Source organism: Pseudomonas sp. ATCC 43928 (assembly GCF_005938665.2).
GTDB lineage: Bacteria > Pseudomonadota > Gammaproteobacteria > Pseudomonadales > Pseudomonadaceae > Aquipseudomonas.
Genome location: NZ_CP041753.1, coordinates 2,316,750 through 2,431,132, shown reverse-complemented (window position 1 = coordinate 2,431,132; position 114,383 = coordinate 2,316,750). Strand labels below are relative to the sequence as shown.

Sequence of the window (114,383 nt, the reverse complement as noted above, 5' to 3'; positions counted from 1 at the left end):
GTCAGTCGTCCGGAGCACCTCTGTGCAGTGGGAGGTCCCTTGTGCGAATCCGGCGATATTTTCACGCAGGATGAACAGGGGGTCACACCCCGTTTGCTACCTGAAGCGCAGGTTGGCGACTTGCTGGTCATGCACGATACCGGCGCGTACGGTGCCTCGATGTCATCCAACTACAACAGCCGGCCACTGTTGCCCGAAGTGTTGATCGAGCAAGGGCAAGCTAGATTGATTCGACGCCCGCAGCCATTGTCGGATTTGCTGGCCTTGGAGTTGGGGCTTTAAAAGCCAGTCGGTGATCGAAACAATCGCTTGATAAAAATCCATTGAAGGAGCTGAGTACGTGAAAAGTACTATCGATCACCTTGTTATCGTGGCGCCGGACCTCGATACAGGCTGCGCGTTCGTCACTGACTTGCTAGGTGTCGACCTTCAACCGGGCGGTGCCCATCCACGCATGGGCACCCACAACAGGTTGCTTCGCCTTGGCCCCCAGCTCTACCTGGAAGTGATTGCCGTGGACCCATCAGCCAAATGCCCGGACCGACCTCGCTGGTTCGGCCTTGATCAACTTACTCCCAACTCGCCGGCGCGCCTGGCGACATGGGTTGCACGGACCGACGATATCCACACTATTAGTGATTCCTGCCACGACATCGTCGGGGTTGTCGAACCTATGACACGAGGAACATTGTCCTGGCAAATAACGATACCGAAGGACGGAGGCCTTCCCTTGGCAGGATCAGCCCCCACCATAATTCAATGGGGACATGGGACTCATCCCGCGAGCGCACTCCAAGATAAAGGCTGTTCTCTGCTGGCATTGGACGTCTTCCATACGGATCCGGAAAGAGTCAACGCTATTCTGACGGCCATAAACTTTTCCGGTCCGGTTTATCTTCATGCGCTCAAAGATGCTTCGACACCCCATCTGCTCGCGCATATTCAAACGCCAAATGGCTTAAAAACATTGACGATTGCGAGAGTGTGAGTCGCACTCCGGATATTCATCTGTGCAGACATTGCATTACCGTCAGCGGACGTAAACCGACGCATCAATCCACAATGAACAACTTCGCACCGCTAGTGGTAAACGAGCGATGTCCCTCAGCATCGTTGCCCACCTGATAGCTCATTCCGGCAGTCAGTATGAACTGGCGGCCATCTTCCAGTTCTGTGTGTAGCTCGCCTTCCAGGCACAACAGGATATGACCTCTCCAGCACCAGTGATCGGCCAGATATCCGGGGCTGTATTCAACCATCCGCACACGCGTTGAACCAAACTGGCAGGTCCGCCAATAGGCCATGCCCGTCTGGCCGGCATGTTCGACCGGTTCGATCTTCGACCAATCGGTAGTCCCAAAGGGGATGGCGGTAAGGTCCATTATTGCCTCATCAACTTGAAGTGAATACGGACCCTATCAACCGGGCCACGCTGCCGATAGACACAGATAGCCCACATTTACGGAATACAGGCTTGAGAGCAAAAACTAGTTGCCCCGCCCGCCACCAAACGACCACTCATCTGCCGCGGTCGTGGTAATCACCACCATCACGTCCTCAGAATCGATGCCCGGCGCTCGGCCCAGTTTCTCGACCAGGTTGCGATAAAAACGCTGTTTCGTCTCGATGTCTCGAGGGCGACCGGCAGTAATCGCGATCAGCACAAAGTCATCACTACGAGGACCGCCCAGGTAGTCGGGATCAAAGATCAGCTCGCCCGTTTCATGTTGGTGAATGACCTGGAATCGATCAGCCATCGGCACTTCGAAGCTTTCTACCAAGGCGTCGTGCAGCCCTTGTGAGAGGGCCTGTAAATACTCGGCAGACTTTCCCCGGTGCAGTGAAATACGGGCAAATGGCATAAGGGCCTACTCCTGAAAAACCAACTGACTGGGGAAAACTATCAAGTCGCGATTATTCCGAATATCAGATTTAATAGCGGATTTAGTCCCGAATTAATGGATGATTCGATGCGCCGTCCGACCTTCGATCTTGATGTGCTGCGTACTTTCGTGACCGGCGTGGAGTTCAACAGCTTCGCCAAGGCGGCGGATCGGCTCAATCGCTCGACGTCTGCCGTGAGCGCACAACTCAAGAAGCTTGAGGAACAGGTAGGCACGCCAGTGCTGTCAAAATCCGGTCGAGGGCTGGTGTTGACGCCGGTGGGTGAAACCCTGCTCAGCCATGCACGCCGACTGCTTGAACTGAACGACAGCATTTTCCAGACCCTGCACGAAAGCCAGACCGCCGCCACGGTACGCCTCGGGCTTCAGGAAGACTTTGGCGAACACTTTCTCAGCGACATTCTGCGACGCTACGTCAAGATGTACCCGATGGTGAGCCTCGAAGTCAGGATCGCGCGCAATGCCGAACTGCTTGCATTGATCGACAGCGGCGGCCTGGACCTGGCCCTGTCTTGGGACACAGGGCACAAGTCCCCCTACGCCACGCACCTGGGTGAAACGCAGATGCACTGGATCGGGCCTCGTGACTCGCCCCCCATCAACCGCTCTGTCGATTCCCCCCTGCCATTGATCATGTTCGACGCCCCTTGCGTGTTGCGCAGCGCGGCCACCCAGGCACTGGATGAGGCGCGGATTCCCTGGCGAATCGCGCTGACCAGCCCCAGCGTTGGTGGAATCTGGGCGGCCGTTGCGGCCGGTTTGGGCCTCACGTTGCGAACCCGCATTGGTCTGCCAGGGCATCTCGCCGTGATTGCCGGTCTACCCCCGCTGCCGACCCTCGGCTATGTGCTTTATCGAGGGGCAGAACACTTGGCGCCTGCCCCCCGACAATTGGCTGCGTTGATACAAACGAGTCTGCAAGAGCAGGCGCTCAGTATGACTAGAGACTCCCCCGCTTGATGCTGCCTAAAGCAGGTCGCTCAAAGTGTCGTACTTGTAGTACTGGCTGTAATTCAGAACATCTCGAGGCGTCACCTTTTCCGGAAAAGGGCTGTACATCGGGTCATCGATCCGATGGAACTTGAGTGTATCGGGAGCCGCTGCGTCAGGTACGTAAGCGGCGGCGGGATGCTTCGCTTGCCATGCCGCCCAGAGCCGGTCGACATTGCAATGATGCAGAAAGAACACCGGGTCGTTTGGCGAAGACGACAACCCCATGTCACCGCCGACCCACACATGGACGTTGTTGTGAATGCGTTCTTTGCCAGTCCATCCCTCGATGCAGTTGCGCGCACCACCGGTGGATTGCGCCGCGTCGTAGGGCACTTTGTCATACAGGGTGTTTTCCTGGATGACCTTGCGTACATTGGCTCGGCTGGGCAGCGCCCCACCTCCCCCCAGATAACGCACCAGGGGGCGGTTTACCCGGCCCAGTTCCATGGTGCGGCCATCACCCATCAGTCGTACCCGCCACTTCCCGTCCACGAACTGTCCAAGGTACTGATTCGACCAGATGACTGATGTCCTGGGGTCCTGAAGTTCCGCGTCAGTGTTCCAGTCCCAATATGGAATTCGAAAGTGTGGGTCATTTACCGCTTTGCGAAGCAACGATTCCAGCCGCACTAGAAAGTAGCGATGCCACGGTAAAAATGATGGGCCTCCATGCGCAGCATTCCTGGCCATCTGCCCCGCAGGCGTTGAAATCATCATGGCCCGGTGGTGCCAGGCCACCAAGGAGTCATAAATCGAGAGATTGGCCTGCCCAGGCCAGGGATTCAGCGCAGGATCCTTGAGCAGTTTCACCCCTTCGACGTATTTCTGAAGCGCCGCGAGATCTTTGACAGCATTAGACCTGATCATGATGTGCTCCGTGATCATGGTGAACGGGATGGTCGGAGTGCTCTCCCCCGTCGCCATTGCCCTTGGCGAAAGACTCGGGATAGGCATCGATCACCGCTGTCATCAAATCGAGAGCCGATCCGTAAGAAACGAATGGAGTGGCATGCGTATGGACCTGTCCAGCATCGTCCACAAACAGATGCGCCTGGACCGGGGCCCCATCCACCTCCACCTGGTAGGTGGTCACGATCCGGACAACGTGCCCTTTGTGATTAATCTCGCGAACCGTCCTGGCCTCATGGCCTGCATGCGGGTCCACGTACTCGGGAAACTGCTCCTTGATCCACGCAGGGTGCATTTTGTCAGGATCAGTGATGGATATCTCGGCGAGAGCAGCTATGTCGGGCGGGCTCAACAGCACGTTGGCTTCGGTAGCTGAGGGTTCAGGGCTGGAGACATTTTTCCTTGTCATGATTCCTCCTGGAGTGTGCCCCCGGACGATTGCCCGGACTGGCTGGAGAAAGTGTAGTTGGTGATGGGTAGACATGCTGTTGAAGCCAGAATAATGGGACCGGATGCATCTCTCCTGGGGGGCGGACATTCAGTTTGAACACGGCTGCCAGTCCTCTGATCCCTTGCCAGGAAAGAATGATCCGAAAGACCAGGGTGGAGCCTCGACTTCATGGCTCCCGGTTATATGCCTGAACTGGTTGAGCACAGGCAGTTGGTGACCGTAGATACCGTCTTGAACTTCACCTACTCCTGCGGATCAATCTGACCCAACAGGATATTGACGTCAAAAAACAGAAGTCGCGCGATTACAGCTCAGGGATTGGGCGTGAAATATAGACCTATGATTTATATAGACTTTTAAAAAAGTCGGAATTGGTAGCGCAGAGTTATCTAGAGGCTTCTATTATTTCGTTACCGCCGAATTCGGCCCAATCATTGTTATGCGTCAACGACAACGCAAGCCCTTAATCAATAATTATGGGAGGGTAACATGTCGACAAAAAAAATAACTGCCTTACTCGTGCTGGCTTTTAGCTTTTTCGGAGTGACGAGTTGTGCCAACATAAGAAATTATTCAGAAGTCTCAAGCGAAAGAAACAAGAGCATTGTTCCTGATATTGACTATTATGACCTTACATACAATGTAGATGTTATTGTGCTTCCTGCAGAAATAAAAACCAAAGAAAATGCAGATACAGACAACAACTTTCCAGGTGAATTACAAATTTCAAACTGGGGAAACTCCATCAAGAATGCGACCCAGAAAGAAATTCATAACAGTGATCGCTTTATCGAATTTGGACATTACAGCGGCCGCATTGAAATAAGTACAGAAATATCTTCAGTATCTATAAGCAACGCCCGAGGCGGGACTCGATCGAAATGCAATGTTGTTTACACATATAAAGATTTAGCGGCAGGAAAAATACTCTCCAGGCATGACAGTGCCATTGAATTAATAGCGCCCCCCTCTGCCATACCAAAAACCAGCAATAGCTTTTCTTACAGCCTTGATCAACTGACATATGCTATTGCTCGCGAGGCGATTTCTGGCCTCATTCGATTGTCGCCTGTTGCCGACATCCAGCTAACGCAGAAGCAAGTGAAATTTTATAATTCAAATATCAAAAGAAAACCCAACCAAATTATTAGCTACGTGCCGATTGACAGTCTTATCCACAAGAACAAAAAAGAACTGAACTCTGCTTTTTCAATGGCCAAGAAAACGCAAAAAAATAGCAATAAGTCGACGAAAAAAAACAAGCCAACAGTTAAATTAGACACCGTCTCCGCTCCCGCCGCCCCCCCTCTGAAATCTAATAAAGCTAGTGATACACCCACCGCAAACACCGTGACATCGAGTGACAACACTGTCAGTCAGAACTCAAGCCAGGCTGCGACTGAAAACAAGAAAGACGATAGTAATTCAAGCGAAATAGCTAGTTCATCGGAGCGCTTGAAGGATGGGGCCATTAAAAACAATGAGCCCAATGATGACAGCAGTGGATATATAGCCACCCCGGAAAACCATCAACCTCAAATCGATGTATCGGCAGAGCAAGAAAGAGCATTGGATGAATGTTTGAAGAAGGAAAAAGAAAAGTTACAGGGAGCGACTGACAATGCCGCATCACGTACCGGATATACAACCGTGTCGGGACTCTATCAACCTCAAAACAAGATATTAGCAGTGCAAGAAAGAGCAATGGATGAATGTTTGAAGAAGGCAAAGGCAAAGTTACGGTGAGCGACTAGCAATGCTGCTTCACGTACCGGATATACAGTCGCGTCGGGACGCCCACCAACCTCAGAGCATTCAAACAAACTCCACAGCACCAAAAAACATATGGATTCAAGAACGACGAGGGACACAATGAGCAACTCATTCTTGGCCTCCATAATACAATGGACAAGTGCAACTCTTCTGATACTGATTATTCTTCGATGGATCATGAAAGAGCAGATAAAGGAACGGACGACTGAGGAATCAGGACTATTGAGACTACCGAGAGGCGTCCTTATTGTTGGCCTTACTTGCCTCCTGGGATTCTCCGCTTTGGCAATTATCTCAAATATCATCAGCAATAAAACGACTACTGCGTGGACAACGGCTGGCTTTCTCAGTTTTGCGCTACTGGGACTCTATCTAGTTGCCGTTTATTTTCTCGAACGACACGAAGTCTCGGAGCACGGCCTTACATTCGGCCGAGTGTTCCGAAAGCACGGATATTTAAGTTGGGTCGAGGTTTGTAGTGTTCGATACTCTAGGAAGATGAATTACTTTCGGCTGGAAACGCATATGGGCAGTGTCGCGCGGATCTCGATCCTCTTCATGGGACTTCCCGAATTTGCAAAGCTGGTCCTCGTTAACGTCCCCCTTGAAATGATAGAACCTGGAACCTTGCCGGTTTTGGAAGCAATCGCGAACCGCAGCCCTGTTCAGTAAGGGAGGCGAAGATTTTTGGATTCAGAAAAGCAGGCGTATTACGCAAGGTTTGAGGCTACGGATAAATGGATAAAAAGCCTGGATTTGATGCATGACGATGAGTGAAACCGCTCTCCTCAGGTCTGCTTCACAGCCCAACGGGGGCAAGCCCCCTCGCCACAAAAAACGCGCCAAACTCAGGTATTGCGCTACCTGCCAGAGCTGAATCCCAGACACAAAAAAGCCCACTGACCGTCACCGGTCCAGTGGGCTTTTGACAGGGCCTCTAGTTACAGAGCCATATCCGTCGCAGCATTCTCTTTCACAGCCTTAGGCTTCTCAGCCGGAACAGCAGGAGCCGCTGCCTGACCAATCTCCGGCGGCGGAGTCAGCTCCAGCACCTTGGCGGTGTAAGCCCACTCTTGAGCCACTTTCTCAGGGCTGTTGTTCAGCTGAGTGCCGTAGCTAGGCACGATCTGGTGCAGTTTTTCCTGCCAGGCTGGGGTGGCAACCTTGTCCTTGAACACTTTCCGCAGCACGGTCAGCAGACCGGCGATGGTGCCGTCAGCGGAAGCAACGATTTCGGTACCCAACTTCAGCACGCCACCCGCTGCTTCATCACGCTTGATGATTTGCACGCGTTGACCGGCTTGCCACAGACTGCCCTTCCCTACGGCAGGATGAAGGAATTCCGATTTTTCCATTGACCTCTGAGAGGTCTCTTCAGCAAATAGGACCTTCTGCTAGGCTAGGCGTCAGGATTAAAGGACTACAGGGAGAAGGCAGGATGCTCACATTCGACACATTATGGAAAAGCCACCCAGAAATATTTGGAGACGCAGCTCCGTGCAGAACCAACGGCGCCAAAAATTTCAGTGATCAGTGTGCTATCAACCTCGGCGTGGCACTACGCCGGGCAGGTGCTGATCTCGGCAAGCTCAAGGATGTCCGCCACTGTTGGCAGCACCCCAAGAGCGAAGGGCATGTACTGGCAGCAGAAGAAATAGCGCAAGCGTTAAGCCAAGCCAAAATTCCCGGTATGCACGCCATCAAAAAGATAAAGCCAAAGGACTTCGAAGATGATCTTGAAGGGCAACAAGGCATCATTTTCTTCAAGGATTTCTGGCGCCGAGGAAACGAGACCTTCGGCAATCGCAGCGGCGATCATATCGATTTATGGAACGGGCGTAGACTCACGGACTGGCTGAGCTACCCTCGTATTCAGTTGGGTTTTTCCATTGAGGGCAGTTTCTCCGACTACCACGAGTCGAAGGAAATATGGTTTTGGAAGGTCATATGAAAATTGTTAAAGGGGCATTGTTCGTCATCCTTGTTGTTGCCCTGGCCGTTGGGGCGTTTAATTTGATATTCGTGACAGTGTCAGGCTACTTTGGGCCGTTCTACGAGAGTGAGGCAGACCAAAGTCGGAACTTTGCAATTTGGCTTTTGGGTAATGCGGGGGTTGGGTTGCTTTCGGTTGTCATGGGTGTCGTTTTGTATCGGCGATATCTGCACAGGGCACGACACGCAAACACCACGAACTCGTAGCTGCCGAAGGCTGCGATCTTTTGATCATCGCCCACAAAAAAGCCCACTGACCGTCACCGGTTCAGTGGGCTTTTGACAGGGCCTCTAGTTACAGAGCCATATCCGTCGCAGCATTCTCTTTCACAGCCTTAGGCTTCTCAGCCGGAGCAGCAGGAGCCGCTGCCTGACCAATCACCGGCGGCGGAGTCAGCTCCAACACCTTGGCGGTGTAAGCCCACTCTTGAGCCACTTTCTCAGGGCTGTTGTTCAGCTGAGTGCCGTAGCTAGGCACGATCTGATGCAGTTTTTCCTGCCAGGCTGGGGTGGCAACCTTGTCCTTGAACACTTTCTGCAGCACGGTCAGCATGATCGGTGCGGCAGTCGATGCGCCTGGCGATGCGCCCAGCAGGCCGGCGATGGTGCCGTCTTGCGAAGCAACGATTTCGGTACCCAGCTTCAGCACGCCACCGGCGGCTTCATCACGCTTGATGATTTGCACGCGCTGGCCGGCTTGCCACAGGCGCCAGTCTTCGGCTTTGGCATTCGGGAAGTATTCTTTCAGGGCATTCATGCGGTCTTCGTCAGACAGCATCAGTTGGCCTGCGAGGTACTCGACCAGCGGGTATTCCTTGATGCCGACGCGGGTCATTGGCCACACGTTGTGCGTGGTGGTGGTGCTCAGCAGGTCCAGGTACGAGCCTTCTTTGAGGAACTTGGTGCTGAAGGTCGCGAATGGGCCAAACAGGATGACGCGCTTGCCGTCCAGGACACGGGTGTCCAGGTGCGGAACCGACATTGGCGGTGCGCCAACGGAGGCTTTGCCGTAGGCCTTGGCCAGGTGTTGTTCGGCGATGGCCGGGTTATCGGTGACCAGGAACGAGCCGCCAACCGGGAAGCCTGCGTATTCCTGAGCTTCAGGAATGCCGGACTTCTGCAGCAGGTGCAGTGCACCGCCGCCCGCGCCGATGAACACGAACTTGGCGTCGGTTTCGGTTTTGGTGCCGTCTTTCAGGTTTTTGTAGCTGACGCGCCAGCTGCCGTCTGCGTTCTTGGTGATGTCTTGCACTTCGCTAGACAACTTCAAGTCGAACTTCGGCGTGGTTTGCAGGTGCGCGACGAACTGGCGGGTGATCTCGCCAAAGTTCATGTCGTTACCGAGCGGGCTCCAGGTGGCCGCGACTTTCTGGTTCGGGTCACGCCCTTCCATCATCAGCGGAACCCATTTCTTGATCACTGCCGGGTCTTCGGAGTACTGCATGCCGGCGAACAGCGGGCTTGCTTGCAGGGCTTCGTAGCGCTTCTTCAGGAACTTGATGTTGTCATCGCCCCACACAAAGCTCATGTGCGGAGTGGAGTTGATGAACGAACGCGGGTTCTTCAGCACGCCTTGCTGAACCTGCCAGGCCCAGAACTGACGGGAGATCTGGAAGGCTTCGTTGATTTCAACGGCTTTCGTGATCTGAACTTTGCCATTCTCGTCTTCCGGGGTGTAGTTCAACTCGGCCAGGGCGGAGTGACCGGTACCGGCGTTGTTCCAGCCGTTGGAGCTTTCCAGGGCGACGCCATCGAGGCGCTCGACCATTTCCATCGACAAGTCGGGTTCCAGCTCATTGAGCCACACACCCAGCGTTGCACTCATGATGCCGCCGCCAATGAGCAGCACATCGACTTTCTTTGCCTCCGCGTAAGCGGACGTGATCCCCATCGACAAAGCCAGCCCCAGCAGGGCTGTGTTCAGTTTCTTAAACATTTGTAGCACCTATGATAAACGCCATCCGCCTCCAACCCTCATTCATGAGCAACCCAGGTTCACGGGTACGCAGGCAGCGTGCCGCGGGTTTCTGCATTCAGAAAGATTTGAAGGTGGGCACACAAGGCCGACGTGTCTCCATCGACCTCAGTTATATGTCCCTCGTGCACTGACTTCTTATCATTATTGGCTCAGCTACTTGAGCGACATTGATTCTGTCGCACGTCTGTGGACGTACGAACCGAATAAGTCAAACCAAGTTAATGCGACAGAATATCACGCCTCGGCCAGCCTGCGCGCCCGAAAGGACTCGACAGTCTAGACGGGACGAGGCCCGTGCTCGGCGTTTTTGCTCAAACGATCCAGCACAAACGCCTTGGCGTTGCGCGTCATTTGGTCGAGATGCCGGTCGCGCTGCTTTTCTGCATCGATCATTGCCCGCTTGCCGTGTTTTTGCAGCAGATACGTATGTATCTGCCGCACCTCCAAAGAACTGTAGATCGAGGTGACATCCAACAGGCCCATCAGGCCTTCAGTGGCGTGATCCCGGGTGTTCATCAGCACCTGAGTGCCGCGCACGCCCAGCACTTGAAAGCCCATCGACTCGAACCAGGGCACTTTGGCGACGGTGCATGTCAACTCGGCATGGGGGTAGCGACCGAGCATATCTTGCAGCATCGCCCGCGCGACACCCTGTCGCCGGTGACTGGCCTGCACCGCCATGTACGCCACGCCGCAGGCCTCGGGATCGTCCTTGACCGGCAGGTACAGCAAAAACCCGATGACCTTCTCGGGATCTTCATCATCCATGGCGACGATCAACTCGACCGCAATGCCTTTGGCGCCGCCGAGCGCTTCCAGGTAGAGATGAACCTCATAACCCACCGCGTATTGATAGACGTTGTACAACGGGTTGCTCGGCGCGATGCCTACCATGCTGATGTCGGTCAGGTTGTCGACGACCATCTGCAGAATCTGGCTGTTGATGGGCTCCGGGCATGGAGTGGCAAAGTGGGTGAGCTGGGGCATTGCGTTTCTGACTCCGGATCAAGGCTTACTGAACATCAGCCCGGCCATTGTCACAGATCAAGCCCCTCGCAGGAAAATCACCGCTGCGGCGCGACGATGCGGAAGCGGATGTCGATGTCGTTGGAGACCACCGTATCGGCCCACTCCCCCTCCCCGATCTTGAAGTCACTGCGTTTGAGAATGATGTTGCCATCGAAAATCCCGATGGCCTGCTCCGGCTTCAACAGCACCTTCACCTGCAACTCGCGCGTCATGCCCCTGAGGTTAAGTTTGCCGGTGATCAGATAGCGTTGATTGCCCAGCGCTTTTACCCGAGTCGATTCAAAGGTCGCCACCGGATAGTCCGCCGTGTTGAACCAGGCAGGCTTTTGCAGCTCGGTATTGGCATCGCTGCTGCCGGCGTCGATGCTGGCAAGGTCGATGGTCATCCTGGCGTGGGCCGCGGTGGGGTTTGCCGTGTCGAAATCGAGCGTGGCGTCGAATTTGCCGAAGGTGCCGTACACCCTGGAGCCGAACTGGTTATAGGTGAAGGAGATCTTGCTGGCGGTGGTGTTGACCCGGGTGTATTCAACGGCTTGGGCACAGGGCAAGACGCCGATCGTGAGGATGGCGAGCAATGCGGCTAAACGCGGGAATCGAAGAGACATGGAATTCTCCGGGTGGAATGCCCTTCAGGGATTGAAGTGCAGCACCCGTGTGGCTGCGATAGCTGGACTTAAGCAAATATTCGAGGGTTATTCCAGCCCAGCAGAGCCCCTGCTCCTCAAAAGCCCGGCCCCACGGGTCTTTGGACTCGCCGGAAAGCCCGATGTGCCTAAAGTTGTGCTCTTGGCCGCCGACTCCCTTTTACTAACTCCTCTTACGAAGGACCGTAAAGTAGTGAACCTACAGCGTGAAATTGACGAGGTTTTCGAAAGAAAAGCCTTCGAACGGCCACTGTTCTATTCCTACCCGGGAGGTTTGCGATTCAGCCTTTCCGAAAAGGGAACTGCCATTGAACAGTTTCTCCTGGCGCTTCAAAAAGCACGGTGCATTTGCGAGGACATATTCTCCGAGGAAGGATCGCTCGTTGTCTGTCTTCGTGTTCGTTCCGGAGCAAATCCATTTGCACACCGACCTGTTCTAGCGGAGCTTCGGGCGGCCGGTATCAAGATCCCCTCGAATCATTCCCGATGGCTTAACCCCATTCATCCGGACAATTGGTTTAATGAACATGAAGAAGAGCATTGGGCAAATGTCGCCTTTCATGCCCCATTGTCGCTACTTCAGAACTTTCTATGGTGTGCATTGGCGAAGGACATTGGAGACATTCGGCCCCGCCCGTTTTGTGACATCTACTTTTTCAACCTGAACCTGCAGGTTATGGCATTTCCCTACGATGATCGCGGCATGGATGTCGTCGGACCGAACAGGACTGCCCTGGCGCAGTTGTATCAGAAACATCAGCGTTTTTTACTAACCCATGATCGACCAGTGATGGATGAGGTATTCGGAGTCCAGGAACCCCATTGTAGATAACGCTGACAACGACGCCTGGACTCCAAAAAATTTGGGCTCGATGGGGCGTGAAACAACCCGAACTGCTCTTCGATAAAGGAAAGTGCAATGCCACCACTGATATGGGACCCGTTTGACCTTTTCAACGTACTTGGGGTTGCTCCTTCTGAAGGAGAGTCCGGGATCTCGCACCAGTACATCGTCGAACAGGGCGCTGTCAGACTGCAATTGACCATTTGGCAATTTGATTGCGATGTTGAAGTCCAGCTGTGGGCGGCTCCGCTACCAAACCCAATAGTGCGGTACTCAATGCTCGATTGCCCGGGTATACGCGTCGTTAACGATAAACGTGGTCGTTTTTTAGAGTTCGCTGCGTCTAATACCTTCTCGGGTCGCTACGACGGCTATTCAGTCATTCCTTATGGTTTAAGACTCTGGATTGATCCGCAAATTTTTCTTGAGCCATTCACCTACTCGTGATTGGTGCTCCCACGTCTTTACCCAGCCTGCCATTACTGGATAATGGCCCCCTGCCACAACCAGGCTCTGACCTTGATTTCTCAAGGTTTTATATTGCTACAGCCTGACAGTCACCTTCAAGGACGGACGATCGGCTACGGAACAAGGAATCAGCACCGTGATATCCCAGCAAGACTCAGCAATACCGCTTACCCGCACTCAGAAATTCACCTCGTTGATCACCCGCGGCATGGCAGGCCTCAGCGTCGTGCTGGGCGCCATGTGGGCGTTAATCACCTATGCCGTGCCGGACCCGAGCGTGTTCGGTTTCAGCTTCATCAGCTGGAAAAACGTGGTCCTGCTGGTGAGTGCATTTATATTTCTGGGAGCCGTTTCAATCGGCTGGCAGATTCGTAATTTCACGCCGATGCTCCGCGGCGCGTTGCAGTTTTTCATGATCGCCGGCTTGTCTTTCGGCTTCTTCATCCTAGGCACCGAATACGCCAAGCCCTCTTTCGAGTTCGCCAAACTGCAAGCCAAAATAGTCGAAAACGAAGGCAACAACCTGCTCGGCAAACGCATGGAAGTGCTGGATAACATTCGCATCGAACTGGAGGGTTGCGAGAACATCGGCCGTCTGCCCACCTGCACTTTTGAACTGACCAATCTGAACGTAGACCGCAGCTTTCGCTTCGACGACGGCACCCGGCTATTCGACGAGTCTGGCGGTCCACTGAAGTTCGAGTCGATCCGGGTGGGCCAGGTCGAGGACAACGCCTGGCTGCGCTTTCAGCTGATTCGCAACGTACCTACACGCGTTACGCTGATCTTCCAGCAGAGCAACAGCAAACTCAGCAAAACACCAGCGATCAAGTTGGTGTTTCGAGATGGGAATGATGAGACGCTTACCGTCAAATTCAGTGAGATTGTAATGCGTTAGTTGTTGGAATAAAGGCTCTCTACCGACCACTACGGCGCAGGCACATACTCTTCGGTAATAACGAGACTATGTATAAGCCCCAACCACCCACTTCACTTTCTCCAGCGCCTCCCTGAGCGCCCCCATCTCCACGGAGCCCAGCGCCAGGCGAAACGCATGCGGAACGTTGGCCGAAGTGGCAAAGGGTTCTGCGGTTGAAACCGAGACGTTTTCCCGCATCAACGCCATGGCGATCTGGTCGGCCCGTGCGTCTTCCGACAATGGCAGCCAAAGAAAATACGACGAGGGGTGGCGAATACAGCGCAGCCCCGCCAGTACCTCGCCGGCCACGATTTGCCGGGCCTGCGCGTCCCGGCGCTTTTCGGCTTCCAGTTGCATGACGGTGCCGTCGTCAAGCCAGGTGGTGGCAATCGCCGTCATCACACCCGGGGTATTCCAGGTGGTCGCTTTGATTGTGCGTTCCAGCGCTGGCACGTTCTGCAGGGGGGCGGCGACGAAGCCGACGCGCAGTCCGGTGGCCACGCTTTTGGAGAGCCCGGACACATAAATCGTCCTCTCGGGGGCGAGTACCGCCAGCGGTGCGGGCGGATTCTCCGCGAGAAAGGCGTAAGCGGCGTCTTCAATGATCAGCAGCCCATGCTGGCGCGCAATCGTCACCAGGTATTCCCTTTGCTCGGCACTCATCACCCAGCCCAGCGGATTGTGCAGGGTCGGCATCGTGTACACGGCCCGCACGCGTCGATGCCGGCACAGGCTTTCCAGCGCTTGCAGATCAGGCCCGTGATCGAGCACCGGAATGGGCACGATTTCAAGGTGCAGCGTGTCGGCCAGGGCCTTGAACCCCGGGTAGGTCAACGCGTCCGCGGCAATCACGTCACCAGGTTGCAACAGCGCCATCATCGTCACCGCCAGCCCTTGCTGGGCGCCGGTGACGATCAGCACTTGCTCAGCCTCGACCGTCAACCCTCGAACGCGCAGATGGCGCGCCACAGCGGCGCGCTCATGGGGTCGCCCGGCGTGTGGCTGGTAGCGCAGCAACGCTTCCAGATCACCGGCCGAGGCGAGCTGACGCAGGGCATTGCGCAACAATTCGGCCTGCCCGGGAAGCGCCGGATAGTTGAAGTTCAGGTCGGTCATGCCGGCGGCAACGCTGTGTTGATCGATAGCCTGGTTGGGCGACCATGAGGTTTCCCTGACGAACGTCCCCCGCCCCGTCTCCCCGCTGACCAGGCCCATGGCTTCCAGCTCCGCATAGACCCGGCTAGCCGTCACCAGGGCCAGGCCTTCCGTGGTCGCCAACTGACGGTGAGTCGGCAAGCGTGTGCCCGGCAACAGGCGCCCTGAGCGAATATCCGCGGCAAACGTATCCACCAGTGATTTGTAGCGGGAACGAGGCATGAGCAGATGTATCCATGACAATATTTTGATTGTATTGAGTTTCGTCCATACGATGCCTTCCATGCAACCTGAGCATGAAGGGGATCCAGAATGGAACGCACATCGAACCTGCAACAGCACACCACGGAAAAGACCGCGAGCGGATGGCTCAATGGGTTCATCGGCGTGCTCATCTTCAGCGGCTCGCTGCCGGCGACACGGGTGGCCGTTCTACAGTTCGACCCGGTCTTCCTGACGGTCGCCCGGGCCAGTATCGCTGCCCTTGTGGCGCTGTGCTTGCTGTTGCTGTTCAAGGAAAAACGCCCGGCCAGGCATCAGCTGCTCTCCCTGGCCATCGTGGCCCTGGGCGTTGTATTAGGGTTTCCGCTGTTGACCGCACTGGCGCTGCAATATGTAACGTCTGCGCACTCCATCGTCTTCGTTGGCCTGTTGCCGCTCGCCACCGCAGCGTTCGGGGTCTGGCGCGGCGGCGAGCGGCCCCGGCCGGTGTTCTGGTTCTTCTCGGTGCTGGGCAGCCTGCTGGTGGTGGGGTTTGCCGTCTCCCAAGGCCTGACGGCCTCTCCTGCGGGGGACGTTCTGATGTTGCTGGCGATCCTGGCGTGCGGGTTGGGCTATGCCGAAGGTGCGAAGCTTTCCAAGACTCTGGGAGGCTGGCAGGTGATTTCTTGGGCGCTGGTGCTGTCGCTGCCCGTCATGGCGCCGCTGACCTGGTTACTGGCCCCGCCTTCGCTCTCGGCAATCACCCCACCCGCGTGGTTGAGCCTGGCTTACGTCTCGCTGTTCAGCATGTTGATTGGCTTTGTGTTCTGGTACCGCGGGCTGGCTCAGGGCGGAATTGCCGCCGTCGGCCAGCTTCAATTGCTGCAGCCATTTTTTGGCCTGGCACTGGCGGCCACGTTGCTGCATGAGCAGGTCAGCGTTGCCATGCTGGGGGTGACCGTGGCAGTGATTCTTTGCGTGGCCGGGGCACGAAAGTTCTCGAAATAGACGGCTCGCGTGGCGAAACAAATCGGCCAGGGGCTTTTTTTAGAGCCCCTTTTCTATAGTGGCCAGAGCACTAAAGAGGCCCCGTCAGCTCCACGCTGTCGCGGTACTCCGGCACCGAGACCGACCAGCCCAGCTCCAGGCTGATGCGCCGGCGCAATACATCCGAGGCATTGGGTTCGCCATGTACCACATAGGTGTGTTTCGGCGGCCGCTTGAAGCCGCGCAACCACAGCATGATTTCATCGCAGTCGGCGTGTGCGGACAGGGTTTCCATCGGCACCACTTCGGCGCGAATCGGCACGTCCTTGCCGTGAATACGTACCGACGGGGCGCCTGCGATGATCTGCGCGCCGCGGGTGCCGCCCGCCTGAAAGCCCGGCACCAGCAGCGTATTGAGTGGGTTGGGCGCCAGCGCCTTGAGGTGGTGCAGCACCCGCCCGCCAGTGGCCATGCCGCTGGCGGCGATGATCACCGCGGGTGTGCGCTGCTGGTCCAGCTCGATGGAATCTCTGGTTGAGCGCACAAAACGCGTGACACGGCACATGCCTTCGCACTCTTCCAGGGACAACCGGTGTTCACTGCGAAAGCGCTGGTACAAGCGTGTGACGTCGGTGGCCATGGGGCTGTTGAGGTAGATCGGCAGATCGGGAATCGCGCGTTTCTGTTGCAAGCGATACAGGTGATACATCAGCAACTGCGCGCGACCGACCGCGAACGATGGCACCAGCGTGATGCCATGGCGCAGCGCGGTACGGGTGATGACCTCGGCCAGTTGATCTTCCGGGGATTCGTCGGGATGCCGACGGTCACCATAGGTCGACTCCACCAGCAGATAATCGGCCTGCTCGATCGTCTCCGGGGCAAACATCAATGGATCGTTCGGCCGCCCCAGATCCCCGGAGAACACCAGGGTCATGCCATCGGCGACGACTTCCACGGTCGCTGCGCCCAGAATATGCCCGGCTCCGCGCAACAGAATGCTCATCCCCGGGACAATGTCGACCCGGTGGTGCAACTGCACCGGCCGCAGCAATTTCAATGCCCGCTCAGCGTCTTGCTCGGTGTACAGCGGCAAGGCCGGAGAGTGTTTGGAGAAGCCATGGCGATTGGCGAACTCGGCCTCTTCTTCCTGCAAGCGGCCGCTGTCGCACAGCAGGATTTTCACCAATTCACAGGTGGCTGGCGTGGCATATACAGGGCCGCGATAGCCGTTGCGCACCAACACTGGCAGGTAGCCGCTGTGATCCAGATGAGCGTGGGTCAGCACAATGGCTTCGAGGTCGCGAACCGGCAACTGGAACGGGTCCCAGTTGTGCAAGCGCAGTTGTTTATAGCCCTGGAACAGACCGCAATCGATCAGCACATGCTGGTCGCGATGTTCCAGCAAGTACTTGCTACCCGTGACCGTGCCCGCAGCACCGAGAAATGTCATTCGCATGGCCGTTTCCTTGAGCATTCATGGAGCACTATTGATCGCTCCTTTGCGCTTGTGGGCAGTTGATTTTTATCAATCGAGGTCACACTGGTTCATCTTCTCTGTCGAGCCGGGGCAATGGCTTGATGATCGTCAGGCTGCAAGGCGACCGGTTCAATACGCTTTCCGCCGTACTGCCGATGAACATATCGATCCCGCGATGGTAGGTCGTTCCCAGCACCACCATGTCGAAGGCATGTTGTTGCGCGAAATGGGCAATGACCTTGGGAGGGATGCCAGGCAGCAGATGGCGCCGTTGTTTCTCGACTCCGTAGCGTTCGGCAAGCGCTTCAAAGGCCTCCAACTGGGCATCGTTGACGGCGTCTTCCAAACTGCCATCGAGAGTCGCCGTCGGCACATTCACTTGCGCCTCCCCCAACTCCGACCAGCCGCTGACATTGAGCAGGTGCAAGGTGGCGCCGCAAGATTCGGCCAGGCTCGAAGCCAAGTCGAGAATCCGGTCATTGAGCCCCTGGGTCAGTTCCTCCAGATGGGACAAGTCGATGGTCGCCAGTATGCTCAACGGCTTGGGATTTGTGGCATCGATGACCAGGTGCAAGGGCGCCGGACAGTCGCGCAGCAACTGCCAGTCCAGCGGACGATGGAAGGCGCGATCGAGCGCTGATACGCGGTGGGTGTCCTTGATCACCAGGTCTGCATGGAAGTCATTCACGTACTCCAGCAGATGCGCCAGGGTTGGTCTGGCCCACACCACTTCAGTGCTCACTTGCACGCCTTCGCGTCGTTGAAACCGGGCTTGCTGCTCCAGCCATTGACGATGTACCTGCAAGTAACCCTCCCGCGCCTGGGCCATGGCGTCGTGGTCAAACAGGCCGGCCGCCGCCAGCGCCTGGACATAATCGAAAGCGACAATGTGCAGCATCGCACCGGTTGCACAGGCCAGGGCCCGCGCCCGATCGAACGCCGGGGTGCGGACCATTTCGGTCGGGGCAATCAATAGCAAACGTTGAATTTTCACCCTCACCCACCTCATCTGGATAGCTTCAGGTTGTGGCTCAAGTATCGGGGGGCTCTCGCCATGCGGCTCTGATTTTTATCAACTAATGGCCGGCCAGCGATCGGCTTACCGCGCGACGCTCGAACCCGGCTGCCTGACTGCCAGAATGCTGCCCGGTACCGAGTACAACGCCCGCTCGGTGTTGCTGCCAATCAACCGGTCGATCCCCACGCGATGCACAGTGCCCATCACCACCACATCCGCCAGGTATTGCTCGACAAACTCGCTGATCACCGGCACCGGCAGGCCCATGACAAAGTGCCGACGCTCGGGAGGAACACCGTAGCGATCCGCCAGGGTGATAAACGCCCGGTGCAGGGATTCGCGCAGCTCCTCGACGAAGTCCATGCCCCAGCCACCGGCGATCAGCGGCGCATCGCCATTGAACGCCGGCGACAAGTCGTAGGCGTACAGCAGGTGCAGCGGTGCATCGCATTGCAGCGCCAGTGCGTTGGCCGTCTGGATGATGGTGTCGTTCAGGCCACTGATTTGCGTCGCCGGATCGAACGGGTCCACGGCGGCCACGACCCGGTGCGGCAACCCGTAACGGACCTGATTGACCAGGTGCACGGGGATCGTGCATTCGCGCAGCAGATGGCAATCGAGCGGAGTGATGAACACCCGTTTGAGCGCCGGTTCCAGGGTGACATCCTTGATCAGCAGGTCGGGCTTGAGGTCTTCGATTGTCTTCAAAATATCCAGCAGCGGATGGGTGGTGAAGACCGCTTCAACCGTCACGTCCACGCCCTGCCCGCTGAGCCGCTCGACCTCGTCGGCCACCCAACGATGACAGTGGCGCAGATAACGCTGATACCCCGCCTCGTCGATTTTTTCTTCCCATAAATGAACAATCGGTGCCGGATCGACAAAGGCCCGCACATCCAGCGCGGCCCCGCTCGCCTTGGCCAGCGCGATGGCCCGGAGCAAGGCAGGAGACTGATGCAGGGTCCGGTCGGCGATCAGTAACAAACGTTGATATTGCCCCATCTCACACCTCCGCTCGAAACCGGTCCCTTACCCGCCGGCATGGGCCAAGACTGCGCCCGTTGCCCCCTCCCCGAGGTTGATTTACATCAAATACCCGCAAATGAATGCCCTCGTGACGGGTGTCTGATCCAGATCAGATTCAAGGGCTGCCAGTGGCGTAGAAAGGAATCAACCGCGTGATGGGTGAATACGCACCGACCTTTCAAACAAGATGGAGGATCATCCATGCTCACTGTCAAAGACCACAATGATCGGGCCGCGGCGGCCTATGCCGCAGTCCCCGGAAAGTACTGGATCGAAGCGCTCAAGGACGGTCGCCATGTGCTGATCCGGCCACTGCTGGAAAAGGACCGCGAACTTGAATACGCCTTCATCAAGCGCCTGTCGCCCGAGTCCCGGCACATGCGTTTTCTCGCGCAGATCAACGAGCCCGGCGCCGCCATGCTCGATCAGTTGATGGACACCGATAACAAACAGCGCATGGCTTACATTGCGCTGGTTCACGAAAACGGCAAATTGATCGAAATCGGCATCAGCCGCTACGCCGCCACGTCGGAACATGAGTGTGAGTGCGCGGTGACAGTCGCCGATGAATGGCAGCATCTGGGCCTCGGCACGGCCTTGATGGAGCATCTGATCAAGGCCGCCCGCAGAAACGGTTTTAATCAGATGTATTCGATCGATGCCGCAAGCAATACCTCTATGCGCGACCTGACCAAAGCCTTGGGTTTCGAGCGGCACAACGATCCCAACGACAGCCGCCAGGTCATCCATCGTCTGTATATGTCATAAAAGCCGATTGCCCCACGACGTACCGGCCAACGGTCCGCCGTGGGGCAAGTCTACGTTCAGGGTTACAACGACCTGTCGGGTTTGATCGCCAGCACACTGCAAGGGGCTCGGTGCAAGAGCTGTTCGGCAGTGGTCCCCAATAGCTTGTTCAACCCCGAGTGCTGCACCGTCCCCATCACAATGACATCGGTGTGATGGTCCTCGACGAACTTGCAAATACTCGGCACTGGCGCACCTTCAATGAAGTGCCGACGCTGCGACGGCACGCCGTGACGCTCGGCCAGTGCCGTGAACGCCTGGTGTTGCGCCGTGCCCATGGCTTCATAAAGACCGGAGGCCAACGGGAGTGCGCCAACGCCCATGTCCAGGGCATACACGGCTGTCCAGTCATACGCATGCACCAACTCGATCTGCGCCTCACACTGTTCAGCCAGCTTGGTGGCGGCGTCGATAATCTGGTCATTGAACACCAGGTCCTGCTCTTCGCTGCGCAGCACATCGACGATGGCCAGCACGTTACGTGGCCGCGCGTTCCGGGCGTTGGTCACCAGATGCACCGGCACCGGGCAATCGCGCAACAACTGCCAATCCAGCGGAGTGAAAAACACCCGTTTCAACGCCGACTCCTCCTGGGCGTCCTTGATGATCAGACTCAGCGACATCTCGTTGACGAATTGCAGGATTTCCTCGTAAGGGTGCTGTACCCACACCACCTCGCTGGTGACCTCGACGCCGTGCTTGCTTATCAAATGGGCTTGCTCGGCAAGCCATTGCCGATGGGTTTGCAAATAGCCTTCCCGGGCCTGGGCAATTTGCTCGGGGGCGAACAGGCCGGCGACGGCCAAGGCCTGCAAGTAATCGAATGCCACGATGTGCAGCGGCGATTGCATCGCGCGGGCCAACGCGGCGGCCCGGTCGAACGCCGGAGTACGGGTCATGGAATGGGGGGCGATCAACAGTAAACGCTGAGTCTGCGACATGGGACACCTCGGCACGCGGCCATCTCGATGCAATGAGTAGAACCCTAGAGTGATCGCGGCAGATTCGGGCGACTTGATCTTTGTCAGCTACAGCGCTCGGATGCCCGTTAATGCAGCAACATGCCCACCCACATCGCCAACGTCAGCAAGACCTGGCCGGGAATGACATACGCGGCGAACCGTCGCCCACCGCTGACCCAGGCCACCAGGCATTTGCTCAGGGAGTTACTGCTGATGGCAACCAGCGTGGGCCCGGCAATGGCGTCGAACGGCAACAGTCCGGCCTTGGCCAGGGCGCCAATGGACGCCGTCGAAGAATGGGCATCGGCGAAACCGGTGAGCGTCGTCGTGACCATCACGCCCACTTCGCCAAAGTGATTGAGCACCATCGAAGACACAAAGGTAACGCCGGTCATGGTCAGTGCGATGACCAACGCCAGCTTGAGGTTGAACGCACCGCCGACCTTGACCGGCTGATTGTCGCCACTCGCAGGTTTGGGCAACATCAGGCTCAAGCCATACAGCGCCGTGGCGGCGGCACCCAACAACAGCGGCCCCCACATGTAGCGCAATAGACCGATGTCGACCGCCCCCAGGATCAGGCCGACCTGAATGATGGTCGCCAGGTTGGACAGCATCGCTGCCGCACTCAAGACTTTGATGTTGCCTGGCTCCTTGGCGACAAGGTGCCCCATCGCGGCGATGGTCGCGATGCTGGAAGCAAACCCGGAGGCGATGGCGCTGACCACATAGCCGTAACGGGCACCCAGGGTACGAACGGCAATATGCCCGACCGCCCCGACGGCCATCAGCAACACCGTCAGGGTGCAAATGGTGCGCAGATTGATGGCGGCATAGGGGCCGATAAAGCGATCCGGCGCCAATGGCAACACCACCAGGGCGGCGACCAACAGCACCAGACCGTCGCGCATCTCCCCTTCAGTCAATTGGCTGCGCGCAAAATGATGCAGTTTTTGGCGATACGTCAGCAGCCCCGCCACCACCACGCCAATGGCGATGGCCAGTTCGGGCGCGCTGTTACACAACGCCCCCAACGCCAATACCGTGAATAACGCCACTTCACTGGTGACACCTGGGTCAGTGCCCAGGCTTCGCCAGTAAGCCACAGTGACCAGCAAGGCCACCGAAACCGCCATGATGCCCACCAGCAAACCACCACCGATTTGCATCGCCACATAACCCAGCAACGCGGTGATCGCGAACGTACGCAATCCGGCACAGGCGCGACTGTCCCCCCGCCCCTTGTGCCGTTCACGTTCAAGGCCGACGAGCATGCCGATCCCCAGCGCAGCTGCCGCCCCTGTCAGGCCCAAGGTTTCGTTCATATGACTCCTGTCCGGGTATAAGCCACAACCCCAAGACTGCACCGGCATGACGCAGGAGAGATTGATAGTGGTCAATGTTTTATAGATGGACCTGGCGCCCCCCGCCACACGTCGGGCCGCAAGCTGGATCACTCGCCAGATTGATAAAGATCAATCCCGTCCCCTCGGTCAGCGGCAGGATATAAATCCAGAGAACCACTGCCCAAACGCAGGGGTGTCAGTGAGTACAGGAATATCTACGATTATTGACGGGAGTTTGGTCATGTCTGAGCAATCACGCTTCATGCTGGTCGTCTCGCCCCTGATGGAAAACAGCCCCGCGTTCGACCGCGCCGCTGCATTGGCCAAGGCCTCGGGCGCGGCCCTGCATATCGTCGCCTTCGATTACCTGCAAGGGCTGGCAACGGCGAGCATGGTCAACGAACAAGCGCTGGAGGAGATGCGGCTGGGGTATGTCGAGCGCCATCGGCAATGGCTCGAAGAACAGGCCCGCCCCTTGCGTAAAATCGGGGTGCCCGTCACCACGGAGGTGATCTGGGTTGAACGACCTTTGCAGGAAATCCTCATTCATCTCAAAGAACAGCCGATGGCGGTACTAATCAAGGCACTGGAATACGAGTCGCTGCTGTCACGGATCATGTTCACGCCCCTGGATATCCATTTGCTGCGCGAATGCCCGGTACCGCTGCATTTTGTCAGCCACGTGAAGCACGCGCTGCCGCGCAAAATCGTCGCCGCGGTCGATCCCTTCCATAGCAATACCCAGTACAAGGATTTCAACGACAGGATTTTGCGCGAAGCCTCAAAACTGGCCAGCACCTGTAACGCTCAGCTCGACGTGATCTACGCCCACGACCTTTCATCCCTCAGTGCGGACGAGTTCGATTTCGACAGTAGCTCAGCGCTGTTTTCCCCAGGCAAAGCCAAGACACTGTTTGATGCTCAGGCCGATGCCTTCCGTGAACTGGCCGAGCGCAATGGTATTGCGCCAGAGCAACAGCACATGATCATGGGCAACCCGACCAAGGTTCTTACCCAATACGCCGATGCCTACGACATCGACGTGCTTGTCATGGGCCGGGTCGGCCACCGGGGCGTGGGTCGACTGGTGGGCAGCACGGTGGAGCATCTGCTGTACAAAATGCCGTGCAGTGTCTGGGTGGTTTCACCTGAGGAACTGTAGAGGGCTGTTTCGCACCTGGCCTACCAACCTTTCAGACAAAGGACATCACCATGAACGACTTGAGTCTGCGTCAGAGCATTATGGATGAGCTTGAATTCCAGCCTGAGATCGATGCCGCCAACATCGGTGTGACCGTGGACAATGGCGTCGTCACGCTCACCGGGCACGTTAAGAGCTACGCGCAAAAAGTCAGCGCGGAACGCGCGGTAAAAAGCATAAAAGGGGTACGGGCCGTGGCCGAAGAAATTCAGGTCAGGCCGATGAAAAGCGCGGGCACGGCGGACGACGCCATTGCCTCCCGCGCCTTGAATATCCTCACCTGGAGCTCCGACATTCCTGAGCAGGACATCAAAGTCATCGTGCAGAAAGGGTGGATCACCCTTGAAGGCGAAGTGGACTGGCAGTACCAGAAAGAAACCGCCGAGATGGCCGTGCGCAAGCTGTCGGGAGTGGTAGGTGTGGACAATCGGCTCACCCTTCGCCCGCAGGTGAACGTGGAGGATATCCAGCGTCGTATCGAAGAAGCCCTCAAGCGCAATGCCGAAGTCGATGCCCAGGAAATTCACGTCAAGGTCGAAGGCGATGTGGTGAAGCTGGAAGGCAAGGTTCATTTGTGGCGCGAACGTAAGATCGCCGAACGTGCCGCCTGGTCAGTACCGGGGGTGAGGCAAGTGGATGATCATCTGCGCATTGCCTGAGTCTACGAGCCCGGGAAAACCCTAATTTCCCCGGAGCATCAAGGGTTTGCGGCGGGCCAGCGGGCTTCCCGTTCGTCGATTGCTCCCGGCAATCCTCCGAACGGAGCCCGTGCCCAAATGCACAACACCTATGCTTTATATATAAACCCCCATGGCGCCATTGACATGACCGAAGTCCGCCTGCTTCAGGGTCAACACCTCAAGGCTGCCTGTTCCAATTGCAGTGTATTAGAGTTTTGCCTGCCTTTTGGTCTCGACAAACTGGAACTCGAGCGCCTGGACAAGCTGATTTTGCAACGGTTCAAGGTCAGGAAAGGCGCCCCCCTCTACCGCGCAGGCGATCCCTTGCACTTGCTGTATGCGATCCGTATTGGCTCATTCAAGACCAGCGTGCTGTCGCTCGATGGCCGCGAGCAGGTCACCGGCTTCCAGTTGCCCGGCGAGATGCTCGGCCTGGACGCCATTAGCGCCGAAGAGCACACCTGCAATGCATTTGCTCTGGAGGACAGTGAAGTCTGTCCCATCCATTTTTCTCAGCTGGAAAAACTCGCCCGGGAGCTGCCGGCACTGCAACACAACCTGAACAGGTTTCTGAGCCGTGAAATCGTCCGCGATCACGATCTGCTGATGATGTTGGGCAACATGAACTCGGATGAGCGTTTGGCCGCCTTTCTGCTGAACCTGTCGCTACGCTTGAGCATGCGTGGCTACTCATCCAGCGAATTCATACTCAAGATGCGGCGCGACGAAATAGGCTCCTACCTGGGGTTGCGCCTGGAAACCATCTGCCGGGGTATCGCCCATCTGCGGGAACAGGAGCTGGTGGAAATAGCCGGTCGTGAGGTCAAGATCCTGAACCTGCACGGGCTCAAGCAGTTGGTCGCCGGTTGCCATTCGGTGGCCCTCCACTGACGCTGTATGGCTTTTCAACGCTTATCAAGGTAACGAAACAACTCTTCCTCCTGATCGAAGTGCAGCCGCACGAGGGTATCCAGGCGGATCAACTGATGCTGGATCTCATCGACAGAAGCTGTTGCAGGGTCGGCACTGAAATCCGTGCTCATGCGCGCCAGCAAATGGATCAGGCGGAAGATCTCACGGTGGACGTGGCTCATCGCCGACATGGGGTCCTCGCCGGGCAGGCTTTGCGTCAACAGCGGATACAGGTTTTTTTCGTCGTCCCGTTCATGGCGGGCCAGTGATTCCTGCAGGTTTTTTACCAGCGCCAGCAAGTCGCTCTGCGCTTGCTCGAGTGGGCGCTGGGCGAAGTCGCTTGCCAGTTGATGCAGATCGCTGAGTACCGAAGCGAGCTGGTCGTGTTCGTCCTGCAGGTGATCGATATGCTCGGCGGCCAGCTTGCGTTGGCGCAAACCCGGTAACGGCCCCAATGCACGCAAGGCATTGAAGATGATCACCACGTCGATACCCTCCTGCACCACGGCACCGACCAGCGGTGGCAAGTAGCCGAAGGCGGCTACCCCCATGGCCAGCACCGACATGCCCATGCCGGCCAATACGCCTTGACGGGCGATGTGGCGAGTCTGACGGGCGATGTCCAGCGCCTCGACCAGACGGTCCAGACGATCCACCAGCAGCACCACGCCCGCCGCTTGCGCGGACGCCGTGGCACCGCTCGCCCCCATGGCCACCCCGACATTGGCCGTCGCCAGGGCGGGGGCATCGTTGATGCCATCACCGACCATCAGTGTGCTGGCGTGCTGGCAGGCATCCTGTACCGCACGCACCTTGTCCCCAGGACTCAACCCGGCACGCAACTCGTCGATCCCGGCCGACAATGCAATCATCTCGGCGGTTTCCACGCGATCGCCCGTGAGCATGACGATCCGCTCGATGCCTCGGTTGCGCAGTCGGCGCAGGGTCAGCGGGGTTTCCCGACGCAGCTTGTCGGAGAAGATCAGCAGGCCCGCGAGTGCCCCGTCCACTTCAACGAAGCTGCCGCTGCACGCCAGGTAATCCATGCGACGCAACATGGTGGCAGCCCAGTCGCCAACCGGTGATTCATTCTGAACAAAGGACAACGTGCCGAAACGCACCCGCAGTCCATCGATCAACCCGCAAAGACCGGAGCCCGGACTTTCCTCGACCGCCTGCGGCACGCTGAGCGGCAATCCACGCTGACAGGCCGCCTCGACAATGGCCTGGGAGATGGGGTGCGTCGAGGCCTGTGCCAGCGAAGCGGCCAGGCCCAGCAGACGCTGTGGATCGAGCGCTCCGTTGGTCTCGATCGACTGCAAACGGGCGTGGCCGCTGGTCAACGTGCCGGTCTTGTCGAGAAACACTTGCTTGACCTCGGCCAGCGCTTCCAGGGTGACGCCGTCCTTGATCAGGATCCCGCGCCGCGCTGCCCTGGAAATACCTGACATGATCGAAATCGGCACGGCCAGAATCAACGGGCAAGGCGTGGCCACCACCAGCACCGCCAGCGCGCGCAAAGAGTCGCCACTCATGTACCAGGCGAGGCCGGCAATCAGCAAAGTCAGCGGAATGAAGAGCAACGCGTAACGGTCGGCCAAGCGCACGAAAGGCGCGCGCGATTGCCGTGCGGCTTCAGCCAGGCGCACTACCCCGGCGTAGGTGCTCTGCGCTGCGGTTCGAGTGGCGGCCAGCAGCATTGGCGCGCCGACATTGGTCACCCCGCTGGGCACTAGCTCTGCTTCCCGGCGGGTGACCGGCAATGACTCGCCGGTGAGCGCCGACTCGTCAAGAATCGCCGTGGGGCTGAGTAGACGGCCATCGACCGGTACCACTTCCCCCAGGCGCACAAGCAGCGTCTGATGCGGCTGGATCTGCTCGACCGGAATCTGCCGTAAATTGCCGTTCTCCTGCAGCCAGGCAACGCGTGGCGCCCGGTCGACCAGCGCACGCAGTTCGCGTTCGGCGCGTTGTTGGGTGAAGAACTCCAGGATGCGCCCCGACGCCAGCATCAAGGCAATCACCGCCGCCACCAGCGTCTGCTGAAAAAACAACGCGGCGGCAATCGACAGCAGAGCGATCAGGTCCACACCCGCCTCGTGCCGGGCCAGGCGCCTGACAATCTCGACGAGCAGCACCAGGGCCATCACCAGACTGCCCGCGGCCCAGCAAATCGAGGCCCAGTCAGACTTGTGAGCAAGCTGCGCAATGCCCCCGGCCAGCAGGGTCAGGGTGGTGAGCAGCAATAAAACCGGGTCCAGCCACTTACTGAACATCGATGTGGGTTCCTCAAGAAACGCTGCGCAGCCCTCGTTGTACAAATGCCTGCGGCTCATCGCCGTCATGGGTAGAGCTTAGGTCTGGAATGCCCGGCATGTTCGCTGCGCGCTATCAATTGAAGCCTCGTCTGGCGTTAGCGCAATGGCCGCTGCGGGACAAAATCGCTGTGTGCTTTCTTTCTGATTTAAATCAAACAGCCAGGGGCCGTTCACGTAGACATTTAGAGTCAGCGTTCACACCGTCATATCTGCGGTCAGCGCTCTTTCTTTCGTTTCGTGGAGGCCTGACATGGCGACTCATCTGCACGGCACGCAACCGATTCTCCCGCCGACTGCCCCCCAACCCCTGGCCGGCAGTTGGCGACAACTGGAGCCTAAACGCCTGTCCCTGAGCCTGCTGACGGCTCTGGTGATCGGCTCGATGATCGGCAGCGGCATTTTCAGCCTGCCGCAAAACATGGCCGCCAGTGCGGGTGCCGGTGCCATCCTGATTGGCTGGCTGATCACCGGCGTCGGCATGCTGTCGCTGGCACTGGTCTATCAAACCTTGTCCAGCCGTCAGCCGACCCTGGACAACGGCGTGTTTGCCTATGCCCGGGCGTTGGGCGGTGAGTTCCTCGGCTTCAACTCCGCCTGGGGCTATTGGATCAGCGCCTGGGTCGGCAACGTCAGTTACATGGTGATTCTGTTTTCCGCGCTGAGTTTTTTCTTCCCGCTGTTTGGCGAAGGCAACAACAAAGCGGCGATTGTCGGGGCGTCCGTGGTGCTCTGGTCATTGCACTGGATGATCCTGCGGGGCATGCGCACCGCGGCCAAAGCCAACGCCCTGACCACACTGGCCAAAGTCGTGCCCTTGCTGCTGTTTATCGGGCTGGTGATCGCTGCCTTCCAGCGTAAAACCTTCATGGTCGACTTCTGGGGTTCTCCCGCACTGGGCAGCACGCTGGATCAGGTCAAAAGCACCATGCTGGTGACCGTCTGGGTGTTCATCGGGATCGAGGGTGCCAACGTGTTTTCCGCCCGAGCGGCAGAACGCGTCAATGTCGGCCGTGCCACCGTTATCGGTTTCGTCATTACCTTGTTGCTGCTGATTGCGGTGTCCCTGTTGTCGCTGGGCATTCTCGGACAACCGGAGCTGGCGACCCTGAAAAACCCTTCGATGGCGGGCGTACTTGAGGCAGTTGTCGGGCCGTGGGGCGCGATGCTGATCAGCATCGGCTTGATCATTTCAGTGGGTGGCGCCCTGCTCGCCTGGACGCTGCTGGCAGCCGAATCGATATTCACCCCCGCCAAGGAAAAGGTCATGCCGGGCACGCTCGCCATGGAGAGCACCCGTGGCGTGCCCGCCAATGCGCTGTGGATCACCAACGGCTGCATACAACTGTTCCTGCTGCTGACGCTGTACTCGAGCGCCACTTACCTGACCCTGATTTCCCTGGCCACTTCGATGATTCTGCTGCCGTACCTGTTCAGCGGTTTGTACGCATTGAAACTGACCTGGCAGGGCCAGACCTACGCCGGCCACCGAGGCCTGCAACTGCGTGACATGGCCATTGCCTCGGTCGCCACGCTGTATTGCCTGTGGTTGCTGTATGCCGCCGGGCTTAAATACATGTTGCTCAGCGCTTTGCTCTACGCCCCCGGCTCGTTGATTTACCTGGGCACCATGAAAGCTCGTCAGGGACAAGCGCTCAACGGCCCCGAGACGGGACTGTTGATCATTATCTGGGTGGCGGCAGCCATCGCCGGCTGGATGTTGTGGTCCGGAGCACTGGCCTTGTAAGGGCGAGTGCCGGGTTGTTGTTTTGTCGTGGTGGGCCGAAACCAATGCTCGCGGCTCACCTTATTCGCCAAGAGGAGAAAAGAAAATGAGCAACTCCGTGAAGAAAGTACCCGTTCATACCGAAGCGAAAGCCGCTCCGCGCCCAAAGACAACTGAACTGATGCGCCCCTTCGAAAAGCTTCGGCAACAGGTCGACCATCTGTTCGAAGACTTCAGTCTTGGCTCGGGGTTATCGCTGTTCAACCGTGGACTGTTCGATGTCGCCCCCCTGTGGGACCGGGAATTGATCGGTCAGAGCATGCCTGCGGTAGACATCGTCGAGAAAGATAAAAGCTTCGAAATCACTGCCGAGCTTCCCGGCATGGATCAGAAAGACATTGAGATCAAACTGTCCAATGGCAGCCTGATCATCAAAGGGGAAAAGCAAGAAACGAAGGAAGAAAAAAAGAAAGGCTACCATCTCAGCGAACGTAGCTATGGCTCCTTCGAACGGATGTTCAACCTGCCCAAAGAGGTGGATGCAGAGAAGATCGAAGCCAGTTACAGCAAAGGCGTACTGAGCATCTCGTTGCCGAAAAAGCCTGAAGCCCTGAAGGCTGACAAGGTCGTGCAGATCAAAGGCAACTGAGTCCCGGGCCTGCCCCTTGTCGGGAAACCGACAAGGGGTTTTTTATGGGTACCAGACAACCTCGCCCTTCATCTCCTGAACGTTGTGGTGCTCTTAACGACCAACCAATGCCTTGAGCTCGGCCAGCGAGCGGGTATTGATCACGTTGTGTTTTTCCAGCCAGCCACGGCGTGCCTGAGCGACGCCATAACGCAAGTTGGCGAAATCAGCAGTGCGGTGTGCATCCGAATTGACGCTGATCAGCACCCCCTCATCCTTGGCGTACTGGCACTGCAGGTCGAACAGATCCATGCGTTGCGGTTGCGCGTTGAGTTCCAGGCAGCAACCACGCTGAGCGGCAGCCTTGATGATTGCCGGCAGGTCCAGGTTCAGCGGGTCGCGTTCATTGATCAGGCGACACAGGGGGTGGGCCAGGATGGTGAAGTAGCGATGGTCCATGGCCCTTAGCAGGCGTTGGGTCTGTTGACGCAGCGTCAGGCCGAAATGACTGTGGACGGCGCCCACCACCAGATCCAGACGTCCCAGAATATCGTCGGGTAAATCCAGGTTGCCGTCTTCGAGAATGTCCACCTCGATACCCTTGAGCAACGTCATGCCCTGCAAGCGGCTGTTAAGCGCATCGATTTGGTCGATTTGCTTCAACAATTGCTCGACTCCCAGCCCATGGGCCACCCTGAGGGACTGTGAATGGTCGGTGATCGCCAGGTATTCCAGCCCGGCCTCCCGGGCCGCCAGCGCCATCTCTTCCAGGCTGTTGCCTCCATCCGAAGCGCGGGTATGCGCATGAAGGTCGCCTTTGAGGTCGGTCAACTCAATCAGCCCAGGCAAATGGCCGGCCAATGCCGCAGCGACTTCGCCACGGTCTTCGCGCAGTTCCGGCGTGATCCACGGCAAGCCCAATGCCTGATAGACCGAAACCTCGGTGGTGCTGGCCAGGCGATTTTTGGCCCGGAACACGCCATATTCATTGAGCTTGAGCCCCAGCTTCTGAGCCCTCTGACGAATCGCGATGTTATGAGCCTTGCTACCGGTGAAATACACCAGTGCAGCGCCATACACCGCCGGCTCGACGACACGCACATCCACTTGCATGCCTGAGTTCAGCATGACGCTTGCACGCGTGTGCCCCTTGACCAGTACGGTGGAAATGTCCGGATGGCTGATGAACTGCGTGGTGACATCCACCGAAGGCGCTGCCGCCACCAGAATATCGATGTCGCCGACGGTGTCGCGCATGCGTCGCAGGCTTCCGGCAGTGGTTGCTTGCTCGACTCCCGGCATCTGCTGCAGGTATTCGGTCAGTCTGCGCGCCATCGGCTCAACCAAAGCCAGCGGCAAACGGCGATCCTTTCCGATCCCCTTCTGCGCGGCACTCAACAGCCGCGCTTCCATCCGCTCACCGAAGCCGGGCAAATGGCGAATGCGACCCTGTTGAGCGGCCAGACAGAGTTGCTGCGCAGTTTCGATACCCAGGTCGTGATAAAGGTTTTTGACGCGCCTGGGTCCCAACCCGGCAATGGAAAGCAGCCCGACCAGCCCGGGTGGCAATGTCGAACGCAAGCGTTGGCGTAGCGAGCAATCACCGGTGGTCACGATTTCATTGATCTTGCCGGCAAGATCAACCCCGATCCCGGTCAGTTTGGGTAGCGGCTCGCCACGAGCGAGGGTTTTCGCCACGTCAAAGGTCAGCGCCCTCAGGGTCCGTGCTGCATTGCGGTAAGCCCGGATCCGGAAGGGATTGGCGTCCTCGATGTCCAGCAGGTCAGCGATTTCATCAAAAACTGCAGCGATATGATCGTTGTCGACCACCTGACCGCCGCTGGTCGGGGGCGGCAAGGCCGACGAAGGTGCCTGGAAAGGCGCGACAGCGTGCTTCATGGCATGACTCCCATCGCACAGGCTTCATGAAATCAGCATTACCGATCCAGCCTTCCCGGCATTGATATAGGTCAGACAGCAACCGAACACTCATCGGCCATTTCGTGCGCCGACTATTGATAAAACTCAAATGCTCGACTGCATTCAGGCGTAGGAATGATTGAAGAGGCGGTACAGGCCCGCGACGTCGAATGGATCGAAAACAACCCCGTGCGAGCCCTGCCCTGACAGTCGACGTGATGCCACGCCGCATCGCACGTCGGGCAATCCACCCTTATGGGGATGACGTTCATGAACACACCTTCCCAGAACATGCTGAACCAGCTGTATGGCACGCATACCCACATTGACGAAGCCTCCATCGTCCCGCTCTTGCGCCAATACGCCGAACCCCTGCCGGAACTGAATTCACCGGCCTTTGGCGAAATGTTCGACCGCTTCGCCGATGCGCGCGTGGTGATGATCGGTGAAGCCAGCCATGGCACCAGTGACTTCTATCGGACCCGGGCGGCGATTACCCAACGGCTGATCGAGCAACACGGATTCAATATCGTGGCCGTTGAAGCAGACTGGCCGGACGCGGGCCATGTAGACCGTTATGTCAGAGGGTTGGCGCGCTCGGCGTGGACGCGGCACATTTTCAGCCGGTTCCCGACCTGGATGTGGCGCAACACCGATGTGAGAGCGTTCACCCATTGGCTGCATCAATACAACCACCAACACGCACCTGAACAGCGCGTCGAGTTTCGCGGTCTGGACGTTTACAGTTTGCGCAATTCCATCCATGAGGTGCTGAGCTATCTGGACCGTGTCGACCCGCAACTGGCACACGAAGCACGGCGTCGCTATGGCTGTTTGACCCCGTGGCAGGATGATCCTGCGCTGTACGGCCACTTCGTCGAACGCGACGGCATAATGCCCTGCGAGCATGCGGTGGTCGAACAGCTCAATGCCATGCTGGCCGAGCAACTGGCCGGGGATATCAAGGACGATGAAGCGTTCTTCGATGCGACCCAGAACGCCCGGGTCATCCTGGCGGCGGAACAATATTACCGAGCGATATATCGAGGTTCGACGGCCTCCTGGAACCTGCGTGACAGGCACATGTTCGACACGTTACGTGTGTTGCTCGAACACCGCGGTCCGCAAGCCAAGGCCGTGGTGTGGGCGCACAACTCCCATATCGGCAATGCGGCCGCGACGGAGATGGGCTGGAAAGGTCAGTTCAATATCGGTCAACTGTGCCGCAATGCCTACGGGCGCGATGTGGTTCTGATCGGCATGAGCACCGACCGTGGCCAGGTGGCCGCGGCCGACGACTGGGATCGCGAGATGCTCATCAAGGACATCCGGCCGTCCCGGCCAGACAGTTGGGAGCGCAAGTTCCTCGACGCCGGCGTCCCGGCTTCATTGACCGACTGGCGGGATCCACAGCGAAAAGAGCTGCGCCGGGCCCTGTCCAAACCGCTGCTGGAGCGGGCCATCGGTGTAATTTATCGACCCGCGAGCGAACGCTTCAGCCATTACTTCGAGTCAGTGTTGACCGAACAATTCGACGCCATGGTCTGGATTGAACAGACGCAACCGGTAACCGCGTTGCCCCTGCCAAAAAGCCAGGCGCTGGAACCGGAAGACGAAACCTTTCCATTCGGCATATGACAGGCATCGGACGGTGGTCGTCTGCTTGGGATGACTACCGTCGCAAATACTGCTCGAACCAGTCGCCGGCCAGTCTGGCGACTTCTTCGAGGGTTCCTGCTTCTTCAAAAAGATGTGTTGCGCCCGCCACCACTTCCAGACGCTGTTCGCACTGCAGGGCGCGACTGCTTTGCACATTGAGATTGAGCACCACCGGATCCAGCTCACCGACAATCTGCAAGGTCGGCGCCTTCACGCGGGACAGCGCCTCACCCGCCAGATCGGTCCGCCCTCCCCGGCTCACCACCGCATGCACCACGTCCGCCCGCTCGGCCGCTGCCAACAGTGCCGCCGCAGCACCGGTGCTTGCGCCGAACAATCCGATCGGTAGCGGTTGCAGTTCGGCGTCCCGACCAATCCAGTCGATCACCTTCACCAGTCGGTTGGACAGCAGCGCAATATTGAAACGCAATTCCCGGGTCTGGTTGTCCAGGTATTGCTCTGGCTCCGTGAGCAGATCGAACAGCAACGTGCCCAACCCCCGCTCAGCCAGCGACAGCGCAACCTGTTGATTACGCGGGCTTGAACGACCACTGCCGCTGCCATGAACGAACACCACCAGGCCGCCAGCGTGCACCGGTAGACGCAAGTCGGCAGACAGCTCCACGTTCCCCAGGTCCAGCTTTCGATAGCGAAGCTCAAACATCGGAGTTCTCCTGACCGGAAGCACTCGTGCCGGATTCTCTGCGCCAGGCCCGATGCAAAAGATCGATGACTTCTTCGTCCGAGGTCTGGGAAAAATTCAAATACCAATTGCCGATCGACATCAGCCACTCGGGAGTGAGCGGGCAGATCACCTCATCGACTTCGCTAAACAGCGCCTCTACCGTCTCCGGTGGCGCCACCGGCACGGCGATGACAATACGCGACGGTGCTTGCAGGCGCGCCGCCTGGACCGCCGCCATCATCGAGGCCCCGGTCGCCAGGCCATCGTCGACCAGAATCACCACCTGATCCTTGAGCGCCAAGGGGGCTCGCGAGCCCCGGTACAGGCGCTCGCGACGCAACAGCTCCTGGGTTTCCCGTGCCACCACGTTATCGAGCGTGCGCTGATCGATACGGTTCGCCCGCAGCGTATCGTCATTGACGATCTGGATACCGCCACTGGCAATCGCGCCCATGGCGAACTCCTGATGGAATGGCACCCCGAGCTTGCGGACCAGCATCAGGTCCAGGCGAACCTCCAGGGCCGTGGCAATTTCATAGGCCACCGGCACGCCGCCACGGGGCAAGGCGAGAACGATGACATCGGGTCGATGAGCGTATTTGAGCAGCGGCTCCACCAGCCTTCGACCGGCATCAACCCGGTCACGCAGGAGGGTTTGCGTTGAGGGACTATAAATCACTTGAAAACCTCCCCAGGCGAGCACACCTGTCGGTTCGTATCACACAGCCTTGACCTCTCCACGTCCTTGCGGGATCAAGCATCAGTTTTCATTAAAAATCCTCCGCTGGAGTCTCCTTGTCGTTGATTTTTATCAAGCTCGCGCGCAAGGCCAACCCTGTCCGCGCAAGGGATCGGGCATTTCATTTCGCCGTTGTTGATCAATATCAATCAGGCTGGGGCGCAATGGATTACGTTGCCAATAGTGGACAGCGCCGCCCCGCAGCGGCGCGCTATGGGAGACTGTCATGCCGACCTTGTTTGCGAGCCCGCGATTGCGCTTGTACGACAGCGATGAACTCGATTCGGTGCTGCAGGCAATGGCGCGCCAGGCCGCGGCACTGTTGCCGCCCACTCAAACGGCACTGATTGGCATCCAGCGCCGCGGCGAACCTCTGGCGCAGCGTCTACAACAGCATCTGTCACGTCAGACCGGCCAGCCAGGACTGCCGCTCTACCCCTTGAAGGTCAAGCGCTATGCCGATGACCTCAAAGTGCTGCATGCCCACACCGAACTGACCGAAAACCCGCTGCTGGGCGAGCTGGACCTTGCCAGCACCACCCTGCTCGTTGTCGACGATGTGCTGTTTGAAGGCCATTCGCTCCTGCGTACCTGCGCGTATCTGGCGCAACTCGGTGCTCGTCGGGTCTACACGGCCGTATTGGTCGACCGGCACGTCTGCCAGCAACCGGTCCATGCCGATATCGTCGGCGTGCATCTGCAAGTGGCCGCCACTGACATCGTCGAATGCAACGTGCCCCCTTACGAAAGGGAGTTTTGTATTGAAGTCTGGCGGCATGGCGCCGCGCGATGACGGCGCAACATGCGTAATCGAACAGTGAGTACCGCTTACTGTTTGCTTTTTTCGTCCTGGTCGCCTTCCATCATTCGTGGTCTGAACATGTGCATCGGCATCTGCCAACGGTCATTGCCGTAGAGCCGGTGATGCACCACCGTCCAGAACAGGTCGAAAATGGTTTTCTGCTCAGCATCCAATACCTCGTAGAAAGTTTTGGTGCGCACCAGCGCAGCATCCATGCGCTCCAGATGCGCCTCCATCCACTTGGTTTGTGTGCGCAAACGCTCTATCTCTCTGGCCATTCTTTCGGGGGTCGTTTCATTCATCGGCGCCCTCTTCGTGCTCGCGCTTTCATCACGTTCGGCCTTGGCCTTTTCCTGATGCTGATTGGCGTCCGCCATGACCCCCGTGGCCCATGTGTCCCAGGCAGCCATTTGCTCCGGCTTGAGATTGAGCTTGCCCTTGAGATCGTCCAGGGTCTGTTGCGTGTATTTGACCCAGTCGAAATCCTGAAAATGATGATACATGCCACCACCTTGCGCAGCAGACGTCGGCGGGTTGGCGAAGACGCTGGTAGAGGGCACCAGCAACACGCTTGCTGCCATTAACATGCATTGGCCGATCAGGCTTGATCTGTTCATTTCAGTTCATCTCGATACCGTGGGTTGATTCGAGAATAGGAGTCGGCCTGGGGGTATATCTGATCCACATCAGAAAACAGGCAGACCGCCGGGCAAGTGGATAAACGGTCGAGCTGCCCCGTAAGAGGAGCTGCCAGCAATTGTTATCCACGGTGCTGTCACCCAATCCAGCGGATCACGGGTTCATTCCGGGGCACGGGCGCGGGGGCAGATTTCGGGTGACCCACGATGATCGGAGCCACTGGCGTCCACTCGGTGGGAAGGCCAAGTGCATGCTTTCCTTGCGCAGTACCGAGAAAACCCTGGGCAAAACCGATCCAGCAACTACCCAATCCTTCAGCGTAGGCCGCGAGCATCAGGTTCTCGGCAGCCAGTGCGCAGTCTTCGACAACCCACTGACCCGGCGCGGTTCCCGAAATCAGGATGAGTACCGGCGCGTGGTAGAAGATTTGATAGTGTTCATCATCGAGCAACGTATGGAAGTGCTCGGGCTGGGCCTCGGCGGGTATTGTCGCCAACAGGTGAGCCTTCGCTTCGCGCGAGACCCGATCCAGCAGGCTCTGGTTGCGTATGACGGTAAATGTCCACGGTTGTTGGTTCATCGCGCTGGGCGCCTGCGCAGCGGCACTGATCAAACGACGAATGATGTCTTCATCAACCGCTTCTGTTGTGTACTCCCGTGTCGAGCGACGGCCCAAGATCGCCTTATTGATGTTCATGGGGGGCATACCTCAAAAGAGTGTCATATCCTTTATAAAGTCATCCGCCCACGAGGGCTTGCTGTTGATCTAAATCAAATCAAGGCACAACCGGCCTCCCGTTTTGTCTGACGACTCGCCCCCCTCGGAGCGGACCACATTGCGCGAAATTGATCTGCACCAGATAGACGATGAACGCTCAATACACACTGCAAGCGTCTGGCTCGCGCAGGAGCGCTGACATGTGCGGGAAAATCATGGCGTGTATCGGTGAGAGTGTCGCGTTCCGGCTGCTGATCCGCGTCATGCTGATAGGCGTCTGCGCACTGGCCTGGAGCACGGGCGGCGCCGCACAGAACGTCGAACCACGCGTCACGATCCTCGTTTACCACCGTTTCTCGGACACGGCGGACGACTCGATGACCGTGCGCATGAGCACCTTCGAAACCCAGTTGCGCGTCCTGCGCGAGCACGGTTATCACATTGTGTCGCTACGCGAAGTGGTCGACTGGCTGCGCAATCCCGATGCGACACTAGCGTCGAAGCCGGTGGCGATCACCATCGACGACGGGCATCGTTCGGTCTTCGACAAACTGCTGCCCGTCATCCAGCGCGAACGCTTTCCGGTGACCCTGTTTATCTATCCATCGGCCATCTCCAACGCGTCCTATGCGCTGACCTGGGAGCAGTTGCGAACCCTGAAGCAGACCGGGCTCTTCGACATCCAGTCGCATACGTACTGGCATCCCAATTTCAACGTCGAACGCAGGCACCGCACGCCGGCGGACTTCCAGCAATTCGTCCGTACCCAACTGCAAAAATCACGTCAACGCATCGAGTCGCAAACCGGTGCGCAGCAGGTCGACATGCTCGCGTGGCCGTTCGGTATCTATGACGACGAGTTGATCGCACTCGCCTCCGAAGAGGGTTACGCAGTGGCCTTCACCCTAGACGCGCGCAAGGCTGACCGGCACGCGCGACTGCTCGCCCTGCCGCGCTTTCTGATGAGTGATGCCTACGGCGCACACGCGTTCGCGCAATTGCTCGGTGAACCGGACACTCAGCCGACCGCGGGAAACTCGCGATGACCTTCATCCGCGCATTGAGGCGCTATGCGATCCCGGCACTGCTCGTCGTCACTGCCCTGCTGACCGGGCGAGGCGCACTGGCCGTCACCGGTGTCGTGCTCGACTCGAGCACGCAGAAACCGCTTGCCGACGCGATCATCACGACCTCTGCCGGCGTGATGCGTACCGACGAAAACGGGCGGTTCGAGACGGCCGAGGCGGTCGAGAGTGTCGCCGCCCGCGCCCCAGGGTATTTGCGCACCGAGGCCAAAGTGAGCGACGAAACGCCCGTGACGCTCGCACTGACCCCGTTTCGCCCCAAAGCGGTCTATCTGTCGGTGTTCGGCGTGACCAGTTCGACCCTGCGCAACAACGCTGTCAGCCTTGCTGAAAACACCGAGATCAACGCATTGGTGATCGACGTCAAGGGTGACCGTGGCCTGACGCCCTATCGCAGTGCGGCGCGCGAGGCGATCGGCGCAACGGCCCACTTGACCACACGGGCACCTCAGATGCGCGACTTGCCGGCATTGCTTGCCAAGCTGCGCGCGCAACACCCGTACCTGATCGCGCGCATCGTGGTGTTCAAGGACGATCCATTCGCCAGTGCGCATCCAGAGTGGAGCGTGCACACCGCTGACGGCCAGCCGTGGCGGGATCTCGAAAAACTGCAATGGATGGATCCGTTTTCGCACGAGGTCTGGCAGCACAATCTCGATGTCGCCGAGGAGGCTGCGCAGATGGGTTTCGACGAGATCCAGTTCGACTATGTGCGTTTTCCCGACAAGAGCGGGCTACGCTTTGCCCTCCCCAACAACCGCGCCAACCGGACCGCGGCGATCATCGGCTTTCTGCAGGCCGCACGCGCACGACTCGCCCCCTACAATGTATTTGTCTCCGCGGACATCTTCGGCTACGTCTGCTGGAACCTCGACGATACGGCGATCGGCCAGCAAATCGAACTGCTGGGCGCGGAGCTCGACTACATTTCGCCAATGTTGTACCCGTCCGGCTTCACATGGGGGCTGCCGGGCTTTACCAACCCGACAGCCGACCCCGGCCAGATTGTCAGGCGTACCCTGACGGAGGCGATAAAACGCACCCACCTGCCGGGCGTGCGCTTTCGTCCCTGGTTGCAGGCCTTTCGTGACTATGCCTTCGATCGTCGCCCGTTTGACGCGGCCGCGATCAGTGCGCAGGTTCACGCCGCCGACGCAGCCGGCACCGATGGATGGATGTTATGGAACCCACGCAATCACTACGAGGCCGCCGATTTGCCACAGCGCTGAAGCGCTGGGCGATGCTGCTTGGCCTGGCGATGGCGGCGCACATTGCATGCGCCGCCGATCTCGATGCGACGACGCGCCTGCAAGCCGCACAGATCGTCGAGGGCCAGATCGCCGCCGGACGCGTTCCGGGAGCTGTTGTCCTGATCGGTGACGCCACAAAGGTGTTCTATCGTCAGGCCTTTGGACAACGCACGACGACGCCCCCCCGCGAGCCGATGACGCTGGACACCGAGTTCGATCTGGCATCGCTGACCAAAGTCATCGCGACGACCACGGCCATCCTGCAACTGGCCGAAACGGGCCGCATCAACCTGGACGCCCCCGTTGCCCGGTATTGGCCGGCCTTTGGGGCGCAGGACAAAGAGGCAGTGAAGGTGCGTGACCTGCTTGCACACACGTCCGGGCTGCGCCCAGATTTGCCTGGGCGGCCACCCGGTGCGGGCCGCAAAGGTGTGTTGAACGCCATCACGGCGCAGCGGCTGCGCAACGCGCCGGGTGCCCAAGTCATTTACAGTGACCTGAATTTCGTGGTGCTCGGCGAGCTGGTCGAACGCATCACCCACAGCTCGCTCGACGCCTATTGCCAGGCTCACATCTTCGGGCCGCTGGGCATGCGCGACACGGTTTTTCTGCCGGATACCCTGCGAACGATACGTAGCGCACCGACACTCGCCACCAAGGCCGGCACGCTCCGGGGGCACGTACACGATCCGACGGCGCAATGGATGGGCGGTGTCTCCGGCAACGCCGGGCTGTTTTCCACGGCGGACGACCTTGCGCGTTTCGCGCAGATGGTGCTGAACCAGGGGCGCGCCGGCAACCGACAGATCCTGCGGCCGGCGAGTATCTCCGCCCTGGCGAGCGCCGTTTCACCGCTCGACAGCGTGCCGTGGCGCGGCCTCGGCTGGGAACTGGCCGCACCGTTCGTATCGAACCATGATCGTCTGCCGCCGATTGGCGTCATCGGCCATACCGGATACACCGGCACGGGGCTGTGGATCGATCTGGTGACCCGCCAATTCATCGTCATTCTGAGCAACCGGGTGTATCCCGATGACCGCGGTGACGCTCGCCCGCTTCGTGCGCAATTGCTTGCACTGATGGCCAGTCGCGGGGCACCTGCAAGCGGCGCGCAAATCGGCCGGTTGCTGCCCTCAGCGGTGCCGGCACTGCGGGCCGCCGATCGCCTGCCCACCTCGACGGGCCCGGTGCAGACAGGCATTGACGTGCTTGAGGCACAGCAATTTGCCCCGCTCGCCGGCCTGCGCGTGGGCTTGATCACCAATCGCAGCGGATTCGACGCCAAAGGCCGACGCACCGTCGACGTCCTCGCCCACGCGCCAGGTGTCAGGCTGGCGGCATTGTTCTCACCGGAGCATGGGCTGAACATCGACGTGGACGAACGAGTCGGCGACACCCGCGACCCGGCGACGGGCCTCACCGTGCACAGTCTCTACGGCGCAACCCAGCGCTTCCCGGCCGGTTCGCTCAAAGGGCTGGATGCGCTGATCTTCGATATTCAGGACGCCGGCGTGCGCTTCTTCACCTATGAGACGACACTCGGCTACGCACTCGAAGCCGCTGCGGCGCAAGGCATTGCGCTGTTCGTGCTGGACCGGCCCGACCCGCTCGGCGCACAACGTTTCGGCGGCCCGGTGATGGACAGTCGCCGTGAATCGTTTACCGGCTATTTCCCTGCACCGCTGCAGCCCGGCATGACCGTCGGCGAGCTGGCGCGTCTATTCAATCGCAACAAGCACATTGGTGCGGATCTGCGCGTTGTGCCGATGCTGGGATACCAGCGCGCGATGACCTTTGCCGACACCGGGTTGGGATGGGTGCCGCTCTCACCGAACCTGCGCACGCTCTCCCAGCTGGACCTGTACCCGGATATCGGTTTACTCGAAGGCGCAAATCTGAGTGTGGGGCGTGGCACGCCGCATCCGTTCGAGTGGGTCGGCGCGCCGTGGATCGACGCGACCCGGCTCGCAAACGCACTGAATGCGTTTGACGTCGGCGCGCATTTCGAGCCGGTCGACTTCGTCCCCACCGAATCAAACTGGCACGGTCGGCTCTGTCATGGTGTGAGCATCACCCGCCTCTCAACGCCTGCGCAACGCCCTGTAGCCAGCCTGGGGCTGACCCTGCTCGCCACCTTGCACACGCTCTATCCCCACATACTCGACCTGGCGGCGACCCGTGATTCAATCGGCTCGCAAAGCGTGTGGCAGGCGATTCGCGATGGCGCGACACCTGACGCGGCGCAAGCGCTCGACGCGGTGCCGCTTGCGCGCTTCGCGCGGCTACGGCAGGAGACTTTGTTGTATTGATGGGCAGCGTCATTGGTTGCCTATCGATGGCTGTCCAGCCTATTGGGTTTTGTCGGGCCGTCCCTAGACCGCCAGGACGCTGCATGGCACCTGATACAGAATATGTTCGGTCGTGCTGCCCACCAGTTTGTTCAATCCATGGGACTGGACTCTGCCCATCACGATCACGTCCACCTGATTTTCCTCGGCAAACTCACTCAGCGCCGAGACCGGGTGCCCCAGAATGAAATGCCGGCGGTCAGAGGCCACACCGTACCGACCGGCCAGCGCCAGGAATGATTTCTCCAGTTCCCTGCGCAACTGCTTGGTCAGCTGCGACAGAGTCAGGCCGCCGCCGCCCATATCGCCCAGATAGTCTGTCGTGTCGCAGGCATACAGCAGGTGCAACTCGGCATTGCACTGCAGCGCAAGGCCATTGGCCTGCTGGATGATCCGGTCATTCAACTCTTTGTCGGCATCGGTACCCGAAGCGTCAACGGCGGCCACGATCTTGTGCGGCAAGGTATGGCCACTGCCGCCAATCAGATAGACCGGCACTGGACAGTGGCGCAGCAAGTGCCAATCCAGCGGAGTGAAGAACGCGCGCTTGAGCGCCGATTCATGCTGAACCTCCTTGATCAACAGGTCGGGCTGCATTTCCGTGACGTGATCCAGAATGTCCTGCTGCAGGTCATCGGCCCAGGCCACTTCTGCCGTCACCTCGATCCCCAGGCCACGGATATTTTTTGCCTGATACTTCAACCAGTCGCGGTGGTCCTGCAGGTAGGTTTCCCGCGCCGTTTCCCGCACGCCCTCTTCAAGCAGCGACAGAATATCCAACGACTTTATCAAGGCAGCGATATGCAAACGTGCCCCGCTGGCCTTGGCCAGGGCCGCCGCATGTTGTATCGCAGGAGACTGGCGCAGGGCCGGGTTGATGATCAATAACAACCGTTGATACTGGCTCATGATCTGACTCCAGGCAGGTGGACTTCAACGCGCCATTGCCTGTTGCGAGGGCGCGGTCGTTGCGCCCTCGCTGGACCAGGCACCAGCGTCACCCCAGACTCCTCCGTTGGAATCGCTTTGGCGTTGATATAAATCAAATACCTTCGCCGGGCAGGCTACCGGCAGCAGCCCTCCATCATGGGTCGCTCTTGTTCATGGTTTTCAACCATTCCTGGTGGGCTTGACGGTATTTGTCATCCGCCAGTTTTTTCGCTGCAGAAAATCGCTGTATCGTCTGGGTCGAAACAGGCTCGCTCAACAACGCATAGGCTTGCTTGCTCAGTCGGTCGGCTTCGGAAAAGAGCTCCGCGCAACGATTGATTGATTCAGAACAGGCGGCGGATTTTGTCGTTGAATCATTGGCGATCATGGTCGTACTCCTCGATCCCGACCTCCTGTCATTTCTTCAAGTTTTGTAGCGTCGAGTACACCTTCCCCGGTTCTACTCGTCACGCGTCCAGTCGATGTTCACCCCGAACTCATCATCGCTGTACTGATAATCGGCGTGCCCTTTGAAGGCCGCTTTCAGTGCATGACCCAGGCGGTTCGCGAGATGGATGCCTGTGGTGGTCACAACCAGCGCCCCCTCCGAATCGGTCAGGCTGACGATGCGCTCCAGGGCATGCTCCGCTTTTTCCTTTTTCTCGGTGTTTTCGATCAGGTTGATGATTTCGTTTCGATGCGCGGGCAAGAAGCTGCCCGATAGCGTGAGCGTACCCGCCGGCTTGTTGTCATTGGTACGCTGACAGGCTGGGCAGGTCACTGATTGCGCATCATGAACCACCGTGTTTTCAGGAACTTTCCAGGTCCAGTTACCTGCCTGGTAAGCGGCCCCACACTGCGGGCAGACGGCAGAGCCTTCGATTTTCGGCAAGCAATAAGGATCATGGGCCGGTGTTTTGAACAGCTGGTTTTTCTGACTCTGCTGAAACTTGTCCATGGTCTTTCCTCGCAAATGAGTTGGCTGAAAATCCCACGCGAACCGTGTTTTAAAATCGCCCCCCTTCCAGTCAGGTCCACTGAAAACACGGTGGATTTGAAGATTTCATTTGGGCCCGGTTTGCTAAGGCGCAGGTTGATATTTGTCAATTCGGGCCAACAACCGACGGTCGATCATCCGAACGGTACGTACTGCGATTGCACACCTGCCTGTGTGACTTTGTTGATAAAAATCAACGCTGCACGTGCCATTTCATAGAAGCTGAAACAATGCAGAACTCTTCAGGAGAACAACCTGATGGCTCACACTAAAATCCTGTTTCGTGCTGGCGCTCGCGAGAAAATCCTCAGCGGAGCCACACAATTGGCGGACGCTGTCCGGGTGACCTTGGGACCGAAATCGAAATCGGTGTTGATTCAGAATAAATGGGGCAATCCGACGGTCTGCAACGATGGCGTGACAATTGCCAAACGGATCGACCTGCTGGACCCCGAGGAGAATCTGGGTGCGCAGATGTTGCGTCAGGCGGCGGAACGCACCGGCGAGGCCGTGGGGGACGGGACCAGCACATCGACGGTCCTGGCCCATGCAATGCTGGCCGACGGCATCCGCAACGTCGTCGCGGGCGCCAGTGCGATCGACCTCAAGCGCGGTATGGACCGGGGGCTTTCTCTGGTCATGCAATCACTGCTGGCACAATCGCGCCCGGTCAGCACACCCAAGGAAAAAGCCCAGGTGGCCACGCTTTCGGCCCATAACGACGCGGTCATCGGTCAGCTGGTGGCCGACGCTCTGGAAAAGGTCGGCATTGAAGGCGTGGTCAGTGTCGAAGAGTCCAAGACCACCGAAACAGTGGTCGAGGTCATGGAAGGGATGCGCCTGGATCGTGGATATGTCTCGCCCTACTTCGTGACCGATACCGAGAAGATGCAGGCCGAACTCGACGATGCCTACCTGCTGCTCTGTGACCATAAGATCGGCGTGCTCAAAGACCTGCTGCCATTGCTGGAACTGATTGCCAAAAGTGGCCAGCCACTGGTCCTGATCGCCGACGACATAGAGGGTGAAGCGTTGACCACGTTGGTGGTCAACCAGATTCGGGGGGTATTGCGCGCGGTGGCGATCAAGGCGCCAGGCTTCGGTGATCGACGCAAGGAAATGCTTCAGGACATTGCCGTTCTGACCGGCGCAACCCTGATCTCCAATGAGTTGGGGATCAGCCTCGAACAGGTGGAATTGAGCCAGTTGGGCCGGGCTCATCGCGTCGTGGTGCAAAAAGACAGCACCGCGCTGATTGGCGGCGCAGGTACACGCGAGGCTATCGAGGCGCGCCTGCAACAGATCCGCGTGCAAATGGACAACACCACCAGCGATTACGACCGGGAAAAACTGCAGGAACGCCTGGCCAGGCTGTCTGGCGGCGTGGCGGTGATCCGCGTCGGCGCGCCTTCCGAAGCGGAAATGAAATCGCGCAAGGATGCACTCGACGATGCGATTTCCGCGACCCGGGCAGCAATCGCCGAAGGCATTGTTCCAGGTGGCGGCCTGGCGCTGCTCAAGGCGGTGCCGATGATCGCAGCCGAGGAAGCCAGCCATGAGGGCGATGTCAAAACCGGCCTGCAGATTCTGCGTCGGGCTCTGGAAGCACCGGCCCGGTTCATCGCTGAAAACTCGGCGGTGGATGCCGGCGTGGTCATTGCCCGCATGCTCGCCGAACCGGGCAACGTGGGCTTCGATGCGGCAGCCAATTGTTATGTGGACATGTACGAAGCCGGCATCATCGACCCGACCAAGGTGGTGCGTATTGCCCTGGAAAATGCCGTGTCGGTTGCCAGTGTCCTGCTGCTCACCGAGGCGACCATGACGGATATTCCAGAAAAGGAATCGCCTGCCCAGCCACCGTTTCCTGAATGACCGGCACGAGGTGAGGTGATCTGTGCACATCATCCGGCGCCCTGCGCGAGGGAGAAGCTGAAGCAGGCTATCTTTATAGTAAACGGGATGGCCGCTGGCTTACCGATATGCGTTCACACTCTGAGCCAAGGCCATGAAAAAGAACGACCGGTGGAACCTGTCCTACTTCGCGATCGCTTTTATCGTCATGGGCCTCATGCAGGTCTTCTTTGTCGAGCGCCAGGCCGTGCAGCCCCTGCCCTACAGCCAGTTCATGCAATTGTTGAACGAGCAAAAAGTCAGTGACTTGCAGATCGACAAGGACCGGATCAGCGGCAAATTGGTGGAACCCATCGACGGACGCGACCGGTTCTCCACGGTGCGGGTCGATCCGTCGCTGGCGACCGAACTCTCCCAATCGGGCGTCGGCTTTACCGGGGTCAATGAAAACACCTTTATGAACAGCCTGTTGGGCTGGTTGTTGCCGTTCATAATGATCATGGTGTTCTGGCATTTCCTGTTTCGCGGGATGGCGGACAAACAAGGCCTTGGCGGGTTGATGAATGTCGGCAAGTCGCGGGCCAGGATCTTTGTCGAACGCGACACCGGAGTGACCTTCGCCGATGTCGCGGGCATCGACGAAGCCAAAGCCGAACTGGTGGAAATCGTCTCGTTCCTCAAGGACAAGGCCCGATACGCACGCCTGGGCGCGCACATTCCCAAGGGCACCTTGCTGGTCGGCCCGCCAGGCACCGGCAAGACCCTGGTGGCCAAAGCCATCGCCGGTGAAGCCGGTGTGCCGTTTTTCTCGATTTCGGGGTCCGAATTTGTCGAAATGTTCGTCGGGGTCGGTGCGGCCCGCGTCCGCGACCTGTTCGAACAGGCCCGCCAGGCCTCACCCTGCATCATCTTCATTGATGAACTCGATGCTCTGGGCAAGATGCGTGGCGTCGGCGTATTAGGCGGCAATGACGAAAAAGAACAGACCCTCAACCAGTTACTGGCCGAACTGGACGGCTTCGATCCGCGTGAGGGCGTGGTATTGCTGGCTGCGACCAACCGGCCGGAGGTCCTTGATCCGGCGCTGTTGCGCGCAGGGCGCTTCGACCGGCAGATTCTGATCGACCGTCCCGATCGCAAAGGGCGGCAGTCGATTCTTAAGGTTCATCTGAAGAAAATCACCGTGGAACCAGGCCTCGATAGCGCACGTATCGCCGAAATCACCACTGGTTTCACCGGCGCCGACCTGGCCAACCTGGTGAACGAAGCGGCCATCGTCGCCACCCGTCGCGGCGCCGAGGCGGTCAGCCTGAACGACTTCACCGCCGCAGTGGAACGCCTTATCGCGGGGCTTGAACGCAAGAGCAGCCTGCTCGATGCCGACGAGCGCCGGGTGGTGGCCTATCACGAGATGGGGCATGCCCTGGCCGCGAGCAGCCTGCCGGCCATGGACCCGGTGCATAAAGTCTCGATCGTGCCCCGGGCCATCGGCTCGCTGGGCTATACCTTGCAGCGACCGACCGAGGATCACTTCCTGATCAGTTGCCAGACACTCAAGGACCGGATTGTCGTGCTGATGGCCGGACGCGCCGCCGAGGACCTTGTCTACGGCCAGATCTCCACCGGGGCCGCCGACGATCTGGGCCGCGCGACCGATATCGCCCGGCAACTGATCACCCGCTTCGGCATGAGCCCCGAACTCGGGCAGTCGGTGCTGGAAAAGCAAACCCCAACGTACCTGGGAGATCGCATGGCCACGATGGGCGAAAAGGATTATTCGGAACAGACAGCCCGGGAAATCGACCTGGGTATTCGCGCCCTGCTCGATGAAGCCTACCAACGGGCCAAGGCGCTGCTTCAGAGTCGTCGGGCCGACCTGGACGAGGGCGCCCGCCTGTTACTGGAAAAGGAAACCCTCACGCCCGAGGAGTTCCCGGCGCTGATGCCATTCAAGCCCACCCCGGCATTACCAGCCCCGTGACGCTGCGAACAATCGCCCGCAGACGGCGCCCTGCCCCCATCGCTGAAGGCCCATCATGTTCGCAGTCACGCTAATCAACACGTTGGTGGTGGTCATCACGGTGGTGATCCACTACGAATGCCTGCTGCGCCTGAACGATTGGCTGCCCAGGCTCAAACTCTGGAGCCGCTTTCGGATCGTCGTCGGGGTATTCGGCGCGATGGTGGCCCATGCGTTAGAAGTCTGGTGTTTCGCGCTGGTCTATTACCTGCTGATCCGCTCCGGTGAATGGGGCAGCCTGAGCGGCAATTTCGATGGTTCGTTCATGGACTGCGTGTACTTTTCCTTCACCACGTTCACGACTATCGGTTTCGGCGATATTTCACCCATGGGTAACCTCAAGTACCTGACCGGGTTGGAGGCACTGACCGGGCTGGTGTTGATTTCCTGGACCGCTTCGTTCCTGTTTCTCGAGATGCAGAAGTACTGGAAGAGCAAGTAACGCCCGGAGCCGTCCATCAGCCCTGATTGCCCGGCGCAGGCGTCCATTGCCACTCCATCACTTCGGGCATGTCCTGCCCGTGTTCGATGAGGTAAAGCTTGTGTTTCTCCATCGTCGCCCAATAGCGCGCCCGGGCGGTCTGGAGTTGATCGTGCAGCCTGGGCACGCGCTCGATGACATCCAGGGCCAACTGATACCGATCCAGATTATTGAGCACTGCCATGTCGAACGGTGTGGTGGTCGCCCCCTCGTCCTTGAAGCCGCGAACATGGAAGTTTTCATGATTGGTGCGCTTGTACAGCAGCCGGTGGATCAGCGCGGGGTAGCCGTGGAAAGCAAAGATCACCGGCCGGTCGACGGTAAACAATTCATCGAAGGCGCTGTCGGGCAAACCGTGGGGATGGTGGTACGACGGCTGCAGGACCATCAGGTCGACGACATTGACCACCCGCACCCGCAGATCCGGCACGTATTCGCGCAGCAAAGTGACCGCCGCCAGGGTTTCCAGGGTCGGAACGTCGCCGGCACAGGCCATCACCACGTCGGGATCGCTGTCATCGCGGCAGGCCCAGTCCCAGCGTCCGATACCGGCCTGGCAATGACGAATGGCGGCATCGATGTCCAGCCACTGCCACTCCGGTTGCTTGCCGGCCACGATCACGTTGATGTAGTTGCGGCTCCTGAGGCAGTGATCGGCCACTGACAGCAGGCAATTGCCATCGGGCGGCAGGTAGATCCGGACCACGTCCGCCGTTTTGTTCGCCACCAGATCGATGAACCCCGGGTCCTGATGGGAGAAGCCGTTGTGGTCCTGGCGCCAGACATGGGAGGTGAGCACATAGTTGAGCGAGGCCACGGGTTTGCGCCACGGCACTTCGGCGGCGGTTTTCAGCCATTTGGCATGCTGGTTGAACATCGAGTCGACGATGTGGATGAACGCCTCGTAACAGGAAAACACCCCATGCCGGCCGGTCAGCAAATAACCTTCGAGCCAGCCTTCGCACACCTGTTCGCTCAGAATCTCCATCACCCGGCCATCGGCCGACAGATTGACGTCATCAGGCCCCAGCGGCTCCATCCACGCCTTGGCACTGACTTCATACACCGCATCCAGCCGGTTCGAGGCGGTTTCGTCCGGGCCGAACAGGCGAAAATTGCTCGACGTCAGATTGCATTTCATCACGTCGCGCAAAAACCGGCCCAGCACCCGAGTGGCCTCTGCCCGCAAGCCACCGGGCGCCTCGACGTTCACCGCATACTGGGTGAACCGTGGCAGATCCAGCGCGCGCAACAGCAGCCCACCGTTGGCGTGGGGGTTGGCGCTCATTCGCCGATGGCCGGTCGGCGCCAACGCCGCGATCTCGGGCAACAGGGTGCCATTGGCGTCAAACAATTCGTCAGGGCGGTAACTGCGGAGCCATTCCTCCAGTTGCCGCAGATGCTGCGGCTGCTGAAAGTCGGCCAAGGGCACTTGATGCGCCCGCCATGTGCCTTCGACCCGCTGGCCATCGACGAAAGTCGGCCCCGTCCAGCCCTTGGGCGTGCGCAAGATCAGCATCGGCCACAGGGGCCGCTCCAGCGTCCGGGACGACGATCGTTGACGCGCGCCCCGCTGAATGTCGCGAATCTCCTGCACGATGGTGTCCAGCGTTCTGGCCAGGGTTTGATGAACCTCGGCCGGGTCATCGCCTTCGACGAAATATGGGTCGTAGCCATAGCCGTACATCAACGCCGACAACTCCTCCTCGCTGATGCTGGAGAGCACCGTCGGGTTGGCGATTTTGTATCCGTTCAAATGCAGAATCGGCAACACCGCCCCGTCACGCGCCGGGTTGAGAAACTTGTTGGAATGCCAACTGGCCGCCAACGCCCCGGTTTCCGCCTCGCCGTCGCCAATCACACACGCCACGATCAGGTCCGGGTTGTCGAACGCGGCACCGTAGGCATGGGCCAGGCTGTAGCCCAGCTCGCCGCCTTCATGGATCGATCCCGGAATCTGCGCCGACACATGGCTGGAAATGCCATACGGCCAGGAAAACTGCCGAAACAGTCGGGCCAGGCCATTGGTATTGCGCCCCACCGACGGGTAGAGCTCGGTGTACGTGCCTTCCAGGTAGGTCTGGGCCACGATGGCCGGCCCGCCATGCCCGGGGCCGGCGATGAAGATCATGTTCAGGTCGTGGGCCGTGATCAGGCGATTGAGGTGCGTATAGATCAGGTTCAACCCCGGCGTCGTGCCCCAGTGCCCCAGTAACCGTGGCTTTACATCCGCCAGCGTCAGCGGCACCGCCAGCAGCGGATTGTCCTTGAGGTAGATCTGCCCGACCGCCAGGTAATTGGACGCCCGCCAGTAGGCATCCAGCCCTTCCAGTTGCTCGGCACTCAGAAAATCGCTCATGACGTCCTCCGCCAGGGCTTCGGTTTAAACCGCAAGATATGCGTCGATTCTGGGTGTCTGCACGGCCCAAGACTTGATTTACATCAAGTCTTGGGCCGTCTATCCCGGCTCAACAGGAACAAGATTTTCCCCGCTCATCGATTCTATCTGTAAACGCCCGATTGAAACGGGGGATCCGAACTATGCTCTAAGCTCCTGTCAGGGGGAGTTTTTGCGATGCCTGAAACCCGGCCATATCAACATCACTATCTGAAAGCCGCGTGCTCCAATTGCAGCGTTCTGGAGTTGTGTCTGCCGATTGGCCTGACCAGCAACGAAGTCGAACGACTGGATACCCTGATCATTCAGCGTGTAAAGGTTAAAAAAGGTGCAGCCCTGTACCGGGCCGGCGATCCGTTGCGCTCGCTCTACGCGGTGCGGATCGGTTCATTCAAGACCAGCATGCTGTCGGTCGACGGCCGCGAGCAGGTCACCGGGTTTCAGATCCCCGGCGAGATGCTCGGTCTGGACGCTATCAGCGATGATCATCACACCTGCAGTGCCTTTGCCCTGGAGGACAGCGAAGTCTGCCCCTTCAACTTCGCCCAACTGGAGAAACTCGCCCTGGAGCTGCCCTCGTTGCAGCACAACATGAACAAGATCCTGAGCCGGGAAATCGTCCGTGAGCACAACCTGCTGATGATGATGGGCAACATGAACTCCGATGAACGCCTGGCCGCCTTCCTCCTGAACCTGTCGCAACGGTTGAGCATTCGGGGTTACTCGTCCAGAGACTTTGTACTGAAAATGCGTCGCGAAGAGATCGGCTCCTATCTGGGCCTGCGCCTGGAAACCATCTGTCGGGGCATCGCTCATCTACGGGACTCGGAACTGGTCGAGATTTCCGGGCGTAACGTCAAAGTGCTGAATCTGGACGGGCTCAAGCAACTGGTCGCCGGCTGCCACCGGGAATCCCCCCTGTAACGCCTTGCGGTGCATCGGCTTTTGGAGAATCGTCATGCGCGCCATGGTTCTGCATGCCCCCGGCCAGCCGCTGCAACGGGAAGAACGTCCCGTGCCGCAGCCCGGCGCGCAGCAACTGTTGATCAAGGTGTTGGCCTGTGGCGTGTGCCGCACCGACCTGCATTTAGTGGACGGTGAACTGCCGCAAGCAGTGCTGCCGCGGGTGCCGGGCCATGAAATCGTCGGTGAAGTGACAGCGGTGGGTGGCGACGTTTCGCCCGACTGGGTCGGCAAGCGCGTCGGCGTTCCCTGGCTTGGCTGGACGTGCGGTGAGTGCACGTTTTGCTGCTCGGGCCGTGAAAACCTCTGCGACCGGGCACAGTTCACCGGCTGTCATCGGGATGGCGGTTATGCCGACTACACGGTTGCCGATGCCCACTTCTGTTTCCCCCTCCCGGACGCGCTCTCGACCACCGAAGCCGCACCGCTGCTGTGTGCCGGGCTGATCGGTTTTCGCGCCCTGCAAATGGCCAAAGGTGCACGCCACCTGGGCCTCTATGGCTTCGGCGCGGCAGCGCATCTGGCGATTCAGGTGGCGCGGGGCCGAGGACAGCAGGTGTACGCCTTCACTCGACCGGGCGACAGCGAGGGCCAGGCTTATGCCAGGACGCTGGGCGCCGTGTGGGCAGGCCCTTCGGATCAGCCGCCACCGCACCCGCTCGACGCCAGCCTGATCTTCGCCCCTGTCGGTGCACTGGTGCCACTGGCGCTGGAAGCCACAGTCAAGGGCGGTTGTGTGGTTTGCGCAGGCATCCACATGAGCGACATCCCCAGCTTCCCCTATCGACTGTTGTGGGGCGAACGCAGCGTCCGCTCGGTGGCGAACCTGACCCGCGAAGACGGCACCGCGTTTTTTGCCGAACTGCGCCATACGCCCGTGCACAGCGACGTCACCTGTTTTGCCCTGGACGATGCCAATCAGGCGCTGGCAAGCCTGCGGGCCGGTCAGGTCAAAGGGGCGATCGTGCTCGTCCCCTGACGCTCGCCCCTGCCGTTCGGTGTTTTTTCCGGCACCGTCCACCAACAACGCTAGGCTTACGGATGACGTGGCGATGCCTCGTCATTCTGCAGGGAGCGCAAAAAATGGAATTAATTGACCGTTGGCAGCCTCTCTCTCTCAGGACAGCCTGTATCAGGGAGGAATGCCGCCATGCAGATTTCTAATCATTACAAATGGTCTGCCTTGGCAGCCATTGCACTGACCCTCTTCAGCGTACTGATATTTTTGCTGATCAAATCCTACTCGTACGACACATCGACCTACTTCGAGTCGCGCGACTTCGTGCGTCAACTCAAGCAATACGATGCCAATTGGAACGTGAAGCTCCTGCGAGCAAAAATCGGCATGAACAACAACCTGTTGCTGGTGGCGCCGCCTGAAGCGGAAGAGCGCTGGCAACAGCTCGATAGCCTCAACGCTGTCGGCCCGCTCCCGACCCTTTGGCAAACCCGACGTCAGGGTTATCTGGAAGCGGTAGAAAACAAAGCCCGGTTGGTTGAGCAATTCAAACAGCACAACACGGCCTTGCGAACAGCATTCGAGGCCCTGCCTACGCTGGAAGATGCCATTCGGGTGTTGCAGGAAGATTCCAACGACAAACTCTCGTCGGTGGATGCTCGGGCGGCGTCAGTGGTGTTCGACCTTACCTTGGACACCCTTGAGTACGCCCTCTATGTCAGCAGCGAACGGGCTGAGGAAATCTCCGGGCATCTGGAATACCTGAATGAGTACATCAATCAACTGCCGCCTGAACGGCGCCCGACTTTCACTGCACTTGTAGACGCTGTGAATGCCATTGTGCGAGAGCAGCCCATCGTCAATGACCTGGTTGATCGCATCAGTGTCATTCCGGTCGCACAGCAACTGGACAGCATCAACGAGTTATTGAACGAGACACAACGGCGCACAGCCGCGACAGATCGCCAATACCACCTCTACCTGGGGATCTGCGCTGGCATCATGGCGCTGCTGTTGTTGTACCTGGCGGCCCGTCTGATTCGCAGTTATGCGCTGATCAACAAGATGAACAACCAATTGCAGACAGCGAACGAGCGGCTGGAGCAACGCGTCGAGGAACGCACCCATGAACTGTTGGAAGCCGAGCGCGAACTGATCGACGCCGCGCGGATGGCCGGTATGGCAGAGATCGCGACCAACGTGCTGCACAACGTCGGTAATGTGTTGAATAGCGTTAACGTCTCCGCGGAATTGATCACCCGCAAATTGTCGACCAGCAAAACCCTCGGCCTGGGCAAAGCGGTAAAAATGATCAATGAACATGCCGAAGACCTGGGGCAGTTCATGACGCACGATGAAAAAGGCAAACTGCTGCCCCTTTACTTCAATCAACTGGTCGATTCCATCGCGACCGAGCAATCGAGCATCGTTGACGAGCTGGCGCAACTCACCAAGAGCATCGATCACATCAAGGATATTGTTGCCACCCAACAGGCCTATGCCGGCGCCGCCCGGCTGGTCGAGCCGTTGAATGTCGTCGATCTGTTCGAAGATGCGTTACGCATGAATTCCGGCGCCTTGAGCCGGCACCATGTCACCGTCATCAAAGACTACCAGGCCACACCGACCATCATCGGCGACAAACACCGACTGTTGTTGATCCTGATCAACCTGATCAGCAATGCCAAATATGCGATGTCCAGGGTCAGCGATCATCAGCGCCGTATGACGCTGGGCGTCAGGATTATCGATAACGCAACGCTGCGCTTCAGCGTAGAGGATCAGGGCGAAGGGATCGCCGCCGAGAACATGGCCCGCATCTTCAATCACGGCTTTACCACGCGCAAGGAAGGTCATGGTTTTGGCCTGCACAGTTGCGCACTCGCGGCGGTGGAAATGAACGGGCACCTTCGCGTCCATAGCGATGGACCCGGCCAGGGAGCGATTTTTACCCTGGAAATTCCGCTGGAGATGGCGCAAGTAATGCCAGCCGCCGTAAGCCTGTAGCAGCTGCCGAGCAGCGGCTGCGTTCGCTGGTAGCAGCTGTCGAGCCTGCGAGGCTGCGTTCGGCGGCGAAGCCGTCGTCAAACCAGAGCTTGCGGTGCATCAGGCAGACCGCGTCAGTCGGACTCACGACTGCTGCGCAGCCGAACGCAGCCTCGCGCTGCTCGGCAGCTGCTACAAGGTAGCCCTCACCCCACCAACGCAATCAATTGCTGGCGCTGTGCATCCGTGAGCATCGGGCCGAAACCTGCACCGGCGTTTTCCGCCATGTAGCGCGGGTTGCCGGTGCCGGGGATGACGCAGGTCACCGCCGGATGAGCCAGCAGGAACTTGAGCGCCAGTTGCGCCCAGCTGTTGATCCCCACTTGCGCAGCCCATCCCGGTAGCGGTTTGCCTTTCAATCGAGCGATCAGGCCGCCGCCACCGAAGGGCCGATTGCAGATCACCGCCACACCGCGCTCACGACACAGCGGCAGGATTCGCTTTTCGACAGCGCGGTCGTCCAGGGCATAGTTGATCTGCAAAAAATCCATCGGCTCACCCTTCAACACCGCCTCCACTTCGTCGTAGGCCGACGCCGTGTAATGGCTGATGCCGATGTAGCGGATGCGCCCTTCTGCCTTCCATTGACGCAAGGTCGGCAAATGGGTTTTCCAGTCCAGCAGGTTGTGGATCTGCATCAGGTCGATCCGGTCGGTCTGCAACAGTTTGAACGACTGCTCCATCTGCGCGATGCCTTCTTCGCGGCCACGGGTCCAGACCTTGGTGGCCAGGAAGGCCGGCGAGCGAGGGCGATGGATCGACAGCAGCTCACCGGTGGTCTGCTCGGCGCGACCGTACATGGGCGAACTGTCGATCACCTTTCCACCCTTCTCGAACAACGCGCTGAGCACCGCCTGCAGTTGCTTGTAAGCAGCGTCGGCAGGCGTGACATCAAAACCGCGATAAGTACCCAGGCCGACGATGGGCAACGGCTCGTTGCTGGAAGGAATGGCTCGGGTCAGCATGTTCTTGCCTCCGTGTGGCGAGGGGGCTTGCCCCCGTTCGGCTGCGCAGCAGTCGTAAAACCATTGCATGTGGTGTACCGCGATTGCAGGTTTTGGGGCCGCTTCGCGACCCAACGGGGGCGAGCCCCCTCGCCACAGGTGCTCGCACCCACACGGGCATTGGGCGGCGCTTCTGCACAGCTGAAATTGCTGGACTACACTCTGGCGACGCTCCAGCAATAGCTGTCTCAGGCCCGAAGCAGTCCATGCCGTCCACTAAACTTAGCCGAATGTCGCGAACCCTGGTGTCTCTCTTCGCTTTCATTGCCGTTGCATACCTGCTGCTCTGCGTCGCGCTGTTCGTGTTTCAACGGGCCCTCATCTACTACCCGCAACCTCGCGCCATCGACACACCCGAATCGCTTCTTACCTTGTCAGTCGCCGACGCGCAGGTGCTGGTGACCGTCAGGCCGCACGACGGGCCGAAGGCGTTGATCTACTTTGGTGGCAATGCCGAGGACGTTTCCCGCAGCCTGCCCGGGTTTTCGCAAGCGTTTGCGGATCATGCGATCTACTTGCTGCATTACCGAGGCTACGGTGGCAGTACCGGGTCGCCGTCCGAGGAGGCGATTCAGCGTGACGCCATGGCCTTGTTCGACTATGTCTACAACAGCCATCCTGATATTGCAGTGATCGGACGCAGCCTGGGTTCAGGCGTTGCCGTGCGCCTGGCCAGCCAGCGCCCGGCGTCGCGGCTGATCCTGATCACGCCCTACAACAGCCTTGAAGACCTCGCCGCCCGCCAGTTTCCCTGGTTCCCGGTGAAATGGCTGTTGCAGGACAAGTTCGAATCCTGGAAATACGCCGCTCACATCACCGTCCCGACGCTGTTGGTTGCGGCCGAGCACGACGAAGTCATACCGCGCGCAAGCACAGACCGGCTCTACACCCATTTCGCCAAAGGCGTGGCCTCGCTGCAGGTCATACCGGACACGGGCCACAACTCGATCTCCGAGAGCCCCAACTACCTGAAAATGCTAGGCGCCGCGTTGTGAGCACCCTCATACCAGCACGCCTTTAAGCAGGCGGTCAGAAAAACGAAGTAATTACTTAACGTTTTTTTTACAATCCAACTGGCAGGGTATACGGCTGCCATTTCTGCGGCTCATGATGTGCACTGCACAGAACTTTACCAATACAATGGAGCAAGGCATGGAGCCAATGGTGGCAAAAAGCCCAAAAAATATACTGATCAGCGAGTACTTACAGGGGATTGTGATGCAAAAGCGCCCTTTGCGCAGAATCGGAATCAGTCACTCACAGGCGCAGGCCTCATGACGGTTCTGGTTACTGGCGCCGCCGGTTTTATTGGGTATCACACCGTCAAGCGTTTGTGTCAAGAAGGCCTTGAAGTCGTCGGTATCGACAATCTCAACGACTATTACAGCGTAGAACTCAAACACGCACGGCTCAAAGAGCTTGAATCCTTGCCGGGCTTTCGTTTCCAGGCCTTGGACATCGTCGACAAACCGGCCTTGATGGCCTTGTTCAAAGACCATGCTTTCACCGAGGTTGTGCATCTGGCCGCCCAGGCGGGTGTTCGCTATTCACTGGACAACCCGGATGTCTATGCGCAGTCCAATCTGGTGGGCTTTCTGAATGTGCTGGAAGCTTGCCGGCACCATCGCCCCGCGCATTTGATCTATGCCTCGAGCAGCTCGGTGTACGGCACCAACAGCAAAATGCCGTTCTGTGTCGAAGACGCTGTCGATCACCCCATTTCGCTGTACGCCGCCAGCAAACGCGCCAATGAACTGCTGGCGCACAGCTATTGCCACCTTTATGGCCTGAAGGCCAGCGGCCTGCGCTTTTTCACCGTTTACGGACCTTGGGGGCGCCCCGACATGGCGCTGTTCAAGTTTACCGAGGCGATCCTGAAAGGCTTGCCGATCGACATCTATAACCATGGCCAGATGTCGCGCGATTTCACCTATGTCGACGACATCGTTGAAAGCGTCGCCCGCCTGCGCTCCAAGCCACCGGTGCCGAACGAGCCGGGCGCTGGTGTAAACCGGATTTTCAACATCGGCCGTGGCCAACCCGTGCCACTGCTGGAGTTTGTCGACTGCCTGGAATCGGCGCTGGGCATCAAGGCCCAACGCAATTTCATGCCGCTACAGGCAGGCGATGTGATCAAGACCTGGGCCGACATTTCGGCGCTGGCCGAGTGGGTCGATTTCCGCCCTCAAGTGGCGGTTGAAACTGGCGTAGCGGAATTTGTGAAGTGGTATCGCCACTTCTATCAGATATAAAACGTTAGCCCTTGATAAAAATAGACCAGGGAGCAAGGGAGAGGACTCTATGAGCCAAGACATTTTTGTATCTGTATTGATTCCAGCAAAGAATGAAGCAAACAACCTCAAGCCGTTACTTGAGGAAGTCCACGCCGCATTGAACGGTGAGGCCTACGAAATCATTGTGGTGGACGATGGCAGCACCGACTCCACCCTGCATGAGCTGCGGCAGCTGAAAAACAATGGCCTGGACGCGTTGCGCATCCTGCGCCATGAGCGCTCGCTGGGGCAAAGCACCTCCCTCTACCACGCGGCAATCGCCGCCCGGGGGCAATGGCTGGCCACGCTTGATGGCGACGGTCAAAACGACCCCGCGGACATCCCCGGGATGTTGGCGCTGGTGCGCGGTGAAAAGGGTCTGGTCGACGTTCAGCTGGTAGCCGGGCACCGGGTCAACCGCCGCGATACCGCAAGCAAACGCTGGGCTTCGCGTTTTGCCAACGGGCTGCGTCGCCGCCTGCTAAATGACGATACCCCGGACACCGGCTGCGGGCTGAAGCTGATCGAACGCGCGGCGTTTCTGCGCCTGCCGTACTTCGACCACATGCATCGGTACATTCCCGCGCTGATCCAGCGTCACAACGGCCGAATGATCGTCCACCCGGTCAACCACCGGCCCCGCACCGCGGGTGTGTCCAAATACGGCAACATCGACCGCGCCCTGGTGGGTATTCTTGACCTGTTCGGTGTGTGGTGGCTGATCAAGCGCACGCGGTTGAACACCAACGCGCAGGAGATCGAAGGATGAACCTCTCCCGCGAAACCCTGTGGCTGGTGGTCGGCTTCGCTGGCCAGATCGCCTTTACCGGTCGCTTCATCCTGCAGTGGCTGTATAGCGAGTACAAAAAACGCAGCGTGATCCCGGTGAGTTTCTGGTACCTGAGCATTGTCGGCAGCGCCCTGCTGCTCGCTTATGCCATTTACCGGGCAGACCCGGTGTTCATCGCTGGCCAGGCCTTTGGTTCCATCGTCTATCTGCGCAATTTGCAATTGATTGCCCGCACCAAACACCTGAAGGACTGAGCCATGCGTAAAACCCTGTCGCCCAGCATCGAATGCCTGGGCCTGGTGCTGCTTGCCTTGCTGTTGATCGGCGCTGGCCTGGGGCTGCGTCAACCGCAAAACGTCGACGAGGAACGTTTCCTCGGCGTAGCGCTGGAGATGCTGCACAACGGGTCATGGTTCATCCCTCACCGCGCTGCGGAGATCTACGGCGATAAACCGCCGGTCTTCATGTGGATGGTGGCGTTCTTCGCGTGGCTCACCGGCCTGCCCGCCCTCGCCCTGTATATTCCGGGGATGTTGTCGGCGGCGACGGTCACGGCCGTGGTCTACGACCTGGGCCGCCGGCTGTGGAATCAGCGCATCGGTCGAATAGCCGCGCTGTTGTACCTGGCCACCTATCAGACTTATAGCATCCTGCGTACCGGCCAGATCGACAGCCTGTTGATTCTGTTCACCTCCCTGGGCCTGTACGGACTGGCGCGGCACCTGCTGCTCGGGCCAGCCTGGCGCTGGTTTTACGTGGGCTGCGCCGCCATGGGCATTGGCATAATCACCAAAGGGGTCGGCTTCGTCCCGGCCTTGATGCTGATTCCGTATGCCTACGCGGTGCGCAAAAACTGGTCCGGCGTGGTGGCCATGCCCGGCCAGAAGCGCAAATGGTTCCTGGGCTTTCTGGTGGCGCTCGGGGCTATCGCGATCTGGCTGCTGCCTCTGGCACTGTCCATTGTGCTCAATGGCACCGCGGAAGAAGTCGCCTATGCGCGAGAAATCCTGCTGCGCCAGACAGCGGGACGCTATGCCGCCGCGTGGGACCATCGCGAACCGTTCTGGTACTTCTTCGTCAACGTGATCCCGCAATACTGGCTGCCGCTGGTGCTGGCCCTGCCGTGGCTGGTTCCGGCCTGGCGCAAGCAACTGCGCAAGCACGACGGTCGAGTGCTGGTGCTGTTGAGCTGGGTCGTGCTGGTGGTGCTGTTTTTCTGCCTGAGCACCGGCAAGCGCAAGTTGTACATCTATCCGGCATTGCCCGGTCTGGTGCTGGTGGCGGCGCCGCTGATTCCCTGGCTGCTCAAGCGCTGGTTCGGAAAACGTCCGCGCGGTATGCGGGTATTCCAGGCGCTGGTGGTGAGCTGGTTCGTTCTGTGGTTCGCCCGCGGGTTCATCGAGCCGATCAAGGAAGGTCCCAACCCCCACGAAGCGATCATGGCGCAGGCGGCGACCATGACCCACGGTGCCGAGCTGGTGCTGGTCGACTGGCGCGAGGGCCACTGGTTATTCGCCCGGCAGCCGATCGTGCATTTCGGGATGAGCAGTTCCTCGGTCGAACAAGCGGCGCAATGGCTACGCGAACACCGTGATGCCTACGCCCTGGTCCCGGACGAAGTGCTGAGCAAGTGTTTCAATCCCGAGGCAGCTCATGAGCTCGGCGAAACGTCTCGCGCGCAATGGTCGATCGTCGGCGCCGATGCCGATAACGGCCAATGCCAGCCCGGACAACCCAAAAAGGTCTATCGCTTCAGCTGGGACAAGGACAAGTCATGAGCAAGAGAGGGAAGCTGGGGATATTGTTCATTGTTGTATTGCTTGGCGCCTACGTGGTTTCTGCACATTTCATGGTTCACCAGCAGCTGTATGCGTACTGGAAAACTCTTTGGCATGGTAATCAGGCGCCCGATAAAAATATCTGGCTGCCGGACTATAAAGCCGTGATCCAGGCCAAGCCTGTCGCGGACATCACCAATCTGTCCGGCATCGCCTATGACCCGGACCATGATCGGCTGCTGGGCATCACCAATGGTGGGCCCATGCAGATTGTGGCCATGAACCGCAACGGCGATCTGCTTGAACGTTACCCGCTGATCGGCTTCCAGGACACCGAAGGCCTTGCTTACCTGGGTAACGGACGCGTAGTGATCGCCGATGAACAGTTGCAGCGACTGTACGTCATCACCTTGCCGGACAGCCCTGGCCCGATCCATGTCGAGAACGCCCCGTTCGTTGCCATCGAGATCAACCTGAGCGAACACAACAAGGGCTTTGAAGGCGTGACCTATGATGCGGCCAATGACCGTATCTTCGCGATCAAGGAACGCGATCCGCGGCAGCTGTTTACGGTCACGGGCATGCTGGCGTCCATCGGCAGCCCGTTGCAGGTGCACATCCAGGACTTGACCCACTGGATCGACCGTAGCGTCTTCGGCCTGGACCTTTCCGAGGGTTACTACGACCCGCGGACCGGTCACTTGCTGTTATTGAGCGAGCAATCCAGCAACGTGACCGAACTGGACCAGGACGGCAACTTCGTCAGCTTCCGCTCCCTGCTCGGCCTGAATGACCTGAAAAAAACCATACCGCAAGCCGAAGGCATGACCATGGACACCTCCGGCGAGCTGTACATTGTGAGCGAGCCCAACCTGTTCTATCGGTTCTCCAAGTCCAAAGCTGCTGTGGCGGAAAATCAGCAGAAGCAATAATGGGTTTTGCACCGGATGGGCCGGCCCCGACCATCTATCGGACTAGTTTCCAATCTCTGCGCCATTGAGGACATTCCGGGTCTTTAATGGTTGCAGGATTCCAAGCCAGCCCCCCATCCCGACCAGAAATACGACGTCCAAGCGGGGCTGACACCTCGCACCCCACTGCGCACGCATCGGGAGACTCGTCATGAAAATCGTCGTGATTGGCGGTACCGGGCTGATCGGCAGGCAGCTCTGCAAAAACCTGCAAGACCTGGGGCATGAAACCCTGGCCGCGTCACCGAGCACCGGCGTCAACGCCCTCACCGGCGAGGGCTTGCAAAACGCCTTGCAAGGCGCCGATGTGGTGGTCGACGTGGCCAACTCGCCCTCCTTCGAAGATGCTGCCGTGCTCGAGTTCTTCGAAACCTCCGGGCGCAACCTGCTCGCCGCCGAGAAGGCCGCCGGGGTCAAACACCATGTCGCGCTTTCGGTGGTAGGCACCGAGCGCATGCTCGACAGCGGCTATTTCCGGGCAAAAATGGCCCAGGAACAACTCATCAAGAACTCAGGCATTCCTTACACAATCCTGCGGGCCACGCAGTTCTTCGAATTCATCGGGGCCATTTCCCACTCGGGCTTACAGGAAGGCGACACCGTGCGCTTGACCTCCGCCGCGTTGCAGCCGATTGCCGCAACCGATGTCGCGATGGCGCTGGCGAAAGTCGCGGTGCAAGCGCCGAGCAATAACACCCTGGAAGTGGCCGGGCCTGAGCGCTGGCCGCTGGTGGAGTTCGTGCGCTTGTTTTTGCAACATACCAACGACCCGCGCCAGGCCCAACCGGACGACACGGTCCCCTACTTCGGCGCGCCGATCGATGACCACTCGCTGACGCCGGGAGAGCACCCCATCGTCGGGCCGACGCGCTTCGAAACCTGGCTCAAGCGCAATAGTTGAGGGACCGTCGAGGGCCTAGGGGGCGTTCTCCATTAGTTTCCCCGCCGCGTTGTCGCCTTAAAGCGAGCCAGGCAAGGCGCAGGCTGCTGGGAATGGTTGTTCCCTTTCCAAGGCCTGCAACGCAGGCTGGCCCGCTTTAAGGCACAACCCGAAGGGCCGGGAAACTAATGGAGAACGCCCCCTAGACCAACCGCTCGATCTTCTGATGCTGCCAGACCATTTTGTAGTACAGCGTCTGCAGCATCAGCATGCCCAGATACGCCACCGGAAACGCCATCCACACCCCTGGCAGCCCGAAGCGCGTATCCAGCAGATACGCCACCGGCAACTGCACCCCGACCACGCACACAATCGACACCGCTACCGGCACCAACACCGTACCGCTGGCGCGCATGATGCCGCCGACAATCGCCTGAAAACCAAATACCAACAGGCTCCAGAGCATGATGTGCAACAAGTGCTCGGCCATTGCCCGGGTGGAATCATCCGTAAGAAACAACCCCAGCAACCAGTGCGACAGCAGATAACCCAACAGCACCAGGCCGCCGGTCAGGCACACGTTGATCAACAACCCGGTGCGCAAAATCTCCCCCATGCGCTCAAGGCGCCCTGCCCCGATCGCCTGCGCGCCGAGGATCGATGCCGTGATCGCAATCGACAGCGCCGGGAACTGCACGTAATTGACGATCTGCGTCACCGCCCCGTACGCCGCCGTCGCCTGGGACCCGTGCTGGTTCACCAGCGCCAGAATCACCAGCTCCGACAACGACAGCACCACCATCTGCAACCCGGTCGGCAGCCCGATGCGCAACACCTTGCCGAGGATGACCCTGTCGAGCCGCATCGCCGCAAACATCTCCCGATCCGGCGCCAACGGATGCCCCTTGCGAATCAACCGCCACGCCAGCCACCCCATCGCCGACAGGTTACCCACCAACCCCGCCCACGCCGCACTCTGAATCCCCATCGGCGGCAGCCCCAACCAACCGAGAATCAACGCCGGCGTCAGCGCCAGCCCGACACACGTCGACACCACCAGCGCCAACAACGGCGACAGCGTATCGCTCACCCCGCGCAGCAACTGGGTGAACAACACAAACACCAACAGCGACGGCAAAATCCACATCATCACATGGGCATACGCCACCGCATCGTCCAGCACATCCCCCGGCGTGCCCAACCCCTGCAACGCCGGCCGGGCAAACACACTGCCCAACACCGCCGCCACCAACCCGATCATCGCCCCCAACAGCAACGTCGAACCGGCGATGGCCTTCACCAGATGCGGCTCACGGGCGCCCCAGGCCTGACCGATCAACACCCCAGCACCGGCGCCGAGGCCAATGACCAGGGCGATGAAGAAGAACACCACGGGGAACATGCCGGACACCGCCGCTAACGCCTGGGTGCCGAGCAATTGACCGATGTAGATGCTGTTGACGGTGCCAGACATGGACTGGAGGAAGTTGGAAAGGACCATGGGGGCGAGGAATAGGAGGTAGGTTTGCCAGAGGGGGTGTTGGGGTTTGGCTGGGGTTTGCATTGAGGGTCCGTCTCGGGTGGGGGCTGGCGTTTTGGAAATTCTACGCTAGGGGACTGGAATAACGCGGTCCTGTTTTGTGGATTTGGATGTGTAATGGCTGCTTCCGGGCTAGGCCGAAAGCTAACGATCGACGGATGAGTGCGTGGTCGTTAAGCTTCTATTTTTCACGGAAGGTCGAGTGAGTGACGAAGGTTTACCAGGGAAGCTGCCTTTGTGCAGCGGTGAGTTACGAGATGCTTGTTCCGCCAAAAGCGGTGAATCATTGCCATTGCGGCCAGTGTCGGAAAAGCCACGGGGCGGCATTCGCTACTTACGGCAGTGTTCTACGCAGTGAGTTTCGGATCTTGAGCGGCGCATCTGATATCAAGTCCTACCCTTCGTCCGAATCTGTGCTTCGCCAGTTCTGTGCGCACTGTGGCTCGACATTGTTCTGGTCAAGAATTCAAGGCGAGTACGCCCATTGGATTTCTGTAGCTCTGGGCACGCTGGACACTCCCTTCATACCGCAGAAACAGAAACATATTCATGTTGCCTCCAAGGCACCATGGTATGAACTTCACGAATCGTATCCGCCGTGCGAATGAGCGCTAAGCAGATACGCAACGCTGCATGCTCCGGACTCCAACTTTCAACCAAACTGATCACGCCAGCTTTACATACAAGTCCTACACCAACCTCGGAAATCGCCCCTACCCCCTACTGGCGCGAAGAACCTATAGTCACCCCGCCGCCCACGAAGCGACCAGGTTTGGCGACCTGCAGATCGGATCAGTCCCTTTAAATCTGATTCGGAGTTTCACCTATGGATAGATACATGCCCCTCACCGGAATCGACCTGATCCCGGCCTCCCTGCTCATCGACACCCAAGCCCCACTCGACGTCCTGCAAGCCATGGCCGACTACCGCATCCGCGCGGTCACGCAGGTGCTGGAAAACATCGCCTTCCGCGCCGAGATCGGTTGCGACACGGTGGTGCTGTCGGATTTTGCCAAACTGCTGGCCATACCGTTGCGCGATGGTTGTGATTTGATGGATGTGATCGGCAGACGCTTGCGGGCGCAGGCCGCGGAATAAATGGAAACGGGCGCCTCGTCAGGCACCCGTTTTGTTTTTTTCGAACCCGGCCAACACGCAGAGGTCGAAACCAGTGATGGCATCGCTACTGATCACAGGCCTCTGGCCTGCTTCATTCAAGGGCGACGCCAGTAGCTCACACACTTTAGGGTGCGCCGGATAATTTCAGCAGGCCCGGATTCTGCCGAGGGCAGGTGCTGACTGCTGCTCACATCCAATGCTCCCGTATCGGAGTACTAACATGACTCAGTCAATGCGGTTCTTCCTATCGATCGTCCTTGCGACAGCCTCACTGGCATCGGCAAGTTTCCTGAACACTGCTGGTGCGGCAACCGCCGAGGATCTGAATGTCGACTCTCGGCAAGCGTTGCAAACGCTCTACAAGGCCAGACCAGTTGCCGAAAAAATCTCACACGACGCTAAAGCGATTCTTGTCTTCCCGAAAATCATCAAGGCGGGCCTGGTGTTTGGCGGCAGCTATGGCGAAGGCGAATTGTTGATGGGTAAGAAAGTCGAGGACTATTACAACTCCGTAACCGGGTCCTGGGGGTTGCAGGCAGGCGCCCAGTCATATGGCTATGTGGTGTTCCTGATGACCGATAAAGCCGTGAACTATTTACGTGAAACCAAGGGTTGGGAAATTGGCGTAGGCCCCACTGTTGTTGTGGTTGATGAAGGGGTGGCGAAGAATCTGTCCAGCTCCACGCTGAAGGACGATGCTTACGCGTTCATTTTCGACCAGCAGGGATTAATGGCTGGGGTCAGCATCGAAGGAACCAAGATTTCCCGGATCAAGCGCTGAAACCGGTCGTTTGGCGCTTGCGGGCGCAAGCGGTGAAGTGAAATGAAAGCGGGCAGCCGAGTGGCGCCCGCTTTTTTATGTCCGCGATTCGTAATGCATCAGGCCCCCTGAAGCGTTACTGCATGCTTTCGATCAAGACTTTCACCAAAACCACGGATCATCTCCAGCAACGACTTCACCCGCAGCGGCAGATTGCCGGCCGGGTACACCGCGTGCATCTGCGGGCTCTCACCGCTGCTGGAGGTGAGTTTGTACTCGGGACAGACCCGCAGCAGGCGCCCCGCTTGCACTTCGGGCTCTGCCAGCCAGTCCGCCAGGCGGGCAATGCCGAGGCCCGCCAGGGCTGCCTGGAACACCGCCGAACCGGAGTTGAAGCGAAACTTGGGATGAGCCCGAACGCTGATGGCCTGCGCCTCACTGCGAAAATTCCACTCCTTGAGAATCCGCGGCGCCGTGTGCAGGATCAGCGAGTGCGCCTCCAGCGCCTCGATGGAGTCGGGTATCCCGTGCCGCTCCAGATACTCGGGGCTGGCGTACAGATAACGTGAATAACTCCAGAGTGGAAAGCCGATCAGGTCACTGGATTGCGGATACCCGCCGCGAATCGAGAAGTCCAGTTTGCTCTTGGCCGGGTCGATGGTTTCATCGGTGAAAATCCCATCGACGTTCACGTCCGGATAACGCTCGGCGTACTGCGCGATCAGCCGGGGCAATACCTCGTGCCCGAGAAACTCGGGGGCGGAAAAGCGGACCCAGCCGTAGGCCTGGCCACTGATGCCGGCCAGGTCTTCATCCGCCTCACGTTGCAGATCCAGCATTTTGTAAGCGTGAGGCAACAAGCGCTCACCCGCCTCGGTCAAGCTCACGGCATTGGAGGAGCGATTGAACAACTTGACTCCGACACTTTCCTCCAGGGCCTGAACGGCGCGGGTCAGCGCACTGGGGGAGCGCCCCAGAGCACGTGCCGCCGCGACGAAGCTGCGCTTGCGAGCCACCGTCGCGAAGGCTTCAAGTTCCCCCAACATATCCAATGCCATGCGCCACCTCGTTGCACTTTTCACAACGTGGTATTGCAACACAAAAAAAGCGCTTTGGTTAACCTTCCGTTCAACCCCGGACTCTCACCCACCTTTCACCGTCAGAGCCTGATTCCATGATCGATATTGTCATCCTTTGCGTATTCGCCTTCTCTGCCGGCCTGATCGATGCGGCGGTGGGCGGCGGTGGACTGATCCAGATACCCGCGCTGTTCAACGTGCTACCCACGGCACAACCAGCGGCGCTGCTGGGGACCAACAAGGTTGCGGCAGCCTGCGGCACTGCATTCGCCGCCCGATCCTTCGTGCGCAAGGTGGTGATCAACTGGAGTCTGGTGATCCCCGCCGCCAGTGCGGCGTTTGTCATGTCCTTCTTCGGAGCGGCCACGGTGTCGTTCGTGCCCCAGTCGGTGATCCGGCCAGCGGTGCTGGTGTTGATCGTGCTGATGGCGATCTACACCTTCTGGAAAAAGGACTTCGGCGCCCTGCACAAGCCCATGCACATCGGCACCAAGGAAAAACTGCTGGCGATCGTCATCGGCGGCGCCATCGGTTTCTACGACGGACTGTTCGGGCCCGGCACTGGCAGCTTCCTGATCTTCCTGTTTATCCGCTGCTTCGCCTTCGACTTCCTGCATGCCTCGGCGTCGGCCAAGCTGGTGAACATCGCCACCAACGTAGCAGCGCTGATGTTCTTCATTCCGACGGGGAACGTGCTCTACCTGATCGCCATCCCCATGGCTGCATTCAACATCCTCGGCGCACTGACCGGCACCTGGCTGGCGGTACATAAAGGCGCGCCCTTTGTCCGGGCGCTGTTCCTGGTGTTGCTGCTGATCCTGATCGGCAAACTGTCTTATGACCTGTTCGTGTAGGCGCGCTTTCTGCCGCTACACTCAAGCGGAGCAAGGCATTTCACATAGGCATTACGCCATTTCCATCGTCTATTGAGAGTGAGTCGTTCATGAACCGTCGATTGCTCACCGCTTTCATCGCGATTTCTCTTTCATGGACCAGTGCACAGGCCGGCTACTGGAAGGATTCAAACGGCAATCCAATCCCGGACTCTGAATCAAGACGAACCATCGGGGAGTTTGGTGGCTCGCTATTCATCACTTCCGATCCCGATTGGGAGAAAAAGTGGAATACACCGGCCGAAACCACTCCAGTATTTACCGAAGCCAAAATAGTCACCCGAGGTGAAAGGATCTTCGCGCTTACGTTTTTTGCAAACCCGAAGCTCAATGCCAATCACGAAGCCAACATCACGTGCGATTTGAAAGCCACAAGGCCGAACGGTACAGAATCGATCAATCAGCGAGATGCCGTTTGTTTTCAAGGGCGTCTTAAAGGGGATCCGAACAACATGTATCTCGCCGCCCCCGTGATCGGTTTCATCGGTGAGCCTGACGATCCCGTAGGCGTCTGGACGCTGGAAATCACCCTCAAAGACAACTTGCGCAAGGTAGTCATGCCGCTCAAAGCAACATTCACGCTGAAGTAAGTGGTTCTTTACACCGCTGACCGCCGTTGTCAGCCTGGCTGTCGCGGCATAGAGCATCACTCCCAGCACCGCCAGATTGGCTGGGGTTGTCCACCACGTTTCAACCATTGTTGACGTCGATAGTCACCATCACGTCAATGAAGTTCTCATAAAAAATCCCCGGCGTAACATCCGCTCCATACCCAACCAATAACACCCCGGAGCACACCATCATGAAACGCCAAACCCTTCTCAGCATCGCTTTCTCGGTTTTTGCAGTAAACGCTTTCGCCGCTTCCCCTGCTCACCCGGTCGTCGCTGAAGGCGGCTCGGATCGCCTGATTGAAAGCCGCGTCGCTGAAGGTGGTTCGGATCGTCTGATCGAGAATCGCGTCGCTGAAGGCGGCTCGGATCGTCTGATCGAAAACCGCGTCGCTGAAGGTGGTTCGGATCGTCTGATCGAGAATCGCGTCGCTGAAGGCGGCTCGGATCGTTTGATCGAAAACCGCGTCGCTGAAGGTGGTTCGGATCGCCTGATTGAAAGCCGTGTGGCTGAAGGTGGCTCGGATCGTCTGATCGAAAACCGCGTCGCTGAAGGTGGTTCGGATCGTCTGATCGAAAACCGCGTCGCTGAAGGTGGTTCGGATCGTCTGATCGAAAACCGTGCAGCATGAATGAGTGGCTTTACCGCAACACTCGACCAAAGAACCCGGCCTCATCAGCCGGGTTTTTTCATGCTTTTTTTAGTACCCGACTACATCGATGCTCGCCCGAAGCAGTATAGATGCGGGTTTCAGCGAATTAGCGCCCGCGCTGAATCATCAACAACGACCGTCCGTAACCCCGCCCCGACGCCCTCTCACCCTTCGCTATTCTTAACCACACACACCGCGGGCACGGCTTGCGGCACCAAAACCAGGAGTAAGGATCCGGGTAAGGAGTGCACCACTTCAAACTGAGTATCAAATAATGAAAATGCTACTGATGGTCGAGTTTCCCCATGAGCCTTTCAACGCGTTTGTCAGGTCGGGGAAGGTCGGCGAAATCATGAACCGTATCCTGGACACCATTAAGCCCGAGGCGACTTATTTCACTGAGCAAGATGGCATGCGAAATGGGATTTTTTTGATCGATATCGTGGATCCCTCCGAAATACCCGGATATGCGGAACCCTTCTTCCTCAACTTCCAGGCCAACTGCAAATTCCGTGTGGTCATGAACCCGCAGGACCTGCAAAACGCCGGTCTGGAGGAACTCGGAAAAGCGTGGGCGTGAGGTTCGATCAATGAGCCGGGTGATGGCATCTGGATGTGCCTCACCCCGGTCGATGTCCTAAGCCGTAATGCGATCTGTAGCAGCTGCCGAGCTCGCGAGGCTGCGTTCGGCTGCACAGCAGTCGTAAGATCAGAACTTGCGGTGCATCAGGCAGACCGCGTCAGTCGGATTCACGACTGCTTCGCAGCCGAACGCAGCCTCGCGAGCTCGGCAGCTGCTACAAGGAATGCGCCGCAGCTGAAATGACTGAAGGCGCACTGCACTTACTGAACGGTTTTCAGCTTGACCACATCACCGGAGATTTTGGTGGTGTAGCCGGTCAGGACCCAAGCCCAGAACCAGTTTTCCTGCACTTGGGTGTTGATCATGGCATCGCCGCCCTTGGCTTTGATGGCCGCGTCCTGAGCGCGGATGAAGCGGTTGTTCTGCTGGATCGGGATGACGCCGAACAGCAGCAGGCCAGTGGCGGTCGCTTCACTGTGGCCGACAACGGTGTACTGGCTGCTGTCGTATTGCTGGGTCTTCATCGGGGTGCCGGTGCAACCCGCCAGAACCAGGCCAAACAGGGCTACGGCAACCGCTTTGCTGAGGTAATTCACTGTGTCACTCCATTAGAAATACCCGGGATCCATCTCTCGGGCGGCGCATACTCTAACGGATGAAGTGGCCCATTGATATCACTCAACACTGAAAAAAGCGGATCGATGAGGCACCGATCATTGCGGCTGAAACGTCTGCAGATAGGCCAACAGGTTTTCGATCTTTTCCGGATCGCTGAGGCCCCAGAAAATCATGCGGGTGCCGGGGACCACTGTTTTTGGCGCTTCGATGTAGGCGGTGAGAGTTTCGCGGGTCCAGACGACGCCTGATGATTTCATCGCGTCTGAGTACTGGTAGTCCGCCGTGCTGCCCGCAGGGCGCCCGAAAATCGCATTGAGTTGCGGACCAAAAAAACCTCGCGCTGAACTCCCTACCTGATGGCAGCCGCCGCAGATTCGCTTGAACAGTTTCTCGCCCGCCTCAGCATCGCCAGCCGCTACTGCTTGCGTACTGAACAACCCCATGTTGAGCATCAAGGCCAAGGCGAGTACGACGGCGTTTTTCATGTTCGGCTCCAAATCAGGCGTTGCTGACAGCAAAAGCGGGCGGCTATTTCATCATGACTGGCGCCCACATCGAAGCCTTGAAGCTAATCTATAACTCTCTTTGCTCCATTAACGCCGCTGCAGGAGAGCCAGAATGAAATCCATCGTACTGGCGCTGGCTCCCCGTGATGATAATTAGAGTGCAAACGATGTCCGTCATACCTGTTGAAAGTCCTCTAGTAATGTTGGTTCCGGCTCACCCCGCCGACCTGGACAATCTTGTGGCCATTCGAATTGAGGCCATGCGCGAAAGTCTTGAACGGATTGGGCGATTTGATCCGATACGTGCACGTGAGCGTTTTATCAACGGTTTTGATTGTCGCAACACGCGTCACATTGAGCTGGCCGGTGAGCGAGTCGGTTTTATTGTGGTCAAGCCTCAGCTGAACGAACTGCTACTTGACCACTTGTACGTGCGACCGAATGCCCAGGGAACAGGTGTAGGCTCTGCTGTCCTCGAACAGATTTTCAAAGAAGCGGATGCCGCCGCGCTCTCTGTCAGAGTGGGCGCGCTCAAAGAGAGCGCTTCGAATCGGTTTTACATCCGTCATGGCTTCCAATTCGTCGAAAGCGGCGAGTTCGACAATTACTATGTTCGTCCGAGCGCTGCACCTTGACGCAGTTTTTTACACCGCCTCGATCAGGAGCGAATGTTTCCGCGAGGCCAAAGGCACGGTTGCACCGGTCGAGGGGAAGAAGGCCTGGTTGCCCAACCGCCCCTCTGATCAAGCCCGCTCCCACATTTTTTGAGCTGCATGGTCCCGGCTACTTGGACTCGACATACACCCCTTGTGGGAGCGCGCCTGCTCGCGATGAGGCCATCGCGCTGGTTGGCGTCGATGCCGCAACAGCAACAGTGTCCGCCTGAACCACCTCGGGCTTTGCCTCCGCGCCCTCCCCGTTCAGCGCCTTGTTCATCTTTACCGTGTCCAGCGCGCCGACCCATTTGGCAATGGCCATGGTGCCGACGCCGTTGCCAATGGTGTTGGTAATCGCGCGTGCTTCCGACATGAATCGGTCCACCCCCAGCAACAGCACCATGCCCGCCACCGGAATGGTGCCGAGGGACGACAACGTCGCCGCCAGGATGATGAACCCCGAACCGGTCACCCCCGCCGAGCCTTTGGAGGTGAACATCAGCACCGCCAGCACGATCAACTGGTCCATGAGGGTCAGCGGCGTGTTGGTTGCCTGGGCAATGAAGATCGCGGCGATGGTGTAGTAGATCGCCTGGCCGTCCGGGTTGAAGGTCAAGCCCGAGGGAATGATCATCCCGGCGACGGGTTTGGAAACGCCGGCCTTTTCCATCTTGGAAATCATCTGCGGCAGCACCGATTCCGAAGAGCTGGTGCCCAGTACGGTGAACAGTTCTTCCTTGATGAACTTCAAAAATTTCCACAGGCTGAAACCGCTGTAGCGGCAGATCGGCCCGAGCACGAAGATCACGAACACCGCGCAGGTCAGGTACACGCACGCCATCAACTTGCCGAGGGAGAACAGCGAACCGAAGCCGTACTTGCCGATGGTAAAGGCAATCGCCCCGAAGGCACCGACGGGGGCCAGACGCATGACCATGTTGACGATACGAAACATCCCTTGCATCAGGCTATCCAGCGTGTCGACGAACACTTTTGCGCGCGGCCCGACATGCGCCAGGGCAACGCCCAGCAGAATGGAGAACAGCAAGATTTGCAGGACGTTGCCTTTGGCGAAGGCATCCACGATGGTGTCGGGGATGATGTTCATCACAAAGTCCATGAACGACGCATGCTTCACCGCCGTGGTGTAGGTCGCCAAGCTGGACGTATCCAGCGAGGCGACATCGATGTTCATGCCCGCGCCGGGTTTGAACACATCGACCACGACCAGGCCGACCACCAGCGCCAGTGTGGAGACCACTTCGAAATAGAGCAGCGCCCGGAAGCCGACACGCCCCAACTCTTTCATGTTCTCCATGCGTGCAATGCCCGTCACCACCGTGAGGAAAATCACCGGGGCAAGCAGCATTTTGATCAGCTTGATGAACGCGTCACCCAAGGGTTTGAGCGCAGCTCCAGTCTCGGGAATGAACACCCCGACAATGGCACCGAGGATGACCGCGATGAGCACTTGTACGTAGAGTTTGCCAAATATTCTTTTCATGACAGGGCCCTGATTTTTTATTGTTGTCAGGAAATGCCAAAGGGTCAGATTCAGCGATCTGCCCCTTGGCGCTGTGCCGCAGTACGACTTTGAATCGGTGGGAAATATCAGCGGTTGATCAACGCAATGACTGCATCGGTGATCTGCCGGGTGGTGGCCGTGCCGCCCAGATCCGGGGTATGCAAACCGCTTTCGGTCACGGCTTCGATGGCCGACATCAGCTGTTTCGCCGCGGCCGCTTCGCCCAGGTGCTCGAGCATCATTGCCGCGGTCCAGAATGTGGCGATCGGGTTGGCCACGCCTTTGCCGGTGATGTCGAAGGCCGAGCCGTGGATCGGTTCGAACATCGAGGGGAATTTGCGTGACGGGTTGAGATTGGCAGTCGGCGCGATGCCCAGGCTGCCGGACAATGCGGCGGCCAGATCGGACAGGATGTCAGCGTGCAGGTTGGTGGCGACGATTACGTCCAGCGTCGACGGTTTGAGCACCATGCGCGTGGTTACGGCGTCGACCAGTTCCTTGTCGATCTTCACGTCCGCAAAGTCCTTGGCGACTTCGTAGAAGATCTCGTCCCACAACACCATGCCGTGACGCTGGGCGTTGGATTTGGTGACCATGGTCAGGTGCTTGCGCGGACGGCTGCGCGCCAGTTCGAAAGCAAAACGGTGAATGCGCTCGACCCCGGCACGGGTGAACACCGACACTTCGGTGGCGACTTCTTCCGGCAGGCCCCGGTGCACGCGACCGCCGTTGCCGGAGTATTCGCCCTCGGAGTTTTCACGCACCACCACCCAGTCGATCTGATCACCGTTATGCAGCGGGCTTTTCACCCCTGGCAGGACGCGGGCCGGACGCACGTTGGCGTACTGGTCGAAGCCCTGGCAGATCGGCAGGCGCAGGCCCCACAGGGAAATGTGATCCGGCACATTGAGCGCACCGACCGCGCCGAAGAAAATCGCATCGAAGGTTTTCAGTTCTTCCAGGCCACCTTCAGGGATGTAGTAGCCGTTTTTCAGGTAGTTATCCGAGTTCCAGTCGAAGTGTTTGAAGGCCAGTTCGAAGCCGGACTTTTTCGACAAGGCTTGCAGCACTTCGACGCCCGCTGCGATCACTTCCACGCCGATGCCATCACCTGGAACCGCAGCAATTTTGTATGCGCTCATCATCAACTCCACTCTCGTTACGTTCTTGTTGTGCCTGTCGAACGGGGGTGTTCAATCAGGGTGTGAGCGGAGTATATGTAGTGAGCAAATGAGCGTGAGTTACTCCAAATCACTACATAGATGAATTTGAGTTACCAATGAGCCAGACCCTGGATTTGTCATTTTTCTACCTGCTGGCCAACAAAGGCAGCCTCGCCGCGACGGCGCGAGAGCTGGGCGTGACCCCGCCGGCGGTGAGCAAACGCCTGACCGCGCTGGAAGCACGGCTGGGCATCCGCCTGGTCAACCGCACCACGCGCTCGATGAGCCTGACCTCGGAAGGTGAACTGTATTTTTCCCATGCGGCGCGCATCCTGACGCAGATCGATGAGGTCGAGCAGCTCATCAGCAGCAGCCGGGCAACGCCGAAAGGCCTGATTCGCGTCAACGCGTCTTTGGGTTTCGGTCGTCGCTACATCGGCCCGGCATTGGGCGCGTTCTTCGCGCAATACCCGGAGGTGGAAATACAACTGGAAATCAGCGATCACCCGCTCGACCTGGCAACTCACGGGTTTGACCTGGGCATTCGTTTTGGCACGCTGCCGGACGCGGCCTTTCATGCGCGCAAGATTGCCTCCAATCGCCGCCTGCTCTGCGCCTCACCGCTGTACCTGGAAAAGCATGGCGTGCCGCAACGCCTGGCGGATTTACAGCAACACAACTGCATCTTCCTGCGGCAAAACGAAACGCCCTACGGCGTATGGAGCTTTACCAACGGCGGGCGCACGCAAAACGTCAAAGTGCGTGGCGCGTTAGGCTGCAACGACGGTGAAGTGGCCCTCAATTGGGCGCTGGAAGGTCATGGGATTCTGCTGCGGGCCGAATGGGACATCGCCCGCTACGTGCGCAGTGGCCGTTTGCGCCTGGTGCTGGAGGACCAGACACCGACCCGCGCCGATGTCTATGCCATCTACCCGCAACAGTTGCACCTGTCGGCGCGAGTGCGCAGCCTGATCGATTTTCTGGTCGAGCGTTTCAAGCACATCGATCACCTGGATGAACCGGAATCTGTGCTCGACTGAACGGCGCTACGACAGATTGAGTGCCACGGCGGCGCGGATCAGCGCCTTCAAGGCTGTTTCATCAATCCGGTCGCCCTCATGAATATCGATGGCACGCCGGGTGTTGCCATCGAGGCTGGCGTTGAACAGTCCTGAAGGGTCTTCCAGCGAGGCGCCCTTGGCGAACGTCATCTTCACGGCATTCTTGTACGTCTCGCCGGTGCAGATGATGCCGGCATGGGACCACACCGGAACGCCCCGCCACTTCAACTCCTCGACCACATCGGGGTCGGCCTGTTTGATGAGCGCTCGAACCCGAGCGAGCGTCTCGCCCCGCCAATCATCCAGTGCCTTGATTTTCGCCTCGATCAGCGCAGAGGCAGAGCCTTGCCCCCCAGTGTCCTTTGAACCGGCCGTCTCCTTGCTCATGGTGGTTATCCCTCTTCATAATGATTGTCGCTCGCCTGCCTCTGGAGTATCGCTGACAGAACTACAACGCAGGCATTGCAGTTTGACCCACAACGGGGCGTTTGCCTTCAAATCTCCGATGGGTGCAACCACTCACGGAATAGCAAAACAAGGACGTAACAACAGTGGAAAAGGAAATCATCTTGATGCGTCATGGCCAGCCAGATCTGGCTGTGCAAGACAAAGTTTCAGCGCGCGATATGAAACGCTGGATCGAGCAATACGACCTGTCAGAAATCATCGACCAACCCGCCCCGCAATCGAGTGTGGCGCTGGCGCGTACCGCCAGAATGATCGTGTCGAGCAGTGCGCCCCGGGCGCTGACGTCGGTTCGAGCGCTAGGCCTTCAAGCCGGCCTTGTCGATGATATGTTCTGCGAAGCGCAACTGCCCCATGGACGATGGACACTGCCGCGCCTTTCACCGTTTACGTGGGCATTTATTCTTCGTGTTTTATGGTTGTGCGGTTTCTCGGGGAAGGTCGAGTCAGCCAGTAAGGCCAGAATGCGCGCCAATACGGCAGCTCAACGGCTTCAATCCCTTGCCGACGAAGGGCCTGTTTTACTGCTCGGTCATGGAATAATGAATCGAATGATTGCCAAGCACCTGGAGGCTACCGGATGGATTCGCCATACCAGCAATGGTAACCGGTACTGGAGCGCGACGGCCTATCGTATGAAACCGCGTTAAGGTACGACGACAGCCCACAGACTGAATCCTGGCGCCCTGGCTGGTGGTCAAATTGGAGCTAATATTTATCTGTATTCCTCTGCAAAGGACTGCAATCAGGAGCCGGCTCAAGTTACTGACCAAATGGAGTCGCATGATCGTGCGGTTGCAGATCGAGCACGAAATCAGTGCCCGGGATTTCGAGAAGTTCAGCTGGAAACTGGGCATCCCTTGAGGAGACTGGGTGATGTTCGCATCCACCCGGAGACACAGCCAGAGGAGCAGGAGATCGTCCCGGCTTGAATAGAGGCCCGATGCCGGTCCGCGACATCGTGACAGGAGGCGTTTGAGATGCAACTCATCACGTTGAAAATCGACAAACCGGAAGCGACGAATTTCATCTTTGGTCAGACGCACTTCATCAAGTCCGTTGAAGACCTCCACGAAGCGTTGATAAACGCCGTGCCAGGTATCCAGTTTGGCGTGGCTTTTTGTGAAGCCTCCGGCAAATGCCTGGTGCGATGGTCTGGCACCAATACCGCCATGATCGAGCTTGCGCAGAAAAACGCGCAAGCCATCGCCGCCGGCCATAGCTTCATCATTTTCCTCGGCGACGGTTTCTATCCGCTGAACGTGTTGAACGCCGTCAAAATGGTGCCAGAGGTGTGCCGCATTTTTTGTGCAACAGCCAATCCAACCGAAGTGATTCTTGCCGAGACGGAGCAGGGACGCGCGATCCTGGGCGTCGTGGATGGCTTCTGTGCCGATGGCATTGAAGGCGACGAAGACATCCTGTGGCGCAAGAATTTGTTGCGGCAGATTGGCTACAAGCTGTGAAACACGTTTCGCGGCTGAGCTAACGACGGGCTGCCGCCGTCGACAGCCTCACCTGCCGGAATTATGCACGAGTTGCTCAACGAAGAACTCCACGTGCCCTCTCGGATGAGTCGGCAATGGCCAGCTGTCGACGTTGTGAGCAAGGGCCTGGAAAGCTTGAGCGCACTTGGAACGCGGAAAGGCTTCAAACACTGCGCGTCCCTTCTGCACGGCTTTGTGCGCACTTTCGTCGTTCGGCACCGCGCCGACGTATTGCAGCGAGACATCCAGGAACATTTCGGTAATCTTTTCCAGCTTGGCAAACAGATTGCGGCCTTCCGCCGGACTGCCCGTCATGTTGGCCAGCACGCGAAAACGCTGCAGACCGTAGTTCAGGTTGAGCAACTTGATCAGCCCATAGGCGCCGCTGATCGAGGTGGGTTCATCGCACACCACCACCAGCACTTCCTGAGACGCGCGGATGAAATTGATCACTGAACCACCGATACCGGCGGCCGTATCGATGATCAGCACATCCAGTTTGTCGCCGATATCGCTAAAGGCCTGGATCAGCGCGCGGTATTGCGCAGGCTCCAGATGAGTCATGTTCTGCAAACCAGAAGAGGCCGGGGCCACACGAATGCCTCCAGGCCCAGGCATGAGTGCCTCGGACAGCTCGCAACGCCCTTCGAGAACATCGGCCAGTGTGTAGCGCGGAGTCAGCCCCAGCAGAATATCGATATTCGCCAGGCCAAGATCGGCATCCAGCAATACGACGCGCCGCCCCATTTTTGCCAACGCCAACGAGAGGTTAACCGCTACCGTTGTCTTGCCCACGCCCCCTTTACCGCCAGTCACAGCGATAACTTGCACGCAATGCACATCATCCATTTGTCTTTCCCTTCCCTGCGCATCGTGTGCCAGCACGTAATGGCACCCTCCAGATGCCGCAAGAATAGCTGAAAAGCGCGCAATAGCTGCTTTATCTCCCGACGAGAGGCATTTTGCCGGCCTCCATCGAATCGTTTCAACGAAAAGGCCGGCAAAAACCACCAAAACGTCTAGATCCACACATCATTCATTGCGGTTCTTTCCCCGGCTTGATCACCGGTATTCAGCACACCTCGCGGCTCGATCAGCAACAGTTTCACCTCGCGTTCTGCATAAGGCTTGTGTTCGACGCCCTTGGGGACGACGTACATTTCTCCCCGCCCAACCACGACGGCCCGCTCCCGAAGATCGATGCGAAGCTCGCCTTCAAGGACGATGAAGGCTTCATCGGTATCGGCATGGGAATGCCAGACAAAGTCGCCTTCGATTTTCACCACCTTGAACTGATAGTCGTTCATTTCGGCAATCACCTTTGGCGCCCATTGCTCGCTGAACAAGGCATATTTTTCGGCAAAGTTAATCGCGGTGCAGGCCTGGGAATTCATTTAAGTCACCCTCATTGGACAAGATATCGAGCCCTGACTCTAGGGATGACCTAACGCTGCGTATTGCATGATTGTGCAAGTTGGCCGGGACCCTGCTCAATCAAGGCCCAACCTCTTCAGCCACCGGCCGGGGGAGACGCCGTAGGTCTGGACGAATTGACGCGTCATGTGGCTTTGGTCGAAAAAACCTGCGCATACGGCCGCCTCTGCCATCGAGCGGCCCCCAACCATCAATGCTCTTGCCAGGTCGAGCCGGCGCTGAGTCATGTACCGATAGGGGCTTGTGCCGTACAGCGCCCGAAAATCACGGCTCAGGCTCCACCGGTCTCGACCACTCGCTTGGGATAACTCATCCAGGGTAATGACTCGATCCAGCGAGTCATGAATCAGCGCACGCGCGCGCTCGGCCGCTGCAAAATCAAATGACTTGCGCCGCCCACGCTGACCAGAGAGCGTATCCAGCGCCTGCGCGAGATCGTAAATGGCATCGTCTTCTTCCAGGGGTTCGATGCAAGCGTCGAGGTTTTGCAGCAGTACCTGGGTTGCGGCACCCAGCCGTGGGTCGCTCGATAAGCCACCCTCGATAAATGGCAACGGCTTGCCGCCCAGCACCTGCTGAATCAGGGCAGGTTCGATGTAGATCATCCGGTAATGAAAACCCGCTTCGGTACCGGCCTCACCGTCATGCACCTCGTCCGGGTGCAAGACGATGGTTTTACCGGGCAGGCTGTGGCGCTGGGATTTGCGGTACTGGAAACTTTGTACACCCGACAGCGTTCGCCCGATGGCGTAAGTATCGTGGCGATGCGGCGTAAAGCCATGGCCGCCAAAAAAGGCTTCGATGCGCTCCATCTTCAACGGCTGCGCCGAGCGCTTGACCCAATCCTTGTTGCCCTTGGTCTTAGTCATGTCCCTGTACCACTCGAATGATGTCAGTACGTTACCAGTGCGAGCGTCTGCTGTCCCAGGCTCGTGACCCGCCTGAATCGGCCCTCTCAGCGTAGCCGTCAAATTTGTCTGTTCCCCTCGTGAACCAGTTTTGAGACCCGCAGTCATAGCCGTGCCGTAAAAGACGCTCGCCCAATGAAGCGCTCATGCGGTTATTGCTCATCTTTATCCCACCCTTATCGTCGTCAACTCATCAGAGCTGTCTGTTCATGCGCCCGACTGTCCGCTGCTGCCGCTTTATTTCGCTGTGCCTGATGCCTTTGTTTCCGCTGTTCGCCAGCCCCGCCCATGCCAGCGGGGAACGGCAACTGGTGGAAGTCATCAACGATTACCGCGCCGATCCCGACCGCTGCGCGGGGCGTGCGGTCAGGCCGTTACGGCCACTGGCGCTGAAATCGGACTTGTCCTTGCCGATCGGCTATGGCGGTGGTTTGCGGGAGGGGTTGAAGGCTAACGGCTATCAGGCTGTAACGGTACGGACCATCCGCCTGGTCGGCGCGCAAGATGCCGATGAGGCGTTCGACATGCTCCAGAGCGACTACTGTGGGGCGCTGCTCGATACCCAATACGCCGACATCGGTGTCACTCGTGCCCGCAGCGAATGGCGGGTGGTGCTGGCGCAACCGGTGCTCGACGGGCGTATCGGCGATTCGCGCGCTGCGGGCAAGACGTTGCTGGCGCAGGTCAACGCGGCAAGAGCCAGGCCACGCATGTGTGGGCGCCAACGCTTCGCCGCCGCACGGCCATTAACCTGGAACGCCGCCCTGGGCGCCGCCGCGCAAGGGCACAGCAAGGCAATGGCCTACGGCAACTACTTCGCCCATCAGGACCCCGACGGTGATATGCCGGCGGATCGCGCCAGAGCCGCCGGTTACCGCGGCCGGCAGATCGGCGAGAACATCGCCGCCGGGCAAGGCTCGCCCAGCCAGGCGATGTCCGGCTGGCTGGCCAGCCCCGGGCATTGCGCCAACCTGATGAACCCGATGTTTACCCAGGTCGGCGCGGCGTACGCCAGCGATTCGCGCAGCAACAAAGGGGTTTATTGGACGATGCTGTTTGGCGCGCCTTGAGTGAGGGTTTCGAACCGTCCATAAAAAATGGCTGGCGCTGGGGTCACAAGTTTGCGCCTACTTCAAGTCGAGGCAATAGGTGTAGTAACCCGTATCACGCACATAGCCCAATGATTCATACAACCGTTGCGCGAGGTGATTGTCCGTGGCCGTTTCCAGCACCATGCCCTTGGCACCGGTCAACAGCGCAAAGGCTCGGGCGGTGTTCATCAGCAACGTCCCTACCCCTCTGCCGCGGGCGGCAGGTGCGGTGAAGAGGTCGTTGAGCAGCCAGGTGCGGTGGGCGTCGATGGAGGAGAACGTCGGGTACAACTGGACAAAGCCGAGCGCTTCGCCCGTGGAGTCCTCGGCGAAGAAAATCACCGATTCGTCCCTGGCGATGCGCTCTGCGATGAAAGCGCGAGACTGCATCAGGTTCGAGGGCTGGCCGTAAAAGCCTCGATAGGCGTCGAAGAGGCTGGCGACTTTATCGATGTGGGTTGCATCAACGCGCAGGACCTGGACGGCCATGTGGATGGTCTCCGAACGGATGAGTTACTTCGGTTGCGCCACGGTGCGCAAATAAGGTTTCAGCGTCTTGAAGCCATCCGGGTATTTCTTCCTGGCATCCTCATCGGAGACCGAAGTGGGAATGATGACGTCCTCGCCCGGACGCCAGTTCACCGGCGTGGCAACGGTGTGCTTGGCATTCAGTTGCAGAGAGTCGAGCAGACGCAGCACCTCATCGAAGTTGCGCCCGGCACTCATCGGGTAGATCAGCATCGCCTTGACCTTTTTGTCCGGGCCGATAATGAACACCGAACGCACCGTGGCGTTGTCCACGGCAGTCCGTGCGCCGCCACTGGCATTCGGATGAATCATGTCGTAGAGCTTCGCCACCACCAGGTTCTCGTCGCCGATCATGGGATAGTTGACCGCATGCCCCTGGGTCTCTTCGATGTCTTTGGCCCAGGTCTTATGGTTACTGACAGGGTCGACACTGAGCCCGACGATTTTGGTGTTGCGCTTATCGAACTCCGGCTTGAGCCCCGCCATATAGCCAAGTTCAGTGGTGCACACCGGGGTGAAATCCTTGGGGTGCGAGAACAGAATCGCCCACTTGTCACCGATCCACTCATGGAAATGCAGCGGGCCTTCGGTGCTTTCAGCGGTAAAGTCCGGTGCTTCGTCGCCAATACGGATTGCCATGTTCGTTCTCCTTACTGTTGAGTCGTAGGGAAGTCGCCGGAGCGCTGGCTGCTGTTCCGGCGGCATTCGGTGTCTGTGTTAAATCGTCAACGCGGATCAGTATAGGAGACGCTCGAGGACCCGGTAGTTAGCCGCGCGCCCGCCCTGCCCCCTTTGATGACCGGGCATTCAAGCCTGCGAACTGCGCTCGACCGACACCGCAAGCGCAGATGTCCTGGCCAGCCAGTAATAGAGCATGCCCGGCACCACCAGCCCGACGATCCAGGAAATATCGACACCACCGAGCTGCGCGACCATTGGTCCGGAGTAGAAGTGAGTGTCGACAAAAGGCAGCTGGACCAACACACCGAGCACATACACGCTGATCCCCAACACATTCCAACGGCCATAACGCCCCGCCGGGTCGGACAACGCCGGGATGTCATAGCGCTCCTTGTTGATGAAGTAGTAATCCACCAGGTTGATCGCGCTCCACGGCGTGAAGAACGTCAGCAGGAAGAGGATGAAGTACTTGAACGTGCTCAGGAACGAGTACTGCCCCAGCAGCGCCAGCGTGGTGGACGCGCCGACAATCACCAGCACAAACAGCATGCGTTTACCGGCGGATATTTCGAAGCCACGACGAAAGCCACTGATGATGGTGGCCACGCACATGAAGCTGCCATAAGCGTTGAGGGTCGACACCGTGACCTTGCCGAACACCACGCTCAAGTACAGCAGGGAGGCCATCACCCCGGTACTGCCCAACCCGACGATGGTGGCGACCTCATGTCCACGAAAATTTGCGCCCGCCAACGCAGCGGCGAACACTCCCAGCACCATGGAAGCCTGGGCCCCCACCACCGTCCCCAGGCCGACGGCGGTGAACGTCTTCCAGGACGAGGTCTTGCTCGGCAGGTAGCGTGAGTAGTCGGCCACATAAGGGCCGAACGCGATCTGCCAGGATGCGGAAAGAGACACCGCCAGCAAGAAAGTACTCCAGCCGAAATGGCGGTTTTCCAGCAACAGACCGATATCGTTGAGCGTCATCAACCGGGTAAACAGATAGACGAAGGCGATGATGCCCAGCACGCTCGCCACCCTGCCCACCAAGTGGATAACCCGATAACCGAAGAGGGTCAGAAACGCGATGCAGGAGGCGAAAATCAGGATGCCGGCGCTGTCGCTGACATGGACCAACTGGGCAATCGCCTGCCCCGACAGTACCGCGCCGGTGGCGCTGAAGCCGAGGTACATCAGGCACACCAGCACAATCGGAATCGCCGCCCCATAGACCCCGAACTGCACGCGACTGGAGATCATCTGCGGCAGCCCGAGCTTAGGTCCTTGTGCAGCGTGCAGCGCCACCACCGCGCCGCCGAGCAACTGGCCGACCAGCAAACCAATGAGTGACCAGAACACATCGCCACCCAGCACCACGGCCAGCGCGCCGGTCACAATCGCCGTGATCTGCAGATTGGCGCCGAGCCACAGGGTGAACTGGCTGTAGAGGCTGCCATGACGCTCGGCTTCCGGGATGTAATCGATCGAACGAGTCTCGATCAGGGGACTTCGCTGCTGGGTATCGCTGACCTTGGTCATTTTGTGTTCTCTTCTTATTGAGGTAGACGCTAATGCCAGTGAGCCAAAGTGCAGAACCTGTGGGAGCGAGGCTTTCGTCGCTCAAATTTCTTAACTTACCGGCATTAGGGCGTGCTTTTATTTCTGTTGTTCCGTTACCGCCCACTTCTATCGAGCCAACAACCGAGTCTAGACATAACTACTCGTCAGCGTCGCATTAGCGCGGTCGCCAACGAGATTGCATTAAGGCATCAGATCCAACGGCATCACCTGCCCTTTCGTTCGCTCGTCATACCAATGCTGCAGCACATCGGGTAAGCGGCCTTTCCAATCCGACGCGTTGGTGTAGTAACGGGCTCGGGAATTGTTCTGCTCATCGAACACCAGCAGCACTAGCCAAAATCGAACGTCCGCTGTACGCATGAGGATGGCGGCGTTGGTATTGCCCAGCCCGCGTACCCACATTTCAGTCACTTCGGCGCCCGGCAGGTCATTCGACTCATCGCCGATCAGCCTGGAACTGCTGCTGTCCACCAGCGTCTGGTAATCGTCCTTGAGCAATTGCCGCAATGCATCGTCTTCTTGCTGTGTACGCGCCAACCCCAGACTCAGCAAATCGTTGTCCAGAGCCAAGGGCTGTTCCGACGCGACATAGCGCCCGGCATAGAACACGCCCATGCCCGCACCACAATCGGCATCGGCGCCGTCCTGGGTGACATCAAGCACGCCGTTGATGGCTTGGAAGGTCAACGCGCATGCACCTTCGACGTAATGCGCCTGAGTGCCATCCAGTTTGGCGACGCCATCCAGGTCGCCAGAGTTGGCGCCGCTCGCGGCAGAAACTTCGAAGACGAGATGAGTCGAATCCCGACGCTTTGTCTTCAACTCAGCTCCCGTCGAAACGCCCCAGGGAATGCGCTGCCAAGTCGCGTCCCAGGTAAACGGAATGGCCGCGTGTTCGAGTTCAGTGATGCGCATCAAGTACTGTTGGCGCAGGCAATCGATTTGGTCTGCGCAGCGGTTACGTTGTTTCAACCACTGACGCTGGTCTGCTTTTAACGCTTTAGGGGCGGTGACTTTTTCCAGCGTCGAGCGCCAGACCGCTCCCAGTTTTTGGTCCAGCTTCGACGTGTAAGCGTCGGCGCAAATGGCTTTTTCACTGGAGCTGGCGGCGCTGGTGCAATCGAAGCTACTGGCATGGGCTGCGGCAGAGAATGCGAGAAACCCCAGCAGTAAAGCGCGGCGAGCGTTAGAGCAGAACAAGGTCGGGGGCATGGGCAGATTCCATTCTTTGAGCGCGCCAGTATGCCGAGACAAATGTGAAAAGGCGCTTGTTTTGGTATGGCTCGCTCGCCACAAATCCAGCAGGAAGCGTAAAGGAGCACGCGGATCCGGACTGGATTGCGTCGGAGCGTTTTCAGGCAGTGGTGCGGCGGCTACAGACGGATTGAACAAAAAACGGGCGCCATGATCGGCGCCCGTTTCATTTGAAGCGAGAGGGAAATACATCCAGGAACCACCGATGCTTTCAGATATTGATTTCGCTGGCCGGCACGACATCGATCCGCGCCACGGAACCGGTCAGGTGCGCCAGATCCTTGTTGTGTTCGGTGATGATGTCTTCGGCGCTCATCGTGCCATTGTCGATTGTGGAATGAGCATCGGACGCCAGCACCACGTCGTAGCCTCGCGATAATGCCTCACGGACCGTGGCGTTGACGCAGTAGTCGGTTTGCAGGCCGCAGATAATCAGGCGTTCGACGTCCAGCTCTTGTAGATGTTCATGCAGGTGGGTCTGGTAGAACGAGTCCGGAGTGGTTTTGCGCACGCGCAGGTCGTGGGGTGACGTCTTCAGGCCGTCGGCCAGTTGCCAGCCTTCGGCGCCGTATTGCAGCAGGTCGCCCTCTTCTTCGTGCTGGATCAGGATGACCGGAATATTGGCGACTCGGGCTTTGGTGCTGAGGCCGTTGATGGTGTCGATGACGCGCTGGATGTCGAAGCATTCGTACTCGCCGGTGCACAGCGCGCGTTGGACATCGATGATCAGGAGTGCGGTGCTCATGGCTTCCTTCCTTAGACAGGTCGCTGGAACGATGGATTTCAACTCCCTTTCAGCCTGTGTAGCCGGTGTAGCAGCTGTCGAGCTTGCGAGGCTGCGTTCGAGCGCGCAGCGCTCGCCATATCAGCGAATGCGGCTTGCCCGAATGAACGCGGCTAACCGACTTTACGACTGCTACGCAGCCGAATGCAGCCTCGCGGGCTCGGCAGCTGCTACCCGGGATCAGGGCCACCCAGGGAGTTCAGATGGCCGATGATCGCCTGTTTCAGTAACCGAGCGACAGCCCGGTATTGCGCCGTGGATCGTTCGCCCCATAGAAGCGGTTCTTGCCCACGGGTTTGCCTTCCAGCGAAGGCGCACCTACCAGAATAGCTGCAATATGGTTGGGGTCCTGCGGGCCGGCAAACTTGTGGCCCCAACTTTCGAGCATCTTCTTGGTGTCCGGGCTGGTGGCGAAGTTTTCCAGGTTGGTTGCTTCCGGCAGCCATTGCTGGTGGAAACGCGGCGCATCCACCGCTTCCTGGATGTTCATGCCGTAGTCGATCACGTTGAGCATGGTCAGCAGGGTCGCGGTGATGATGCGGCTGCCACCGGGAGTGCCGACGACCATGACGACTTTGCCATCTTTGGTGACGATGGTCGGGCTCATGGACGACAGCGGTGCCTTGCCGGGGGCGATGGCGTTGGCCTCCCCTTGTACAAGGCCGTACATGTTCGGCACGCCGATTTTCGAGGTGAAGTCGTCCATTTCATCATTGAGGATGACCCCGGTTTTGCTCGCCATCACGCCGGCGCCGAACCAGTCGTTGAGGGTGTAGGTCACCGACACCGCGTTGCCCCATTTGTCGACGATCGAGTAATGGGTGGTGTTACTGCCTTCGTGGGGCGCTACGCCAGGTTTGAGCTCGCGGGACACGCCGGCCTTTTGCGGATCGATGGCGGCGCGGATTTTGGTCGCGTAGTTTTTATCCAGCAAATGGGCGATCGGGTTTTTCACGAAGTCCGGGTCGCCGAGGTAGCTGTTGCGGTCCACATACGCGTGGCGCATCGCTTCGATCTGGTAGTGCATGGCCTGGGCCGAGCGGTAGCCGAGGTCTTTCATCGGGTAGCCGTCGAGGATGTTCATGATCTCGCAGATCACCACACCGCCGGAGCTTGGCGGCGGCGCCGAGACCACGTGGTAGCCGCGGTAGTCGCACTCGATGGGTGCCAGTTCGCGGGTCTGGTATTTATCGAGGTCGGCCTGGGTGATGATGCCCTTGTTGGCCTGGCTGGAGGTGACAATGGCGTCGGCCACCCAGCCTTTATAGAAACCGTCGGCGCCCTTCTCGGAAATTTCCCGCAGGGTTTTGCTCAAGTCTTTTTGCACGAGTTTCTGCCCGACCTGCATCGGCTCGCCATTGCTCAGGAAGATCGAGCCCGAGTCGCGCATGTCTTTCTTGAAGACGTCTGTGGCGTACTCCAGCAAATCGACATCGCCCTGCTCCAGCACAAAACCGTCTTCGGCAAGCTTGATCGCCGGGGCGATCACTTCCTTGCGGGGTTTGGTGCCGAATTTCTTCAGCGCCAGCTCCATGCCAGACACAGTGCCCGGCACGCCGACGGCCAAGTGGCCGCGGGTGCTGAGATCAGGGATGACGTTGCCCTGTTTGTCGAGGTACATGTCGGCCGTGGCGGCCAGGGGCGCTTTTTCACGGAAGTCGAGGAAGGTCTTGCGCCCGTCCGCCAATTGAATCGTCATGAAACCGCCGCCGCCCAGGTTGCCTGCAGCGGGGTACACCACCGCCAGCGCATAACCCACCGCCACCGCCGCATCGACGGCATTGCCGCCATTCTTGAGGACATCGACGCCGACGTGGCTGGCCAGATGCTGGGCGGTGACGACCATGCCATTTTCGGCAGCGACCGGGGCAACGGAGGCCGCGTGAGCCGTCAGGCAGCTCAACGCCAATGAGGTCGCCATGAGCGATTTGGCAAAAGGTTCAAACTTCATGGGTCGGTCTCTTTTTTGTTTTTAGGCTCTGTGGAAAAACAGAGGGAACGGTTCAAAAGCAGTTGGCAAGTATGGCTGCTATTGCGTATTGCGCCTCCCCGGCGAGGCAGTATGCTGGGCCCCTGTTCAGCACGTGTGCGGAGTCCGCCGGCATGACCTACACCTTTACCACCCTGGCGTCGCCGGTCGGCGAGTTGAAGCTGGTCGCGAAAGGCGCGCGTCTGGCGGCCATCCTCTGGGAAAACGACAAACCCGGTCGGGTAAGACTGGGGCCGATGAGTGAAGCGGCGGACAACCCGATCCTGATACGCGCCGCACAACAGTTGCGGGAATACTTTGCCGGCACGCGTAATCATTTCGAGCTTGAGCTGGATTTTGCCGGGACGGACTTTCAGAAGCAGGTGTGGCAGGCGTTGCTGACGATTCCATTTGGCGAGACGCGCAGCTACAGCGAGATAGCCCGGCAGATCGGCAATCCCAGCGCGGTTCGGGCGGTGGGTGCGGCCAACGGCAAAAATCCGATATCGATCGTCGCGCCGTGTCATCGGGTGATTGGGGCGTCGGGGAAATTGACGGGGTTTGCCGGGGGGCTTGAGGCGAAAGAACGGTTGCTGACGCTGGAAGGCTGTGAATGGTCGGGGGCCGGCAGGATGGGTGATTTGTTTTGACTGAATGGGCACCGACACGAGCAGCCTGACTTATTCATTCTCCAGTGCAAACGCCTCGACAATCTGCTCAATCACCGCCCGCACCCGCGCGGTGTGGCGCAGGTCCGCATGGGTCACCAGCCACACTTCATACGGCAGCGGGCGTGTGCGTTCCGGCCAGAGCCTGACCAGCCCATCGCGCTCACCCATGTACACCGGGATCTCCCCCACCCCGAGACCTGCGGCAATCGAACGACGCACCAGCAGGCTGGAACTCAGGCTGGCGACAATCCGCCCACGGCTCAGGGGTTCCGAGACCAGGGTCATGTTCTTGTTGCCCTGCAAGTACGGCTGATACACCACCAGATCATGCCCCTCGAAGGCCGAGCCCGGTTGCGGCATGCCGTTGGCCTCGACATAACTTCGCGAGGCGAACAGCCCCACCGGCCAGCGCGCGATGCGCCGGGCGATCAGGTCGGGGTTGTCCGGCCGGGTGTTGCGCACGGCGATGTCGGCTTCACGCTTGGCCAGGCTGAGGATTTGCGTGGAGGCGTCCAACTGCACCCGCACGTCGGGGTGCACCGCATGCAAACGAGCGATGGCCGGGATCAGAAAATCGATGGCCAGAGAATCGGTAGTGCTGACGCGCACATTGCCGATCAATCGTTCGTCGAGGCCCTGAATCTGTCGCTCCAGCTCAAATGCCGAGTGCTCCATCTTCTCCACGGATTGCAACGCCGCTTCGCCGACCGCTGTCAGCGCATAGCCCTCGGAGGTGCGCAGAAACAAAGTCGCATTCAACGATTTTTCCAGCGCGGCGATTCGCCGGCCGACGGTTGCCTGATCGACCTTCAGCACCCGCGCTGCACCGCGTAATGTCGATTCGCGACAAACCGCCAAAAACACTCGCGCATCATCCCAATTCATGGCGTTTCCCGTAGTGATGCATATACGCATCATCGTAGCGCGAAATCGCAGCAATATTGCATCAGCTTTCCTCGATATGCTGGAGGCCAAGCACAAATTCACAGGACCGCTCCCATGCACAGCACCTCCCTCGACACTGGGCGCAGCGCGATCTGGCTGCCGATCTTCGCCGGCCTCTGCGCCAGCCTGGTCAGTATTGGTCTGGCGCGTTTTGCCTACACGCCGTTGATACCATCGTTGATTCAGGCCCAGTGGTTTTCCGCCAGCGACGTGGTGTACCTCGGCGCCGCCAATCTGGTGGGCTACTTGATCGGCGCACTGATCGGCCATCCGCTGGCCCGTCGCACGTCCAACAAAGCCGCTTTGCGGCTGATGATGCTAGCGGTGACACTGGCGTTTTTTGCCTGTGCCTTTCCGTTATCGGTGAGTTGGTTCTTCGGTTGGCGATTGCTGTCGGGGATTGCCGGTGGCGCGATCATGGTGCTGGTGGCGGCGACCGTATTGCCCCATGTGCCCGCCTCGCGCCGAGGCCTGGCCAGCGGTGCGATTTTCCTGGGCATCGGCTTGGGCATCGCCGGCTCAGGCACCCTCGTTCCGCCACTGCTGAGCCTTGGCTTACAGAACACTTGGCTTGGGCTCGGCGCCTTGGCCTTGATTCTGACCGCCGCCAGCTGGTTTGGCTGGCCGTCATCCGTTGCCAATGAAACGGCTGCACCGCACGCTCAGTACACCAAATCGCCGATTGATCCCAACCTTTATCTGCTGTTTGCACAGTACGCGTTCATGGCTGCCGGGCTGGTGCCAGCCATGGTGTTTCTGGTGGATTACGTGGCACGCGGCCTCGGTGCCGGGCCCCATGTCGGTGCACTGATCTGGGTGATGTACGGCCTCGGCGCGATAGTCGGGCCGGTGAGTTATGGCTTTCTGGCCGATCAACTGGGGGCGAAGCTGAGCATCCGCGTGGTCCTGGTGGTGCAGGCGATTGCCGTCGGCCTGCTGGCGATATCGAGTTCGTTCACCGCCCTGGCCCTGCTGGCAGTCATCCTCGGTTCGTTCCCGCCGGGCATCGTGCCGCTGGCGCTGGCCCGGGTGCATGAGCTGGTGCCACAACACCATCACCAGCAAGTGGCCTGGAGCCGCGCCACGGTTTCATTCGCAACCTTTCAGGCCATCGCCGGGTTTGCCTACTCGGCGCTGTTCAACGCCAGCGGCGGTCATCACGGGTTACTGTTCGTCATCGCGGCCGGGGCCATCGTCGTCGCGCTCTTGCTGGAACAGGCCTTGCGCTTGCTGAACCTGCGCGACCGGATGATGCCGGTGGGTTGTCCATGATCGCGCAACACAAGTTTGCGGCTATCGATAACCACGCGCCTGCACGTTGAACAACTGCGCATAGCGCCCACCCGCCGCGACCAGGCTGTCGTGATCGCCTCGCTCAAGGATCGACCCCTGGTCCAGCACGATGATGTGGTCGGCATTGCGCACGCTGGAGAAGCGGTGAGAAATCAGCAACGTCATGCGCCCTTCGGTGTGTTGGCTGAAATGCTCGAACACCGCCGCTTCCGCCGCCGGATCCAGGGCCGAGGTCGGTTCGTCCAGGATCAGGATATCGGCGTCGCGGCGCATGTAGGCGCGAGACAAGGCGATCTTCTGCCATTGCCCACCGGACAGTTCCTGCCCACCGGCAAACCACCGTCCCAATTGCGTGGCGTAACCACGATCCAGACGCTCGATGAAAGGCGCGGCCATGCCTTCGGCGGCCGCTTGCTGCCAACGGGTTTCATCGTTGAACGCCAGGGTGTCGCCCACACCAATGTTCTCGCCGACGGAGAACTGGTAGCGAATGTAGTCCTGGAAGATCACGCCGATGCGCCGTCTCAGCGCCTCTTCTTCCCAGGCCTGCAAATCACTGCCATCCAACAGAATGCGGCCCTGATCAGGGCGATACAACCGCGTCAGCAACTTGATCAGCGTGGTTTTACCCGAGCCGTTTTCCCCCACCAGCGCGACACTGTGTCCGGGCAACAGATGCAGATCGATGCCCTGCAAAGCAGCGCGGCTCGCCCCCGGATAACGGAAACCGACACTCTGGAAACGCAACCCATCGCCGGGCACCGCACCCACTGTAAGGCTTCCGGCATCGGCCACCACCGGTTCGGCCAGATACTCATAGAGGCTCGACAGGTAAAGACCATCCTCATAGAGACCGCTGATCGCGCTCAAGCTGCTGCTTACCGCCGTCTGCCCCTGCTTGAACAGCACCAGGTACATGGTCATTTGCCCGAGGCTGATGCTGCCGTGAACGGTATCGACCACAACCCACGCATAGGCCAGATAAAACGCCGCGGTGCCCAGCAGTCCCAGCACAAATCCCCAGCCATCGCGACGCAACGTCAGGCGCCGGTCTTCGGCGTAGAGACGAGCAAACGTGTCCCGATAACGCTGCAACAACAGCGGCGCGAAGCCGAACAGCTTCACCTCTTTGATGTAGCCCTCATGGGAGAGCAGTGTCTCGATGTAGTTTTGCTGCCGACTCTCCGGCGCCCGGCGCGTGAATAGCCGAAAGGCATCCCCGGAAAAGTGCGCTTCGGCAAAGAACACCGGCAACGCCCCGACCACCAGCAGTACCAGCGCCCAGGGCGAAAAATGCACCAGCAACACGCCAAAGCTGATCAACACGATCAGGTTCTGGATCAGCCCCAGCGACTTCATCACCAGCGCCAATGGCCGGGTCGATGCCTCGCGCCGCACCCGAACCAGCTTATCGTAGAACTCGGAGTTCTCGAACTGCACCAACGATAACGTCTGGGCCTTCTCCAGAATCATCGTGTTGACCTTCTGCCCCAACTGCACCCGCAACAGCGACTGCTGCACCGACAGTGCACGCTGCGTCCCGGACAGCAACGCAAGCACGCCCGCTTCAAACAGCACATAACGCACGACCGGCCACAACGGTGCGCTGCCCTGTTGCGCGTGCAACTGCATCGCGGTAACTACCGCGTCGACAATCCGCTGCCCCAACCAGGCTGCCAGTGCCGGCAGCACACCAGCGATCAGCGTCGCCAGCACCAACCCCAGAAACAGCCCGCGGGACGTACCCCAGACCAGCAACAAGGCACGCCTCGCCTGGTCGAGCAAAGAGGCGAAACGGGTAAGGACTGGCATGGGCGATGGACTCGGTGGCGGATGTAAAGGGGCGCTGCAGGTCATACTGTATGGGGAATGAGCGACGCCCGCTTTACGTGGATATGAGGCGATAAGCCTCGCCTCGCCCATAGGAAAAACATCTAAAAAAGTATCGTCGCTCACCACGTTTTAGCGCTTTGCTATGAGGAGTCAATGCCTATCGGGATTGGAAGACGAACCTGAACGTCCAACCGATGTGCCCCACTCCATCACCGGGAGCAGAACATGAAAATCACCCCCTACCTGATCTTCAACGGCGACTGCCAGGATGCCTTCAACTTCTACGCCAAAAGCCTGCCTGGCCAGATCGAAGTCATGATGACCTTCGGCGAAACTCCGGCTCGCGACCATGTGCCAGCGGACTGCCACAACCTGATCATTCATACGCGCCTGTTGGTCGGGGATCAGTCGATCATGGGGTCGGATACCACACCCGATCGCCCCAGCGCCGGCATGAGCGGTTGTTCGGTGTCATTGAATGTCGACCGTGTGGTTGAGGCAGAGCGAGTGTTTGCGGCATTGGCGCAAGGCGGGAGTATTCAAATGCCATTGGAGACAACGTTCTGGGCGGCACGCTTCGGGATGCTGGTCGATCGGTTTGGCGTGTCATGGATGATTAATTGCGAAAAGGACCTATGACCGGCTCTCCCCTTAGACTAATACTTAAGTATAATGGCCATTTGATATTATTCTTAGCTTTTTGTATTCAATAACTAGGTAGAATAACTACACTGTTCACAAATTCAGCTCTTGACATAAAATATTACAAATATAATGCAAAAGGAGTAAATTAATATACCCCCGCTCTCATTTGCCCTAAAAAGAGGCGACAGTTGAACTGGCGCCTTTCGAGCGCGCACCCAAACTGCCATAGAAGACCGTGGAATATCCTTATAAATCAACTCCAGAAATCAAAAATGCGGACTTCCGCACAGTTTATACGCAAGACTTCTCTGTGATGCCTCGTTCTGTAGCCCGATCCGCGGATCAGCCACGCTTCAGTGTTGATCATAGAAAAGTCAACCTAGAGGGCCTAGTCCGACGCAAAGGCGCTCACCAACTAAATCGGATATCAAAAAATCAAATTGGCTAAAGCCTCCACAGTTGGCTATGTCATTGATTCAACTGAAACTACTGGCAATGGAATGGCACCTGCTGACAAGCTCAAAATGTTATAAAAAGTCAGATAATTTCAGTATTATGTGTATTAAGATTGCAGCGCCAGCACATATGAGTAATTTGCACGATGAGTACTGAGAGCAAAATCGAAAATAGCCAGAGGGGTATTCTCGCTATTGGGCGCACTTGGCGCTCGGCAGAGAAACTTCGACAGTTATTTGCACCCAATCTCACGCATATATATACATTAGATTACACAAACCCATTAAATCCAGATAGCGAAGCTCAAGCCCACGATGCCGTACTAATCGACATTGAAAGCCCTTCCATTCTTAATGACTGCCTGGCGCTCATCAAGAAATTACGTACGAGCCCAACAGAACTGTCCATTATCGTTGCAATCAATTTTCGCGCTCCGCAAACCAAAATTGAATGTTACCTGGCCGGTGCAGATCATTGTATCAATGTACCTAACGACCAGGATGAAAAAGCCAGGTTAATTTCAGAGTTGCTCGAAACACCTGAATGGCAGCCTGCCATTAAGTTGACCTTGGACCAAACATGCCTGCACTTATACAACGATGAGCTCAAACTGGATCTGGCTTATCAGGAAATGAAAGCCCTGGATGCGCTTATCAATGCAGAAGGTAATATCCTGCACCATGACTCCATGGCCGAATCCATGGGTTTGAATATCAAACTCTATGACTCACGTGTTCTGGAGAAATCCATAAGCCGCCTTCGAAACAAAATCAAAAAGCACTTCGGCATTAACATCATTCATAGTGTTCGCGGTTATGGCTATCGATTGCTTCGAGGGGTCGTCTCAGTAAAGCAAGCAAACTTTCATTCTTAAAGGGACTAAACAATGGAGTCCAGCAGGCAATATACCGTGCAAGATAACTTCGCATTGGTTTTCTTCAGGCAATCAATCCTCAAGCGAAACGATGAATTGTTCGGCAGTGAGATTTATGCCAAGGCGACCAAACAACAGACACCTCTGAACAAGGGGTATCAGCCATTGCATCCCGATCACCCACTGGCGATTTATCGTGAAGTACTGATGCGGATCCAATTAAATGCCCTTTCACAGATCGAGGCCACGTCGTCCCCATCCGTACAGACACCCAATAAATTGTTCGTGACCATGAACCAATCCGCGTTATTGGATAAAGCGTTCATCCGAGAACTGAACGACGCTCAAACGACACTCAAGAAGCATGAACAACAGCTAATCCCCAGCATTAATGGCAGTTCGCTCCTTTCGTTCAATCTCAAAGAAAAAAGAACCATTATCAATCATATTCATTTATTGAAGGACAACGGGATCGAGATCGCTTTCGATGGCTATGACTTAAGCGATGACAGCGCTGAAAAACTGATCAGCCCGAAGCTGTTCGATTACATAAAAGTGGACCTGACCCGGTCCAATTTCGACATCATGGTCGATAACAGTCAGGACTTTTTCAACAGGTCTTACGACTGCCTGAGCAGCATGATCCATGACAGCAAAATCAGATTCATTGCGGACCGGGTCGAGCACAAAGCACTGCACACACTGGCCCGCAGCATGCCTTTCGATTTTTTCCAGGGGCGGTACTACTCGCCTACCGAGGTTATTTAAGCTTAAAAAATTTCACCAAACTAGGAAGGAGCCTTATTGTGAATACGCCAAACAACAGCTTTCTAATTTTCACCCGAGATCAACTGGCACGACAAGCTATAGAATCGCTTCTCGCACAACGCCTGCATCTATCTTTTGAAATCGAATCTGGCAAACTCAGCAGCGAACGCATCCGAAAGAGTCGATTCACGCACATCCTGCTCGACCAGGCCGATATCTCGCTGAGCGATGTCAGTTTTATCCGCAAAAATCAAAAAGATGCGGAAATCATACTCATAACTCCCAACTCGGAGCATTCAGAACTTCATCACTTCTCGCACTTCGGGGTTGATGGATTTCTCAAGAAACCGGTGGCAGACGACGAGTTCATCTCTGCAGTCAGCCGGGTTAAAGAGTCGCAGGGTAACCCCGACATCTGGTGGTTTAATGCCGACGACAGAACATTAATCAAGGAAGATATAACCATCCCATTGACCGGCACCGAATCGTTAATGCTCACCCAACTGGTCATCAGTGATCGACGGGTACTCAGCAAGAACGATCTTATTCTACGCATCGATAAAGACCCGGAGAATTACAGCGGCCTTGAAATGTGCTTGAGCCGACTGCAGAAAAAATTCAAGACTGCCGCCAACGGGGAACGCCTGATTCGCTCGGTCAGAAACCGTGGTTATTGCCTGGCACAAAGGATCAGAATCGCATACTGATTGAAATCGCAAAAACAATAACAATAAATGCGATTTCCCGCTCAACCCGATACCGCTTGACTGCCTAACCACCTCACCTCGTACTTCCCGCCGCCTGTCCCTCGCACATATTTCTCTCCATAGTTCCTGCCGGATCCCTCCCCATGGCGGGCAAGCGCTTATCGGAATGCTGCAATTTTATAGACGATTTAGCGATGCCCTCCTAATAAAAGAGCACGACCTTTTATAACATGAGCCCTGGAAGTGGTGTCCGTTATAATTCGTCAGACACCCACAAAGATTAAGGTACTAGTATAAAAACCGGACACTGAGACAACCGTATCAGCTGACTTGAAAACAACATTCGGATGGCCAGCCATAGCCCGCGTTATTCCCTTCCAATAATAAAAATAATCTCTGACCGAACTGCGCTCGCTCAGCCTTTGCGCGCGGCTGCCATTTATTAACCGTCGACTGATACACAACGTGGCGCACGCCCGAGGGACACCGCGATGGTACATAATCGTATTAATCGAAACAGCATATCCAAAGGACTGACCTTCTGGGGGCAATGGATAATTGCCATCACTTCGGTCAATGCGTTGTTATTTGCTCTGGCGTTGTACCAGACAGGAGAAATCGAAGCTCATTATCGTGTGCTTGCCGTGCTGACGTTCCTGGGCTCGGTCCCTTCTTACTCCCTGCTGCTGGTCTATCACAAGCAGCATGGATACCTCTCCGGCCTGGGTCGACTGCTGCTGGGGTGGCTGCTGACACTGACCGGCCTGACCAGCATCGGCTTTCTCAGCAAGACCAGCGAATTGTTCTCCCGGGAAATCATCATGGTCTGGGCTGTGGCAGGTTATTGCGTGCAGGCCTTGCTGTACCTGCCTCTGCATAGTTTTTCCAGACACTACCACCGGCAATTGCACAGCCAAAATAACACCCTGATCATCGGCACCGACCAACTGGCGGTGAATCTGGCGGACAAACTGGCCAAAACCGAGTATCCGCCGCTGGTCGGCCTGATTAGCTCAAAACCCAACGAGCTGTCGACCAACGTCAATACCCACCGGATCGTGGGCCAACTGCAGGAACTGCGCGAGCTGATCCGGGTGCACGATGTCCGGCGGTTGTACATCGCGCTGCCTTTGAGCGAAGCCAAACAGGTCGAAGCGCTGTACATCGACCTTCTCGACTCGAATGTGGATGTGGTCTGGGTTCCCGACCTGGGCAGCATGACGTTGCTCAATCATTCCGTCAGCGAGCTGGATGGCCTGCCCGCCATCCACCTCAATGAAAGCCCGCTGACCAGTTACCCGACAGCGGCACTCAGCAAGACCCTGCTGGACAGAGGTCTCGCCGCCCTGGCGCTGATCGCCTTCAGTCCACTGCTGCTGGTGATTGCCGTCGCAGTGAAGATCTCCTCCCCGGGGCCGATCATTTTCAAACAGGAACGGCACGGCTGGAACGGCAAGATCATCAAGGTCTGGAAATTCCGCTCCATGCGCCTGCACGACGACCATCAAGTCCGCCAGGCCGGCCGTGAAGATCCACGCATTACCCCGGTTGGCCGTTTCATTCGACGCACGTCCATCGACGAACTGCCGCAGTTCTTCAACGTACTGCAAGGCCATATGGCGCTGGTCGGGCCGCGGCCGCACGCGATTGCCCATAACGACTACTACACCGGCAAGATCCAGGCCTACATGGCCCGTCATCGAATCAAACCGGGCATCACCGGGCTGGCCCAGATCAGTGGCTGCCGTGGCGAAACCGAGACCCTCGACAAGATGCAAAAGCGCGTGGAGATCGACCTCAACTACATCAACAACTGGTCGTTGTGGCTCGACATCAAGATCCTGATCAAGACGCCTTTTACGCTTTTTTCAAAGGACATCTATTAATCGCTGCGACTTTCACCCCGTTTATTCTTCAGCTTAGCTACCGGGGCAGTCAGGCTCTCTGACTGCTCCGGATTTCCCGCCCCGCTGTCTCAGCCCATTCCTAAATCCCCCCTGTCGCCTTCCAATACCGGCCACTTCGCCTGCCGGCCTGAAGCAACACTTCTCCATGGAGGGGCTCGATGCATGCACCGGGGCCGGCCCGCTAACGGCAAGATAATAAACCCTGGGTATGAAATTAAAGGCGCAATCAAAGAAGTCACTATCTGGATTGACCAGCACGACTCAAATGATGTTCCAGCTCGCATGATCACTTGGCTGTGATTTTCGGAGATTCGGACTTCATAGCTGAAATAATCTCCGAGCTAGGAGCTAGGAGCTGGGCGCAGGTCGCTGAATAAGTAAGCCCGCCACTGCCTTCCTCTAGTCCATGCCAGCGTGTCGAGGAAGACTAGTGCGTTTTGACTGCCAACGAGCGCTTCAGAAATATTGGCCATTATTTCTCCTGACAGAAACTTATGTCCATGCGGACTCGCTGATCACAACCCATCCATTGGCGACCGTCCTGTAGATAAAATGCAGAGTCTTGTTTTTTCCTCTTATCGCCGTGCCTCCAGACACGTCGACCGGAACCCCAAATACACTAATAGCGCCAGAGGTATAATTAACGGCAGGCCTTAGGGTTATCATAATTTCCCTACCGTCTACTGGGTTTACTGCAGTAACGACAGCCCCACCATCGGGAACGCCTTTTTGGTAGGAGAAGAGTGGATAGTTGCAGTCAATCACCAATCCACCAAGCGTCCTGTAATTCGAGAAATTAGGTACATAGCGAATGCCAGAAAGGTTGCCTATATTGGACACCATTGAGTCATTCATCAATGGAGATTCCATTCTGAAATCAACATCAAGATTTACCAGATAGTTTGTGTCGTCGACATCTAGAAATCCCAGCGGCCGAACACCTGCGAATATCGGCTTTGCGATCATGGCACCAACTACTGATCTAAGCTTTATGCCTATCGACCTAGGAAGATGGGAGTTGTTGCCGCGAAGCTCTGGCGCAAAAATCATCACATTTTTATCACCAGACGCATCAATATCTGTACCATTATTCTCAAAATGCATGCCATCAAGAATGGTGCCGTCGGTTGATCGCATGAGTACACCAATATTGTTACTCTGGCAAACCCCGCCAGAAATCTTGATCCGGCTCAGGACATCTTCCTCTCCTTCCAAGTGGGCGAGATCAAAGCCGATTCCGCAATCAAGTGCGACACACTCGATAGCATGCATAACTGCCGCAGCGTTCCTGAACTTGAACCCTATAGCGCACGATTCAACCTCGATGCTCTGCATTTTTGTCATCCAGTTCAACTTTGACCAGAAGACTCCTGTCCAACCGAAGTACTTACCTCCGCCATCAATATAGATTTCGCTGATCATTACGTTTCTACGAGCCTGCGGGCAATTGAATACAGTGACGTTTGAGACAAGCGAAGGGTTCATGACACGGCCACCCTTAACGCTGAAGTTACGAGCTGATGAAGTATTGTCATCACAGTAGAATATTTGGCTATCGCCAGTTACCGGCGCAACTGTCGCCGACTTATCTATCTCTATCTCGCAGCCGTCATAGAGCCTGATGTCCTTTAGCCGGTAAGTGTGCCGCCCGTTAAGGACAACCTTTCCGCTAACAGCTAAGGCGGCAATAAGCGCAGGGGACCAATCCCAAGTGTCCGGATCAAGCGGATTCGGCTTGCTAATCACTAAGCCGGAGTACTCCCAGATGCTGACTACCTGTGCGGACACAAATTGATTGAGATTGCCCATCCCAGCATCTGCGGCGTCAAGAATCTTTCGTTTAAAGCCAGATAGGGCTGCACCACCTTGGCTGGCCATCTCCTGCCGAAGCGCGGCGTCACCAATCACGAAAAGCTTAGCGGCATCGCCCGTCCAGCTTGTGGTGGTAAATGGCAGACTTGCATCCTTGGCGCGATACAGCTCACCACTAAAGCGGAGAACCTGAGTCGGCCGCATAATTTCAAGACCGGCTACGTAATCTACCGGCGTCTCGAATCCGCTACTTTTAAGAAAGTCATTAAACACGGCAACTCGCGCAGCCTGATAAGTATCAAACTCAGATTCGCGGCGCGCTTGATCTGTATTGAACTCCCCCTCCATCCCCATCCACGACTTACGTAGCACACCTAGGCGATCGGGGTAGGACGGATTGGGCCCATTGACGAAGAAGTCCAGACTCTGGGCGTTGTCATACAAGTCTGTTGAGGAAGCTGAGCCAATCGGATTACCGGTTTTGTAGATCATGGTCATCTTGCTCGCGGAGTACGCCAGCGGCGCCGCGAAGGACGCGGTGCCGAGGGCGCTGAGCTTTAACAATTGCCGGCGATTTACCATGACGACCAAACCTCCAAAACAGGAACAGCAAGCAGTATGCCGGTGGAAAGTTTCGTGGGGCGTAGCGGCCAAGACTGGTCACTACTGGGGGCGCATCACTCTCAGGAGGGCCGAGGCCAATCCCTGTTCATGACCATATCGATACTGGACATTGTGATGAAGTCAGGAACGATAATGACCCAGTCAACATCGACAATCGGCCACTTGAGGAGTTCCAACTTTACGCAGAACCGCTGACTGATCCTGCCGCCATCGAGGCCGCTAATCAGTACATTAATGACCTGATCGCCATGGCAACTACCGGACCTGCTCACGCGTCAGCGTGCCCGCCACCATCAAGTCGCACAGAAAGCCGCGCAATTGGTTTTGCGTACTGAGCATGCCGGCATGGGTTAGGCCTCAAAACGAAAGTCTTCCACTTGGGGCCGCAGCAAGGGCGAGTCTACGCCAGGGGCAAAAACAGATTGCGCTCAGATAAAAGCACTGAGAAAATCAATATCACTTTAATATTATCAACCCATCATTGATGGTGCCTATGAACCTATGAATTGGGTGGGCTGCTATCCCTTATGTCCCAGGGAACACTTAAGACAGCAACAGTCTGAATGCTTTAATTCCAAACTTCCTGATCTATTGTAAGAAAAAATCGAGGACTTCTCAGGCTCCGACATCCTAGATTTTGATAGGTCGCCCAAACGCCGATCAATCACGTACTGAAGAAGCGGCCTGCTGATACAGCGAAAATAAACGTTTAGCATATAAACTATGTCCGTAATCATTCGGATGCCAGCGCACCCCATCAGATGAACCGGCACCATGAGCTAGTGGAAGGGCCGCAATATCGGCTACTGAGGAGTAAGGCACATGTTCTTCAGCGGATACTAACGCCATAACTCTATCGACCTCCCTGGACCAACCACTGTATTGCCCAAGGCCATCTTGACGAGACAAGGACCATGGGCCTACGGCAATGATACTTGGACGGCTATCGAATGAACGAAGAGCAGTAATTAACTTTCTGTAATTTTCTTCTAAATTACCGACCCCACTTCTAATGTCTTCGTGCTCACCTAACTGAATAACTACAAGATTTGGGCGTGTATTAATTGCAGAGTCCAATGCGCGGAGTCGTTCTTCAACTGAGCCACTTCTTCCTGCGTTGTGATAACAAACCGCCGTCGGCTGCTTGCGGGCTTCACTAATTTTTTGACTTAAAATACTTACATAGTCAGACTGCCTAGAGGACGCTGCCATACCACCTGTATGACTCCATCCTAAATTCTTCTTTGTAGTTTCATCGAAGCCATGCAAAGTAATACTGTCACCGACAAACAATATCCGGTAAGCCTTGACATTTCCGGTATCACATTGCGTTACAGCATCTAGTTGCGACAACGGTGCAGCAGCCAAGAAAGAGCAACCAAGGGCAAGAATCCCCCCCATCAACACTCTCATTAGAACTTTCATTTTTCACCCGTTTTCTAAAATCAACCGAATCACTAAAATATTGTTTAACATAGCGATTTTTAGCCCATCCGTAAGTGGATATTCAACAAAACGATACATGAAAGCCCCGACGCAAAGGGTAATAAAGATACTGCCAAGCACCGACGAAACAGAATAGATAATGCCAAGTCTCTTGAACACCTCAGCACCACAGCTGGCAGTTGTGGGATTAGACAAATAAATGGAGTAAGACGCCGTCCCCAAAAACACCAAACCCTGAGACACTGCAATCTTTAACGCCTTTTCAAAATTTGCACCGCGATAAACCACCCAAAAATATGCCAGACCATAAGTTATAGTATTGCCACATTCATGGTAGCGCAAAAAAACAAGCAGCCAAGTGAAAGCAGCAGAATGACAACAGTAGCACTTCGCCCAATGAGTACACCTCGTAGCATTAGCCTAGCCGTCAACACCCCCCACAAAAAAATTAAGAACCATTGGATAGAAATAAAATACCAAAGCCACACTCCATGCATCCGATTTAAATACTGACACAACTGCGAAAGCAGCTAATACCGATACTGTAAATTTCACCGCACCCACCCGATCCAACAATGCCAGTGTAAAACCGGGCCGACTCCTATTGCGAGAATGACCTCTTCGCATGCAGCGCGCTAAGTAACAATTACGTTGGTTTTTTCAGTTCGAGGCGCGTATTTCACTAGGGACTAGTAACGGAGTGGTCTCGGTTATTTCAGCTCAGGCTTTTAACTGCCAGGGGGAGCAACTAACCACCCCATCTTTCACCTTTAGCATTGACAACGATTACCTAACGGTAACTCCCGTGGTTGCGACCACTGGGGCGTTCATATTCGCTATTGCCGCGCTGGGTGGTACCAGTATGAAGCCTGATAGGTCATAGCATGAAGCGCCCGCACGGCTTGGATCGCAAGCCGTGCGGGGAGGGTTTAGGCGGGTGTTTTTATGGCGGGCGTAGTGTCGGCTGTAGGTTTTGCGAGGCGCCTTTTAATCAGGGCGTTTAGCCGCGAGGTCGCAGGCGTCTCTATCAAAGCATAGAAAAAGCTGCCGGCCACAATGGCGATCAGAGTGCTGAAGATTACTGAGATCGAGGGAATGATTAGGCCAATACGCTTTAGTATTTCCGGCGCCGCGGGCGATAGCAGAGGGTGAAACAGATAGATGGAATAAGAGGCGGCTCCAAGAAAAACAAGTAATTTGGGTACAGTAACGTTAACGGTTTTCTCGATGGACGCGCATCCGTATACCGTAAAAAGCGAGGCGATTCCGTAGAGTATTGTTCCGCCCCACTCAGTGGAGCGTGGTAGGAATAGATAAGCCAGTGACAATACAACTAATATAACGGCAAGAGACTTAGGCATGTAAATACGCTTCTGGATAAGACGCGCGGCCAGCATTCCCCATAGAAAATTAAGGACAATCGGATCTGCATAGAATTGCATCGCCGGTGACCAGTTTTCTGTTTTAAAGAATGAGGCGACGGTCAATAAACCGAACAGCACGGCGCACCAGCGTATGGCGCTCAACTTTAGCAGCAGGCAAAGGGTAAACACGGCATAAAAGAACATTTCAAATAGCAGTGTCCAGCCGACGCCCAATAGCGGCTTGATTTCGTTATCAATATTTACGGAAGGAATAAAAAAATATGATTTAAATATATAGCCCCAGTCAATTTCGGCGTGCAACACCAAGTGCGCGGCTGAGAGTAACACGAACAGTTTTATGGTGGTGGCAACCCAGTACAGCGGCACGATACGGGCAATTCTGCGGGCGGCGAAGTGCTTCCAGCCATTGGCCGTTCCGTGCAGTTTTTCAGAGGCGAGAATCATGACGAAGCCGCTGATCACAAAGAATAAGGAAACGCCATGGCTTCCGGGTCCGTACCTGAATGCGTCAGGATCTAGTCGTTCTTGCGCATAAAACGCGGAATGGCATAGGACGACGGCTAGCGCTGCGATAAAACGTAGCACCTGGATTAGATCGTATTTTTCTGATCTTTCCGGTGGGTTGTATGTTTCGCGCAGCATAGTTAATAAGTTCTTCACGAGGTCCCTCTCCTAAAAGCTGTGTTTTGATATCGATTTAGCGTCGTAGGTGTATTCGCTGCCAGCCGTGGTCGCTGGTGAACGAACCGGTGTCGCCGAATACGCAATATCGAGTCGCTCGATAGCCGGCCGTGATGCATGAGCAGTCCAGCCCCTGAGCTTTCGATAGGCCCATCTCCAGCCATGTTTAGGTGCATTGTTCTTGCTTGCCCTATATCTCCGGAGCCGTCTACTGCGGTGTGGCATCAGTTACCGGATCGCTAGCGCTCGCATAAATACCCTCCTTGCTTGAAGGGTATAGATAGGATCAACGGTACAACATGACAGCAGACCGCTTAGTGCTTAAAGTCTTTTCAGCGCAGCCAGTATCTGGAGGCCAGCAAACCCATCAACACGCCGATACTATTTGCCAGCATGTCGTAGGGCGAAGCCGTGCGTAACGGCATCAAACCCTGCGCGGCCTCGATGATTACGCCAGTGAGCAAACAGCCCACGGCGACCCACCGAAATTTCACATTGGGAAAGGCCAGCCGGCAGCTGCATGTAAATACCAGAAAGCCGATCCAGTGATGGAGCTTGTCCTCTTCGACGAACAGTTCCGGGATCGGCTGAGCGCGCAATCCCGCGAACAGCAGTATCGCCGTCACCATGGCAAAGGCCAGGCACCGGAGCCAGAACGGCAATTCGATCAAGCCTTTGAGCCATGTGATCATTCGGTAATTTTCTCGAAGTTGTTGTAGAACAGGCTGCTGTCACGCCCGTCGGTCATGGTCTGCAATGAGTAGGCACGGCTCAGGCGCGCACCACCATCGCGAGTCAGTGGCGTCCAAATGATATTGGCACGACGCATGGTCGAGGTACTCAACAGCTCGTCGAACGGGATGGAAATGTAAATGCCTTTGTCAAAGCTGCCCTCGCCATATTCCGCCTTCGACGCCGTGGTCAGGGTGACCCAGCCGCCAAACTTCACGCCATTCTTGAACTCCCGTGACAAGTCGACAGTGGTGCCCCAGTCCCGTGCCAGGTAACGCCCGACGCTGACCGCTGCCAGCATGTCATTGGGCAATTCAGTATAGCTGGTGACATGACCCGTTATGGTCTGGTAATCGCGCAGGCCGAAGCCCTGATCAAAGTCCCGCTGGCGCACAAAGTTCAGATCGGCGCCCAATGACCAGCGTTTCCCCGTGGGTCGATACAGCACTTCGCTGCCGACCCCGGCATACATGGATTCCAGATAGCCGCCATAGACCATGCCATACCAGTCCCGATCCAGCTGCGCCGCGTGGTTGAACTGGAACGTCGGCATCGTCACATCGGAGGTGGTCAGGTATTGACGCAAATCGGTGCGCACTCGCGGCAACCCGCTCGGTGCGTCGTAGGTGAACTTGTCGTAGTTGTTCAGCAGGTTGACGCTGAGCAGGCCGCTCCACCAGGTGTTGCGGGTGAAACGGTACTCCGCATCGGCATCAGCGGTGAACTGATAGAGCAAGCCATTGGGGCCGCCAATATTCTGTTTGTAGCCCAGGCCCAAGCCATAGCTGAACGGTTCCAGCGCCTGGGTATAGAGCGTGGTTTCCCGGTGTGCAGTCGCCGGGTTAACCTCGGTCGTACGGTGCAGATCCTTCAGCGGCTGGTCGTTGTTCACCACCGCGCGGAAGGTTTCTCGCGGCACGCTGGTTTCTTCGATAGACATGTCATAACGCTGATTCACCAGGGTGAACCAGTCGATGTCCTGATTGACGCTGTTATCGAGAATCCGGCTGGCCCGCCCGACAGCCTTGGCCGAATAAAAATAGCGAGACTGCTCGCCATACACCATCAACTCCGAACCGCGTTGGGTAATGCGTTTGACCTTATAGCCAGCATTTTGCTGTAACCGATTGGAGACATCGGCCCAGTTGACCTGGTCGGCCGGAGTCGACGGTGCCTGCGCCGGCAGCGGCTCGGCGGGAGGGTCATAGGTCTTCACCGGTGCCTTGCGGCTGACAAAGTTGGTGTGCAGGGTGATGCCGAACATCGCCGTATTGCCACGCTCCCAACCGGCGCTCAGGTCGACGCTGTCGGCCAGCTTGTAGACCACGCCGACGTTGATCGGCAGGTCTTGCTTGAGCGGGTTGTCCAGTGGCTCGTTCTTGTAATCGTTGCCCTCGTACTCGATCTTCAGTCTCAGTGGTTCCCAGGGCGTTTGATAGGCAATCCCACCGAACAACGAAGGGCGGCCCCTGAAGTACGCGTTGGTGTTCACGTCCCCTGCCCTGGCCACAGCCGCCGTGCTCTGTGGCCGGTCGTTGAATTGGCTGCCCAATACCGACAGCGGGTTACTGAAATCCCCACGATTACCCAGATAACCCCAGGCAATGCCGAGGCTGAAATCCAGGTCGCCATAACGCTTGTTGGCGACGAAATACTCGCTGGAAAACAGCCCGGTACCACCAATGTCCCGGGCGCCGATAGCGACCTGCGGGGCCCAGTGAGTTTCTTCCCAAAGCCGCGCTTTCAAGTCGATGGCCTTGTCTTTGAAGCTCTGGCCGTCGCTAAAGTCCTCGGGGCCGTAATTACGGTTGGTGATCGCGGTGTAACGAAACGAGCCCTCCAGCCAATCGAGTGGCTGCAAGGAAAAACTGTAGCGCGAATAAGGGTCGGTACGGCTGGCCGTGATGCTCAACTCCCCCGCCGGGGCCATGCGCGCAGTGGGGGTCTGTAACAGACCGACGCCACCAAAATCACTCTGGGTGTAGCGCGGTTCACCGTGAGCCAATCCGCAGGGCAGGAGCAATGCAGCAGCAAAACGTAACTTCAACGGGCACTTCAAGGGGCCACCTCAGCCAGCGGTTGAGTGGCGAGAAACTCGGCCAGTTGTTGATTGAGCTCAGGGGTCGGCGTCTCGAGATCGTCGCTCCTGATCGGCACCAGAATCTTGCTACCGGGCGCTACAAAGATGCCGTCCTCACGATTCCATGCCGCCACGCCCACGCGCCGAACCAGGCCGTCAGGCTGGATCAGCCACAGATAGTCGCCCTCGGCGTCGCCAAGAATGGCGCACTCACGGGCATAGGCACGCACTTCCTGCAGGGCTCGGTAAGGCACCTGACAAGGCTGCGCGACCGCCCCCAAAACTTCCACGGTGGACGGCCGCTGGGGGTAAATCAGATAGTCGCCATCATCCACCAACGCGTTGCGGGCGAACCCCGTTTCCACAGCGATCGGATCGAGCACCGCGACCTGACGTCCGGTGACCGGCAGTTGCGCGACCTGCTCATATAGGCGCGCGCTCAACTCTGCTCGCGTGCCTTTGCCATCGAGCAAGGCCCCCCGTTGCAGCAGTTTCAGATCGAACAGGACACCCGCCTTCAAGCGCGTCTGCTTGTCCACTAATGAACGGTGCAGCCACGCCGCGCCCAGCCAGTAACTTTCGGCATTGGGTTGGGCGTTACGAATGACATCCAGCAAGCGCGCACCGGGCTTGATTTCGAATTGACCAGGGCTGCGCACGTCACCGCTGACCGTGACGGCCGCCTGGCCCACGCCCGGGCCGATCAACAGCAGACCAAGCAAGAAAAGGTTTGAACACTTCACCGGGCAGCTCCCCGATCACGGCGCACCTGCACGATTTTCAGAAACAGTTGCGGCGTCAGATGCTGCTCGCTGCGCAGGATGAAACCGTCCTGGGGGTCGACCCAGTAGCGGTTGGTGGCGCGGAAATTCAGGGTGGGTGCATCCACCTGCTCGTCAATGCGCAGCAAGGCGTAATCCTTGTCCAGAATGCTGATGGTCTCGATGCCATGGGGACTGAAACGGCTGTTGACCGCGATACCGATGCGGTTGCCGTTATAGATGTCGATCCAGCGCGTGCTGGTATAGCCGTCGGGCAAATGCTGAAGGCCGCGTTTGAAGGGCGACTCTTCATTGAAGCGAGTGCCATCCAGGGAAACGCCCAGCCCGACAGTGCGCACCACCAGGCCGTCGCGCATCAGCAGCACTTGCTTGCCGGAAGCGACCCAGAACTGCAGGTCGCCCCGCCGACGAGCCATGGCCATCACGCCCTCACTGGAGGGGGTGGTGACCAGGATCTGCGGATATGGCACAGCGTCGACCTGAGCACGGGTCAAATTGATGGAGGCAGGCCCCGCGACAGATGTTTCAAGGGTGTCCCAGGAGGCCTTCATCAACGGGTTACACCCGCACAGCAAGAGCGCCATCGTCAGACTGGCGCAAGTAGGCAAAGTTTTCACGGCGGGATTGAGCCTTATCTGCTGTTGGCTTCGCTGAGATCGTTAAGTGAGCTGGCACCGGTCCCCAGGACAGTGGCCGTAGGCAGAAGCTGGGTGATCAGACGGTTCCAGCGCGTCACGCCGGCCGGGCCGACATAGACGATGTCTTGCGGTTGCAAGTCGAAACGGGTGGCCAGTACCAGGGCCGAAGGGGATTCTGCGTCGAGCTGGAACACCTTGGCCGGTTCGGTTTCCAGGTGGTCGGCGCCGCGAATCACGTACACCGCATTGCCGTTGGAGGTGGTCTGGTTCAAGCCCCCCACTGTGCCCAGCGCATCGGTCAGGTTGATCGACTTGCCTTTGAAGCTCAGTGCGCGAGGCAAATTGACCTCACCCATGACATAGATCCGCTTTTGGTCGTTATAGGGCAGGTACAGCCGGTCGCCGCCCTTGAGGTAAACGCCTTGCAACTGTGAGTCCTGGCGATTGAGGGTGTCCAGATCGAGCTTGTATTCGCGCCCGTCCCGAGTCAGCGTCAGGCCTGACAGGTCTGCGTTCGAGGGGTCCACACCGGCCGCGCCAACGGCCTCCACCACGCTCAACGGTGTGGTAGTGATCGGCTGTTGGCCAGCTTTGAGCACCGCACCGGAAATCACCACGGTCTGGCTGGCGAAGCGCAATACGCTGACGTCGACCTGGGGGCTTTCGACAAATTGCGACAAGCGCTCGGCAATAAAGGCCCGCAACTCTTCGATGGTTTTACCGGCCGCCGGGATATTACCGATGTAGGGATAAAACAACGTGCCGTCCGGACGCACCAGACGCCCGTTGGCATCGAGTTGCTGTTGCGGTCCCGAAGGCGCCGTCAACTCGGGGTGATCCCAGACCGTGATAAATAACAGGTCGTTGGCACCCACGCGATAACCGCCTGGAACGTAGGACAACAACGCTGGGGGAACGGATTCGCGAACTTGCGTGGCCGCATCCATGGCAATCAATTTAGGCGTGATGGGAATAAGCTCCACCCGGCTACTTTCCGGAGAGCCGTCACTGACCATTTGACTGGTGTCCATGTGTTGACCAGGCGAAAACATACAGCCGTGCAAGCTGATACTTGCCAGCATAACAACAGATAATCTACGGATCATAAGGGCACTACGCTAGTCGAGGGCAAATCTAAAACAAGATCACCCAGAAAGTTCTGAGTGATCTTGAACAACATACTTCGCGGGGTTTAGTTGGTACCCGTCGTACCACTAGTACCGGTTGTGCCACCCGTTCCAGAGGTACCGCCATTGGAACTGCCTCCAGAGTTTGAAGCGGCCGCCGCAGCGCCGACAATGGCCGCGCCGATCACCACGGTTTCTGCGACCGTCACTCCCCCAACCAGCGGGGTACTCAAGGACAATGGCTCGCTCACCTCTTCGCTCACTGCTTCGCTCGCCGTTTTGCTCGCCGGCTCATCAGCCGCCAACGCTGCAGTGCTCATGACAGCCAGCAAGCCGGCCGTAAGTAGTTTCTTCATATCAGACTCCTTCTCGACATCAACTCTGCATTAGATTTGAGACTAAGGGACCGGGAATGGAACAGCAGGTGAATGAACTGACACCCGTCAATTGAACGAGACAGTTCATGCACATTGCCTCCTTTGGAGAATGTCATTTATAGGGAGTGCATGCCATACGCCAAACCTCGTCACATCATGGACAAAAGCGCTTGCACCGAGCAGGACTTATTGACGGAAAAAGGCAATTTTCCAAGATGTTTGCTACATGAGAAGGCATTTTCGGCACAAACTCCCGAGCAAAAGTCACTCCCCCTTCACGCCTATTGTTATTATTAGTCAGGATTTTCCCGGCATCCTGTCCCGCTAGGTTCTATTGTGACTGAACATTCAAGGCTAAATAACATCAGGTCATAAATAGTTAATGTTAACTATAGACCAATATTAAGCCGTCATTCCCCGTTCAACACCGCGCGCAAGCGTGGGTTGCGCAAGTCTTTTTCCGAGAGTTGAGGCGATTCAACGGGCCAGGCAATGCCCAGCTCCGGATCATTCCAGAGCAGCCCACCCTCATCCTCGGGGAAATACAGATCGGTGCATTTGTATTGAAAATCGGCGGTATCGCTGAGCACGCAGAAGCCGTGGGCATAACCCGGCGGCACCCATAGCTGCAGATGGTTGTCGGCGGTCAACTTGACCCCTACATGTTCACCGCAAGTGGCCGATTCGGGATTGATGTCCACCACCACGTCGTACACCGCACCTTGGGTAACCCGCACCAACTTGCCCTGGGGCCGGGTCCGCTGGAAGTGCAAACCGCGCAATACGCCATACTGCGAGCGTGAGTGATTGTCCTGGACGAAAGGCAACTCGATGCCGGCGTCGCGATAACGCTGTTCGTGATAACTCTCGAGAAAGAACCCACGGGCATCGCCAAACACCTTGGGCTCGATAATCAGTACGCCGGGCAACCGGGTGTTGATGACATTCATTTCGAAGGCTCCGTCGTCAGTACGCGCGCCAGGTATTGTCCGTAACCGGTTTTGTGTAACGCGGTGGCTTGTTTATCCAGTTCCGCAGCCGACAACCAACCCTGGTGATAGGCCACCTCTTCAAGGCAGGCCACCTTCAAGCCCTGCCGCGCTTCGATGGTCTGGACGAAATGCCCGGCCTCCATCAACGAATCATGGGTGCCGGTGTCCAGCCAGGCAAAACCACGCCCCAGCACACTGACGTGCAGATCCCCGCGTTGTAGATAAGCATTGTTCACGTCGGTGATTTCAAGCTCGCCGCGTACCGAAGGCTTGACTTGCTTGGCGATGCTCACCACGTCTTTGTCGTAGAAATACAAACCGGTGACAGCATGGTCGGACTTCGGATGTGCAGGCTTCTCTTCGATCGAGATCGCCTTGCCGCTCTCGTCGAACTCGACAACGCCAAAACGATCCGGGTCGCTGACTCGATATCCAAAAACAGTGGCACCGGTCTGTCGTTGTGACGCTTCGCGCAACAAGGCGCTGAAGCCATAACCGTAGAAAATGTTGTCGCCCAGAATCAGCGCCACATTGCTGTCGCCGATGAACTCCTCGCCGATCAGAAAGGCTTGCGCCAGGCCATCAGGAGAAGGCTGTTCTGCATAACTGAGTTCAATGCCGAAAGAAGAACCATCACCCAGCAAGTTCTGGAAGTTGGGCAAGTCCTGGGGCGTGGAAATAATCAATATCTCGCGAATGCCCGCCAGCATTAATACCGACAGCGGATAATAAATCATCGGTTTGTCGTAGACCGGCAGCAGCTGTTTGGACACACCACGGGTAATGGGATGCAAGCGGGTGCCGGAGCCTCCCGCCAGAATGATACCTTTCATAGGGGATTCCCTTCGAAGTTAAATAGAGGCAGGTTTTGAATGTTTCAGCCAACGTGGCCAAGACGCTCGGACCGGTATTGGCCGTTGAGTATCCGTTGCCACCAATCTTGATTATCCAGATACCACTGAACCGTTTTGCGTATACCGCTTTCAAAGGTTTCCTGTGGTCGCCAACCAAGTTCACGCTCAATCTTGCCTGCATCGATGGCGTAACGACGATCATGCCCAGGGCGGTCGGTGACGAAGCTGATCAACTCCTTGTAAGAGCCCTGCCCTTCATCGCGGGGGCGCAACTCATCGAGCAGCTCACAGATGGTTTCCACCACTTGCAGGTTGCGCTTCTCGTTGTGTCCGCCGATGTTGTAGGTTTCGCCCACGATACCGCGCGACACCACTTCGACCAGCGCTCGAGCATGGTCTTCAACAAACAGCCAGTCGCGGATCTGCGAGCCATCGCCATATACCGGCAACGGCTTGCCGTGGATGGCATTGAGAATCACATGAGGGATCAACTTCTCGGGGAAGTGGAAGGGCCCGTAGTTGTTCGAGCAGTTGGTGACCAGCACCGGCAGGCCATACGTGCGGTGCCAGGCGCGCACCAGATGGTCGGAGCCGGCCTTGGACGCCGAGTACGGCGAGCTCGGCTCGTAGGGCGTAGTCTCGGTGAACAGATCGTCGGTGCCTTCCAGGTCGCCATAAACTTCATCGGTGGAGATATGGTGGAAGCGAAAGCCTTGTTTCTGCTCCGCCGCCAGCCCTGACCAGTAGCGGCGGCTGGCCTCCAGCATGCTGTAGGTGCCGACGATGTTGGTCTGGATGAAATCTGATGGGCTGTCGATGGAACGGTCCACATGGGACTCGGCCGCCAGGTGCATTACCGCATCGGGCTGGAAACGCGCGAACAGCTCGTGCAGCGCCGCTGTGTCGCAGATATCCACCTGCTGGAATTCATACCGGGGGCTACCCGCCACCGACGCCAGGGACTCGGTATTGCCGGCGTAGGTGAGCTTGTCGATATTGAGCACGCTCACATCGGTATTGTCGATCAGATGGCGAACGACGGCGGAGCCAATAAAACCAGCACCGCCGGTGACGATAATACGTTGGGTCACTTGCTGTACTCCTTGGGATACCACTGGATCAGTAATTTTTCGTACTGGGAAAGGATGTTTTCCCAAGTGAATTTTTCGTTGAAGCGGCGGGTGCTTTCAGCCTTCATCGCCGCGATCAAATGGCTGTGGTCATCGCGCAGGTACTTCTCGAACAACTTGGCGCAGTCGTGCTCGTCATCGAAGTACACCGCCGCATCACCGGCGACCCAACGGTTGAAATGGTTGTTATGGGCAATCACCGAGCAGCCGGCGCCCAATGCCTCCACCAGCGAAGGGTTGGTGCCCCCGACTTGATGGCCGTGGATGTAAAAGCGGCTGAAAAACCGCAGCGCCCGAACCACCGCCGCCTCATAGATGGCGCCGGGGAAGATCACTTCCTCGCCGGCCGCGTCCATCACTCGCTTGTGGTACTCGTTCTTCTCTGGCGTGAAGTTGCCCAGCACCACCAACTTATGGTTACGGCGCTTGCTGCTGAAAGCCTTGACGACCTGCAGAAAGGAGTTCTCCGGCTCCGGCCGGGCGATAACCACCGAGAAACCATGGGGCTCCAGGTCATAATCAGCCAGGGCGGTCGGGTCTGCTTCGTTCACCCGGTCCCCGCCATAAGGGATCATGGTGATCTTCGAATCCTTGACCCGGGTGGCCAGGTGATCCTTGATTTTCGGGTGGTCGGCCACCAAGTGGTTGCCGATCCAGCAACCTGCCCTTTCATTGAGCCAAAACCATGCTTTCGCGATTCCACCCCACTTATCTCGCTTCCACTCAATCCCATCCATGTTAATTACATTGACTTGACCTTTAACTCTCTGAAGCACGTTGAACACGGCAGTATTATAACCGAGTGTCAAAAACAAACCTTTTTGCCCCAGTGCGTGTTTGGTGGCCTTCCAATCGAATAAAACAGTTCCGGCTGCACCATTTTTTTCTATAGGAATATTGATTAAGTTAACACCTTTCCACTCACCCTCTGTAATTGCTCCAGCCCCATCTTCTTGACAGTAAACTATTACCGTCCATCCTTGAGCCACTAAATAAAGCGATAATTTTTCGCAAAACGTTTCGAACCCTCCATGTTTTGCTGGCAAACCACGGGTACCTAAAATGTATAGCTTTTTCATGAGTTAGATTCTTTTTTATGGATGAAATAAAAGAAACTTAAAGCAAACAAGAATGACAAGTCAGTAAGGACTAGATTAAATGTAGAAAAGCAAACTATGCAGGAAAAGTAAGCCATTCGATAAAAATTATCCTTGATATTTTCAATGGTAAACACCATGAAAAAACAGACAATTAGAAAAAGACCAATGAAGCCGCAATCTAGATAAAACTCATAAACAAGGCTAAAGCCGGAATAATAATCCCAATTTTTACTCAACGGATTATAATAAGTTAAAAGTCCTTTACCAATCCAATAAAAATTGGAGTAAATGGCTTCACCAACTGGCGCAAGGCGGCCAGCCGTATCGGATTTATACCTTGAATAATAAGCATCCTTAAATACATCCAACAGCTCTTTGAACATATCAACGATCATCGGCATCAGCAGCGCAAGAGCAATCATTAGCACTATAAGTACTAATGTTCGCTTCCCTACAGCAAACCTACCCTGAAGAAACCCCGAGTAAAACAACACCGAGGGAATCATCACGATAGCCAACCCCTGGATTGCCTTGGAGTTTGCAAGGAATATAATTGCAAGTGAAATAAAAGCTGATGAAAACTTTAATTTAGCAGACCCCCCTAATGAAAATGCGCTTAATACAACCAACAAAGCAAACAATGATAACGAAGCGTCAGACTTTATAAAAAAAGTACCTGACACCGCATCAATGGCAAACATAGGTAATTTTGAGAAACTCGCAATTTGCTCACCCGCGACCACTTGAACTATGGCAAACAGCATCTGGACCAACAAAAAATAATTGCAGTATGTAATTATTTTTTTAGACGAAATCGTAATTTTTTGAGAGAGTATTTTCCCCGCTTTAAACACCAACACAGGACAAAGCAAGTAATAATAATACACAAGCAGATAGGAAACTGGATTTTGATAAAAAATAGAGACAAAAGTAACATACAAAAACAGCACTATCATCACCATAGTGCTTCTACCAAGATATACTTTCTTTCTGAACGTAAAGCTTACAACGAGCAATGAGATTGCCAGATAGTTAGTT

111 protein-coding genes (2 of these 111 cut by a window edge) are annotated in these 114,383 nt (G+C 57.5%); 53 read left to right on the top strand and 58 right to left on the bottom strand.

The features are described 5' to 3' along the window. A protein-coding gene (gene lysA, locus FFH90_RS11125) for a diaminopimelate decarboxylase (RefSeq protein ID WP_138867177.1) crosses the window boundary here: on the top strand, positions 1-282 show its end. The gene continues 957 nt to the left of window position 1, outside the view; only the last 282 of its 1,239 coding nucleotides appear in the window; its start codon lies beyond the left edge, outside the window; its stop codon occupies positions 280-282. A 58-nt stretch (positions 283-340) separates the two neighbouring features. Further along, on the top strand, positions 341-988 hold the full coding sequence (locus FFH90_RS11120; RefSeq protein ID WP_138867176.1) for a VOC family protein: 648 nt from the start codon (positions 341-343) through the stop codon (positions 986-988). Positions 989-1,052: 64 nt separating this feature from the next. Here the strand turns inward: FFH90_RS11120 and FFH90_RS11115 are convergent, their stop codons facing one another. Beyond that, the gene (locus FFH90_RS11115; protein WP_138867175.1) at positions 1,053-1,382 is read right to left on the bottom strand and encodes a DHCW motif cupin fold protein; all 330 of its coding nucleotides are present in this window, start codon (positions 1,380-1,382) and stop codon (positions 1,053-1,055) included. Between the two features lie 105 nt (positions 1,383-1,487). Further along, a complete protein-coding gene (locus FFH90_RS11110) occupies positions 1,488-1,862 on the bottom strand; it encodes a tautomerase family protein (protein ID WP_064616942.1) in 375 nt (124 codons plus the stop codon). 108 nt (positions 1,863-1,970) lie between these two features. Here FFH90_RS11110 and FFH90_RS11105 point away from each other — a divergent pair, with 108 nt between their 5' ends. Beyond that, positions 1,971-2,864, top strand: coding sequence for a LysR substrate-binding domain-containing protein (locus tag FFH90_RS11105; RefSeq protein ID WP_111453760.1), 894 nt, complete (start codon positions 1,971-1,973; stop codon positions 2,862-2,864). A gap of 6 nt (positions 2,865-2,870) precedes the next feature. Here FFH90_RS11105 and FFH90_RS11100 read toward each other — a convergent pair whose 3' ends face one another. Both FFH90_RS11100 and FFH90_RS11095 read right to left on the bottom strand, forming a co-directional pair. Then, positions 2,871-3,764 (bottom strand): tyrosinase family protein, encoded by an 894-nt coding sequence (locus FFH90_RS11100; protein ID WP_138867174.1) that lies wholly within the window; start codon positions 3,762-3,764, stop codon positions 2,871-2,873. Continuing rightward, a complete protein-coding gene (locus FFH90_RS11095) occupies positions 3,751-4,215 on the bottom strand; it encodes a hypothetical protein (RefSeq protein WP_018928165.1) in 465 nt (154 codons plus the stop codon). Before FFH90_RS11095 ends, FFH90_RS11100 begins: the two co-directional genes overlap by 14 nt. Before the next feature lie 531 nt (positions 4,216-4,746). Here FFH90_RS11095 and FFH90_RS11090 point away from each other — a divergent pair. Beyond that, the gene (locus tag FFH90_RS11090) at positions 4,747-6,003 is read left to right on the top strand and encodes a hypothetical protein (protein ID WP_138867173.1); all 1,257 of its coding nucleotides are present in this window, start codon (positions 4,747-4,749) and stop codon (positions 6,001-6,003) included. Between the two features lie 968 nt (positions 6,004-6,971). On the opposite strand, the gene FFH90_RS11080 is transcribed toward FFH90_RS11090, so the two are convergent. Then, complete coding sequence (locus tag FFH90_RS11080; protein WP_256663689.1) at positions 6,972-7,385, bottom strand: malate:quinone oxidoreductase; 414 nt, start codon at positions 7,383-7,385, stop codon at positions 6,972-6,974. Between the two features lie 83 nt (positions 7,386-7,468). On the opposite strand from FFH90_RS11080, the gene FFH90_RS11075 reads away from it, so the two are divergent. Both FFH90_RS11075 and FFH90_RS30255 read left to right on the top strand, forming a co-directional pair. Then, on the top strand, positions 7,469-7,981 hold the full coding sequence (locus FFH90_RS11075) for a type VI secretion system amidase effector protein Tae4 (RefSeq protein ID WP_138867171.1): 513 nt from the start codon (positions 7,469-7,471) through the stop codon (positions 7,979-7,981). Continuing rightward, positions 7,978-8,229 carry a hypothetical protein gene (locus FFH90_RS30255; RefSeq protein ID WP_225602804.1) on the top strand — a complete coding sequence of 84 codons (252 nt, stop codon included), beginning with the start codon at positions 7,978-7,980 and terminating at the stop codon, positions 8,227-8,229. Before FFH90_RS11075 ends, FFH90_RS30255 begins: the two co-directional genes overlap by 4 nt. A gap of 88 nt (positions 8,230-8,317) precedes the next feature. Here FFH90_RS30255 and mqo read toward each other — a convergent pair whose 3' ends face one another. From mqo to FFH90_RS11055, 3 genes are all read right to left on the bottom strand, one after another. Continuing rightward, positions 8,318-9,958: a malate dehydrogenase (quinone) gene (gene mqo, locus FFH90_RS11065; protein ID WP_138867169.1), complete on the bottom strand. Its 1,641-nt coding sequence runs from the start codon at positions 9,956-9,958 to the stop codon at positions 8,318-8,320. Positions 9,959-10,276: 318 nt separating this feature from the next. Beyond that, positions 10,277-10,987: a GNAT family N-acetyltransferase gene (locus FFH90_RS11060; protein WP_138867168.1), complete on the bottom strand. Its 711-nt coding sequence runs from the start codon at positions 10,985-10,987 to the stop codon at positions 10,277-10,279. Between the two features lie 77 nt (positions 10,988-11,064). Continuing rightward, positions 11,065-11,634, bottom strand: coding sequence for a YceI family protein (locus FFH90_RS11055; protein ID WP_064616936.1), 570 nt, complete (start codon positions 11,632-11,634; stop codon positions 11,065-11,067). Here FFH90_RS11055 and FFH90_RS11045 point away from each other — a divergent pair. From FFH90_RS11045 to FFH90_RS11035, 3 genes are all read left to right on the top strand, one after another. Beyond that, entirely contained in the window at positions 11,633-12,505 is an 873-nt protein-coding gene (locus FFH90_RS11045) for a DUF3885 domain-containing protein (RefSeq protein ID WP_225602803.1), read from the top strand. The genes FFH90_RS11055 and FFH90_RS11045 overlap by 2 nt on opposite strands. A gap of 87 nt (positions 12,506-12,592) precedes the next feature. Then, positions 12,593-12,964 (top strand): hypothetical protein, encoded by a 372-nt coding sequence (locus FFH90_RS30170; protein ID WP_018928174.1) that lies wholly within the window; start codon positions 12,593-12,595, stop codon positions 12,962-12,964. Between the two features lie 157 nt (positions 12,965-13,121). Next, on the top strand, positions 13,122-13,883 hold the full coding sequence (locus tag FFH90_RS11035) for a hypothetical protein (RefSeq protein WP_018928175.1): 762 nt from the start codon (positions 13,122-13,124) through the stop codon (positions 13,881-13,883). Between the two features lie 66 nt (positions 13,884-13,949). Here the strand turns inward: FFH90_RS11035 and FFH90_RS11030 are convergent, their stop codons facing one another. Then, entirely contained in the window at positions 13,950-15,281 is a 1,332-nt protein-coding gene (locus FFH90_RS11030) for a PLP-dependent aminotransferase family protein (protein WP_138867167.1), read from the bottom strand. A 90-nt stretch (positions 15,282-15,371) separates the two neighbouring features. On the opposite strand from FFH90_RS11030, the gene FFH90_RS11025 reads away from it, so the two are divergent. Next, the gene (locus FFH90_RS11025) at positions 15,372-16,268 is read left to right on the top strand and encodes a DMT family transporter (RefSeq protein WP_064616934.1); all 897 of its coding nucleotides are present in this window, start codon (positions 15,372-15,374) and stop codon (positions 16,266-16,268) included. A 70-nt stretch (positions 16,269-16,338) separates the two neighbouring features. On the opposite strand, the gene FFH90_RS11020 is transcribed toward FFH90_RS11025, so the two are convergent. From FFH90_RS11020 to FFH90_RS11010, 3 genes are all read right to left on the bottom strand, one after another. Beyond that, positions 16,339-17,706 carry an MBL fold metallo-hydrolase RNA specificity domain-containing protein gene (locus FFH90_RS11020; RefSeq protein WP_225602802.1) on the bottom strand — a complete coding sequence of 456 codons (1,368 nt, stop codon included), beginning with the start codon at positions 17,704-17,706 and terminating at the stop codon, positions 16,339-16,341. Positions 17,707-17,785: 79 nt separating this feature from the next. Continuing rightward, positions 17,786-18,721 (bottom strand): universal stress protein, encoded by a 936-nt coding sequence (locus FFH90_RS11015; protein ID WP_138867165.1) that lies wholly within the window; start codon positions 18,719-18,721, stop codon positions 17,786-17,788. A 105-nt stretch (positions 18,722-18,826) separates the two neighbouring features. Continuing rightward, a complete protein-coding gene (locus FFH90_RS11010; RefSeq protein WP_138867164.1) occupies positions 18,827-19,747 on the bottom strand; it encodes a universal stress protein in 921 nt (306 codons plus the stop codon). 225 nt (positions 19,748-19,972) lie between these two features. Here FFH90_RS11010 and FFH90_RS11005 point away from each other — a divergent pair, with 225 nt between their 5' ends. Then, positions 19,973-20,539 carry a GNAT family N-acetyltransferase gene (locus FFH90_RS11005; RefSeq protein WP_138867163.1) on the top strand — a complete coding sequence of 189 codons (567 nt, stop codon included), beginning with the start codon at positions 19,973-19,975 and terminating at the stop codon, positions 20,537-20,539. 62 nt (positions 20,540-20,601) lie between these two features. On the opposite strand, the gene FFH90_RS11000 is transcribed toward FFH90_RS11005, so the two are convergent. After that, positions 20,602-21,519, bottom strand: coding sequence for a universal stress protein (locus tag FFH90_RS11000; protein WP_018928182.1), 918 nt, complete (start codon positions 21,517-21,519; stop codon positions 20,602-20,604). 107 nt (positions 21,520-21,626) lie between these two features. After that, on the bottom strand, positions 21,627-22,865 hold the full coding sequence (locus FFH90_RS10995) for an MgtC/SapB family protein (protein ID WP_138867162.1): 1,239 nt from the start codon (positions 22,863-22,865) through the stop codon (positions 21,627-21,629). Positions 22,866-23,127: 262 nt separating this feature from the next. Here FFH90_RS10995 and FFH90_RS10990 point away from each other — a divergent pair, with 262 nt between their 5' ends. The 3 genes from FFH90_RS10990 (at position 23,128) to fnr (ending at position 25,658) form a co-directional block, all read left to right on the top strand. Then, positions 23,128-24,048: a universal stress protein gene (locus FFH90_RS10990; protein WP_018928184.1), complete on the top strand. Its 921-nt coding sequence runs from the start codon at positions 23,128-23,130 to the stop codon at positions 24,046-24,048. A 50-nt stretch (positions 24,049-24,098) separates the two neighbouring features. Then, on the top strand, positions 24,099-24,746 hold the full coding sequence (locus FFH90_RS10985; protein ID WP_105346849.1) for a BON domain-containing protein: 648 nt from the start codon (positions 24,099-24,101) through the stop codon (positions 24,744-24,746). A 165-nt stretch (positions 24,747-24,911) separates the two neighbouring features. Next, positions 24,912-25,658: a fumarate/nitrate reduction transcriptional regulator Fnr gene (gene fnr / locus FFH90_RS10980; RefSeq protein WP_138867161.1), complete on the top strand. Its 747-nt coding sequence runs from the start codon at positions 24,912-24,914 to the stop codon at positions 25,656-25,658. Positions 25,659-25,672: 14 nt separating this feature from the next. On the opposite strand, the gene FFH90_RS10975 is transcribed toward fnr, so the two are convergent. Beyond that, a complete protein-coding gene (locus tag FFH90_RS10975; RefSeq protein ID WP_138867160.1) occupies positions 25,673-27,955 on the bottom strand; it encodes a heavy metal translocating P-type ATPase in 2,283 nt (760 codons plus the stop codon). 292 nt (positions 27,956-28,247) lie between these two features. Between FFH90_RS10975 and arcD the strand changes: the two genes are divergently transcribed. Together arcD and FFH90_RS10965 are read left to right on the top strand one after the other, a co-directional pair. After that, entirely contained in the window at positions 28,248-29,741 is a 1,494-nt protein-coding gene (arcD, locus tag FFH90_RS10970) for an arginine-ornithine antiporter (protein WP_111453745.1), read from the top strand. An 85-nt stretch (positions 29,742-29,826) separates the two neighbouring features. Then, positions 29,827-30,369, top strand: coding sequence for an Hsp20/alpha crystallin family protein (locus FFH90_RS10965; RefSeq protein WP_138867159.1), 543 nt, complete (start codon positions 29,827-29,829; stop codon positions 30,367-30,369). Positions 30,370-30,462: 93 nt separating this feature from the next. Here FFH90_RS10965 and polX read toward each other — a convergent pair whose 3' ends face one another. Further along, positions 30,463-32,247, bottom strand: a complete 1,785-nt coding sequence (polX, locus tag FFH90_RS10960) for a DNA polymerase/3'-5' exonuclease PolX (RefSeq protein ID WP_138867158.1) — start codon at positions 32,245-32,247, stop codon at positions 30,463-30,465. Positions 32,248-32,538: 291 nt separating this feature from the next. Between polX and FFH90_RS10955 the strand changes: the two genes are divergently transcribed. Further along, positions 32,539-33,906, top strand: a complete 1,368-nt coding sequence (locus FFH90_RS10955; protein ID WP_111453742.1) for an erythromycin esterase family protein — start codon at positions 32,539-32,541, stop codon at positions 33,904-33,906. Positions 33,907-33,940: 34 nt separating this feature from the next. Here FFH90_RS10955 and FFH90_RS10950 read toward each other — a convergent pair whose 3' ends face one another. Both FFH90_RS10950 and FFH90_RS10945 read right to left on the bottom strand, forming a co-directional pair. Further along, the gene (locus FFH90_RS10950) at positions 33,941-34,591 is read right to left on the bottom strand and encodes a dienelactone hydrolase family protein (RefSeq protein ID WP_138867157.1); all 651 of its coding nucleotides are present in this window, start codon (positions 34,589-34,591) and stop codon (positions 33,941-33,943) included. Continuing rightward, on the bottom strand, positions 34,584-35,288 hold the full coding sequence (locus tag FFH90_RS10945; RefSeq protein WP_138867676.1) for a phosphoribosyltransferase: 705 nt from the start codon (positions 35,286-35,288) through the stop codon (positions 34,584-34,586). The genes FFH90_RS10950 and FFH90_RS10945 overlap by 8 nt, the downstream gene beginning before the upstream one ends. Before the next feature lie 289 nt (positions 35,289-35,577). Between FFH90_RS10945 and FFH90_RS10940 the strand changes: the two genes are divergently transcribed. Next, entirely contained in the window at positions 35,578-36,144 is a 567-nt protein-coding gene (locus FFH90_RS10940) for a phosphoribosyltransferase family protein (protein WP_138867156.1), read from the top strand. Positions 36,145-36,179: 35 nt separating this feature from the next. Here the strand turns inward: FFH90_RS10940 and FFH90_RS10935 are convergent, their stop codons facing one another. Beyond that, positions 36,180-36,770, bottom strand: a complete 591-nt coding sequence (locus FFH90_RS10935) for a Spy/CpxP family protein refolding chaperone (protein WP_178114248.1) — start codon at positions 36,768-36,770, stop codon at positions 36,180-36,182. A gap of 158 nt (positions 36,771-36,928) precedes the next feature. Beyond that, complete coding sequence (locus tag FFH90_RS10930; protein WP_138867155.1) at positions 36,929-37,489, bottom strand: nitroreductase; 561 nt, start codon at positions 37,487-37,489, stop codon at positions 36,929-36,931. Positions 37,490-37,725: 236 nt separating this feature from the next. Here FFH90_RS10930 and FFH90_RS10925 point away from each other — a divergent pair, with 236 nt between their 5' ends. From FFH90_RS10925 to FFH90_RS10915, 3 genes are read left to right on the top strand one after another with little or no spacing between them, the layout of a single operon-like run. Continuing rightward, a complete protein-coding gene (locus FFH90_RS10925; protein ID WP_256663688.1) occupies positions 37,726-38,556 on the top strand; it encodes a polysaccharide deacetylase family protein in 831 nt (276 codons plus the stop codon). Beyond that, positions 38,553-39,824, top strand: a complete 1,272-nt coding sequence (locus FFH90_RS10920; RefSeq protein WP_138867154.1) for a putative glycoside hydrolase — start codon at positions 38,553-38,555, stop codon at positions 39,822-39,824. The genes FFH90_RS10925 and FFH90_RS10920 overlap by 4 nt, the downstream gene beginning before the upstream one ends. Further along, entirely contained in the window at positions 39,776-42,154 is a 2,379-nt protein-coding gene (locus FFH90_RS10915; RefSeq protein ID WP_230138996.1) for an exo-beta-N-acetylmuramidase NamZ domain-containing protein, read from the top strand. The genes FFH90_RS10920 and FFH90_RS10915 overlap by 49 nt, the downstream gene beginning before the upstream one ends. Positions 42,155-42,217: 63 nt before the next feature. Here the strand turns inward: FFH90_RS10915 and FFH90_RS10910 are convergent, their stop codons facing one another. The 3 genes from FFH90_RS10910 to FFH90_RS10900 all read right to left on the bottom strand — a co-directional run bounded on the left by FFH90_RS10910 (position 42,218) and on the right by FFH90_RS10900 (position 44,081). Beyond that, the gene (locus tag FFH90_RS10910) at positions 42,218-43,102 is read right to left on the bottom strand and encodes a universal stress protein (RefSeq protein WP_111453733.1); all 885 of its coding nucleotides are present in this window, start codon (positions 43,100-43,102) and stop codon (positions 42,218-42,220) included. Between the two features lie 175 nt (positions 43,103-43,277). Further along, positions 43,278-43,511 carry a hypothetical protein gene (locus tag FFH90_RS10905; RefSeq protein WP_018928206.1) on the bottom strand — a complete coding sequence of 78 codons (234 nt, stop codon included), beginning with the start codon at positions 43,509-43,511 and terminating at the stop codon, positions 43,278-43,280. Positions 43,512-43,583: 72 nt separating this feature from the next. Then, positions 43,584-44,081, bottom strand: coding sequence for a BCAM0308 family protein (locus tag FFH90_RS10900; protein ID WP_138867153.1), 498 nt, complete (start codon positions 44,079-44,081; stop codon positions 43,584-43,586). Positions 44,082-44,378: 297 nt separating this feature from the next. On the opposite strand from FFH90_RS10900, the gene groL reads away from it, so the two are divergent. From groL to FFH90_RS10885, 3 genes are all read left to right on the top strand, one after another. Then, a complete protein-coding gene (gene groL, locus FFH90_RS10895) occupies positions 44,379-45,995 on the top strand; it encodes a chaperonin GroEL (protein WP_138867152.1) in 1,617 nt (538 codons plus the stop codon). Positions 45,996-46,128: 133 nt separating this feature from the next. After that, complete coding sequence (ftsH, locus tag FFH90_RS10890; RefSeq protein ID WP_138867151.1) at positions 46,129-47,955, top strand: ATP-dependent zinc metalloprotease FtsH; 1,827 nt, start codon at positions 46,129-46,131, stop codon at positions 47,953-47,955. Positions 47,956-48,010: 55 nt separating this feature from the next. Further along, positions 48,011-48,436, top strand: coding sequence for a potassium channel family protein (locus tag FFH90_RS10885; RefSeq protein ID WP_138867150.1), 426 nt, complete (start codon positions 48,011-48,013; stop codon positions 48,434-48,436). Positions 48,437-48,452: 16 nt separating this feature from the next. Here FFH90_RS10885 and FFH90_RS10880 read toward each other — a convergent pair whose 3' ends face one another. Continuing rightward, the gene (locus tag FFH90_RS10880; protein WP_138867149.1) at positions 48,453-50,834 is read right to left on the bottom strand and encodes a phosphoketolase; all 2,382 of its coding nucleotides are present in this window, start codon (positions 50,832-50,834) and stop codon (positions 48,453-48,455) included. A gap of 216 nt (positions 50,835-51,050) precedes the next feature. On the opposite strand from FFH90_RS10880, the gene FFH90_RS10875 reads away from it, so the two are divergent. The 3 genes from FFH90_RS10875 (at position 51,051) to FFH90_RS10865 (ending at position 54,801) form a co-directional block, all read left to right on the top strand. After that, on the top strand, positions 51,051-51,797 hold the full coding sequence (locus tag FFH90_RS10875; RefSeq protein WP_111453726.1) for a cyclic nucleotide-binding domain-containing protein: 747 nt from the start codon (positions 51,051-51,053) through the stop codon (positions 51,795-51,797). Between the two features lie 34 nt (positions 51,798-51,831). Then, a complete protein-coding gene (locus FFH90_RS10870) occupies positions 51,832-52,815 on the top strand; it encodes a zinc-dependent alcohol dehydrogenase family protein (RefSeq protein WP_138867148.1) in 984 nt (327 codons plus the stop codon). 171 nt (positions 52,816-52,986) lie between these two features. Next, the gene (locus tag FFH90_RS10865; RefSeq protein ID WP_064616905.1) at positions 52,987-54,801 is read left to right on the top strand and encodes a DAHL domain-containing protein; all 1,815 of its coding nucleotides are present in this window, start codon (positions 52,987-52,989) and stop codon (positions 54,799-54,801) included. A gap of 185 nt (positions 54,802-54,986) precedes the next feature. Here the strand turns inward: FFH90_RS10865 and FFH90_RS10860 are convergent, their stop codons facing one another. Beyond that, positions 54,987-55,805, bottom strand: coding sequence for an aldo/keto reductase (locus tag FFH90_RS10860; RefSeq protein WP_018928215.1), 819 nt, complete (start codon positions 55,803-55,805; stop codon positions 54,987-54,989). Positions 55,806-56,050: 245 nt separating this feature from the next. Between FFH90_RS10860 and FFH90_RS10855 the strand changes: the two genes are divergently transcribed. The 7 genes from FFH90_RS10855 to FFH90_RS10825 all read left to right on the top strand — a co-directional run bounded on the left by FFH90_RS10855 (position 56,051) and on the right by FFH90_RS10825 (position 62,557). Beyond that, a complete protein-coding gene (locus tag FFH90_RS10855) occupies positions 56,051-56,839 on the top strand; it encodes an alpha/beta hydrolase (protein WP_138867147.1) in 789 nt (262 codons plus the stop codon). A 279-nt stretch (positions 56,840-57,118) separates the two neighbouring features. Continuing rightward, positions 57,119-58,096 (top strand): NAD-dependent epimerase, encoded by a 978-nt coding sequence (locus FFH90_RS10850; RefSeq protein WP_138867146.1) that lies wholly within the window; start codon positions 57,119-57,121, stop codon positions 58,094-58,096. A 49-nt stretch (positions 58,097-58,145) separates the two neighbouring features. Continuing rightward, positions 58,146-58,886, top strand: coding sequence for a glycosyltransferase family 2 protein (locus tag FFH90_RS10845; RefSeq protein ID WP_018928219.1), 741 nt, complete (start codon positions 58,146-58,148; stop codon positions 58,884-58,886). Then, positions 58,883-59,161, top strand: coding sequence for a lipid-A-disaccharide synthase N-terminal domain-containing protein (locus tag FFH90_RS10840; RefSeq protein WP_018928220.1), 279 nt, complete (start codon positions 58,883-58,885; stop codon positions 59,159-59,161). Before FFH90_RS10845 ends, FFH90_RS10840 begins: the two co-directional genes overlap by 4 nt. A gap of 3 nt (positions 59,162-59,164) precedes the next feature. Further along, a complete protein-coding gene (locus FFH90_RS10835; RefSeq protein WP_064616901.1) occupies positions 59,165-60,685 on the top strand; it encodes a glycosyltransferase family 39 protein in 1,521 nt (506 codons plus the stop codon). Continuing rightward, positions 60,682-61,617 carry an SdiA-regulated domain-containing protein gene (locus FFH90_RS10830; protein ID WP_111453722.1) on the top strand — a complete coding sequence of 312 codons (936 nt, stop codon included), beginning with the start codon at positions 60,682-60,684 and terminating at the stop codon, positions 61,615-61,617. The genes FFH90_RS10835 and FFH90_RS10830 overlap by 4 nt, the downstream gene beginning before the upstream one ends. Positions 61,618-61,807: 190 nt before the next feature. Further along, positions 61,808-62,557, top strand: coding sequence for an SDR family oxidoreductase (locus FFH90_RS10825; RefSeq protein WP_138867145.1), 750 nt, complete (start codon positions 61,808-61,810; stop codon positions 62,555-62,557). 181 nt (positions 62,558-62,738) lie between these two features. Here the strand turns inward: FFH90_RS10825 and FFH90_RS10820 are convergent, their stop codons facing one another. Then, entirely contained in the window at positions 62,739-64,100 is a 1,362-nt protein-coding gene (locus tag FFH90_RS10820; RefSeq protein WP_138867144.1) for an MATE family efflux transporter, read from the bottom strand. A gap of 182 nt (positions 64,101-64,282) precedes the next feature. Here FFH90_RS10820 and FFH90_RS10815 point away from each other — a divergent pair, with 182 nt between their 5' ends. From FFH90_RS10815 to FFH90_RS10805, 3 genes are all read left to right on the top strand, one after another. Next, positions 64,283-64,684: a GFA family protein gene (locus FFH90_RS10815; RefSeq protein ID WP_111453719.1), complete on the top strand. Its 402-nt coding sequence runs from the start codon at positions 64,283-64,285 to the stop codon at positions 64,682-64,684. Positions 64,685-64,902: 218 nt separating this feature from the next. Continuing rightward, positions 64,903-65,175 (top strand): hypothetical protein, encoded by a 273-nt coding sequence (locus FFH90_RS10810; protein ID WP_026331910.1) that lies wholly within the window; start codon positions 64,903-64,905, stop codon positions 65,173-65,175. A 241-nt stretch (positions 65,176-65,416) separates the two neighbouring features. Next, entirely contained in the window at positions 65,417-65,977 is a 561-nt protein-coding gene (locus FFH90_RS10805; RefSeq protein ID WP_086945340.1) for a YSC84-related protein, read from the top strand. Positions 65,978-66,075: 98 nt separating this feature from the next. Here FFH90_RS10805 and FFH90_RS10800 read toward each other — a convergent pair whose 3' ends face one another. Further along, positions 66,076-67,014, bottom strand: coding sequence for a LysR family transcriptional regulator (locus FFH90_RS10800; RefSeq protein ID WP_138867143.1), 939 nt, complete (start codon positions 67,012-67,014; stop codon positions 66,076-66,078). Between the two features lie 116 nt (positions 67,015-67,130). On the opposite strand from FFH90_RS10800, the gene FFH90_RS10795 reads away from it, so the two are divergent. The 4 genes from FFH90_RS10795 to FFH90_RS10780 all read left to right on the top strand — a co-directional run bounded on the left by FFH90_RS10795 (position 67,131) and on the right by FFH90_RS10780 (position 69,772). Continuing rightward, complete coding sequence (locus FFH90_RS10795; RefSeq protein ID WP_018928231.1) at positions 67,131-67,889, top strand: TSUP family transporter; 759 nt, start codon at positions 67,131-67,133, stop codon at positions 67,887-67,889. 89 nt (positions 67,890-67,978) lie between these two features. After that, the gene (locus tag FFH90_RS10790) at positions 67,979-68,518 is read left to right on the top strand and encodes a hypothetical protein (protein WP_178114247.1); all 540 of its coding nucleotides are present in this window, start codon (positions 67,979-67,981) and stop codon (positions 68,516-68,518) included. A 212-nt stretch (positions 68,519-68,730) separates the two neighbouring features. Continuing rightward, positions 68,731-69,171: a phage infection protein gene (locus FFH90_RS10785; RefSeq protein WP_138867141.1), complete on the top strand. Its 441-nt coding sequence runs from the start codon at positions 68,731-68,733 to the stop codon at positions 69,169-69,171. A gap of 295 nt (positions 69,172-69,466) precedes the next feature. Then, positions 69,467-69,772 (top strand): hypothetical protein, encoded by a 306-nt coding sequence (locus FFH90_RS10780; protein ID WP_018928234.1) that lies wholly within the window; start codon positions 69,467-69,469, stop codon positions 69,770-69,772. 263 nt (positions 69,773-70,035) lie between these two features. On the opposite strand, the gene FFH90_RS10775 is transcribed toward FFH90_RS10780, so the two are convergent. Both FFH90_RS10775 and FFH90_RS10770 read right to left on the bottom strand, forming a co-directional pair. Beyond that, positions 70,036-70,371 carry a hypothetical protein gene (locus tag FFH90_RS10775; RefSeq protein WP_018928235.1) on the bottom strand — a complete coding sequence of 112 codons (336 nt, stop codon included), beginning with the start codon at positions 70,369-70,371 and terminating at the stop codon, positions 70,036-70,038. 117 nt (positions 70,372-70,488) lie between these two features. Beyond that, positions 70,489-70,878 carry a cytochrome c family protein gene (locus FFH90_RS10770; RefSeq protein ID WP_138867140.1) on the bottom strand — a complete coding sequence of 130 codons (390 nt, stop codon included), beginning with the start codon at positions 70,876-70,878 and terminating at the stop codon, positions 70,489-70,491. Positions 70,879-71,066: 188 nt separating this feature from the next. On the opposite strand from FFH90_RS10770, the gene FFH90_RS10765 reads away from it, so the two are divergent. Beyond that, positions 71,067-71,534, top strand: coding sequence for a GNAT family N-acetyltransferase (locus tag FFH90_RS10765; protein ID WP_138867139.1), 468 nt, complete (start codon positions 71,067-71,069; stop codon positions 71,532-71,534). 148 nt (positions 71,535-71,682) lie between these two features. On the opposite strand, the gene FFH90_RS10760 is transcribed toward FFH90_RS10765, so the two are convergent. Then, a complete protein-coding gene (locus tag FFH90_RS10760) occupies positions 71,683-73,059 on the bottom strand; it encodes a dicarboxylate/amino acid:cation symporter (protein ID WP_138867138.1) in 1,377 nt (458 codons plus the stop codon). Between the two features lie 107 nt (positions 73,060-73,166). Beyond that, positions 73,167-74,222, bottom strand: coding sequence for a tartrate dehydrogenase (locus FFH90_RS10755; protein ID WP_111453716.1), 1,056 nt, complete (start codon positions 74,220-74,222; stop codon positions 73,167-73,169). 137 nt (positions 74,223-74,359) lie between these two features. Here FFH90_RS10755 and FFH90_RS10750 point away from each other — a divergent pair, with 137 nt between their 5' ends. Next, on the top strand, positions 74,360-75,283 hold the full coding sequence (locus FFH90_RS10750) for a LysR family transcriptional regulator (RefSeq protein WP_019649489.1): 924 nt from the start codon (positions 74,360-74,362) through the stop codon (positions 75,281-75,283). 6 nt (positions 75,284-75,289) lie between these two features. Here the strand turns inward: FFH90_RS10750 and FFH90_RS10745 are convergent, their stop codons facing one another. Then, complete coding sequence (locus tag FFH90_RS10745; RefSeq protein WP_138867137.1) at positions 75,290-75,691, bottom strand: DUF1801 domain-containing protein; 402 nt, start codon at positions 75,689-75,691, stop codon at positions 75,290-75,292. A 164-nt stretch (positions 75,692-75,855) separates the two neighbouring features. On the opposite strand from FFH90_RS10745, the gene FFH90_RS10740 reads away from it, so the two are divergent. Together FFH90_RS10740 and FFH90_RS10735 are read left to right on the top strand one after the other, a co-directional pair. Beyond that, complete coding sequence (locus FFH90_RS10740; RefSeq protein ID WP_138867136.1) at positions 75,856-76,419, top strand: histidine phosphatase family protein; 564 nt, start codon at positions 75,856-75,858, stop codon at positions 76,417-76,419. 330 nt (positions 76,420-76,749) lie between these two features. Then, complete coding sequence (locus FFH90_RS10735; RefSeq protein ID WP_018928243.1) at positions 76,750-77,235, top strand: adenosine-specific kinase; 486 nt, start codon at positions 76,750-76,752, stop codon at positions 77,233-77,235. A 48-nt stretch (positions 77,236-77,283) separates the two neighbouring features. Here the strand turns inward: FFH90_RS10735 and FFH90_RS10730 are convergent, their stop codons facing one another. The 3 genes from FFH90_RS10730 to FFH90_RS10720 form a co-directional block, all read right to left on the bottom strand. Continuing rightward, positions 77,284-78,105 carry a MinD/ParA family protein gene (locus FFH90_RS10730; RefSeq protein ID WP_018928244.1) on the bottom strand — a complete coding sequence of 274 codons (822 nt, stop codon included), beginning with the start codon at positions 78,103-78,105 and terminating at the stop codon, positions 77,284-77,286. A gap of 170 nt (positions 78,106-78,275) precedes the next feature. Then, on the bottom strand, positions 78,276-78,650 hold the full coding sequence (locus FFH90_RS10725; RefSeq protein WP_064616884.1) for a cupin domain-containing protein: 375 nt from the start codon (positions 78,648-78,650) through the stop codon (positions 78,276-78,278). Between the two features lie 96 nt (positions 78,651-78,746). Further along, positions 78,747-79,559 (bottom strand): AraC family transcriptional regulator, encoded by an 813-nt coding sequence (locus tag FFH90_RS10720; protein WP_138867135.1) that lies wholly within the window; start codon positions 79,557-79,559, stop codon positions 78,747-78,749. Between the two features lie 248 nt (positions 79,560-79,807). Here FFH90_RS10720 and FFH90_RS10715 point away from each other — a divergent pair, with 248 nt between their 5' ends. Beyond that, positions 79,808-80,668 (top strand): CAP domain-containing protein, encoded by an 861-nt coding sequence (locus tag FFH90_RS10715; RefSeq protein ID WP_018928247.1) that lies wholly within the window; start codon positions 79,808-79,810, stop codon positions 80,666-80,668. A gap of 57 nt (positions 80,669-80,725) precedes the next feature. Here FFH90_RS10715 and FFH90_RS10710 read toward each other — a convergent pair whose 3' ends face one another. From FFH90_RS10710 to ggt, 6 genes are all read right to left on the bottom strand, one after another. Next, positions 80,726-81,178, bottom strand: coding sequence for an N-acetyltransferase (locus FFH90_RS10710; RefSeq protein ID WP_138867134.1), 453 nt, complete (start codon positions 81,176-81,178; stop codon positions 80,726-80,728). Between the two features lie 24 nt (positions 81,179-81,202). After that, positions 81,203-81,856, bottom strand: a complete 654-nt coding sequence (locus FFH90_RS10705) for a peroxiredoxin (protein ID WP_018928249.1) — start codon at positions 81,854-81,856, stop codon at positions 81,203-81,205. A gap of 168 nt (positions 81,857-82,024) precedes the next feature. Continuing rightward, positions 82,025-83,437, bottom strand: coding sequence for a cytosine permease (locus FFH90_RS10700; protein WP_086945331.1), 1,413 nt, complete (start codon positions 83,435-83,437; stop codon positions 82,025-82,027). Positions 83,438-83,659: 222 nt separating this feature from the next. Next, on the bottom strand, positions 83,660-84,691 hold the full coding sequence (locus tag FFH90_RS10695) for a lysozyme inhibitor LprI family protein (RefSeq protein ID WP_018928251.1): 1,032 nt from the start codon (positions 84,689-84,691) through the stop codon (positions 83,660-83,662). A 253-nt stretch (positions 84,692-84,944) separates the two neighbouring features. After that, entirely contained in the window at positions 84,945-85,478 is a 534-nt protein-coding gene (locus FFH90_RS10685; RefSeq protein ID WP_111453712.1) for a cysteine hydrolase family protein, read from the bottom strand. A gap of 262 nt (positions 85,479-85,740) precedes the next feature. Next, positions 85,741-87,468 (bottom strand): gamma-glutamyltransferase, encoded by a 1,728-nt coding sequence (ggt, locus tag FFH90_RS10680; protein ID WP_138867133.1) that lies wholly within the window; start codon positions 87,466-87,468, stop codon positions 85,741-85,743. A 152-nt stretch (positions 87,469-87,620) separates the two neighbouring features. Between ggt and FFH90_RS10675 the strand changes: the two genes are divergently transcribed. Next, the gene (locus tag FFH90_RS10675) at positions 87,621-88,136 is read left to right on the top strand and encodes a methylated-DNA--[protein]-cysteine S-methyltransferase (RefSeq protein WP_138867132.1); all 516 of its coding nucleotides are present in this window, start codon (positions 87,621-87,623) and stop codon (positions 88,134-88,136) included. Positions 88,137-88,166: 30 nt separating this feature from the next. Here the strand turns inward: FFH90_RS10675 and FFH90_RS10670 are convergent, their stop codons facing one another. Further along, positions 88,167-89,042, bottom strand: coding sequence for a LysR family transcriptional regulator (locus FFH90_RS10670; protein WP_019581995.1), 876 nt, complete (start codon positions 89,040-89,042; stop codon positions 88,167-88,169). A 114-nt stretch (positions 89,043-89,156) separates the two neighbouring features. On the opposite strand from FFH90_RS10670, the gene FFH90_RS10665 reads away from it, so the two are divergent. Continuing rightward, the gene (locus tag FFH90_RS10665) at positions 89,157-90,374 is read left to right on the top strand and encodes a YbfB/YjiJ family MFS transporter (RefSeq protein WP_138867131.1); all 1,218 of its coding nucleotides are present in this window, start codon (positions 89,157-89,159) and stop codon (positions 90,372-90,374) included. A gap of 21 nt (positions 90,375-90,395) precedes the next feature. Here the strand turns inward: FFH90_RS10665 and FFH90_RS10660 are convergent, their stop codons facing one another. Next, a complete protein-coding gene (locus FFH90_RS10660) occupies positions 90,396-92,207 on the bottom strand; it encodes an ABC transporter ATP-binding protein (RefSeq protein WP_138867130.1) in 1,812 nt (603 codons plus the stop codon). Positions 92,208-92,453: 246 nt separating this feature from the next. Here FFH90_RS10660 and FFH90_RS10655 point away from each other — a divergent pair, with 246 nt between their 5' ends. From FFH90_RS10655 to FFH90_RS10635, 5 genes are all read left to right on the top strand, one after another. Beyond that, positions 92,454-92,867 (top strand): VOC family protein, encoded by a 414-nt coding sequence (locus tag FFH90_RS10655; protein ID WP_111453707.1) that lies wholly within the window; start codon positions 92,454-92,456, stop codon positions 92,865-92,867. Between the two features lie 607 nt (positions 92,868-93,474). Beyond that, positions 93,475-94,203 carry a winged helix-turn-helix domain-containing protein gene (locus FFH90_RS10650; RefSeq protein ID WP_018928259.1) on the top strand — a complete coding sequence of 243 codons (729 nt, stop codon included), beginning with the start codon at positions 93,475-93,477 and terminating at the stop codon, positions 94,201-94,203. Between the two features lie 12 nt (positions 94,204-94,215). Further along, positions 94,216-94,971, top strand: coding sequence for an EAL domain-containing protein (locus FFH90_RS10645; RefSeq protein ID WP_018928260.1), 756 nt, complete (start codon positions 94,216-94,218; stop codon positions 94,969-94,971). A gap of 38 nt (positions 94,972-95,009) precedes the next feature. Continuing rightward, positions 95,010-95,678: a winged helix-turn-helix domain-containing protein gene (locus tag FFH90_RS30250; RefSeq protein ID WP_111453706.1), complete on the top strand. Its 669-nt coding sequence runs from the start codon at positions 95,010-95,012 to the stop codon at positions 95,676-95,678. 491 nt (positions 95,679-96,169) lie between these two features. Further along, the gene (locus FFH90_RS10635) at positions 96,170-97,564 is read left to right on the top strand and encodes an undecaprenyl-phosphate glucose phosphotransferase (RefSeq protein WP_018928262.1); all 1,395 of its coding nucleotides are present in this window, start codon (positions 96,170-96,172) and stop codon (positions 97,562-97,564) included. A 513-nt stretch (positions 97,565-98,077) separates the two neighbouring features. On the opposite strand, the gene FFH90_RS10630 is transcribed toward FFH90_RS10635, so the two are convergent. The 15 genes from FFH90_RS10630 to FFH90_RS10555 all read right to left on the bottom strand — a co-directional run. Next, on the bottom strand, positions 98,078-99,979 hold the full coding sequence (locus tag FFH90_RS10630; RefSeq protein WP_138867129.1) for a hypothetical protein: 1,902 nt from the start codon (positions 99,977-99,979) through the stop codon (positions 98,078-98,080). Positions 99,980-100,681: 702 nt separating this feature from the next. Further along, positions 100,682-101,446, bottom strand: a complete 765-nt coding sequence (locus FFH90_RS10625) for an SGNH/GDSL hydrolase family protein (protein WP_138867128.1) — start codon at positions 101,444-101,446, stop codon at positions 100,682-100,684. Positions 101,447-101,449: 3 nt separating this feature from the next. Then, on the bottom strand, positions 101,450-101,809 hold the full coding sequence (locus tag FFH90_RS10620; protein ID WP_138867127.1) for a hypothetical protein: 360 nt from the start codon (positions 101,807-101,809) through the stop codon (positions 101,450-101,452). Between the two features lie 587 nt (positions 101,810-102,396). Further along, on the bottom strand, positions 102,397-103,512 hold the full coding sequence (locus FFH90_RS10615) for an acyltransferase (protein ID WP_256663685.1): 1,116 nt from the start codon (positions 103,510-103,512) through the stop codon (positions 102,397-102,399). A gap of 353 nt (positions 103,513-103,865) precedes the next feature. Continuing rightward, positions 103,866-104,225, bottom strand: coding sequence for a VanZ family protein (locus FFH90_RS10605; protein ID WP_138867126.1), 360 nt, complete (start codon positions 104,223-104,225; stop codon positions 103,866-103,868). Continuing rightward, on the bottom strand, positions 104,222-106,312 hold the full coding sequence (locus FFH90_RS10600; protein WP_138867125.1) for a YjbH domain-containing protein: 2,091 nt from the start codon (positions 106,310-106,312) through the stop codon (positions 104,222-104,224). Before FFH90_RS10600 ends, FFH90_RS10605 begins: the two co-directional genes overlap by 4 nt. An 8-nt stretch (positions 106,313-106,320) precedes the next feature. Next, positions 106,321-107,088 (bottom strand): capsule biosynthesis GfcC family protein, encoded by a 768-nt coding sequence (locus FFH90_RS10595; protein ID WP_138867124.1) that lies wholly within the window; start codon positions 107,086-107,088, stop codon positions 106,321-106,323. After that, complete coding sequence (locus tag FFH90_RS10590) at positions 107,085-107,744, bottom strand: YjbF family lipoprotein (protein ID WP_064616874.1); 660 nt, start codon at positions 107,742-107,744, stop codon at positions 107,085-107,087. Before FFH90_RS10590 ends, FFH90_RS10595 begins: the two co-directional genes overlap by 4 nt. 14 nt (positions 107,745-107,758) lie before the next feature. Further along, positions 107,759-108,871, bottom strand: a complete 1,113-nt coding sequence (locus FFH90_RS10585; RefSeq protein ID WP_178114246.1) for a polysaccharide biosynthesis/export family protein — start codon at positions 108,869-108,871, stop codon at positions 107,759-107,761. Between the two features lie 86 nt (positions 108,872-108,957). Next, the gene (locus FFH90_RS10580) at positions 108,958-109,248 is read right to left on the bottom strand and encodes a hypothetical protein (RefSeq protein ID WP_064616872.1); all 291 of its coding nucleotides are present in this window, start codon (positions 109,246-109,248) and stop codon (positions 108,958-108,960) included. A 431-nt stretch (positions 109,249-109,679) separates the two neighbouring features. Beyond that, on the bottom strand, positions 109,680-110,219 hold the full coding sequence (gene rfbC, locus FFH90_RS10575; RefSeq protein ID WP_111453701.1) for a dTDP-4-dehydrorhamnose 3,5-epimerase: 540 nt from the start codon (positions 110,217-110,219) through the stop codon (positions 109,680-109,682). Next, positions 110,216-111,094: a glucose-1-phosphate thymidylyltransferase RfbA gene (rfbA, locus tag FFH90_RS10570; protein ID WP_064616870.1), complete on the bottom strand. Its 879-nt coding sequence runs from the start codon at positions 111,092-111,094 to the stop codon at positions 110,216-110,218. Before rfbA ends, rfbC begins: the two co-directional genes overlap by 4 nt. A 44-nt stretch (positions 111,095-111,138) precedes the next feature. Further along, a complete protein-coding gene (gene rfbB / locus FFH90_RS10565) occupies positions 111,139-112,206 on the bottom strand; it encodes a dTDP-glucose 4,6-dehydratase (RefSeq protein WP_138867123.1) in 1,068 nt (355 codons plus the stop codon). After that, positions 112,203-113,324 (bottom strand): DUF1972 domain-containing protein, encoded by a 1,122-nt coding sequence (locus FFH90_RS10560; protein ID WP_138867122.1) that lies wholly within the window; start codon positions 113,322-113,324, stop codon positions 112,203-112,205. The genes rfbB and FFH90_RS10560 overlap by 4 nt, the downstream gene beginning before the upstream one ends. Further along, positions 113,321-114,383: the 3' portion of a hypothetical protein gene (locus tag FFH90_RS10555; protein WP_138867121.1), read on the bottom strand. 116 nt of this gene lie beyond the right edge of the window; the window shows 1,063 of its 1,179 coding nt (coding positions 117-1,179); its start codon lies beyond the right edge, outside the window; the stop codon is at positions 113,321-113,323. Before FFH90_RS10555 ends, FFH90_RS10560 begins: the two co-directional genes overlap by 4 nt.

Coding starts and splice junctions, on each gene's coding strand:
- FFH90_RS11115 (WP_138867175.1), bottom strand. CDS start 1,382: ATGGACCTTACCGCCATCCCCTTTGGGACTACCGATTGGTCGAAGATC.
- FFH90_RS11110 (WP_064616942.1), bottom strand. CDS start 1,862: ATGCCATTTGCCCGTATTTCACTGCACCGGGGAAAGTCTGCCGAGTAT.
- FFH90_RS11105 (WP_111453760.1), top strand. CDS start 1,971: ATGCGCCGTCCGACCTTCGATCTTGATGTGCTGCGTACTTTCGTGACC.
- FFH90_RS11100 (WP_138867174.1), bottom strand. CDS start 3,764: ATGATCAGGTCTAATGCTGTCAAAGATCTCGCGGCGCTTCAGAAATAC.
- FFH90_RS11095 (WP_018928165.1), bottom strand. CDS start 4,215: ATGACAAGGAAAAATGTCTCCAGCCCTGAACCCTCAGCTACCGAAGCC.
- FFH90_RS11090 (WP_138867173.1), top strand. CDS start 4,747: ATGTCGACAAAAAAAATAACTGCCTTACTCGTGCTGGCTTTTAGCTTT.
- FFH90_RS11080 (WP_256663689.1), bottom strand. CDS start 7,385: ATGGAAAAATCGGAATTCCTTCATCCTGCCGTAGGGAAGGGCAGTCTG.
- FFH90_RS11075 (WP_138867171.1), top strand. CDS start 7,469: ATGCTCACATTCGACACATTATGGAAAAGCCACCCAGAAATATTTGGA.
- FFH90_RS30255 (WP_225602804.1), top strand. CDS start 7,978: ATGAAAATTGTTAAAGGGGCATTGTTCGTCATCCTTGTTGTTGCCCTG.
- mqo (WP_138867169.1), bottom strand. CDS start 9,958: ATGTTTAAGAAACTGAACACAGCCCTGCTGGGGCTGGCTTTGTCGATG.
- FFH90_RS11060 (WP_138867168.1), bottom strand. CDS start 10,987: ATGCCCCAGCTCACCCACTTTGCCACTCCATGCCCGGAGCCCATCAAC.
- FFH90_RS11045 (WP_225602803.1), top strand. CDS start 11,633: ATGGAATTCTCCGGGTGGAATGCCCTTCAGGGATTGAAGTGCAGCACC.
- FFH90_RS11055 (WP_064616936.1), bottom strand. CDS start 11,634: ATGTCTCTTCGATTCCCGCGTTTAGCCGCATTGCTCGCCATCCTCACG.
- FFH90_RS30170 (WP_018928174.1), top strand. CDS start 12,593: ATGCCACCACTGATATGGGACCCGTTTGACCTTTTCAACGTACTTGGG.
- FFH90_RS11030 (WP_138867167.1), bottom strand. CDS start 15,281: ATGCCTCGTTCCCGCTACAAATCACTGGTGGATACGTTTGCCGCGGAT.
- FFH90_RS11025 (WP_064616934.1), top strand. CDS start 15,372: ATGGAACGCACATCGAACCTGCAACAGCACACCACGGAAAAGACCGCG.
- FFH90_RS11020 (WP_225602802.1), bottom strand. CDS start 17,706: ATGCGAATGACATTTCTCGGTGCTGCGGGCACGGTCACGGGTAGCAAG.
- FFH90_RS11010 (WP_138867164.1), bottom strand. CDS start 19,747: ATGGGGCAATATCAACGTTTGTTACTGATCGCCGACCGGACCCTGCAT.
- FFH90_RS11005 (WP_138867163.1), top strand. CDS start 19,973: ATGCTCACTGTCAAAGACCACAATGATCGGGCCGCGGCGGCCTATGCC.
- FFH90_RS11000 (WP_018928182.1), bottom strand. CDS start 21,519: ATGTCGCAGACTCAGCGTTTACTGTTGATCGCCCCCCATTCCATGACC.
- FFH90_RS10995 (WP_138867162.1), bottom strand. CDS start 22,865: ATGAACGAAACCTTGGGCCTGACAGGGGCGGCAGCTGCGCTGGGGATC.
- FFH90_RS10990 (WP_018928184.1), top strand. CDS start 23,128: ATGTCTGAGCAATCACGCTTCATGCTGGTCGTCTCGCCCCTGATGGAA.
- FFH90_RS10985 (WP_105346849.1), top strand. CDS start 24,099: ATGAACGACTTGAGTCTGCGTCAGAGCATTATGGATGAGCTTGAATTC.
- fnr (WP_138867161.1), top strand. CDS start 24,912: ATGACCGAAGTCCGCCTGCTTCAGGGTCAACACCTCAAGGCTGCCTGT.
- FFH90_RS10975 (WP_138867160.1), bottom strand. CDS start 27,955: ATGTTCAGTAAGTGGCTGGACCCGGTTTTATTGCTGCTCACCACCCTG.
- arcD (WP_111453745.1), top strand. CDS start 28,248: ATGGCGACTCATCTGCACGGCACGCAACCGATTCTCCCGCCGACTGCC.
- FFH90_RS10965 (WP_138867159.1), top strand. CDS start 29,827: ATGAGCAACTCCGTGAAGAAAGTACCCGTTCATACCGAAGCGAAAGCC.
- polX (WP_138867158.1), bottom strand. CDS start 32,247: ATGAAGCACGCTGTCGCGCCTTTCCAGGCACCTTCGTCGGCCTTGCCG.
- FFH90_RS10955 (WP_111453742.1), top strand. CDS start 32,539: ATGAACACACCTTCCCAGAACATGCTGAACCAGCTGTATGGCACGCAT.
- FFH90_RS10950 (WP_138867157.1), bottom strand. CDS start 34,591: ATGTTTGAGCTTCGCTATCGAAAGCTGGACCTGGGGAACGTGGAGCTG.
- FFH90_RS10940 (WP_138867156.1), top strand. CDS start 35,578: ATGCCGACCTTGTTTGCGAGCCCGCGATTGCGCTTGTACGACAGCGAT.
- FFH90_RS10935 (WP_178114248.1), bottom strand. CDS start 36,770: ATGAACAGATCAAGCCTGATCGGCCAATGCATGTTAATGGCAGCAAGC.
- FFH90_RS10930 (WP_138867155.1), bottom strand. CDS start 37,489: ATGAACATCAATAAGGCGATCTTGGGCCGTCGCTCGACACGGGAGTAC.
- FFH90_RS10925 (WP_256663688.1), top strand. CDS start 37,726: ATGGCGTGTATCGGTGAGAGTGTCGCGTTCCGGCTGCTGATCCGCGTC.
- FFH90_RS10920 (WP_138867154.1), top strand. CDS start 38,553: ATGACCTTCATCCGCGCATTGAGGCGCTATGCGATCCCGGCACTGCTC.
- FFH90_RS10915 (WP_230138996.1), top strand. CDS start 39,776: ATGGAACCCACGCAATCACTACGAGGCCGCCGATTTGCCACAGCGCTG.
- FFH90_RS10910 (WP_111453733.1), bottom strand. CDS start 43,102: ATGAGCCAGTATCAACGGTTGTTATTGATCATCAACCCGGCCCTGCGC.
- FFH90_RS10905 (WP_018928206.1), bottom strand. CDS start 43,511: ATGATCGCCAATGATTCAACGACAAAATCCGCCGCCTGTTCTGAATCA.
- FFH90_RS10900 (WP_138867153.1), bottom strand. CDS start 44,081: ATGGACAAGTTTCAGCAGAGTCAGAAAAACCAGCTGTTCAAAACACCG.
- groL (WP_138867152.1), top strand. CDS start 44,379: ATGGCTCACACTAAAATCCTGTTTCGTGCTGGCGCTCGCGAGAAAATC.
- ftsH (WP_138867151.1), top strand. CDS start 46,129: ATGAAAAAGAACGACCGGTGGAACCTGTCCTACTTCGCGATCGCTTTT.
- FFH90_RS10885 (WP_138867150.1), top strand. CDS start 48,011: ATGTTCGCAGTCACGCTAATCAACACGTTGGTGGTGGTCATCACGGTG.
- FFH90_RS10880 (WP_138867149.1), bottom strand. CDS start 50,834: ATGAGCGATTTTCTGAGTGCCGAGCAACTGGAAGGGCTGGATGCCTAC.
- FFH90_RS10875 (WP_111453726.1), top strand. CDS start 51,051: ATGCCTGAAACCCGGCCATATCAACATCACTATCTGAAAGCCGCGTGC.
- FFH90_RS10870 (WP_138867148.1), top strand. CDS start 51,832: ATGCGCGCCATGGTTCTGCATGCCCCCGGCCAGCCGCTGCAACGGGAA.
- FFH90_RS10865 (WP_064616905.1), top strand. CDS start 52,987: ATGCAGATTTCTAATCATTACAAATGGTCTGCCTTGGCAGCCATTGCA.
- FFH90_RS10860 (WP_018928215.1), bottom strand. CDS start 55,805: ATGCTGACCCGAGCCATTCCTTCCAGCAACGAGCCGTTGCCCATCGTC.
- FFH90_RS10855 (WP_138867147.1), top strand. CDS start 56,051: ATGCCGTCCACTAAACTTAGCCGAATGTCGCGAACCCTGGTGTCTCTC.
- FFH90_RS10850 (WP_138867146.1), top strand. CDS start 57,119: ATGACGGTTCTGGTTACTGGCGCCGCCGGTTTTATTGGGTATCACACC.
- FFH90_RS10845 (WP_018928219.1), top strand. CDS start 58,146: ATGAGCCAAGACATTTTTGTATCTGTATTGATTCCAGCAAAGAATGAA.
- FFH90_RS10840 (WP_018928220.1), top strand. CDS start 58,883: ATGAACCTCTCCCGCGAAACCCTGTGGCTGGTGGTCGGCTTCGCTGGC.
- FFH90_RS10835 (WP_064616901.1), top strand. CDS start 59,165: ATGCGTAAAACCCTGTCGCCCAGCATCGAATGCCTGGGCCTGGTGCTG.
- FFH90_RS10830 (WP_111453722.1), top strand. CDS start 60,682: ATGAGCAAGAGAGGGAAGCTGGGGATATTGTTCATTGTTGTATTGCTT.
- FFH90_RS10825 (WP_138867145.1), top strand. CDS start 61,808: ATGAAAATCGTCGTGATTGGCGGTACCGGGCTGATCGGCAGGCAGCTC.
- FFH90_RS10820 (WP_138867144.1), bottom strand. CDS start 64,100: ATGCAAACCCCAGCCAAACCCCAACACCCCCTCTGGCAAACCTACCTC.
- FFH90_RS10810 (WP_026331910.1), top strand. CDS start 64,903: ATGGATAGATACATGCCCCTCACCGGAATCGACCTGATCCCGGCCTCC.
- FFH90_RS10805 (WP_086945340.1), top strand. CDS start 65,417: ATGACTCAGTCAATGCGGTTCTTCCTATCGATCGTCCTTGCGACAGCC.
- FFH90_RS10800 (WP_138867143.1), bottom strand. CDS start 67,014: ATGGCATTGGATATGTTGGGGGAACTTGAAGCCTTCGCGACGGTGGCT.
- FFH90_RS10795 (WP_018928231.1), top strand. CDS start 67,131: ATGATCGATATTGTCATCCTTTGCGTATTCGCCTTCTCTGCCGGCCTG.
- FFH90_RS10790 (WP_178114247.1), top strand. CDS start 67,979: ATGAACCGTCGATTGCTCACCGCTTTCATCGCGATTTCTCTTTCATGG.
- FFH90_RS10785 (WP_138867141.1), top strand. CDS start 68,731: ATGAAACGCCAAACCCTTCTCAGCATCGCTTTCTCGGTTTTTGCAGTA.
- FFH90_RS10780 (WP_018928234.1), top strand. CDS start 69,467: ATGAAAATGCTACTGATGGTCGAGTTTCCCCATGAGCCTTTCAACGCG.
- FFH90_RS10770 (WP_138867140.1), bottom strand. CDS start 70,878: ATGAAAAACGCCGTCGTACTCGCCTTGGCCTTGATGCTCAACATGGGG.
- FFH90_RS10765 (WP_138867139.1), top strand. CDS start 71,067: ATGTCCGTCATACCTGTTGAAAGTCCTCTAGTAATGTTGGTTCCGGCT.
- FFH90_RS10760 (WP_138867138.1), bottom strand. CDS start 73,059: ATGAAAAGAATATTTGGCAAACTCTACGTACAAGTGCTCATCGCGGTC.
- FFH90_RS10755 (WP_111453716.1), bottom strand. CDS start 74,222: ATGAGCGCATACAAAATTGCTGCGGTTCCAGGTGATGGCATCGGCGTG.
- FFH90_RS10750 (WP_019649489.1), top strand. CDS start 74,360: ATGAGCCAGACCCTGGATTTGTCATTTTTCTACCTGCTGGCCAACAAA.
- FFH90_RS10745 (WP_138867137.1), bottom strand. CDS start 75,691: ATGAGCAAGGAGACGGCCGGTTCAAAGGACACTGGGGGGCAAGGCTCT.
- FFH90_RS10735 (WP_018928243.1), top strand. CDS start 76,750: ATGCAACTCATCACGTTGAAAATCGACAAACCGGAAGCGACGAATTTC.
- FFH90_RS10730 (WP_018928244.1), bottom strand. CDS start 78,105: ATGGATGATGTGCATTGCGTGCAAGTTATCGCTGTGACTGGCGGTAAA.
- FFH90_RS10725 (WP_064616884.1), bottom strand. CDS start 78,650: ATGAATTCCCAGGCCTGCACCGCGATTAACTTTGCCGAAAAATATGCC.
- FFH90_RS10720 (WP_138867135.1), bottom strand. CDS start 79,559: ATGACTAAGACCAAGGGCAACAAGGATTGGGTCAAGCGCTCGGCGCAG.
- FFH90_RS10715 (WP_018928247.1), top strand. CDS start 79,808: ATGCGCCCGACTGTCCGCTGCTGCCGCTTTATTTCGCTGTGCCTGATG.
- FFH90_RS10710 (WP_138867134.1), bottom strand. CDS start 81,178: ATGGCCGTCCAGGTCCTGCGCGTTGATGCAACCCACATCGATAAAGTC.
- FFH90_RS10705 (WP_018928249.1), bottom strand. CDS start 81,856: ATGGCAATCCGTATTGGCGACGAAGCACCGGACTTTACCGCTGAAAGC.
- FFH90_RS10700 (WP_086945331.1), bottom strand. CDS start 83,437: ATGACCAAGGTCAGCGATACCCAGCAGCGAAGTCCCCTGATCGAGACT.
- FFH90_RS10695 (WP_018928251.1), bottom strand. CDS start 84,691: ATGCCCCCGACCTTGTTCTGCTCTAACGCTCGCCGCGCTTTACTGCTG.
- FFH90_RS10685 (WP_111453712.1), bottom strand. CDS start 85,478: ATGAGCACCGCACTCCTGATCATCGATGTCCAACGCGCGCTGTGCACC.
- ggt (WP_138867133.1), bottom strand. CDS start 87,468: ATGAAGTTTGAACCTTTTGCCAAATCGCTCATGGCGACCTCATTGGCG.
- FFH90_RS10675 (WP_138867132.1), top strand. CDS start 87,621: ATGACCTACACCTTTACCACCCTGGCGTCGCCGGTCGGCGAGTTGAAG.
- FFH90_RS10670 (WP_019581995.1), bottom strand. CDS start 89,042: ATGAATTGGGATGATGCGCGAGTGTTTTTGGCGGTTTGTCGCGAATCG.
- FFH90_RS10665 (WP_138867131.1), top strand. CDS start 89,157: ATGCACAGCACCTCCCTCGACACTGGGCGCAGCGCGATCTGGCTGCCG.
- FFH90_RS10660 (WP_138867130.1), bottom strand. CDS start 92,207: ATGCCAGTCCTTACCCGTTTCGCCTCTTTGCTCGACCAGGCGAGGCGT.
- FFH90_RS10655 (WP_111453707.1), top strand. CDS start 92,454: ATGAAAATCACCCCCTACCTGATCTTCAACGGCGACTGCCAGGATGCC.
- FFH90_RS10650 (WP_018928259.1), top strand. CDS start 93,475: ATGAGTACTGAGAGCAAAATCGAAAATAGCCAGAGGGGTATTCTCGCT.
- FFH90_RS10645 (WP_018928260.1), top strand. CDS start 94,216: ATGGAGTCCAGCAGGCAATATACCGTGCAAGATAACTTCGCATTGGTT.
- FFH90_RS10635 (WP_018928262.1), top strand. CDS start 96,170: ATGGTACATAATCGTATTAATCGAAACAGCATATCCAAAGGACTGACC.
- FFH90_RS10630 (WP_138867129.1), bottom strand. CDS start 99,979: ATGGTAAATCGCCGGCAATTGTTAAAGCTCAGCGCCCTCGGCACCGCG.
- FFH90_RS10625 (WP_138867128.1), bottom strand. CDS start 101,446: ATGAAAGTTCTAATGAGAGTGTTGATGGGGGGGATTCTTGCCCTTGGT.
- FFH90_RS10605 (WP_138867126.1), bottom strand. CDS start 104,225: ATGATCACATGGCTCAAAGGCTTGATCGAATTGCCGTTCTGGCTCCGG.
- FFH90_RS10585 (WP_178114246.1), bottom strand. CDS start 108,871: ATGATCCGTAGATTATCTGTTGTTATGCTGGCAAGTATCAGCTTGCAC.
- FFH90_RS10580 (WP_064616872.1), bottom strand. CDS start 109,248: ATGAAGAAACTACTTACGGCCGGCTTGCTGGCTGTCATGAGCACTGCA.
- rfbC (WP_111453701.1), bottom strand. CDS start 110,219: ATGAATGTCATCAACACCCGGTTGCCCGGCGTACTGATTATCGAGCCC.
- rfbA (WP_064616870.1), bottom strand. CDS start 111,094: ATGAAAGGTATCATTCTGGCGGGAGGCTCCGGCACCCGCTTGCATCCC.
- FFH90_RS10560 (WP_138867122.1), bottom strand. CDS start 113,324: ATGAAAAAGCTATACATTTTAGGTACCCGTGGTTTGCCAGCAAAACAT.